Source organism: Lysobacter sp. ESA13C (assembly GCF_019970005.1).
In the GTDB taxonomy this organism is placed as follows: domain Bacteria; phylum Pseudomonadota; class Gammaproteobacteria; order Xanthomonadales; family Xanthomonadaceae; genus Lysobacter; species Lysobacter antibioticus_B.
The window spans coordinates 228,868-344,210 of record NZ_JAHXYK010000003.1; the positions used below are offsets into that span (position 1 = coordinate 228,868).

Consider the following 115,343-nt stretch of genomic DNA (forward strand, 5'->3'; position numbering starts at 1 on the left):
CTCGCTGGCTCGAACAACTGCAGAGCCTGTTCGGCTTGTTCGGCTATCTCACCTTCCGCGGCATCCTCAGCGCGCTGACTGCGCTGGCGCTGTCGTTGTGGTGGGGCCCGGCGGTGATCCGCAAGCTCGCCCAGTACAAGGGCGGCCAGCCGATCCGCCAGGACGGCCCGCAGACGCATTTCTCCAAGGCCGGCACGCCGACCATGGGCGGCGCGCTGATCCTGGTCACGGTGCTGGCCTCGGTGCTGCTGTGGGGCGACCTGCGCAACCGTTATGTCTGGCTGGTGCTGGCGGTGATGTTGGCGTTCGGCGCGATCGGCTGGTACGACGACTGGATCAAGATCGTCCACCGCGATCCCAACGGCCTGAAGTCGCGCTGGAAGTACCTGCTGCAGTCGATCTTCGGCCTGGCCGCGGGCGCTTTCCTGTATTTCACCGCCGATCCGTCGACCGCGGCCAGCACGACCTTCTACGTGCCGCTGATCAAGGCCATCGCGATTCCGCTCGGTGCCGGCCTGATCGTGGTCGCCTATTTCTGGATCGTCGGCTTCTCCAACGCGGTCAATCTGACCGACGGCCTCGACGGCCTGGCGATCATGCCGACCGTGCTGGTCGCTTGCGCGCTGGGCGTGTTCGCCTATGCCTCCGGCCACGCCGAGTTCTCCAAGTACCTGCAGATCCCGCAGGTGCCCGGGGCCGGCGAGCTGGTGATCATCTGCGCGGCGATCGCCGGCGCCGGGCTCGGCTTCCTGTGGTTCAACACCTATCCGGCCATGGTGTTCATGGGCGACATCGGCGCGCTCGCGCTCGGCGCGGTGCTCGGCACCATCGCCGTGATCGTCCGTCAGGAACTGGTGCTGGTGATCATGGGCGGCGTGTTCGTCATCGAAACCCTGTCGGTGATGATCCAGGTCGCCTCGTTCAAGCTCACCGGCAAGCGTGTGTTCCGCATGGCGCCGATCCATCACCACTTCGAACTCAAGGGCTGGCCCGAGCCGCGCGTGATCGTGCGCTTCTGGATCATCTCGGTGGTGTTGGTGCTGGTCGGTCTGGCAACGCTCAAGGTCCGTTGATGGAAAATTCCGCACGCCAGGCAACGCGACTCGACGCCATCCACGGGCGCTACGACCCGTGGTTGCTCGCCGTGTCCGCGGCGCTGGCCTGCGCGGGCGTGATCATGGTCGGCTCGGCCTCGCTCGGCGTCGCCGCGACCCATGCCGTCGATCCGTTCTACTTCCTGACCCGCCACCTGATCTTCCTGTCGGTCGGCCTGGGCCTGGGCTTCTGGCTGATGCGCACCGAGCTCAAGACCATCGAGCAGCACAACCAGTGGCTGCTGCTGGTCTGCGTGGTGTTGCTGTTGCTGGTGTTCGTGCCGGTGATCGGCAAGCAGGTCAACGGCGCCAAGCGCTGGATCAACCTCGGCCCGGCCAGCTTCCAGGCGGTCGAGGCGGTCAAGCTGCTCTACATCGTCTGGCTGGCGAGCTATCTCAAGCGTTTCAGCGAAGACATCTCGGCGACCTGGGGCGCGATGCTCAAGCCGATCGGCGTAGCCGTGGTGTTGGTCGCGCTGTTGCTGATGCAGCCCGACTTCGGTTCGTCCTCGCTGCTGCTGGCGATCACCGCCGGCATGCTGGTGCTCGGCGGCGTCAACATGCCGCGCATGTTCGGGCCGGTGCTGATCGGTCTGCCGGTGCTGGCGATCATCGCGATCGCCGAGCCCTACCGCGTTACCCGCCTGACCTCGTTCTTGAACCCCTGGGTCGACCCGTTCGGCACCGGCTATCAGCTGACCAACGCTTTGATGGCGGTCGGCCGCGGCGAATGGACCGGGGTCGGCCTCGGCGCGTCGGTGCAGAAGCTGTCCTACCTGCCCGAAGCGCACACCGACTTCATCATGGCGGTGATCGGCGAGGAATTCGGTTTCGCCGGCGTCTGCACCGTGGTCGGTTTGTACGTGCTGCTGGCCGGGCGCGCGCTGTGGATCGGCCTGAAGTGCGTCGAGATGCGCCGCCATTTCTCCGGCTACGTCGCCTTCGGCATCGCCCTGTGGATGGGGCTGCAGAGCTTCGTTTCGATCGGCGTGAATCTGGGGCTGTTGCCGACCAAGGGCCTGACCTTGCCGATGATTTCCTACGGCGGCTCCAGCGTGCTGATGAGCTGCGCCGCGCTCGGCGTGCTGTTGCGCGTGTCCTACGAACTCGACCGCGCCCAGCGCCAGGTCGCGCGCCTGCGCGGCGAAGCCGGGCAGGGGCAGGGCGTGGCGTCGCCGGCAGCGGCTGCGTCGAATGCCGGTCCGGCAGCGCCGTCCAATACGCGCAACCACGACAACGCGCGCGGAACCAGCCGTCTGCGTCAGCGCGTCGAGCCATCGCTCGGGAGGTCCGCATGAGCGAGCTTCGTTCGAGCGAACGCCCGGTGATGATTCTTGCTGGCGGCACCGGCGGCCATATCTTCCCGGGGCTTGCGGTGGCCAAGGCATTGCGTGGCCGCAATGTTCCGGTCTGTTGGCTCGGCGCCGACGGCGGCATGGAAACGCGCCTGGTGCCGCAGCACGACGTCGCCATCGACACCATCGCGATCAGCGCCGTGCGCGGCAAGGGCCTGGCCACGTTGCTGCGCGCACCGTTCCGCCTGCTGTCCTCGGTGCGCGCGGCGCAGCGCGTGCTGCGCCAGCGCCAGCCGCGCGCGGTGGTGAGTTTCGGCGGTTACGCGGCCGGCCCCGGCGGCCTGGCCGCGCGCCTGGCTGGTGTGCCGCTGATCGTGCACGAACAGAACCGCGCCCCGGGCATGACCAACCGCGTGTTGTCGCGTTTCGCGCGCCGCGTGCTGACCGGTTTTCCGGACACCTTCCCGGGCGGCCGCGAAGAAGTGGTCGGCAACCCGGTGCGCGCCGAGATCGCGGCTATCGAGGTGCCGGCGCAACGTTTCGCCGAACGCAGCGGCCCGTTGCGCCTGCTCGTGCTCGGCGGCAGCCAGGGCGCGCGCGCGCTCAACACCGGCGTGCCGGCGGCGATCGCCGGTCTGCGCGGCCGCGTGCCGTGCCAGGTGCGGCACCAGTGCGGCGAGAAGCTGCGCGAGGAAGCCGAGCGCGCTTATGCCGCGGCCGGCGTGGTCGCTTCGGTCGAACCTTTCATCGCCGACATGGCCGCGGCTTATGCCTGGGCCGACCTGGTGGTCTGCCGCGCCGGTGCGCTGACCCTGGCCGAGCTGTGCGCGGCCGGTGTCGGCAGCGTGCTGGTGCCGTTCCCGCAGGCGGTCGACGACCACCAGACCAAGAACGCGCGTTTCCTGGTCGATCGCGGCGCGGCGCAGTTGCTGCCGCAGGCCGGCGACCTCGCCGAACGCCTGTCGGCGACCATCGAAATCCTGGCCGAACGCGGCGTGCTGTTGCAGATGGCCAACGCCGCGCGCGCCCTGGCCAAACCCGACGCCGCCGAACGCGTCGCCGATGCGGTGCTGGAGGCGGGGCGATGAAGGCCGTGAATCGGGAATGGGGAATGGGGAATCGGTGCGCGAGCGTCGTCCGTTCGCAGTCGATGCCGGGTTGTTTCTTCACTCGTATTTGTAACCGTGGTTGTAGCTGCTTGAACCGATTCCCGATTCCCCATTCCCGATTCCCGGCGAGAGACACAGTATGAGCACCGCACTTCGCCGCCGCCTGCAACACACCGGCGACCTGGCCAAGGCCTTCCCGCGCGTGCACTTCGTCGGCATCGGCGGCACCGGCATGAGCGGGATAGCGGAAGTCATGTGCACGCTCGGCTATCAGGTGTCCGGCTCGGACATGGCCGACAACGCGGTGACCCGCCGGCTCGAGGCGATGGGCGTCAGCGTCCATCGCGGTCACGCCGCGGCCAACGTGCTGGGCACCGACTGCGTGGTGGTGTCGAGCGCGATCAAGCGCGACAACCCCGAACTGATGGAAGCGCGCGCCCAGCGCATTCCGGTGGTGCCGCGCGCCGAAATGCTGGCCGAGCTGATGCGCTTCCGCCGCGGCATCGCCGTGGCCGGCACGCACGGCAAGACCACCACCACTTCGCTGACCGCCAGCGTGCTGGCCGAAGGCGGGATCGACCCGACCTTCGTGATCGGCGGCAAGCTGCTCGCCGCCGGCGCCAATGCCGGCCTCGGCGGCGGCCAGTGGCTGGTCGCCGAAGCCGACGAAAGCGACGGCAGCTTCCTGCGCCTGAACCCGCAGATCGCCATCGTCACCAACATCGACGCCGATCACCTGGAAAACTACGGCGGCGATTTCGCCAAGGTCCAGGCCGCGTTCGAGGAATTCCTGCACCGCCTGCCGTTCTACGGCCTGGCCGTGCTGTGCATCGACGACGCCAACGTCGCCCGGCTCGCCGCCGAGACGCCGCGTCACGTGATGACCTACGGTTTCGACGAGACCGCCGACGTGCGCGCCGAAGACGTCACTCAGCGCGGCGGGGCGATGTACTTCACCCTGTGCCTGCCTGACGCTTCGCGCACCGCGGTGACCCTGGCGCTGCCGGGCCGTCACAACGTGCTCAACTCGCTCGCCGCCGCTTCGGTGGCCTGGCAGCTCGGCGTGCAGGCCGACGCGATCGCGCGCGCGCTGGAGAAATTCGAAGGCATCGGCCGCCGCTTCAACCTGCTTGCCGAACTGCGCACCGACAAGGGCGCCGTGGTGCAACTGGTCGACGACTACGGTCATCACCCGAAAGAGCTCGAAGCGGTGTTCGCCGCGGCGCGCGGCGGCTGGCCGGACAAGCGCCTGGTGGTGGCCTTCCAGCCGCATCGTTACAGCCGCACCCGCGACCTGTTCGACGACTTCGCCGCGGTGCTGTCCTCGGTCGATGCCCTGGTGCTGACCGAGGTCTATCCGGCCGGCGAGGCGCCGATCGCCGGCGCCGACGCCAAGTCGCTGGCGCGCGCGATCCGCGCGCGCGGCCGCATCGATCCAGTCGTGGTCAGCGGTGCCGGCGATCTCGCCGGCGTGCTGCCCGACGTACTCAACGACGGGGATCTGTTGTTGCTGATGGGCGCCGGCGACATCGGCGCGGCCGCGCAGCAGCTCGCCAGCCATGGTTTCCAGGGAGAATCGAAGTGAGCGTGGTGAGTCCGCAGTTCGCGCCGTTGCGCGTCACCGACCCGGCCGTGTTCGGCCGCGTCGCCGTGCTCATGGGCGGCACCAGCGCCGAGCGCGAAGTGTCGCTGGATTCCGGGCGCGGCGTGCTGGAAGCGCTGCGTTCGCGCGGGGTCGATGCGTTCGCGGTCGACGGCATCCCGGCGTTGATGGATACCATCCGCGCCGGCGGCGTCGACCGCGTCTTCAACATCCTGCACGGCAACAAGGGCGGCGGCGAAGACGGCGTGCTGCAGGGCGTGCTGGAAGCGCTCGGCGTGCCGTACACGGGTTCGGACGTGCTCGGCTCGGCGTTGGCGATGGACAAGATCCGCACCAAGCAGGTGTGGATGTCGACCGGCCTGCCGACCCCGCGCTACAAGCGCATCGCCAAGGGCGACGACGTCCACGCGGCGGCGCGCGAGATCGGTCTGCCGGTGATCATCAAGCCCTCCAGCGAAGGCTCCAGCGTCGGCGTGTCGCGCGTGCTCAAGGACGCCGACATCGACGAGGCCGTGGCGCTCGCCGCGCGCTATCCGGGAGAGATGCTGATGGAGCAGATGGTGATCGGCGACGAGCTGACCGTGGCCGTGCTGGTCAACGGCGAGGGCTATACCGCGCTGCCGTCGATCCGCATCGTGCCCAAGGGCGAGTGGTACGACTACCACGCCAAGTACATCGCCGACGACACCCAGTACCTGTGTCCGGGCCTGGACGGCGCCGACGAAGCCGAGATCCGCCGGCTGGCGATGGAAGCCTTCGTCGCCGCGGGTTGCAAGGGCTGGGGCCGGGTCGACGTGATGCGCGACCGCAACAGCGGCCAGCTGTATCTGATCGAGGTCAACACCGCGCCGGGCATGACCAGTCATTCGCTGGTGCCGAAGGCCGCGCGCCAGGTCGGTATCGAGTACGACGAGCTGTGCTGGCGCGTGCTCGAAGCCACCGTGGTCGCGCCGCCCGCCGTAGGAGGTGACGCGGCGTGAACGCCATGCTCCGCCTCGTCGGATGGTTGCTTGCGTTGGCCTTGGTCGCGCTGCCGGTCGTCGCCGTGCTCAACGGCTGGGTCGGCGCGAACCAATGGCCGCTCAAGCGCCTGCGCGTGACCGGCGAGTTCGAGCGGGTGGATGCGGCGTCGTTGCGCAAGACTTTGTTGCCGTATGCGCAGCGCGGTTTCTTCGCGGTGGATCTGGCGGCCGCGCAGGACTCGGTGGCCAAGCTGCCGTGGGTCGAGCATGCCGAAGTGCGCAAGCGCTGGCCCGACGTGCTGGAAGTCAGCGTGATCGAACACAAGCCGTTCGCGCGCTGGGGCAAGGACCAGTTGCTGTCGGAGCAGGGACGCCTGTTTCCGGTCGACGGCATCCAGGTGCCGGACGGTCTGCCGCAGTTCGGCGGGCCCGACGCGCGGGTCGCCGACGTGGTCGCGCTCTACAACGAGTCGCGCGAGCTGTTCGCCCCGGTCGGCATGGACGTCAGGCAGGTCGAGGTGGACCAGCGCGGCAGTTGGACGCTCGGTCTGGGCAACGGCGCGCAGATCGTGGTCGGACGCAGCGAAGCGCGCGCCCGCCTGGGCCGCTTCGTCAGGTTGTTGCCGCAGTTGTTGGCCCAGCGCGTGCAAGTGCTCGCGCGCGCCGATCTTCGTTACACCAATGGTTTTTCGCTGTCCTGGGCGCCCGTGCAGGCACCCGAGGCGGCACCGAAACAGCAGCAAGGACAGTCATGAACCGCAAAGGCGACAAGTCGCTGATCGTAGGCCTCGACATCGGCACCTCCAAGGTGGTGGCGCTGGTGGGCGAGTACACGCCTTCCGACGGCCGGCCCGGCACTCCGATCGAAGTCATCGGCATCGGCTCGCACGAATCGCGCGGTCTCAAGCGCGGCGTCGTGGTCGACATCGAATCGACGGTGCAGTCGATCCAGCGCGCGATCGAGGAAGCCGAGCTGATGGCCGGCTGCGAGATCCGCTCGGTCTACGCCTCGATCTCCGGCAACCACATCCAGTGCCGCAACTCGCAGGGCATCGCGCCGATCCGCGACGGCGAGGTCACTTACGGCGATCTCGACCGCGTGCTCGAAGCGGCCAAGGCGGTGGCGATCCCGGCCGACCAGAAGATCCTGCATGCGATCCCGCGCGACTACGTGCTCGACGATTCGCAGGAAGGCATCCGCAACCCGGTCGGCATGACCGGCGTGCGCCTGGAAGTGCACGCGCATCTGGTCGTGTGCGCGCAGTCGGCCGCGGCCAACATCAGCAAGTGCGTGCAGCGCTGCGGACTGCAGGTCGACGACCTGATCCTCGGCGTGCTCGCCTCGAGCAATGCCGTGCTGACCAGCGACGAGCGCGAGCTCGGCGTGGTCCTGGTCGACATCGGCGCCGGCACCACCGACATCGCGGTGTTCGTGCAGGGCGCGATCGCCCACAGCGCGAGCCTGCCGATCGCCGGCGACAAGGTCACCGAAGACATCGCCCACATGCTGCGCACGCCGACCCCGGAAGCCGAGCAGATCAAGGTCCGCTACGCCTGCGCTTTGGCGCAGATGGCGACGGCCGAGGAATCGATCCAGGTGCCGAGCGTCGGCGACCGCCCGCCGCGGCGCATGCCGCGTCACTCGCTGGCGCAAGCGGTGCAGGCGCGTTACGAGGAAATCTTCGAAATGATCCAGGCCGAACTGCGCCGCTCGGGTTTCGAGCATCACGTGCGCGCCGGCATGGTCCTGACCGGCGGCGCCTCGAAGATGGAAGGCGTGGTCGAGCTGGCCGAGGAAATGCTGCAGATGCCGGTGCGCGTGGGCATTCCGCAGCACGTCACCGGCCTGGGCGAAGTGGTCGGCAACCCGGTCCACGCGACCGGCGTCGGGCTGCTGCTGATGGGCAGCCAGATCGAGAACCCGCGCCGTCCGGTGATCTCCACCGGTCGCGCCGGCAGCTTCTTCAACAAGATCAAGAACTGGTATCGCGGCGAGTTCTGACGGCCGGGAATCGGGAATTGGGATTCGAGAATCGAGAATCGAGAATCGTAAAGGCAACAGCAATAAGCACGAGCAACAGCACTGGCAGGTTGTGGCAACGGCAGTAGCGGTAAACGAGTAGCGAAACGTCGGAGAGGACGGCATCGAGACCAAGGCTTCGCTTTTTGCGAATCCCGATTCCCGATTCCCGGCAGAAAAAAACCAAAAACGTCGTAGAGGACGGCATCGAGACCAGGGCTTCGCTTTTGCGAATCCCGAATCCCGATTCCCGAATCCCGGCACTAATAAGAGGACGAGGACATGGCACATTTCGAACTGGTTGAAAAAATGGCCCCGAACGCGGTCATCAAGGTCGTTGGCGTGGGCGGCGGCGGCGGTAACGCCGTGGCGCACATGGTCAGCGGCAACGTCGACGGCGTGGAGTTCATCACCGCCAACACCGACGCGCAGGCGATCAAGAACTGCGGCGCCAAGCTGCAGCTGCAGCTCGGCAGCAACGTCACCAAGGGCCTGGGCGCAGGCGCGAATCCGGAAGTCGGCCGTCAAGCCGCGCTGGAAGATCGCGAACGCATCATGGACGCGCTGACCGGCGCCGACATGGTCTTCATCACCGCCGGCATGGGCGGTGGCACCGGCACCGGCGCGGCGCCGGTCGTGGCCCAGCTCGCCAAGGAGATGGGCATCCTGACCGTCGCGGTCGTCACCAAGCCGTTCCCGTTCGAAGGCCGCCGCCGCATGCAGGTCGCGCTGAAGGGCATCGAGGAGCTGTCGCACCACTGCGATTCGCTGATCACCATCCCGAACGAGAAGCTGATCACCGTGCTCGGCCGCAACGCGACCATGATCCAGGCCTTCCGTGCCGCCAACGACGTGCTGCTCGGCGCCGTGCAGGGCATCGCCGACCTGATCGTGCGTCCGGGCCTGATCAACGTCGACTTCGCCGACGTGCGCACGGTCATGAGCGAGATGGGTCTGGCGATGATGGGCACCGGCGCCGCACGCGGCGACGACCGCGCCCAGGCCGCGGCCGAATCGGCGATCCAGAACCCGCTGCTCGACGACGTCAACCTGGCCGGCGCCAACGGCATCCTGGTCAACATCACCGCCGGTCCGGACTTCACCATGGCCGAGTTCGACGAAGTCGGCCGCACCATCGAGAACTTCGCTTCCGAAGACGCGACCGTGGTCATCGGCACCGTGCTCGACCCGGACATGCAGGACGAGGTCAAGGTCACCGTGGTCGCCACCGGCCTCAACCGCGTCGCCGCCAAGCAGTCGGTGCGCGGTCACGGCCACGACCGCGAATCGCAGCGCGCGCCGATCCAGCTGGTGCGCAACGCGACCACCGGCCAGCCGGAGTTCTCGGCGATGGACGACGTCGGCCATGCGCCGATGCCGAGCTTCGGCGGCAGCCTGCGCGGCAGCTCGCGCCAGGAACCGACCGGCCCGGCCGTGGCGGACTTCGGCAGCGACAACAGCTACCTGGACATCCCGGCGTTCCTGCGCCGCCAGGCGGATTGAAGCGTTGGAGCCAGGAATGAGTGGGCAGGAGTGAGAAACGAGTAGGGCGGCTTTCGCTCACTCCTCACTGTTCTCGACTCGTTCCTGCTTCAAGGAACACCCTCGGGCCGGACTCGTCCCCGGCCTCAGGCATCTTGCCCCCGCGCCCCGGCGCAGGGGGCTTTTGGGCCGGTCGGCCCTACCCCTCGGGGCGGTCGACCGGTCAGTTTGACGAACGCTGTTGACAACGGCGGGACAGTGTGTCCTTTCCGTTCAGGTTCAGGGTTGCGCGTGCTAATCTTGCGCGGCTTCGTTTCACCCCCATCCAGTGGTCGGTCCCCTTCGTGTCCGCAGGCTTTGCGGACCGATGCCGACACCAACACTCCATGTCCGCGGAAAGTCTCCCCACGACCATGCTGCGTCAGCGCACCCTCAAGAATGTGATCCGCGCCACCGGCGTGGGCCTGCACAGCGGCGAGAAGGTTTTTCTCACCCTGCGCCCGGCGCCGACCGATACCGGCATCGTGTTCCGCCGCGTCGATCTCGACCCGGTGGTGGAGCTGCCTGCGCGCGCCGACCTGGTCACCGAGACCACCCTGTGCACGGGCCTGACCTACGGCGCCGGCAAGGTCATGACGGTCGAACACTTGCTGTCGGCGATGGCCGGGCTCGGCATCGACAATTGCTATGTCGAACTGTCGGCGCCGGAAGTGCCGATCATGGACGGCTCGGCCGGTCCGTTCGTGTTCCTGCTGCAGTCGGCGGGCATCGCCGAGCAGGACGCGCCCAAGCGCTTCATCCGCATCAAGCATCCGGTCGAGGTGCGCGACGGCGACAAGGTCGCCCGTTTCGAGCCCTTCGACGGTTTCCGCCTGGGTTTCACCGTGGTCTTCGACCATCCGGCGATTCCGGCGGCGCAGTCGCGCGCGCAGGTCGAGTTTTCGACCGAGAACTACATCCGCGAAGTCAGCCGCGCCCGCACCTTCGGCTTCATGCGCGACCTGGAATACATGCGCGAACGCAACCTCGGCCTTGGCGGCTCGATGGACAATGCGATCGTGCTCGACGAGTTCCGCGTGCTCAACGACGACGGCCTGCGTTACGCCGACGAATTCGTCCGCCACAAGATCCTCGACGCGGTCGGCGATCTCTACCTCGCAGGCCACGCGATCATCGGCGCCTACGAGGGCTACAAGTCCGGCCACGCGCTCAACAACAAGCTCGTGCGCGCCCTGCTGGCCGAACGCTCGGCTTGGGAGCAGGTCACCTATACCGGCTCGGAGCCGACTCCGGTGGCCTACGGCGAGCCCATTCCGGCCTGATTCGGCTTGATTGGGCCTGTTCGGGCCCGATCGGGAACCCGCGCCGGCCTGATCGGGCCGGGGTGCGGAGGCCGGTAAACGGCGCCCGAAACTGAATGCGCGACCGGCGCCCGGCCCGGAAAATCAAGAACGTTAACGCGATCACACTCGTGAACGGCGCGTGACGTCTTAACTAATTTCTAACGAAACCTTTCTGAAATGCTTCCGGCTCTTTAACAAAGCCGAGGGGTAGGGCCAGTAGGATTCTCCGACCCCGGCTCTCGGACCCCCGCCGGTTTGCGTCGACGACGCGGACCGCCCCGAGTGTCAGCCGGCGTCGCTGGGCCCTGACGGATCAGGTTTCTTCAGCGATGCCAGCGCGGCTTGCAGCGCTTCTTGCGTCGCAGCCGACATGGGTTTGGCCTTCCTCACCGGCGCTGCCGCCGGCATGGGAATCGTCGTCTTGACGACGAATTCGGCCGCTTCCAGCCCGACGGATCGGGCTGCGTCGAGCAGTTCCGGAGCTGCGAGCCTCAATTTGGCGCGCCACACCGGAGCATCGACGACATACACGAGCCTGCCGCGTTCGAAATTGGCCAACCGCGCGTGCGCGGCGAGCGAAGGCGGCAGGTAGGGGCGTAACCGACGGTCCAGTTCGTCGAGCCATAGGGCTCGGCGGATCGGGTTGCCGGCGGGGTCTTCTAGCAGTGCATCCAAGGCGATGCGCGGCTTAGAGGGGCCGCGCGACGGCGGCTTGGGCTTGGAATAAGACATCGGACACATGACCTATAAAACCATCGTAGACAACACACGAGCCAGGCTGGGCGAGTTCTTCCAGCAGGCCGGACGGATCGGCTCCCGCCGTCCGGCGCTCGCCATCGCATTGCTGCTCGGCACCGGCGTCAGCATCGGTGCCGGTGCGGGCATCGCCGACAACCGCATGCTACGCGCGCAGTTGACCCAGCAGCAGGCCCAGATCACCGCGACGCGCCGCGACGCGCAGCGCGAGATCAACGCCCTCGCCGCACGCATGGGCGAATTGCAGGCCGAAGCCAACCGTCTCAACGCGCTCGGCGAGCGCCTGACCCGGATCGGCCAACTGCAGGACGGCGAGTTCGATTTCGAAAAGCCGGTCGGCGTCGGTGGCGCCGGTCCGGTGCGCGACATGGCCAAGCCCGAGCTCGACGCCGGCATGGACCTGCTCGATCGCCAGTTCAAGGCCTCCGGCGAACAGCTCTCGGTGCTCGAGTCGCTGTTGTTCAATCGCCAGGTCGACATGAATGCGGTGCCCTCGCGTGCGCCGATCGCCAACAGCTATATCACCTCCGGCTTCGGCGGCCGTGCCGACCCGTTCAACGGCGGCGCCGCGTTCCACAAGGGCATCGATTTCGAGGCCGACGTGGGCGACCCGGTGCTGGCCGTGGCCGACGGCGTGGTCAGCTACTCCGGCGTGCGTTCGGGCTACGGCAACGTGATCGAGATCGACCACGGCAACGGCTACGTGACGCGTTATGCGCACAACTCCAGCCTGCTGCTCAAGGTCGGCGAACTCGTCCGTGCCGGCCAGGAGATCGCCAAGGCCGGCTCCAGCGGCCGTTCCACCGGCGCCCACGTGCATTTCGAAGTCTGGGAAGGCGGCCGGGTCGTGAACCCGCTCAAGTTCCTCAACCAGCAATCCCCGCTGAGGGGGTGAGACAGGCCCGCTCGCGAGCCACTGGCTCGCGGGCCTGTCGAACGCCCGCCGCGCTGCGGCGGGCCGGGGGAGCAAAACCAAGCGGGAGCATTCGTTCCAAGCTTGGCGAGCGCCCGCCGGATAGCGCACCGCTCGCGAGCCACTGGCTCGCGGGCTTGGTGAACGCCCGCCGCGCTGCGGCGGGCTGGGCGAGGAAAACCAAGCGGGAGCATTCGCTCATCGCTGGCCGATCATCTGCCGAATAGCGATCCCCTCGCGAGCCACTGGCTCGCGGGCCTGTCGAACGCCCGCCGCGCTGCGGCGGGCCAACCGAGCGGGTGAGGCCTCGATTCTGGTCGATGCCCGCTGGCTCGCATACCGACCTGATACGGCTCCACAGCCATCCAAGTCGAAATGCTTCCCGCGCCGGGCGGTCAATAGCCGGCTGCCGAGTCCGTCCAAACCCGCCGAGCACCGGGCTCGCCCGAGCCCCGGGAATCCGCCGAACTGTGGAATTGAGCAAAGTCCCACATTCGATCGGCGCACATCCCCCTTGATACCGTTCAGGTCGCCCCCCACGCTAGAATGCGTGTGGCCAAAGACCAGGCTCGATTCGATCGGGGGCGCACGGCGCCTCCGATTGCGTTTTCGGGATGCCGAAACGCAAGAACAGGCTGGTCGTCTGGATTCCTGGGGAACTTGCCGGCGGCGGCGCGCTCTTAAACCGTCCCGCCTGTGCCACCCCGTTCGCTTTACACGGACCCGTTCATGCTCAACAGCTTGCTTACCCGCGTTTTCGGCAGCCGCAACGATCGTCTGCTGCGTCAACTGCAACGATCCGTCGTCAGGATCAATGCGCTCGAGCCGGAGATGCAGAAGCTCTCCGACGCACAGCTGCAGGCCAAGACGCCGGAGTTCCAGAAGCGCATCGCCGACGGCGAGTCGCTCGACAAGCTGCTGCCGGAGGCGTTCGCGGTCTGCCGCGAGGCGTCCAGGCGTGTGCTCGGCATGCGTCACTACGACGTCCAGCTGATCGGCGGCATGGTCCTGCATCTGGGCAAGATCGCCGAGATGCGCACCGGCGAAGGCAAGACCCTGGTCGGCACGCTGCCGGTCTACCTCAACGCGCTCGAAGGCCAGGGCGTGCACGTGGTCACGGTCAACGATTACCTGGCACGCCGCGACTCGGCGTGGATGGGCAAGCTCTACAACTGGCTCGGCCTGAGCGTCGGCGTGGTCTATCCGGGCATGCAGCACAGCGACAAGCATGCCGCCTACGCCAGCGACATCACCTACGGCACCAACAACGAATTCGGCTTCGACTACCTGCGCGACAACATGGCGCTGTCGAAGGAAGACCGCTATCAGCGCGGCCTGCATTACGCGATCGTCGACGAAGTCGACTCGATCCTGATCGACGAGGCGCGCACGCCGTTGATCATCTCCGGCCCGGCCGACGAATCGCCGGAGCTGTACATCAAGGTCAACCGCATCGTGCCGTCGCTGATCCGCCAGGAGAAGGAAGACGGCGAGGGCGATTACTGGGTCGACGAGAAGGGCAAGCAGGTGCACTTGTCCGAAGCCGGCCAGGAACACGCCGAAGACCTGCTGCGCAAGGCCGGCATCCTGCAGGAAGACGAGGACTCGCTGTACGCTGGCCACAACATCAGCGTGGTCCATCACCTCAATGCCGCGCTGCGCGCGCATGCCATCTACCAGCGCGACGTGGACTACATCGTGCGCGACGGCGAGGTGGTGATCGTCGACGAGTTCACCGGCCGCACCCTGCAGGGCCGACGCTGGTCGGACGGCCTGCACCAGGCGGTCGAGGCGAAGGAAGGCGTGCCGGTCCAGCGCGAGAACCAGACGCTGGCCTCGATCACCTTCCAGAACCTGTTCCGCATGTACAAGAAGCTGGCCGGCATGACCGGTACGGCGGACACCGAGGCCTACGAATTCCAGAGCATCTACGGCCTGGAAGTGATCGTGATCCCGACCAACCGGCCGATGCAGCGCAAGGATCACTCCGACCAGGTCTTCCTCAATCGCACCGGCAAGTACCGTGCGGTGCTCGGCGAGATCAAGGCGGCGCACGAGCGCGGCCAGCCGGTCCTGGTCGGTACGACCTCGATCGAAGTCTCCGAGATGCTGAGCCAGCAGCTCACCGAGGCCGGCGTGGCGCACGAAGTGCTCAACGCCAAGCAGCACGAACGCGAAGCGAACATCATCGCCCAGGCCGGTCGCCCCGGTGCGATCACCATCGCCACCAACATGGCCGGCCGCGGTACCGACATCGTGCTCGGCGGTTCGCTCGAAGCCGAGCTCGCCGACCTGGCCGCGCAGAACGGCGGCGAGCCGGTCGACGAAGTGACCCACCAGCGCCTCAAGGCGGCTTGGCAGGAGCGCCACGACCAGGTCAAGGCGTCCGGCGGCCTGCACATCGTCGGCACCGAGCGCCACGAGTCGCGTCGTATCGATAACCAGCTGCGCGGCCGCGCCGGTCGCCAGGGCGACCCGGGCTCCTCGCGCTTCTACCTGTCGCTCGAAGACAATCTGATGCGCATCTTCGCCGCCGACTGGGTCCAACGCGTGATGGCGCGCATGGGCCTGAAGGAAGACGACATCATCGAAAGCCCGCTGGTGACCAAGCAGATCGCCAACGCGCAGCGCAAGGTCGAGGCCCACAACTTCGACATCCGCAAGAACCTGCTCGACTTCGACGACGTCAACAACGACCAGCGCAAGGTCATCTACGGCCAGCGCGACGAGCTGCTCGAAGCCGAGAGCGTGCAGGACAACGTGGTGGGCATCCGCGGCGACGTGGTCGCCGACATGGTCCAGCGCTACGTGCCGGCCAATTCGGTCGACGAGCAATGGGACCTGCCGGGCCTGGAAGCGACGATCGCGCAGGAGTTCAACGTGCAGGTGCCGCTGGTCGAGACCGCGCGCACGGCCGAAGAGCTCGATGCCGAGACGGTCGCCCAGAACGTGCAGGACGCAGTCGAGGCGCATTTCACGACCCGCGAGAGCCAGGTCGGCGCCGAGACCATGCGCATGCTCGAGAAGCACATCATGCTCAACGTGCTCGACCAGAACTGGAAGGAGCATCTGGCGCGCATGGACTATCTGCGCCAGGGCATCCATCTGCGCGGTTACGCGCAGAAGCAGCCCAAGCAGGAATACAAGAAGGAAGCCTTCGAGCTGTTCTCGGAGATGCTCGACAAGGTCAAGCGCGAGGTGGTGACGATCCTGGCCCGCGTGCGCATCCAGAGCGAGCAGGAAGTCGCCGAGATGGAAGCGCTCGAACGCGCCCAGGCCGAAGCGCAGGCGCGGCAGATGCAGTTCCAGCACGCTTCCGCCGGTGGCTTCGGTGCCGACGAGGAAGCCGCGCAGGTGTCCGAGGAAGCCTTCGCCAACGCTGGTCGCAACGATCCTTGCCCCTGCGGCAGCGGCAAGAAGTTCAAGCACTGCCATGGGCAGTTGGGCTGAGGACGGCGGGAGTCGGGAGTCGGGAATCGGGACTCGCAAGGCGGAATCCGAACCCGTTCCCGGCGACGCGGCCACTGCAGCAGCGCTGGCCGCTTCCGAATCCCGAATCCCGAATCCCCGCTCCCGGCTGGTAGAAGTCGTCGCGGGGGTGATCCGCGACGCGCGCGGGCGAGTCCTGCTCGCGCGCCGGACCGAAGGCCGCGATCTGGCCGGGCTGTGGGAGTTCCCCGGCGGCAAACGCGAGCCCGGCGAGACGCCCGAGGCGGCGCTTGCACGCGAGCTGCACGAAGAACTGGGCATCGAGGCCGACGTCGGCGCAGCGGTGATCCGCGTGCCGCAGGCCTACCCGGACAAGCGCCTGGTCCTGGACGTGCGCGAGATCCGTCAATGGCGCGGCAGCGCGCGCGGCCGCGAAGGCCAGGCCCTGGTCTGGGTGCCGCCGCACAAACTGGCCAGCTATGCGATGCCGCCGGCGGATCGCCCGGTGGTCGCCGCATTGCAGCAATCCGAACACTATCTGGTCACGCCCGAGCCGGGCGAGAGCGACGCCGCCTGGCTCGATGCGCTGTCGCGCTCGCTGCAGGCCGGGGTACGCCGCGTGCAGCTGCGCCTGCGCACGGTCGAGGCCGAGCGCAGCCAGCGGCTGGCCGCGGCCGCCGCGGCCCGCTGCCGGGCCGTGCAGGCCGAAGTGCTGGTCAACGGCGACATCGCCATGGCGAACGCATTAGGCGTCGGCCTGCATTTGCGTGCCGTGCAACTGCGTGAGCTGGGCGAACGGCCGGTCCCGGCCGGGATGCCCTTGGCGGCCTCCTGCCACGACGCCGACGAGCTGAAAGCAGCCCAGGCCTTGGGCTGCGACTTCGCCGTGGTCGGCTCGATCAAGCCGACGCCGAGCCACCCCGGCGTGTTGGGTATCGGCTGGGAGGCGTTCTCGGTCTTGCGTGAGTCGGTCTCGCTGCCGATCTATGCGATCGGCGGCCTGGTCCCGGACGAAGTGGCCGAAGCGCGTCGCTACGGCGCGCAGGGCATCGCCGCCATTCGGGGCCTTTGGGTCGCGAGTTAGTTTCCGGCCGCCGGTCCGGATCGATTCGGATCGTCCGTACCGCAGCGGGTTCAACCGGCCGCGCGGCTCGAAGCCAGGGCCCGATAGCGGCGGTGCAGGGCTGCGACCTGGGCCGCCAAGGCCTCGATCGGGCCATCATTGACGATGACGTCGTCGGCAATCGCGAGCCGCTCGCCGCGGCTGGCCTGGGCCGCGATCATGCGCGCGGCGAGTTCGCCGTCGATGCGGTCGCGCTGCATCACCCGGGCTTGCTGGATATCGACCGGCACGTCGACCACCAGCACGCGGTCCAACCACGGATAGGCGTCGCGTCCGCCGCCTTCGGCCAGCAGGGGAATCGCCGCGATGGCGTAGGCGCCGGGCGCGTCCGCACAGTGGTCGCGCAGCATCGAGCGCACACGCGGGTGGACGATGGCTTCGAGGCGGCGCCGTGCGCCGTCGTCGCCGAATACGAGTTTGCGCATGGCGGCGCGGTCGAGCGCGCCTTGAGCATCCAGGACGGCCGCGCCGAACTCGGCGACTACTTCAGCCAGCCCGGCGCTGCCGGCTGCGACTGCCGCACGCGCGGCCAGATCGGCATCGGCCACGACGATGCCCAGTGCTTCGAAATGCCGGGTGACTTCGCTTTTCCCCGAAGCCACGCCGCCGGTGACGCCGACGCAGAACGCCGCCATGGCTCAGGCGAGGCCGGAGAACTGCAGATAGGCCTGGAGCAGGGACTCGCCCCAGAAGAAGGTCAGCCAGCCGGCAATGGCCAGGTACGGGCCGAACGGGATCGGAATGCCCATGTCGCGACCCTTGACCGCCAGCCAGATCGAACCGATCACGGCGCCGACGAAGGACGACAACAGGATCGTCGGCAGGACGCCCTTGAGGCCGACCCAGGCGCCGATCGCGGCGAGCAGCTTGAAGTCGCCGTGGCCCATGCCCTCGTGCGGGTCTTTGACCCTTCTGACCACCACCTGGTACTGCTTATAGACCCAATTGACCAGCCACAGGCTCATATAGCCGGCGATCGCGCCGAGCACCGCCGGCTTGGTCTGGAAATACAGATTGTCGCTGCTGGCGACGATGCCCAGCCACATCAGCGGCAGGGTCAGTTGGTCGGGCAGCAGCTGGGTCTTGAAGTCGATGCCCGACATCGCGATCAGGAAGCCGGTGAAGACCATCGCGCCGAAGCCCTGCCAGCCGAAGCCGAAGCGCCAGACGCAGGCCACCATCAGCAGCATGGTCAGCAGCTCGACCGCCGGGTACTGGATCGAGATCGGGGTCTTGCAGCTGCGGCAGCGCCCGCGCAGGACCAGGTAGCTGAACAGCGGAATGTTCTCGTACCAGGACAGCTGGTGCTTGCAGTGCGGGCAATGCGAGCGCTCGACCACGATCCCGGGCGGCGGCGGGTCGTAGACCTCCGGCAGCTCCAGGATTTCGCGCGCGTCTTTCTTCCACTGCCACATCAGCCGCTTGGGCAGGCGCAGGATGACGACGTTGAGGAAACTGCCGAGCAGCAGCCCGAAACCGGCCGCGAGCGGATACCCGAGGCCGGGGTTCTGATCTAGGAATGCCATGCGGAAAGGATACTTCCCCGATCAGATCGTCGCAGCAAGTTTGAAGATCGGCAGGTACATCGCGACCACCATGCCGCCGACGATGACGCCCAGGATGATCATGATCAGCGGTTCCAACAAGCTCGACAGCGCGTCGACCGCGTTGTTGACCTCCTGCTCGTAGAACTCGGCGACCTTCACCAGCATGGTGTCGAGGGCGCCGGCCTCTTCGCCGATGGCGGTCATCTGCACCACCATGTGCGGGAACAGGTTGACCTGCTTCATCGCCATATTGACCTGATAACCGACCGAGACGTCGTCGCGGATCCGGTACACGGCCTTTTCGTAGACCACGTTGCCGGTCGCGCCCGCGACGGTGTCGAGGGCCTCGACGAGCGGCACGCCGGCGCGGAAGGTGACGGCGAGGGTGCGGGCGAAGCGGGCGATCGCGGCGTTATGCAGGATCTGCCCGACCACCGGGATCTTGAGCATGGCCCGGTCGAGGAAATGGGCGAACGCCGGCGAACGGTTCTTGGCCATGATGAAGGCCACGCCGGCGCCGACTACGAGCAGCAGGATCGCCCACCACCATTTGATCATGAAGTCGCTGGCGCCGATGACCATCAAGGTGAACGCCGGCAGGTCGGCGCCGAAGCTCTTGAAGGTGGCCTGGAACTGCGGCACCACAAAGATCAGCAGGATCGCGCTGACCAGGATCGCGACGGCGACGACGGTGGCCGGATAGAACAGGGCCTTCTTGATCTTGCCCTTGAGGGTCTCGATGTTTTCCTTGTAGCTCGCGATCGTGTCGAGCACGGTTTCGAGCACACCGGCGGATTCGCCGGCCTTAACCAGGTTGCGGTACAACTCGTCGAACTGGACCGGGTGTTTGGACAGCGACTCGTGCAGCGACGAACCGCTCTCGATATCGGCGCGTATGGTGTTGAGCAAAGTCTTCATGCGCGGGTTCTTGTGACCCTCGCCGATGATCTCCAGCGAGGTCACGATCGGCACGCCCGACTTCATCATGGTGGCGATCTGGCGACTGAAGATGGCGATCTCGCCCGGGGTGATGCGCTTGCCGGCGGCGCCGAACAGCGGCTTGCCCTTCGGTTTGACGACGGTCGGGGTGATGCCCTGGCGGCGCAACTCGGCACGCAGCAAGTTGGCGTTCTTCGCCGGCTGCTCGCCCTTCATGACGATGCCGCGCTTGTCGGTGCCCTGCCAGACGAACATCTCCAGCGGGTTGGCGCGGCGTACCGCGGGAGCTTGCTTGGTTGCGGTGCGGGTAGCGGATCGGGTCGCGGACATGATTTAGTCCTTGGTTACGCGGTTGATTTCGGCCAGGCCGGTGACGCCGTTCATCACCTTGATCAGTGCGGAGCGGCGCAAGTCGTTCACGCCGGACTTGATGGCGGCGGCCGCGATCTGCATCGCGTTGCCGCCCTCCAGCACGATGGCCTGGATTTCGTCGGTCATAGGCATGACCTGATAGATGCCGGTACGTCCCTTGTAGCCTTCGGTGCAGTCCGGGCATCCCGCCGGCTCGTACAGCTTGAATCCGGACGCGATCTCTTCCGCGCTGAAGCCTTCGGCGAGCAGGGCGTGTTCCGGCAAATGCACCTCGCGCTTGCAATCGTGCAGGCGACGGGCGAGGCGCTGGGCGATGACCAAGGTCACCGACGAGGTGATGTTGTAGGGCGCGACGCCCATGTTCATCAGACGGGCGATGGTCTGCGGCGCGTCGTTGGTGTGCAGGGTCGACAGCACCATGTGGCCGGTCTGGGCGGCCTTGATCGCGATCTCGGCGGTTTCCAGGTCGCGGATTTCGCCGACCATGATCACGTCCGGATCCTGGCGTAGGAAGCTGCGCAGCGCGGCGGCGAAGGTCATGCCGCGCTTGACGTTCATCTGCACCTGATTGATGCCGGGCACGCGGATTTCGACCGGGTCTTCGACCGTGGAGATGTTGCGTTGCTCGTCGTTGAGGATATTCAACGCGGTATACAGCGAGACCGTCTTGCCCGAGCCGGTCGGGCCGGTCACGAGCACCATGCCGTAGGGTTTGACCACGGCATTGATGAACAGCTCTTTCTGGTAATCCTCGTAGCCGAGCTTTTCGATGCCGAGGCGGGCGGCGCTGCCGTCGAGGATACGCAGCACGATCTTCTCGCCGAACAGCGTCGGCAAGGTGCTCATGCGGAAGTCGATTTGCTTGGTCTTGGACAGATTGAGTTTGATGCGTCCGTCCTGCGGCACGCGCTTCTCGGCGATGTCGAGCTGCGCCATGACCTTCAGGCGCGCGGCGATGCGCGAGTGCAGTTTGTTCGGGACCTTGGCGACCTGCTTGAGCAGGCCGTCGATGCGCAGGCGCACCCGGTAGTCGGTCTCGTAAGGTTCGAAATGGATGTCCGAGGCACCGCGACGAATCGCGTCGACCAGTACCTTGTTGATGAACTTGACGACCGGAGTGTCGTCGCCCTTGGCGTCGATGCCTGTGTCGCTGGTGGTACTGAGGTCGTCGTCCTTGCCGATCTCGAGGTTATCCAGGCCGTCGCCGTCGCCGACCGCGTTGGCGAGGGCGTCGGAATTCTCCAGCCAGCGGTCCAGGGTCCGGCGAATCAGTTCCTCGTCGACCAGGATGGCTTCGACCGCGGCATTGGTCTGGAACTTGATCTCGTCCAGGGCCGCGGTATTGGTCGGGTCGGCCAGGCCGATGAACAGCTTGTTGCCGCGTTTGAACAACGGCAGCGCGCTGTGTTTGCGGATCAGCTCCTCACTGATCGCCCGGACCGCGGACTGGTTGGGGTCCAGCGAGCTGGGGTCGAACAGCGGCACGCCGAACTCGATCGAGTTAGCGGCCGCCAGTTGGGCGGAGGTGGCAAGACGATGCTCGGCGAGGTACGAAGCCAGAGGCTTGCGCTCGGCGCTGGCCGCGGCCATGGCTTCGCGCGCCTTGACCTCGTCCAAGGCTCCATCCAAAACCAAACGCCGGGCAATGCCGGTGATACCCACCAAGTTGGCGGTCGCGACGCTGGACATTTCAGCCCTCAGTTTTCCCCACCCTGACTTTACCGCAATCTCAGACCATGGCGAGCTGACCGCTGTCGCTTTTCTGGAGTCGGGCGGTTCTAGCCCCAGGGCGGACAGGCTATCCTGCACCCTTGGGGAGACAACATGCACGTATCTGTAGTTTTGCCGGCCAAAAACGAGTCGGAAGGCCTTCGTGGCACCTTGCCCGCCTTGCGCCAGGCCCTGCCTGGGGCCGAGATCATCGTGGTCGACGACGGCTCCACCGACGACACCGCCGCGGTGGCCGCCGGTTTGGGCGCCAAGGTGCTGTCGTCGCCGTATTCGATGGGCAACGGGGCCGCTATCAAGCGCGGTGCCCGTGCCGCCAAGGGCGAGGTCATCGTCTTCATGGACGCCGACGGCCAGCACGATCCGGCCCAAATCCAGTCGTTGTTGGAACGCCTGGAGGCGGGCTACGACATGGCCGTGGGGGCGCGCCATTCCGGCGGCCAGGCCAGCGTCGGCCGGGGCGCGGCGAACGCGTTGTACAACCGCCTGGCCAGTTGGATGACCGGGCATAAGGTCCAAGACCTGACCTCCGGCTTCCGGGCCGTGCGCGCCGCCAAGTTCCGCGAGTTCCTGCATCTGCTGCCGAACGGCTTCAGTTATCCGACGACCAGTACGATGGCGTTCTTCCGCAGCGCTTATCCCGTGACCTACGTGCCGATCGAAGTTGCGCGCCGGGTCGGGACCCAGAGCCATATCCGTCCGCTGCGCGACGGCATCCGCTTCCTGCTGATCATCTTCAAGATCGCCACGCTGTACTCGCCGCTCAAGCTTTTCGCACCTACGGCGATCGGTTTCGCGACGTTGGGGTTGGGCCATTACGCCTGGACCTTTGCGACCCAGGGGCGCTTCACGAACATGAGCGCATTGTTGTTGAGCGCATCGGTAATCGTCTTTCTGATCGGCCTGGTATCCGAGCAGATCACCGGCTTGACGTACCTCCATGGCCGGGACGCAGCGATCGACCCGGACGAGAACCCTGAATGGCGCTAGCAGAGCGCGCAGGACTGCGCGGACGGTTCCGCGGTTACTCCGGCGCACGGCCCGATGTCGTCCGACTATTGCCGCAGGCGGGGTTGAGCCGGGTGCTCGATGTCGGCTGCGGTGCGGGCATGACCGCGGCCCTGGTCCGCGAGCGCTGCGCGGACGCGCGCGTGGTCGGGGTCGAGCCGATGGCGGAACTGGCCGAGCATGCACGCGAGCAGTTGGACGAACTGATCGTCGGCCGGATCGACGACCCTGCGGTATTGGAGCGCCTGGCCGCACAAGCGCCGTTCGATGCGATCGTCTGCGCCGACGTGCTCGAGCACGTGGCCGAGCCGCTGCCTGTGTTGCGCGCGCTGGCGCAGCGATTGGCCCCGGGCGGTTGCCTGGTGACCAGCTTGCCTAACGTGCGCCATCTGTCCACGTTCATCGCGCTCGGTCTGCTCGGTACCTGGCCGGCGCGCGAACGCGGCATCCACGATCGCACCCACCTGCGCTTCTTCGCTCGTCGCGACATTCTGCGTCTAGGCGAGCAAGCCGGGCTGGAACTGCGCGCCGAACGGCGCAATGTGCGCCTGTTGGAGTCGCGTGCCTGGAGCTTGGTGCTGGCCAAACCGCTCGACTTCTGGCCGTTCCGCGGCTTCGTGACCTTCCAATATCTGCATCGCTGGACCCGGGCCAACGCCGACCATGGCGGTTGAGCGACGCGGGTGGTGGCGGTTGGCCGCGGCTTATGCGCTGGCGGCGCTCGCGCTTTACTTCTGCGTTCGTTACCTCGGCGTGCACGGTGGACGGTTCGCCGAGGCGATCCTGCACTTGTCGCCGGCCAGGCTGGCGCTGGCGTTCGGCTTGTTCGCGCTGGGGCTGGGGCTTAATGCCGGTGGCTTCGCTTTCGCCAACCGAGCCTTGTCGGCGACGCCGTCTGCGCGAGTGCTGGCGGGTGCGTGGCTCGCGACCCTGTTGGTCAAGTACGTTCCGGTCGGTATCGGTCATGTCCTGGGACGCGGATTGATGTTGTCCCGGCATGGCGTTTCGGCGCGTGCCACCGCCTGGGTCGGGCTGTTCGAGCAAGCGCTGTCGCTGGCTTTGTGCGTGGCGATCGCGGTGCTCGCCCATGCGGCGACTGAAGCGGCGTGGCGCCCGCTCGCCTTGGGCCTGGCGCTGGCAGGCGTCGGACTGTTGCTCGGTGGCGCATGGTGGTTGCGCCGACGTGCGGTGCTGCGGCCGATGTATTGGCTGGCCGCGCTGGCCTGCTATGCGGTGGCGATGTTGCCGTATGCGGGGGCTTATCTGACTTTGGTCGAGCCGTCCGAACCCTTGCGTTTCGTGCAGGCGCTGTTCGCCGGTACCGTTGCCGGCGTCCTGGCGGTGCTGGTGCCCGGCGGCCTGGGCGTGCGCGAATCGATCATTGCGGCCTGGTCCGGCCAGGACGCCGCGGAGGCAGTGTTGGCCGGGGTGGTCGCAGCACGTGGATTGATCCTGGCTGCGGAAGCGCTGGCCTCGTTGATCGGCCACTGGATGCTGCGGCCGCGGAGCGAGGCGTCGTGAGCGCGGAACTGATCGTCGCGGGCCTGCGCGCTTCGGGTGAGGGCTACCCCAATGCCGAGCAGACGATACGTCTGCTCGCTGAGCAAGGCGAGTATCGGATCCGCGACCTTGGCCATGCCCTGCCGCCGGACCTGCACCTGTGGAAGCTCAGTCGCCTGCCGCCGCACCGGCAGTTGCTGGCGCTGGCGCGACTGGGGTTGGGTAATTTGCTGAGTCTGGTAAGGATTCTGCGCGCGGCGACGCCGCAAAGCCGGATCTACGTGCCATATCCGAGTGTGTTCTTCCTGTGGCTGCTGTCCTGGCTGCCCAACTCGCGGCGGCCGCATTGCATCGCTGATGCGTATATCTCGGTATGGGATTCGATGTTCCGCGACCGTGCCGGTAATGGCGGCGATTCGGCGGCGTCGCGTTGGATCAAGCGCACCGAGGCGCGCGCCCTGCGCGCGGCGGCGCAGGTGTTGGCCGATACCGAGGCCAACCGCGATCGCCTGATCGAAGACTTCGGTCTCGACCCGAAGCGGGTGCGCTCGTTGCCTCTGGCGATCGATGCGGCACCGTTCCGCATTGCGCCCGCATACGCACCGCAGACACCGGCATTGAACGTGCTGTTCGTCGGTACGTTGATTCCGCTGCATGGAGTGCCGACGATCCTTGATGCCGTGCAGCGGCTCTTGGACGCGCCTGCGCAGAGGGATCGTTTCCGTTTCCGCTTCGTCGGCGACGGCCAGCTCGGCGAGCGGTTGAGCGAGTTCGTGCAGCGTCACGATCCCGACCAGGTGATTTGGATCCGCGAATGGCAGCCGCTGGATCGCGTAGCGCAGGAAATCGCAGCGGCGGATATCTGCCTCGGTGTTTTCGGCGGACACGGCAAGGCATCGCGGGTATTGCCGTTCAAGCTCTACATGTACCTGGCGAGCGGTCGTGCAGTCGTCAGCCAGGCGGCTATGTCGTTGCCAGCAAACACGCCGGTTCCGCCTATCGAATCGGTGGCGCCCGACGATGCGGATGCATTGGCCGATGCGTTGATCGCATTGGCCGACGACCCGCAGCGCCGAACCGAGCTCGCGCATGCGGCCTCGGGCTACTTCGATTCCTGGTTGAGCGGCGCAGCGGTGGTTCGGGCGTGGGAAACGCTAGATATCTAAGCAACTACGCGAGTGTCCGGAACTGAGCCATTCGGTGGCCTACGTCAGTCTCCGGCAGTGGCCGGAGCCGCGATGCCGGTTTCGATCAACACGCGTATTTCGTCGGCTTGGCGGCGTTCGGAGCGGTGGCTTGGATCGATCAGCCGTTCGGCGGAGCTCAGGGCCGACTTTGCGCCGACGAAGTCGCCGAGTCCTACGCGTGCGCGCGCCAGTAACAGTCCGGTGTCGGCCGAGGCATTCGATCGCCAGACGATTTGCGTTTGTGTCGCGGCCAGCGCCCAGCGGCCCGCGCGGGCCGCAATGATTGCAGTCAGGACGCGAAACTGCTGTTTCGGCAGCGCGCTTTCGGGCTGGGTACGTGCGGCCTGCAGTTGTTGCTGCATTGCCGCGATGATTGCTTCCTCGGTCAATGCGCCGCAGCGTCCGTTACGGCTGGCCTGTACGAGAACGTCGAACGCCTGGACCTCGCCGACTGTGATCTTGGCGCGCGCGTCGGCCATGACTCGGTCGAAATAGTCTGCGGGCACACCGAGTGCGGCGAAGCAACGTATCGAGGCGAGATCGATACGGGCCTGCAGCCGCTCGCGCGGTCGGACGCCCTCGGCGATCGGGCGCAAGACCTCCATGCTATGGCCGAATGCGCGAGCGTTGAGTTCGCGCATCGCCTTGGTCTGTCTGGCCCGTAGCGATTCTGGGTGGTGTATGAGGGCGAGATCGACGATAGCGTCTTTGTCGCGCCAGATCAGCGCGCGCTGCAAGGTCAGCCAGGACAGCGTGCCGAGCGCGATGACGACGGCGACGATCGCGGCCTGGTTGGTGATTCGATCGCCTTTCAGCATCGCGGCGATCGTGCCGATCACCGCCAGGCCCAGGCCTATCGACGGCAGATAGTTACGGTGCTCGTAGTACAGCTCAAGCGGCAGGATGCTCGACTCGATACTGTGAGCCACGAGGAAGAAGAACCATCCGGCAAACAGGCTCGGCCAGCGTTTGCGCAAGGCGATCGCAACGATGGTTATCGCCGCCAAGAAAGCCATGGATATCGCGGTGGAATAAGGCGAGAACAGACCGGTCGATACTTTGAAGTCGTCGGTGTACAGCCCCATCTCGTCACTGCGCGGCAGGACTAGTTGGCCTATGTAGTCCGTGAGTACTCGTGCCTGGCTCAACAGTCTCTGGTAAGGACCGAAATCCAGTACGGCATAGCCGCCCAAGGGCCGCTCCGGCGACAGGATGAACACAGTAACCGCGAAGGCTGCCGGCAGCGCCAGAAACAAGCCGTAGAACAGGCTGAGAATGCGCTTGTCGCCGGCGTTTCGGCGGTAGTAGGCCAGCTCCAGCACAGCGCATAAAACTGGAGTGACCGCTGCGTTTTCCTTGCTCAGGAGCCCCGCGGCGAACAACAGCGGAAACCAGAAGAATAGCTTCCATGCAGCGCCTTTGCCGTCGTTGGACGCCAGGCGCTGTCGTGCATCCAGATAGACCAGGATCGAAGCGAGGGTGAATAAGGCGCTGAGCTGCGCCATGCGTTGCACCGCGTACAAGACGGTGCTCACCTGCATCGGATGCAGCAGCCACACGCACACGATCAATGCCGAAATAGCGTCCGCGCGATTATGCAGATGAGGGTCATGTACCAAAACTCGGCGCAAGACCTGCCAGGCAAGCCAGCCGCAAGCCAGGTGCGCGATCAGATTTCCGAGTTTGAACGTGAAGGGATGATTGCCGAGAGGCCCCGCGGTCAGCAGGAAGCTCGCCATGGATACCGGCCGGCCGAGCGCTCCCGAATAATTGCCGAATACAGCTTCGTGCCAGGGGATGCGGCCATGCGCCCATTGCTGGACGGGCGCCAGATTGGCCAAGTCGTCGAGAAGGAAGGGGCCATCGAGTCCTGCCCAGTACACGATGACCGTAACGATCAGGCTCGCAATGACCCAGTGTTTGGTTTGCATTGCGATTTTGAGCACTGAGTGGCCTTGCCGCTGAAAAGTTGCTGCGAATGTTCTCTGGAGGGCTCCACGAATACGATGCGGAGCCCGGCCTCGAGCGTGCTCGGCTATTTATGCTGCTGCAGCAGTGCGCGTGTTTTACCGAGCTCCACACGCCCGGCCGTGTCGTAAGGTTTCATCCTGCGATCGAGGGCGAGCACCAGAGTTTCGGCTTCGGAGCGCAGGCCGCGCATGGCGTAGATCTGCGAAAGCAAGGTTCCGACCGGAAGATCGCCGCTGGCTTTCCAAGCTTCCTCGGCCTGCTTTTGTGCTTCAGGCAGGCGACCTGCGTGCAGGAACATTTCCGCGGCCAAGAAACGAGTCAGCCACTTCGAGCGCGACTTCTCCGGCTGGGCGGAAGCCCGTTGGATCATGAAAGCCATGCCGTCGGCGATGACCGAATTCGTCAGGCGGCCGCATCCCTGCTCTTTGCTCACGCGCGCAAGCAAACGTAGCGCCGGCACTTCCGACATGGTCAGATTGGGACGCGCTTCGGCCAGGGCGCGTTGCAGATCCTGCGGCGGCACGTCCATTCCGCGGATGCAGTCCAGGGTGATCCAGCTCAGCCGTCCGACGACCCGGTTACGGGGATTCTTGCTCGAAAGCAGGTCGGCGAAGGCATCGTAAGAGCCTTGAGTATTGCCTTGGCGCATCGAAATGGTAGCCCTCAGCAACTGGGCGCGCATCGAATCGGGATGGTGTTTAAGCCCTTGCTCGAGGATGGTGTCCTCGGCTTGCCAGACATGTGCGCGTCCGTTCGTGGCGAAGGCGAACGACAGAGCGAATCCGCCGGCTGCGAGAAACCCGAGCTGTCTGGGGGTCAATACATTGGTCGGCAGCTCTTTCAGCAACAGTATCGCTAATCCAACGACGGCCAATAGCAGGCCGATCGAGGGCAGGTAGTTACGATGCTCGAAATACAGTTCCAAGGGGAGGATGCTCGACTCTACGCCGTGAGCAACGAGGAAAAAGAACCAGCCGGCGAAGACGCTCGGGGCGCGCTTACGCAATGCAATCGCGCCCGCGCTGATAGCCAGCAGTGCGGCTAATGAGGCTAGGGTCGTCGCTGGAGAGAGCAGGCCGGTCGAGGGCTGGAAATCGTCGGTGTACAGGCCTAGCAGCGGGGTTCTGGGGATGAGTACCGTGCCGATGTAGTCCATCAGGATGCGGGTTTGCGACAGCAGTCGCTCGATCAGCGTGAAGTCGCGCTCCGCATAGTTCACCAGTAGACGATCGGGATTTATCAGCAGGACGCCGGCGATGGCGATGGCAGGCAGTACGAGTGCCAAGCCGAAGAACGTTTTGAGGATCCGGTTGCGCGTGCCGTTGGAGGAGAAATAGGCCAGTTCGATGACGAGGCAGAGAGCGGGGGCTACGGCCGCATTCTCTTTGCTCATCAGTCCGGCGAACACGAGCATTGGGAACAGCGCGAATAAGCTGAAGACGGCCTTGCGGGTCTTGCCTTCGTTGAGCTGTCGACGGGCGATCAGATACGCCCAAAGCGAGGCGAGTACGAACAGCGTGCTCAATTGAGCCATGCGCTGCACCGAGTACAGCACGGTGCTTACGTTGATCGGGTGCAGCAACCAAAGGCCGACGACGATGCTGGCCAGCAGGTCGGCATGCGCGGACATGCGCGGATCCTCGTGCAGCAGTCGTCGGATGACCTGCCATCCCAGGAGTCCGCAAATCAGATGGATGACCAGATTGCCTAGCTTGTAGGCGTAGGGGGTATGGCCGCTCAGTTCGGCACTGAGCAGAAAGCTTGCCATCGACAGCGGACGGCCGAGCATGCCCGAAGCGTTGCCGAACACCACCGACTGCCAGGTCGCGTCGCCCGCCAGCCAGCTTTGAATGGGGTTGAGATTGGGAAGGTCGTCAAACAAGAACGGGCCGGAAAGGCCCGTCCAGTAAACGAATGCGGTGAGCGCCATCGCGACGCAAAGCAAAATGCGGGCCTGCATGGAGCCTGTCCTACCGGAAATATGTGAGGCGGACTATACCCGCAACACTTGGGTCTGTACCTGTGCTTGAAAACCGCAGCTTATGCCGTCTGAGTCGCGAACTTTAGTTCGTTGCAGACAGCGTTTAGCGGCACTCGGCAGGCACCAAAGTCAGGTTGGTATCGCTGGGTACGCTGCAATCCCATTCGAGTCTGCCGCCGTCGGAGCTAGGCGTCAGCGTATAAGTGATCGGTGTTCTTACATTGGTGGTGGTTGCGGTGATCACGCCGTTGGCTCCGACTTCCACGGTGGCGCAATAGCTGGATGCGACAAAGCTGTAGCCGGTGTTGGTGGCGGTTACGAGGCTCAACGAACCTCTGTCCTGCGCCGTCTCGGACACCGAAAGCTTGGCCGACGCAGCGACATTGAGGCATTCGGCGTTCTTGGTCCGCGCGACGTAATCCAGGTACGCCGGAAGGGCGATGGAGATCAGGATGCCGAGGATCGCGATGACGATCATCAGTTCGATCAAGGTGAAGCCGCGTTGACGTTTCATAATGGAACCCCTGGGATCTGGTGCGGTTGAAGCCGTGATTACGGTCGGATCGTCAGGGGGGTGATCCGGTTGAGCTTTAAGCAATGGGGCGGGTCATTGCATGGTAGCTAGAAGAAACCCCGGCGGACCGGGGTTTCTTTGTGAAGCCTTGAAGCAGAAACCGCTATTAGTCAGCGCGGCATTCGGCCGGAATCTGCGATTCCTTGGCGCCGGCGCTTTCGGTGCAGGTCCACTCGATGCGGCCCGATTCCATGACCGGGGTCAGCACGAAGGTGGCGAGCTGGTTCGCGCCGGTGGCCTGGGTGGTGGCCGTGATCACGCCGGTGCCGGCGGTGATTGCGACGCTGGCGCAGTAGCTGCTGGCGAGGAAGCTGTAACCGGTGTTGGTGGCCGTGATGGCGGCCAGCGAACCGCGATCCTGAGCGGTTTCCGACACGGCCAGCTTGGCGGCGGCGGAGACGTTCAGGCACTCGGCGTTCTTGGTGCGGACGGTGTAGTCCTGGTACGCCGGCAGAGCGATGGCGATCAGGATGCCGAGGATGGCGATGACGATCATCAGTTCGATGAGGGTAAAGCCTTGCTGCTTCTTCATGGTATTTCCCCTAGGAGTGATTGAGTTGCTTCACGTGCCTGCAGGCTCGATTGCTCGGTCCTTCGGCAGCCGTGCGTGCCGCACGTGCATAAAGGAATACGCACATCCCATGCCAACCTCCGTAGTTATGAACCGGGGGATCGAAAGTGATAGTCAGGTCACGTAAAGCGAGTTCGAGGCGTCGGTTGGGGTGACGCAAAAGGTCAGTCGGAGGGCTGTGGTGGTGACCTAATGCGTCATGTTGCACATTGATCGGCCGGAACTGAGGCGCCCGTCACGCAAGGCTTGGCCGGTGCCGGAGCCACGGCAGATGAGCAGGAAAAGCGAATCGGCGGTGCGTTTCGCGGTGCCCGCAACGGCCTGGTTCGGGGCGGCGGCCGCGTCCAGCAGCGAGCGGTAGCGGTCGCCGTGTGCATGTAGATGTCCGGTGCGTACACGCGTGGCGCGGCATGGATGGGCGAGGCGCTTCGGCTGCGTCTGCGCGAGCGGCGATAAGGCTTCGTTTCGACGAGGAGGCGAGTCGCGTCGCTGGGGCGCGCCGAAAGCCGCGTGCCCGATAACCGAGGAATCTGTTGCGGACCATCGATAGCCGACGACGCGGCAGGTGCGTCGGCCGCGTTGCGTTCGCGACGGTGCTGTCGATGGTGCGGCAGACTCGACCGAACGGGAACGTCGTTCGGCCGAGCATTCGCGGATCAGTCGATCCCGAGTTTCTTGAGCTTGTAGCGCAGCGCGCGGAAGGTGATGCCGAGGGCGGCTGCGGTGCGGGTCTTGTTGTAGCGGTTTTCCTGCAGGGCCTGCTGGATCGCGGCGCGCTCGATTTCTTCTATATAAGAGGGCAGGGCGCTGGTCGCGGTGTCGCGCGGGTTGAGGGTGCGCGGGTCGACGGCGCCGGCCGCTTGCTGCGGCGCTGCGCCTGCGTTCTGCAGTTCGCTCAGAGGGGCCTGGGTGGCCAGGCGCGGCAGGCGCAGGTCGCTGGCGTTGAGGACTTCGCCTTCGGCCAGGGCGAGCGCGCGCTCAAGAATGTTCTCGAGCTCGCGCACGTTGCCAGGGAAGCCGTAGGCGCGCAGCGCTTCCTGGGCATCCTCGCCGAGGCGCGGCACCGGACGGCCCTGGCTACCGGCGAGCCGGTGCAGGATCTTCGCGGCCAGGCCGGGCAGGTCGTCGAGGCGTTCGCGCAACGGCGGCACGCGCAGCTCGATCACGTTGATGCGGTAGTACAAGTCTTGGCGGAAGCGGCCTTCGGCGACGAGCGCGGCCAGGTCCTTGTGGGTCGCCGACAGGATGCGCACGTCGACGACGAGCTCGGCCTGGGCGCCGACCGGACGAATGGATTTTTCCTGGATCGCGCGCAGCAGCTTGACCTGCATCGGCAGCGGCAGCTCGGCGACTTCGTCCAGGAACAAGGTGCCGCCGTCGGCGGCCTGGAACAGGCCGGGTTTGTCGACGTGGGCGCCGGTGAAGCTGCCCTTCTTGTGGCCGAAGAATTCGCTCTCCATCAGCTCGGCGGGAATCGCGCCGCAGTTGACCGGAACGAACGGGCCGTCGGCGCGGCCGCCTTCGGAATGGATGGTGCGCGCGACCAGTTCCTTGCCGACGCCGGACTCGCCGGCGATATACACCGGGGCCTGGCTGCGGGCGACCTTGCCGATGGTCTGGCGCAGTTTGATCATCGCCGGCGATTCGCCGTACAGGCGCGAACCGACCGCTTCGCTGGCGCTGCGGCGGGTGTCGTTGAGTTCGAGGGCGTGGCGCACGAGATCGCGCAACACCGCCAGGTCGACCGGCTTTGCGACGAAATCGAAGGCGCCGGCCTTGAGCGCGTCGACCGCGGCTTCGACGTTGCCGAAGGCGGTGATCATCGCGACCGGGGTGTTGGGGTATTTCTGGCTGATCTCGGCGATCAGGTCCATGCCCGAGCCGTCGGGCAGGCGCATGTCGGTCAGGCACAGGTCGTAACGATTGCGCAGCAGTTGGCTGCGCGCCTCGCCGAGGCCCGATGCGGTATCGCAACGCAGGCCCATGCGGCCCAAGGTCATGACGAGGAGCTCGCGAATATCGCGCTCGTCATCGACCACCAATGCACTACGAGTTTCTGCCATTGCGCCCTCCACCGCCCACGATAGCTTAACGAGGCCGTCGCGGCCAAGACGCACATGATCGGGAATCCCAGACCGGGAATCCGCTCACGCAAGTATGGCTCAGACCAGGGACAACGCGCTCGCTCCGGCGAGCCGGATGCGGAAACAGCCGCCGCCGCCGGGCACCGGCACGAAGTCGAGCGAGGCCTGGTTCGCCCGGCAAAGCTCGCGTGCGATGTACAGGCCGAGGCCGGTGCCGTGGCTGGAGGTGGTGAAGAACGGGCGGAACAGGCGTTCGGCGACCGACTCGGGAATGCCGGGGCCGCGGTCGAGCACGTCGATCGCCGGCAGGCCGACTTCATCGAAATACACGTGCACGGTGACCCGCGCCGGCTGGCCGGGAATGCGGCCGTAGGTCAGGGCGTTGTGCACCAGCACGGTCAGGGCCTGGTGCAACTGCCTCGGGTCGACCAGGGCTTCGACCTGGCTGCGCGGACCGGTCGCGCGCAGCGTGTCCTGTTCGATCGGGTGGCTGGAGCGGTATTCGTCGACGAACTGGCGCACGAACCCCATCAGCTCGACATGCTCGGGCTTGGCCGGCTCGCGCCGCGCCATGCCGAGGACGTTCTCGACGATGCCGTTCATGCGCGAACCCTGCTGGCGCACGATTTCGAGCAGGCGGCGGTCGGAGATGGCGATGTCGTGAGATTCCTCCAGCAACTGCACGGCGTAGTTGATCGCGGCGAGCGGGTTGCGGATCTCGTGGGCGAGGCTGGCCGAGAAGCGGCCGAGCGCGGCGAGGGTGATCGACTCGGCATGGCGCGACACCAGCGAGGTGTCGTCGAGGAAGATCAGGGTCTGGTCGCTGCCGGCGAGCAGGCGGGTGAAGCGCGGCACCACCTCGGGCAGGTCCGGGGCGAGCTGCAGCGGGCTTTCGTCGGGCCGGCCTTCGGTGCGCCAGCGGCTCAGGCGGCGCGCCAGTTCCGGCGAGGCGATCGCCAGCACGCGATGGCCGTGGCGCTGGCCGTCGTATTCGCCGGAGTCGCCGAGCAGCAGCATGGCCGCCTCGTTGGCCAGGCGCAGACGGCCTTCGCCGTCGACCAGCAGCACGCCGGTGCGCATGCGGCGGATGATGAGTTCGTTGATCTCGGCGTAGTTGGCGGCCTCGGCGCCGCGGCGCTCGGCCAGGTCCTGGGTTTCGCGCATCTGCCGGCCGAGGGCGTTGGTCAGCAGGGCGATCGAGAGGTAGCCCAGGGCGAACATGATCGGCTCGGCGACGGTCCGGCCGAGGCTTTCGCCGCCGATCTCGTTCCAGATCCATTCGCCGATCAGGCCGATGCAGGCCACGACCGCGGCGCCGATGCCGTAGCGGGCGCGCAGCAACAGGGCCGCGGCGCCGACGTTGAACATCAGCATCAGGGCGATGCCGGTGCCGGCGCGCGGCAGGGCGTGGATCGCAAGGATGCCGAAAAACAGGTCGCTGGCGATGCCGGCGAAGACCTGGCTGCGCAGCTCGCCGCGACGGCTGAACAGGAACAGCAGGCTGGCGATGAACAGATAGGCCAGGGCCAGCGAGCGAGCGAACAGGTCGTGGCGCGGCGCTCCGATCAGGTCCGCGACCGGGCCGAACAGGAAGAACACCAGCAAAGCGGCTTCGAGCAGGCGGTACAGGGTGAAGAAATAGAGTTCGCGGCGCAGCGCGAGGTCGGCATCGGCCGGACTGACGGGGGCGAGACCTGACGGCAAGCGGGTTTTCCCTGCGCGGGCGGAGTGTCGATCAGTATAGGGCGACTGGCTTGTCTCGGCCTGCGCCGATTGCGCGGCTGGGGCCGAACCGGGCGGGAAGGGGGTGGGGGACGCTCAGGCCGGCCTGGGCGGCCGGAATGGCGGGTTTTGCTTCGGCCCGCCCCGATCGGCGACAATGCGGCCCCCTCGCGCGTGCTCCGGCTTCCGGCCGCATGCACCTGCGGGACGTCTTTCACTCCCCTCGGTGACGCATGAATTTTCACGAATATCAGGCAAAGCAGCTGTTTGCCGACTACGGCATCGCAGTGCCGGCCGGGCGCGTTGCGCGCACTCCCGATGAGGCCGTTGCGGCCGCCAAGGCCATTCCGGGCGATCTTTGGGTGGTCAAGGCCCAGATCCACGCAGGCGGCCGCGGCAAGGCCGGCGGCGTCAAGCTGGCGAAGAACTTCGACGAAGTGAAGCAGTACGCCCAGGCCATGCTCGGCACCAAGATGGAGACCTACCAGTCGGCCGGCGTCGCTCTGCCGATCGATTCGGTGCTGATCTCCGAAGGCACCGACATCGACAAGGAACTGTACTTGTCGATCTTGGTCGATCGCTCGACCCAGTCGGTCACCTTCATCGCTTCGGCCGAAGGCGGCGTGGACATCGAGAAGGTCGCGGAGGAAACCCCGGACGCGATCAAGACCGTGCACGTCAACTACGTGCAGGGCCTGCAGGCCTACCAGTGCCGTGAGCTCGCCTTCGACCTCGGCCTCACCGCCAAGCAGGCCGGCCAGCTGACCACGATCATGCTGGGCCTGTACAAGCTGTTCAACGAGAAGGACCTGGCGCTGGTCGAACTCAACCCGCTGGCGATTCTTACCAACGGCAATCTCGCCGTGCTCGACGGCAAGGTCAACAGCGACGACAACGCGACCTTCCGCCACAAGGATCTCGCCGCGATGCGCGATATCCGCCAGGAAGACGAGACCGAGGTGCTGGCCAGCCAGCACGACCTCAACTACGTCACCATGGACGGCAACATCGGTTGCATGGTCAACGGCGCCGGTCTGGCGATGGCGACCATGGACGTGATCCAGTTGGAAGGCGGTTCGCCGGCCAACTTCCTCGACGTCGGCGGCGGCGCCACCAAGGAGCGCGTGACCGAGGCCTTCAAGCTGATTCTCAGCTCGGACAAGGTCGAGGCGATCTTCGTCAACATCTTCGGCGGCATCGTCCGCTGCGACATGATCGCCGAGGGCATCATCGCCGCGGTCAAGGAAGTCGACGTCAAGGTGCCGGTGATCGTGCGCCTCGAAGGCACCAACGTGGAAGCCGGCAAGGAACTGCTGAAGAACTCGGGTCTGGCCATTACCCCGGCCGACAACATCAACGATGGCGCGAAGAAGGCGGTTGCCGCCGTCGCTGGCAAGTAAGGGGCTAATGACATGTCCGTTTTGATCAACAAGAACACGAAAGTGATCGTGCAGGGCTTCACCGGCTCGCAGGGCACCTTCCACGCCGAACAGATGCTCGAGTACGGCACCAAGGTCGTCGGTGGCGTGACCCCGGGCAAGGGCGGCACTCAGCACCTCGGCCTGCCGGTTTTCAACACCGTGCGCGACGCGGTCAATGAAACCGGCGCCGACGCCTCGGTCATCTACGTGCCGCCGCCGTTCGCGGCCGACGCGATCCTGGAAGCGGCCGCTGCCGGCATCAAGGTCATCGTGTGCATCACCGAAGGCATTCCGGTGCTCGACATGCTGCGCGTCAAGAACACGCTCAACGGTTTCGACGACGTGGTCCTGGTCGGTCCGAACTGCCCCGGCGTCATCACCCCGGGCGAGTGCAAGATCGGCATCATGCCGGGCCACATCCACAAGCCGGGCAAGATCGGCATCGTCTCGCGTTCGGGCACGCTGACCTATGAAGCGGTCAAGCAGACCACCGACGTGGGCCTGGGCCAGTCGACCTGCATCGGCATCGGCGGCGACCCGATCAACGGCACCAACTTCATCGACGCGCTGAAGTGGTTCCAGGACGACCCGCAGACCGAAGGCATCATCATGGTCGGCGAGATCGGCGGTTCGGCCGAGGAAGAAGCGGCCGAGTTCATCGCCCAGTACGTGACCAAGCCGGTGGTCGGCTTCATCGCCGGCGCCTCGGCGCCGAAGGGCAAGCGCATGGGCCACGCCGGTGCGATCGCCTCGGGCGGTTCGGGCACGGCCGAAGGCAAGTTCGCGGCGATGGAAAAGGCCGGCGTCACCACGGTGAAGTCGCCGGGCGACCTCGGCGCGGCGATCGCCAAGCGCCTGGCCAAGTAATCGGTCAGGCAGGCCGGCAGACGAGTCCGTCTCGGCGGTCGGAACGCGAAAAAGCCGCCTTAGGGCGGCTTTTTTGTATGTAGCACCGATGTGCTACATTGGTCCTCGCCACCTCTCCTCCGGTGCAGACGCCCATGTCCACGACCACCATCCGCTTGACCGAAGAACTCAAGGCGCGCATCGCCCGCGCCGCCGAGCGCAGCGGCACCACGCCGCATGGCTTCATCCTCGGAGCGCTCGAGGAGAAGGTCGACGAAGCCGAACGTCGGCGCGACTTCATCGGCGAAGCCGAGCGTCGTTGGCAGAGTTTCGTTGCGGAAGGCCAGGTGATCGCCTGGGGCGATATGCGTGAATACCTCTCGCGCCGCGCACGCGGCGAAAGTCCGGTAACGCCGGCCAAGAAGACCTTCGGGCGCGAATCGTGACCCGAATCGTCCTCTCGCCCGGCTCGGCGGAGGACTTCGCTCGGATTCTCGATCATCTGGACCGGCACGAGGTCGCCCAGCGCGAACCGCGCATCGAGGGCATCCTGCACGCCATCGACGTATTGGCCGACAATCCTCTGATCGGGCGTGTGCTCGAGCAGGATCTGCGCGAACTGGTCATCGGACGCGACGCGCAGGGATACGTCGCTCTGTATCGCTACCTCGGCGAGTTCGATACCGTTTTAATCATCGCCATTCGCGCCCAGCGCGAGGCTGGCTACACCCACGACTGACTGGTCGTTACGAGAATCGCCGCATGTCCAAGACCCTGCGCATCGCCCTGGCCCAGTTCGACTTCCCGGTCGGTGCGGTCGAAAAGAACGCCGAACGCATCGCGGCGATGATCGTCGAGGCCCGCGACCGGCACGGCGCCGACGTGGTGCTGTTTCCCGAGCTCGCGGTCAGCGGCTATCCGCCGGAAGACCTGCTGCTGCGGCCGAGTTTCCTCGCCGAATGCGAGGGTGCGCTGGAGCGGATCGCCCAGGCCGCGCGCGGCATCGTCGCCGTCGTCGGCTGGCCGCAGGCAGCCGGCGCGGTGGTCTATAACGCCGCCAGCGTGCTGCGCGACGGGCGCATCGAAACCACGTATCGCAAGCGCGAGCTGCCGAATTACGCGGTGTTCGACGAGCGCCGCTACTTCGACGTCGATCCCGACGGCGAGGCCTGCGTGTTCGAGGTCGAGGGCGTCGCGGTCGGCCTGGTGATCTGCGAAGACCTGTGGTTCGCCGAGCCGCTCGCCGCGACCGCGGCCGCCGGCGCCAGTCTGGTGCTGGTGCCGAACGCCTCGCCGTTCGAGCGCGACAAGCACGCCCAGCGCGATGCATTGCTGGAGGTGCGGGCCAAGGAAACCGGCGTCGCGCTGGCCTATCTCAACGTCGTCGGCGGCCAGGACGCCCTGGTGTTCGATGGCGCCTCGGTGCTCGCCGACGGCAACGGCCATGTGCATCCGGCCGCGACCGCGTTCGAGGACCACTGGCTGCTCGCCGACTATCGCGACGAAGACCGCAGCTTCGTGCCGGTGGCTTGGCCGGCCGAGCAGGACGAGGGCCGCGACTCGCTGGCCTGGCGTGCGGTGGTGCGCGGCACCCGCGACTACTGCCGTAAGAACGGCTTCGACAAGGTCTGGCTGGGGCTGTCGGGCGGCATCGATTCCTCGCTGGTGATGGCGGTCGCGGTCGATGCGCTCGGCGCCGAGAACGTAGTCGCGGTGCGCATGCCCTCGCGCTACACCGCCGATCTGTCCAACGACCTGGCCGCCGAACAATGCGCGAGCCAGGGCGTACGCCTGTTGGCGCTGCCGATCGAAAAGCCGTTCCAGGGCTATCTGGACACCCTGGCCGAGGTGTTCGCCGACAAGGCGGTCGACGTCACCGAGGAAAACCTGCAATCGCGCACCCGCGGCGCGCTGTTGATGGCGATGAGCAACAAGTTCGGCGGCCTGCTGCTGACCACCGGCAACAAGAGCGAGTACGCGGTCGGCTACGCCACCATCTATGGCGACATGTGCGGCGGTTACGCGCCGATCAAGGACTTGTACAAGACCGAGGTATTCGCGCTGGCGCGCTGGCGCAACGCGATCGCCGGCGCGCCGGTGATTCCGTGGGCGGTGATCGATCGTCCGCCCTCGGCCGAGTTGCGCGAGAACCAGAAGGACCAGGATTCCTTGCCGCCTTATGACGTGCTCGACGCGATCCTGCTGCGTCATGTCGACCAGGAGCAGTCGCGCGACGAGATCGTCGCGGTCGGCTTCGACCCGGCGACGGTCGACAAGGTGCTGCGCCTGGTGCGCATCAGCGAATGGAAGCGGCACCAGGCTGCGCCGGGTCCGAAGGTCTCGCGGCGGGCGTTCGGCCGCGAGCGTCGCTATCCGATCACGAACGGCTACGTCGGTTGATCGCGTAGGGGTTCTTGCAGGAGCGGCATGAGCCGCGAGCAACCGAAGCGATCGATACCGCGCCCCGACCCGACGCCCGGTCCTCCGCCGCGCGAAACCGCGCTTGCGTCGTTGCCGCGGCGGCGTGGTCGCGGCTCACGCCGCTCCTACAAGGGGCAACGGCGACGCCCAAGAAACGATCGATGCCGCGCCCCGACCCGAAGCCCGGTTCCCCCCGCGCGAAACCGGGTTTGCGTCGTTGCCGCGGCGGCGTGATCGCGGCTCACGCCGCTCCTACAGGGGCAGCGGCGGCGCCCGGGCAGGCTCGATCCGCCACAAAAAACGCCGCCCGAGGGCGGCGTTTTCTTTGGTGCTGTGCGGCGAAGCGGGCGCTTACTGCTTGCGCTTCTCTTCGTCGCGGTCGCGGTTGTCGACTGCCGACTTCTCGCCCGCGAACGGGTTGAGCTTGCGCAGGTTGCTCGGGTAGTCCGGCCAGTCTTCCGACAGCGCCGGGTGGGTGGCGTCGTTCTGCTGCAGCACGCGCTTGGCGTCGGCGGCGAGGGTCTGGTTGCCCAGGCCTTCGTAGGCCTTCATCAGCACCGCGACCGCATCGTTCTGGTAGCGGCTCTGCGGATAGGTCTCGAGCAGGTACTTGGCCCGGTCGGCCGAGGCCACGAAGGCGGTGCGGCGCAGGTAGTACAGGGACACGTCGAGCTCGTGGCGGGCGAAGGTGTCGCGCAGGGCGAGCATGCGCTTGCGCGCGTCCTCGGCGTAGCGGCTGTTCGGATAACGCTCGACCACGATCAGGAAGTCGTTGTAGGCCTGCATCGGCGTCGACAGGTCGCGGCGGCTGACGTCCAGGCGCCAGACGCGCTGCAGGAACACCGTGTCGCGGCTGGAGTTCACCAACCCGCGCAGGTAGTACAGGTAGGCGACGTTGCGGTGGGTCGGGTAGGTGCGGATAAAGCGGTCGATGCTGCTGATCGCGTCGTCGTGCTTGCCCGACTTGTACTGGGCGTAGGCCGTCTCGACCAGGGCCTGCTCGGTGTAGGGGCCATAGGGGTACTGCGCGACCAGGCGCTTGAAGCTCGCCTCGCCCGAGGCCCAGTTGCCGTTGACCATCGAGCCGTGGGCCTTCTTATAGATGGCCTCGACCGGCTGGCCTTCGTCCGCGTCTTTGTCCTTTTTGAACATCTTGCCGACGCGGCTGCAGCCGGAGGCAGCGAAAACCACGATCAGCAGCAGGCAAAACAGGCGAACAAGTCCGCGGGAAGGGGCAAAACGTACAGTCATGGCAGGCATCGACGGGCGCCGGAGGCACGAAGCGCCGATAATAGCAGTCCGCGGGTCGTGCCCCTTAACCGATCCCGTCTCCCCGCCGCCGTATAGACCCCTCCGATGACCGAGCCCCGCCAGACCCTCACCGCCACCGTGCCCGACAGCGCCGCCGGGCGCCGCTTCGATGCGGTTCTGGCCGAACTGTTCCCCGATTACTCGCGCTCGCGCCTGGCCACCTGGATCAAATCCGGCGACGCGCGCCTGAACGGCCGCGAGGTGCGGCCGCGCGATCCGGTCCAGGGCGGGGAGTCGGTCGAGCTGACCGTGGTCCTCGACATCCAGACCCGCGCCGAGGCCGAAGACATCGCCCTGGACGTGCTCTACGAGGACGCCGACGTGATCGTCCTCGACAAGCCGGCCGGGCTGGTCGTCCATCCGGGCGCCGGCAACCACGCCGGCACCCTGGTCAATGCCTTGCTGCACCGCGATCCCGGCCTGGCGACCCTGCCGCGGGCGGGCATCGTCCACCGCCTCGACAAGGACACCTCCGGGGTCATGGTCGTGGCCCGCACCCTGCCGGCGCATACCTCGCTGGTCGAGCAGCTGTCGGCGCGCGAAGTGCACCGCCAATACCTCGCCGTCGTCGTCGGTGCGTTGGTCTCCGGCGGCACCGCCAACGCGCCGATCGACCGCCACCCGCGCGATCGCCTGCGCATGGCGGTGCGCGAGGACGGCCGCGATGCGGTCACCCATTACCGCCTGCGCGAGCGCTTCCGCGCCCACACCTTGCTCGAATGCCGCCTGGAAACCGGGCGTACCCACCAGATTCGCGTGCACATGGCGCATCTCAAGCACCCGATCGTCGGCGACCCCTTGTACGGCGGCCCGCTCAAGCTGCCCAAGGGCGCCACCGACGGCCTGGTCGAAGCCCTGCGCGGCTTCAAGCGCCAGGCCCTGCACGCCGAGACCCTGGAGTTCGTCCATCCGGTCAGCGGCGAGCCGATCCGCTGCACCGCGCCGGTGCCGGCCGACCTGCGCCATCTGGTCGCCGAACTGAGCGCCGACACCCGCGCCGCGGCCGAGGCCGGCCGATGACCTCGGACGCTGCGCCGTGGATCGATGCGCAGTGGCCAATGGCCGCGTCCGTGCACGGGTTCACCACGGTGCGCGGCGGTCTGGGCGTGTCGCAGGCGCCGTTCGATCGCTTCAATCTCGGCACGCGTTACGGCAGCGATCGCGACGATCCGGCCGCGGTGACGCGTAATCGCGAGCTGCTGGTCGAACGTGCGGGCTTGCCGTCGCCGCCGCGTTGGCTGCATCAGGTGCATGGCGTCGACGTGGTGCGTTTCGACGGCCGCAGCGACGGCGACGAGGAACCGGTCGGCGATGCCTCGGTGACTTCCAGCCCCGGCACCGTGCTCGCGATCCTCACCGCCGATTGCCTGCCGGTGCTGTTCGCCGCCGAAGACGGCAGCGAGGTCGGCGCCGCCCATGCGGGCTGGCGCGGTCTGGCCGCCGGCGTGCTCGAAGCGACGGTCGCGGCCATGCGCACCACGCCCGGCCGCCTGCGCGCCTGGCTCGGGCCGGCGGCGGGTCCGCAGCACTACGAAATCGGCGCCGAAGTGCGCGAGGCCTTCGTCGCAGGCGATGCCGAGGCGGCCTCGGCTTTCGTCGCCACGCGGCCGCAGCATTGGCGCGTCGATCTGTATGCCCTGGCGCGGATGCGTCTGGCGCAGGCCGGCCTGGCGGCCGATCATATCCACGGCGGCGGGTTGTGCACGATTTCCGAACCCGGCCGCTTCTACTCCCATCGTCGCGACCGCCGCACCGGCCGCATGGCGACCCTCATCTGGATGCAATGATGACTCTCTTGGCCCAACGGACGGTCCTGTCCCTTTCTTTATCCCTCACCGCGCTACTGTGCACCGATGCCATGGCGGCGGATTGCGAGGCGCGCGTTTACGACCTGCTGCGGGCCGCCTATCCCGGCAGCACCGGCGAAACCGGCGACGAGGGCGAGCTGCTGCGTACCGCCGGCTCGCCCACGCGTTGGATCAATCTCGGCGAAGTGGCCTGCAAGGTCTGGCCGGCTTCGCCGGACAAGACCCTGCTGGCGGTGCGGCTGCGTCACCAGGCCGCGACCGGCATGGACAGCGACACCGCCGATCTGGAAGTGCTGGTCGCCGATTCGGCGCGCCCGCGCATCCTGCAGCGTTACCGCGAGGACGACGCACTGCAGTCGGACGCGGTGCGGATCAGTTCGGTGACCCTGGATACCGCGCGATATCGCCTCAACGAAAGCACCACCGCCTTCGGCGTGCGCATCGGCTACACCGGCTCCTCGCGCGCCAACCCTTACAGCAGCACGGTGATGAACCTGTACGTCGGCGACGGCGCCAAGCTGCGGCCGGTGCTGAGCAAGCTGGAAGTGTCGAAAGAGCGCGGCGAGTGGGACACCAATTGCGCCGGCGAATTCGAGAACGTGCAGCGCACCGTCGCGATCGACGCCAAGCGCGACCGCGGCTATGCCGGCCTACGCATCAACAGCGTCGAGGAAAGCACCCGCAACGAGCTCGACGACAAGGACTGCAACGAAGTGCCCGGCCCGACCAGGAAGAGCAGCGTGCGCCTGGCCTATGACGGCCGCGAGTACACGGTGCCGGACGATCTGCGCGGGCTGTAAATGCGAAACCAGGCAGTGAACCGGGCGCCGACCCGGGACGAGGCGCGGCTGGGCGCGCGCGAGGGGTTGTATCCGCGCGCGCTCGGTGTGCGCTTCGTGTACCTGCCGCGGACCCTGCGGCTGCTGCATGGTCGCGGCGGGCGCCGGACCTATCGTGGCGAAGCCCAGGTCGAACGCGGCCGCGGGCTGTGCTCGCGGTTGTTCGCGCGCATTGCCCGCCTGCCCAAGGCGCATGCCGGGCCGATCGAGGTCGAGATCGACGCCAACGCGCGCGGCGAGACCTGGACCCGGCGTTTCGGCAAGTCGGCGATGCGCTCGCGCCTGGTCGAACGCGATGGCCTGGTGTTCGAACGCCTGGGGCCGATGCGGTTCGCGTTCGCGTTGGACCTGGCCGGCGAGCTGCCCGATGCGGCCGCGTCGGGCGTGCTGTCGCTCGGTACCGGCGCGCAGGTGACGGTGTCGTCGGCGGTGATGCCGGCCCAGCTCGCCGACGGGCCGGTGGATCCGGCGGAGGGCGACAGCGGGGCGGACGACCCCGGCCTGTCGTGGCGGCTGGTGCGGGTGCGTGCGCTAGGGCTGCCCCTGCCGTCGGGCTGGTTCGCCGGCGTGCGCGCGCGCGAGTTCGAGCGCGACGGGCGCTATCACTTCGACGTCGCCGCGCAGTTGCCGGTCGTGGGCTTGTTGGTGCGCTATCGCGGCTGGCTGGACGTCGAGGGCTGAGCGCTCGCGGCGGGCGGCCATGCCGCCATTTGGACCGCTGCGTTTCCCCAGCCCGGGCCCCAAAGGGTCTGCGGCGTTCTATGCTCCGGACGGACCGGGTCTGCTGGCGAAATCCGCGGGTTTCCGGGAGGGACGTCGCGCTTACGGTTCTTGGTCGCGGCTTGTGACCGTAGGAAATCCCTGTGGGACGCCGCTCCTACTCTTAAAGCGCGTCGTCCCGACGGGATGGATTTCCCGTCATTGCCATCATCGCAATCCACCCGCACACGGAGCGCGGGTTCCACCGGGCAGGGATGCGTCGACCTTTCGCGTTTCGAGTACCCACATGACGCCATCGAGCTTTCGCGTTGCACCCCTCGCTTTCGTCACCGCCGGCCGCGTGGAGTGCGTTCGATGAGCGCCGCCGCGCCGCGCCGCTGGCTGGTAGCAGGCGATCTCAACGGCTTCTTCGGCCTGGTCGTCGACAACCTGTCGATCCTCGGCTTCATCTCCGCGGCCCTGATCGGCATCTTCGGTTTTCCGGCCGAGGTCATCTATACGCGCATGTTCCCCGGCACCGCGTTCGGCGTGCTGGTCGGCAACCTGATCTACACCTTCATGGCGCGGCGCCTGGCGGCCAAGAGCGGCCGCGACGACGTCACCGCGATGCCGCTGGGCCTGGATGCGCCGACCAGCATCGGCATGGCCTTGCTGGTGCTCGGCCCGGCCTTCGTCGGGTTCAAGCAGCAGGGCATGGACGAACAGGCCGCGGCCCTCGCCACCTGGCAGCTCGGCATGGCCTCGTTGGTGGTGATGGGCGTGCTGAAGTTCGTGTTGTCGTTCGCCGGCGACACTGTCACCCGGCTGATTCCGCGCGCCGGTCTGCTCGGTTCGATCGCCGGCGTGGCGCTGGTGTTGATGGGCTTCCTGCCGCTGATCGAGACCCTGCGCTCGCCGATGGTGGGTTTCATCACCTTGGGTTTGCTGTTGTATGTGTTGATCGCGAAGGGGCGATTGCCGGTGAAGCTGCCGGGGGTGTTTCTGGCGTTCGTGTTTGGCACGGTGCTGTATTACGGCTTCGGGGCGCTGGGGTTGGGAGCGCCGGGCTTCGCTTGGCCCGAGCCTTCGCCGCTGCGTTTCGTGCTGCCGTGGCCGAGCCTGGGCTTCATCGACGGCCTGGCCTACACCAAACCTTATCTGCCGCTGCTGTTGCCGTTCGGCCTGCTGATGGTGGTGGGCGGCATCAACGTCAGCGAAAGCGCGCGCGCCGCCGGCGACGATTACCGCACCCGCGACATCCTGCTGGCCGAGGCCTTCTCGACCCTGGTCGCCGGGTTTTGCGGCGGCGTCGCCCAGACCACGCCCTACATCGGCCAGCCCGCCTACAAGCACATGGGCGCGCGCAGCGGCTACACCTTGTTGACCGGCTTGTTCATCGGCCTCGGCGGCATCCTCGGCATCGTTTCCGGCCTGGTGCAGTGGCTGCCGCTGGCGGTGCTCGCGCCGATCATCGTCTACGTCGCCCTCGACATCACCACCCAGGCCTTCCAGGCCACGCCGAGCAAGCATGCGACCGCGATGGTGTTCGGCTTCCTGCCGTCGGTGGCCTATATGCTGGCGATCAAGACCGGCAACCCGGGCTGGATCGCCCCGGACCACCATGCGCAGCTCATGAACGCGCTCGATGGCCACGGCCTGCCCGAGCTCGCGGTGATCGTGACCCTCGGCAACGGCTTCATCATGACCTCGATGATCTGGACCTCGGCGGTTGCGGCGATGGTCGACGGCCGCCTGCGTCGCGCCTCGGTATTCCTGCTGGCCGGCGCGGCGTTGAGCCTGTTCGGCATCATCCACTCGGTCGACCCGCGCGGCGGCATCTACCTGCCGTGGGCCCTGGAGGGGCTGCAGCGCACGATCGCCCTGCAATTCATCGGCGCCTACGTCGGTCTGGCGGTTTTGCTGGGCTTGCTGTCTTTGCAGCGCAATGCCGTGCCGGCCGAGCCGCAGGCTTGAGAGCGGCCGGGTTTGCCCGCAGATCGTCTGTTCCCCTTTGAACCGGCCCACGCCATGTCCTTGCAGAACGAACTCGACGCCGTCCCCGGCGTGACCGCGCGCCCGGAAGCCGCCACCCGCGACTTCGTCTTCAACCACACCATGCTGCGGGTGAAAGATCCGCGCCAGTCGCTGGACTTCTACACCCGCGTGCTCGGCTTCACCCTGGTGCGCAAGCGCGACTTCGCCGAAGCCAAGTTCAGCCTGTACTTCCTGGTGTTGGTGGCCGACCCCGCGCAGATCCCGGCCGAAGAACCCGCGCGCGGCGAATGGCTGCTGAGCCAGCGCGGCGTGCTCGAACTGACCCACAACCACGGCACCGAGGACGACGCGGACTTCGCCTACCACGACGGCAACAGCGATCCGCGCGGCTTCGGTCACATCTGCGTGTCGGTGCCCGACATCGAAGCCGCCTGCGCGCGCTTCGAGCAACTCGGCGTCGCCTTCCAGAAACGCCTCAGCGACGGTCGCATGAAGAACATCGCCTTCATCAAGGACCCGGACGGTTACTGGGTCGAGATCCTGCAGCCGAACAGCCTGGTCTGATCCGCGGTTCCAGATCGCTTTCTTTCGAATTTCCCCACCCGAACACCGCGCAGGCAGTCCCCGCCCCCTTTGAAAAAGGGGGCAGGGGGGATTTGCTCTTGCTGTGTTGAGTCGCCATAGCGCGCGAGCGAAGCAAATCCCCGCGCTATTGCGTCGATCAGGCCTCAGACCAATGCCGGGCGCTCGCCCCCTTTGCAAAGGGGGCGTCGGGCAGCGGCGCGTTGCTGGACGAGATCACCGCTAGCGCCTGCAGTTCCCCCCTTTGGAAAAGGGGGCTAGGGGGATTTGCTCTGCAGTCAGTTGCCGAACCGGCCAACTGGCCGTCCCGGCCCCCCTCCCGCCTTGAATCGCCCCCTCCAGCCCGCATTAACAGGTCATTCGCGGCCGCGGCGCGACACTCGCGCCCCGGGCCGCCATACCTTCGGAGAGACCACTCATGCGGATGGACAAGCTTACTTCGCGCTTCCAGCAGGCGCTGTCGGACGCGCAATCGCTCGCGGTCGGGCGCGACCACAGCGTCATCGAGCCGGCGCATTTGCTGACCGCGCTGCTCGAGCAGAGCGGCGGCAGCACGCGTCCGTTGCTGGCCCAGGCCGGCGTCAACGTGCCGCTGTTGCGTGAGCGCCTCGGCGAAGCGTTGGAGAAACTGCCCAAGGTGTCGGGCCAAGCCGGGCAAGTCTCGGTCGGCAACGACCTGGCGCGCCTGCTCAACGTCACCGACAAGCTGGCGCAGCAGCGCAGCGATGCCTTCATCGCCAGCGAATTGTTCCTGCTCGCCGCGCTCGACGACGGCGGCGAAGTCGGACGCGCGCTGAAGGCGGCCGGAGCGACCAAGGCCAAGCTCGAACCGGCCATCGACAAACTGCGCGGGGGCGAAAGCGTGCAATCCGAAAACGCCGAAGAACAGCGGCAGGCGCTGGAAAAATACTGCATCGACCTGACCGCGCGCGCCGAGTCGGGCAAGCTCGACCCGGTGGTCGGCCGCGACGAAGAAATCCGTCGCACCATCCAGGTGCTGCAACGCCGCACCAAGAACAACCCGGTGCTGATCGGCGAACCCGGCGTCGGCAAGACCGCCATCGTCGAAGGCCTGGCCCAGCGCATAATCAACAACGAAGTGCCCGAAGGCCTGCGCGGCAAGCGCGTGCTGTCGCTCGACATGGGCGCGCTGATCGCCGGCGCCAAGTTCCGCGGCGAGTTCGAAGAGCGCCTGAAGGCCGTGCTCAACGACCTGGCCAAGAACGAAGGCCAGGTGATCTTGTTCATCGACGAGCTGCACACCATGGTCGGCGCCGGCAAGGCCGAGGGTGCGATGGACGCCGGCAACATGCTCAAGCCCGCGCTCGCGCGCGGCGAGCTGCATTGCATCGGCGCGACCACGCTCGACGAGTACCGCAAATACGTCGAGAAAGACGCCGCGCTGGAGCGCCGCTTCCAGAAAGTGTTCGTCGGCGAGCCGACGGTCGAGGACACCATCGCGATCCTGCGCGGCCTCAAGGAGCGCTACGCCGTGCATCACGGCGTCGAGATCACCGACCCGGCGATCGTCGCCGCGGCGACCCTGTCGCATCGCTACATCGCCGACCGCCAGCTGCCCGACAAGGCCATCGACCTGATGGACGAAGCCGCCTCGCGCATCCGCATGGAGATCGACTCCAAGCCCGAGGAACTCGACCGCAAGGAACGCCGCCTGATCCAGCTCAAGATCCAGCGCGAGGCGCTGAAGAAGGAGAAGGACGCCGAGTCCAAGCAGCGCCTGGCCGATCTCGAAGCCGAGATCGCCACGCTCGAGCGCGAGTTCAACGACCTCGAGGAAATCTGGAAGGCCGAGAAGGCGACCTTGCAGGGCGCGACCAAGATCAAGGAGCAGATCGAGCAGGCCAAGCTCGACCTGGAAGCCGCGCAACGCACCCAGGATTACGCGCGCATGAGCGAGATCCAGTACGGCAAGCTGCCCGAGCTGGAGAAGCAGCTCAAGGCCGCGCAGGAAGCCGAGACCCAGGGCTTCAAGCTGTTGCAGGACAAGGTCACCGCCGAAGAGATCGCCGAAGTCGTGGCGCGCTGGACCGGCATCCCGGTGGCGAAGATGCTCGAAGGCGAGCGCGACAAGCTGCTGAAGATGGAGCACGCCCTGCACGCGCGCGTGGTCGGCCAGGACGAAGCAGTGCGGGTGGTGTCCGACGCGGTGCGGCGTTCGCGCGCCGGCCTGTCCGACCCGAACCGTCCGAGTGGTTCGTTCCTGTTCCTCGGCCCGACCGGCGTGGGCAAGACCGAGTTGTGCAAGGCGCTGGCCGAGTTCCTGTTCGACTCGGCCGACGCGATGATCCGCATCGACATGAGCGAGTTCATGGAGAAGCACGCGGTCAGCCGTCTGGTCGGCGCGCCTCCGGGCTATGTCGGCTACGAAGAGGGCGGCTATCTGACCGAGGCCGTGCGTCGCCGTCCCTACAGCGTGATCCTGCTCGACGAGGTCGAGAAGGCGCATCCGGACGTGTTCAACATCCTGTTGCAGGTGCTCGACGACGGCCGCCTGACCGACGGCCAGGGCCGCACCGTCGATTTCCGCAACACGGTGATCGTGATGACCTCGAACCTGGGCTCGCAGATGATCCAGGAGATGAATTCCGACGACACGCCCGAGGGCTATACGCAGATGAAGGCGGCGGTGATGGGCGTGGTGCAGGCGCACTTCCGTCCCGAGTTCATCAATCGCCTCGACGACATCGTCGTGTTCCATCCGCTCGACAAGAGCCAGATCCGCGAGATCGCCAAGATCCAGCTGCATGGTCTGGAAAAGCGCCTCGCCGAGCGCGGTCTGAAACTGGCGCTGTCGGATGCCGGCCTGGCCCTGATCGGCAACGTCGGTTTCGACCCGGTCTACGGTGCGCGACCGCTCAAGCGTGCGGTGCAGCAGCAGTTGGAGAACCCGCTCGCGCAGAAGATCCTCAGCGGTGAGTTCGTCAGCGGCGACACCATCCGCGTGGATGCGCAGGGTGGGCATCTGGTATTCGGCAAGGATTGATCGGCGCAACGGATGCCGCATGACCAACAAAGGCCCGCGATTCGCGGGCCTTTGTTTTTTCATCGTCATCCGTCGGTTGCCGGTCGCGGCTTGCGCCGCTCTTACCCAAGAGCGGCAGCATTGCTGCTGCTGCTGCTGCTGCTGCTGCTGCTGTTGCTGTTGCTGTTGCTGTTGCTGTCGCCGTAATGAGCTTGGCGTAGTACCAACCTTGCGAGAACATTGGAGACCCGGAGGGCGGCGCACAGGACGTGCGCCGTTTTTCGATAGGACAAGGATGTCCTATCGAAAAATCCCGGCGCGGGCATCGCACTCGTGGCCTGTGCCCTTGCAAGGAGAGCCCTTTTCTTTGGTTACTTTTCTTTTGGGCTTAGCAAAAGAAAGTAACCCGGCCGCGTCAGCGGACGGAAGCTCTGCTCTTGCTTGTGGCTTCTCGATCAGCAAGATCAAGATCAAACGCCAAAAGCTTCCGCCACTAAAGCGGCGGGTAACTTTCTTTTGTCTAAAGCAACAAAAGTCCGTCTGGATTCCCTTCGGTCAAAAGTCACCAAAGAAAAATGCTTTTCTTTGAATCAAGGGCCCGAACGAGCGTTGCATCCGCGAGGATTTTTCATACGGGACATCCCTGTCCCGATGAAAAACGGCGCGCATCCCTGCGCGCCGCCCTTCGGGTCGTCTATGGCCTTCGCGAGCGCGTAGCTGCGCACAGCAACAGCAAAATCTTCGCGGCAACGGCAACGGCAACGGCAACGATAGTGGGGTCGTGCGGGACGTGTTTCTCAGCAGCCTGCCATGACCCTGGACACCATTCAATTCGCCGCCATCGGCGCCGCCTTGCGCGGCACGATCCCCAACGCCTTCTCGATCTGCGCCGGGTCGTAGCGCCTGCCGCCCTTGAATACGGCGTCGACTTTGCGGATGTCGTTCATGTCCTGGATCGGGTCACCGTCGATCAGCACGAGGTCGGCGAGTTTGCCCGGGGCGATCACGCCGCGGTCTTTGTCGACGCCGAGCACTTGCGCCGGGGTCAGGGTCGCCAGACGCAGTACTTCGGCGTTGGCGATGCCGGCGCGGGCGTACAGGATCAACTCGGAGTGCAGCATGTAGCCGGCCAGGGCGTCGGTGCCGGGGAGGATCGTCACGCCGGCGTCGTGCAATGCCTTGAGCACCCGCAGCATGGTCGGGAAGGACTGTGCATAGGCGTGTTCCTCGCCTTTGGGTACCTTCAACGAGCCCCAGCTCAGGTTGCGTTGCGCTTGCGGCGGCAGTCGCGGCGCGACCGTCTTCAAACCGGGCGGGATCTTGCTCTGCGGGTCGCCGGCGAACAGGTCTTCGGCGATGCCCATGGTCGGGTCGAGCACGGTATGCGTGCGCTTGAGAAAGGCGATGAAATCGCGGACCTCGGCGCGTTCCGGCGGAAACTCGGCGGCGTGCGCGGCCGGCTCGGTCAGCCGCGCCATGGTGCGGGTTTCCTGCACGCGCGGGTAAAGGAAGTTGAGTTCGACGAACAGGATGTGCTGCAGTTCGTCGGCGCCGGCCTCGATGAATTGGCGCGCCGACATGAAGGCGGGCACGTGGCCGCTGTAGCGCAGGCCGCGGGCATGGGCGCGGTCGGCGATCACCGGCACCAGTTCGGGTTTCAGCGAGGAATAGCTCTTGATCTGCATGTAACCGTGGTCGGCGTACCAGTCGACCGCCTTGATCGCTTCCTCGGGCGTGTCGACCAACATCTTGGTGGGGCCGGCGTAAGGCCCGGGGCCGTCGATGAAGCCGGCGGCGAGCACGCGCGGGCCGATCTCGGTGCCGGCGTCGAAGCGCTTGACCTTGTCCAGGAAGGCGTCGGTGTTGTTGGCGACGTCGCGGCTGCTGGTGACGCCGTTCGCGATGTCCATCGCGCCGTCGGAGTCGCCGTAATGCTTGTGTACGTCCCACAGGCCGGGCATCAGGAAACGGCCGCCGGCATCGAGGATCTCGGCGTTCGCCGGTGGCTTGAGCGCGGCGTCGGCGGCGACGCGGACGATGCGCTCGCCCTCGACCAGGACGCTGGTGTTCGGCGTCACCGACAGGTCGCGTGGGTCGTAGAGGCGCGCGTTGCGGATCAACAACGGGCCTTTCGGCGTGTAGGTCAGCTCGCGCGCCAACTTCAGCGACCACTCGGCGCCGGCGCGTTCCTGGAATTCGATCAGTTTGGCGAGCGAATCCTTGTATTCGGGGGAAAGGATCGAGACCCAGCCCGAGGCCATGATCAGCGCGGCGGTGTTGCCTTCGGCGTCCAGCCAGACCGAGCCGGGCGTGTAGTCGAGCCCTGACACGCGATACAAGGACAAGATCGCCGGACCCTTGGCCGTCGTCACTTCGAGCGTGCCCGCACTATCGAGCCGCGCTTCGCCGGCCGGCAGCAGGGCGAGCTTGCGCTCGGGGGCTTTCAGCAACGCGCGCACCAGCACGCCCTGGATTTCCGGGGTGGCATTAAGCGGCAGGAAAAAGGCCGGCGTGGTCAAGGCTTTCTCGCCTTGCTCGCTGTCGTTCTTCCAGCGCGCCTTGCCGTCGCGCACGCTGAAGCTCTCTTCGACCGGAACTTTCAGATAATTGTGGCCGCTGCCGCGGTACTCGACCGGAATGCCGGCGGCATCGAGCGTCCATTCGGTCTTGAGGTGGTCGCCGCGGCCGCGGTCGCTGTACTGGTATTCGACGCGTGTGCTGCCGTCGCTCGCGGTTTCGACGATCTGCTGCCCGGCGGGTTTGCCTTGCAGCAGCATGATCTGTTCGCGCTTGGCGGGCGCGGCGATGACGTTCGTAATCGCCAGGGACAGCAACAGCGCAACGGTCGAACGCATGGCGGACACCTCGGGCATTCGCGGCGGAGCCGCTGGGCCGGGCCGATCGCAGGCGCCCGCAGCGGCGAGGTCCTCTTTATAGCCGATCCGCCGATCCGCGAAATGTACTGCGATCGACGAAAAGCGACGGCCCGGGAGTTCGGGCCGCCGCGGTGCATGTTTCTAGCTAGGGCAGAGTTCCATCCCTGTAGGAGCGACGCAAGTCGCGACCAAGGAACGCGCAGAAGCGGCACCGCCGATGCTATTCATCGAAGCGGCGTGCCGTCGCGAAGGTAGGAGCGGCGCAAGCCGCGACCGCGCCCTGCCGGGCTCCGGCGTCTCCTTCAATCATGAGCAAGGCTTCCGTCCGCTGACGCGGCCGGGTTACTTTCTTTTGCTAAGCCCAAAAGTCCGTCTGGATTCCCTTCGGTCAAAGGTAACCAAAGGGAGGGCTCTCCTTGCAAGGGCACAGGCCACGAGTGCGATGCCGGCGCCGGGATTTTTCGATAAGACGTCCCTGTCTTATCGAGTCATTCCTTTTTAAAGGCTGGGCGCACGTCCTGAGCGCCGCCCTCCGGGTCTACGGTTAACAGGTAAAGCAGCAAAGCAAATCAAAATCACTGCAACGCAGCGCTGCGTGCCTTACCACTTATAGCCGACCTTGATGTAGCCGAAGGCGCCGTTGAAGCCGAACGGCGAGGCGGTGTTGTACGGCAGGTAGTTGCGGGTGCCGCGCACCAGCTTGGACTCGTCGGGATAGGCGTCGAGGACGTTGTCGCCGCCGACGGTGAAGTCCCAGTTGTTCAGGCGATAGGTCGCGGCCAGGTCCAGGGTCCATTCGTCGCCGAAGGTCTGGTCCTGCCTCGGGTCGGTCGCGTGCAACTCGGTGAACTCGCCGTAGCGGGTGGCGGTGGCGGTGAAGTTCCAGTTGCCGGTCTTCCAGTCGCCTGCGAGGAAGAACTTGTCGCGCGGCGCGCCCTTGGTGATGCGTCCGATTTCGGTGCGGCCGATGCGCACCGCGGCCGGGTCGATCGCCGCCAGGCGCGGCGGGTTCGGGGCGATCTTGTCGATCTCGGTCTTGGAGTAGTTGTAGCCCGCGGTGAGGTTGAGCTTGCCCGAGCCGACGTCCCAACCGTAGGTGGCGATGATGTCCACGCCCTTGGTGTCGGTGTCGACGGCATTGGTGAAGTAGCGGCCGCCGCCGATGCCGGGATAGCCGTTGGCGTTGAGGTAGTTGCGCACCGCCGCGCTGGTCAGGTTTTCCGACAGCAGGATGCGGTCCTTCACCTGGATGTTGTAGGCGTCGATGGTGATGTAGAGCTGGTCGGCCGGCTGCAGCACCAGGCCCAGGCTGTAATTGGTCGACTCTTCCGCCTTCAACGCTTCCGAGCCCAGGGCGATGGCGGCCGGGTTGTCGACGCGGAAGGTGCCGATCTCGTACGGGATGCCGCTGATGAAGTTGGTGGCGATCGACTGGAAGAACTGCTGCTGCAGCGACGGCGCGCGGAAGCCGGTCGAGGCGGTGGCGCGCAGGGCGACCTTGTCGGTGAAGGCGTAGCGGCCGGACAGCTTGCCCGAGGTGGTTTCGCCGAAATCGCTGTAGGTCTCGTAACGCGCGGCGGCGCCGAGCGAGAACTTGTCGGTCAGGTCGGCTTCGGCGTCGATGTAGACCGAATAGCTGTGACGGTCGAAGTCGCCGGCATCGCTGGCGCGGAAGCCGGAGAACACCTGCGCGCCCGGGATGATCTGGCCGTTCGGCGCGGCCACGCCGCCGTTGGCGTAGGACAGCGGCTCGCCGGCGCGTTCGGAGAACTCTTCGCCGCGCCATTCCGCGCCCCAGGCGAAGGTCACCGGGTACTGCCAGCCGAAGTCGACCGACTTGGTGAAGTCCAGGTTGAGCACGTGCTGGGTGACTTCCAGCGCGCCGGCGTAGAACTGCGTCGGCGAGGTCGGGCCGAGGCTGCGGTTGAGGGTGTTCTCGATGTCGAAGGTCAGGCCGTTGTGGCCGTAGTTGTAGCTCAGGTCGATCTGGGTGCCGCCGGCGGTTTCGCTGCGCAGGCCGAACACCGCGGCGCGATCCTTACTGACGTTGTGGATCTGCGGCAGGAAGCCGTTCGGGTAGATCGCCGGGATGTTGCGCGGGTCGCCGGCGAAGCGGAAATAGCCGTTCGAGAGCACGTCGCGTTCGCTGTAGCTGCCGAACGAATAGAAGCTCAGGTATTCGGTGGGGTTGTATTCGCCGTTGTAGGCGAACGCGCCCTGGTCGATCTCGGGATCGCCGTAGCGCTGCTCGACGCGGCCCTGGAACGGCCGCGCACGATTGGTCTGGTCTTGGTGCCCGCCTTGCGCGGCCAGGTGCAGCCAGCCGTTCTCGCCGAGCTTGATGCCGGTGTCGCCGGACAACTGGTACTGCTTGCCGTCGCCGGCGCTGTACTGGCCGTAGCGCGCGGCGATGCTGCCGCCTTCGCCGCTTCCTTTAAGGACGACGTTGATGACGCCGGCGATAGCGTCCGAGCCGTACTGCGCGGAAGCGCCGTCGCGCAGCACTTCGACGCGTTCGATCGCGGCGATCGGAATGGCGTTCAGATCGACCGGCGAGGAGCCGCGGCCCTGGCTGCCGTTGAGGTTGATCAGGGCGGTGGTGTGACGGCGCTTGCCGTTGACCAGCACCAGCACCTGGTCGGGGGCCAGGCCGCGCAGCTGCGCCGGGCGCACCGCGTCGGTGCCGTCGGTGATGGCCGGGCGCGGGAAGTTCAGCGAGGGCAGGGCGCGCGACAGCGCGGTGGCCAGCTCGACGGTACCGGTGGCTTCCAGGGTTTCGGGGGTGATGATGTCGATCGGCGCGGTGGACTCGGCGACGGTGCGGTCGCTGACGCGGGTGCCGGTGACGATGACCTGGTCCAGGGTCTTGGGATCGTTTTGCGGCGCGTCCTGCGCGTAGACCGGCGCGGCGAGCGCTACCAGGAGGCCGAGGGCCAGAGGGTGACGTGAACCGGCGAAGGTGCGGCGGACGGGCATGACGACTCCTTGATGGGGATGACAGCGATGTCATTCGGATTTAACACGAACGTAACAACCGGTCAATGAAGCGGCCAAATATTGCCTAACGCAAGTAGTAGAAAAGTGGTAATGGCACACTCTTTGCGGAATCTGGGGGTGGGCCGATGGCCGCTGCGCCTGACTCGCTTGGAGCTTTCTGGCCCTCATCCCCGTTAAGCCTTCATCTCTAGCAAGCTGTCATTCCCCCCAGGTCGTCATCCCCGCGAAGGCGGGGATCCACCGGGTTTTCGTGCGAGAACGCTTGAAGTCTCTGCGGGCCCGGCGAGGCGCGCAGCGCGCCCAGGCGTTCATGGATGCGCGAGCCAGTGGCTCGCGCATCCATTCACCCCCGCCTGCGCGGGGATGACGATCCGGGGGCTAAGCCCGGCGAGGGGCGCCCTGGCCGCGGTCCAGAGACTTCAAGCGCGCTCGCACGAATTCCGGTGGCGTCCCGACCTCGCTCGACTGCTAAGATGCGCGCGCTCAAGGTGATCGCCGACACACAATCGGCGATTGAAACGGGAATCCGGTCCCCGCTTCTGGCGTTCGCCAGGTCGGTCAATCCGGAGCTGCCCCCGCAACGGTAAGCGAGTACACGTACCGCACGACGCCACTGTGTTCCGACACGGGAAGGCGCGGTACGGGAGACCCGGTCCGATCTCGGACCGCCTCCGCTCGCAAGCCCGGAGACCGGCCCGGAGCGCGAACCGACAGGCGGAGGGCCATGTCTCGGGGCATCGGCGTGCGCGCCGTCTCTCCGTTCCGCCATCCCCCTGTCACGACCTGGTCTAGACCGCGCGGGTGAGGCGCGGCCATGGAGAGCCGACTGTGACGTTCCGTTTTTCCGCTGTTCCGCGCCTTGCGCGCATCCCCGCGCGCTGCGCTTTCGTATTCGCCGGTTCCGCATTCGCCGCCTCCGCGCTGGCCGCGCCCGCGGTCGATCTCGACCAGGTCGTGGTCACCGCGAGCCGCACCGCCCAGACCCAGGACGCCACGCTCGCCGCGGTAACCGTGATCGACCGCGCCCAGATCGAACGCCTGCAGCCCTCGTCGCTGCCGGACCTGTTGCGCGGCACGCCGGGCGCTTCTTTGGCCAATAACGGCGGCCCGGGCAAGGCGACGTCGCTGTTTCTGCGCGGCAGCGAGTCCGACCACGTGCTGGTGCTGATCGACGGGGTCAAGATCGGTTCGGCGACCAGCGGCGGCGCCTCGCTGCAGGACATTCCGGTCGAACAGATCGAACGCGTCGAAATCGTGCGCGGCCCGTTCTCCAGCCTGTACGGCTCCGAAGCCATCGGCGGCGTCATCCAGATCTTCACCCGGCGGCCGCAGGGCGCGTTCGTGCCGAGCTTCAGCGCCTCGGTCGGCAGCTACGCCACCCATCGAGCCACCGCCGGCGTCGCCGGCAAGGGCGAACGTGGCTGGTATTCGATCAACGCCGCCCACGAAGACACCGACGGCATCAACGCCTGCCGCGGCAAGCCCTCGCCGGGCGGCGCGGGTTGTTTCACCAACTCGCCGGACCGCGACGGCTATCGCAACGATTCGCTGACCCTGCAGGGCGGCTACCGCTTCAACGAGCAATGGGACGCCGAAGCGCGCTTGTTCCGCACCGAAAACCATAACGAGTACGACGGCAGCCAGAACAACGAGGCCGACGGCGTGCAGCAGGTCGCCGGCGCCAAGCTGCGCTACCGGCCCAGCGACCGCGTCAGCCTCAGCGCCAGCGCCGGCCGCAGCGAAGACCTCAGCGACACCTACAAGAACGGCAAGTACTCCAGCACCTTCGAGACCCGGCGTCAGCTCGGCTCGGTGCAGGGCGACATCGGCATCGGCAGCGGCCTGCTCACGCTCGGTTTCGACTGGCAGCGCGACCGCATCGACAGCAATACCCGCTATGCCCGCGACGCCCGCATCCTGCGCGGCGCCTTCGGCCAGTGGCAGCAGAGTTTCGGCGCGCACGCGCTGCAGGCCAGCCTGCGCCGCGACGACGACAGCCAGTTCGGCGGCGAGACCACCGGCAGCCTGCTGTGGGGCTGGAACCTCAGCGAGGCGCTGCGTTTGACCGCGAGCTACGGCACCGCGTTCAAGGCACCGACCTTCAACGAGTTGTACTACCCGGGTTACGGCAATGCCGGCCTGTCGCCGGAAACCTCGCGCAGCGTCGAAATCGGCCTGCGCGGCATCCACGGCGAGCGCCGCCAGCATGTATGGTCGCTCAACGCCTACGAGAGCGACATCGACGACCTGATCGCGTTCGATTCCTCGATCGGCTTGCCCGGCAACGTCGATCGCGCGCGCATCCGCGGCCTGGAAGCGGCGTTCGACACCCGTCTGGCCGACTGGGACCTGCGCGCCAGCGCGACCTGGCTGGACCCGCGCAACGACAGCCGCAGCGCCAGCCGCGACAAACTCCTGCCGCGGCGTGCGCGGCAGAGCGCGCGCATCGATGCCGACCGCCGCATCGCGGTCGGCAACGGTGCCTGGTCGTTCGGTGCCAGCGTCTATGCCGCGGGCGATCGTTATGATGACTTGGCCAATACGCGTCGCCTGGCCGGCTACGCGCTCACCGATCTGCGCCTGGGCTACGCCTTCAACGAGGCCTGGAGCGTGCAGTTGGCGGCGAACAACGTGTTCGATCGCCGTTACGAAACCGCCGCTTTCTACAATCAGCCCGGCCGCAATTATCTGTTGACCTTGCGTTACCGGCCTTCCCGCTGACGGATCAGCAACCTCGGCCCGCATCCGCGGACTTTGCCGGCAACCACCGCGTTGCCGGCGCCTATCGAGAGTCGCCGATGAAGAATTTGCCCGGTCCCATTCAATTAAGCCTGTCGTGCCTGTTGTTGATGGTGATGATCGCCACGCGCTTCCATCACTTCGGCGATCTGCTGCATCTGCCCGATGCCTCGATGGCGGTGTTCTTTCTCGGCGGCCTGTATCTGCGCCGGCACTTGGGCTACGCGGTGTTCCTGCTCGCGGCGGTCGCCATCGACTACTTCGCGATCACCGGGCGCGGCCTGAATTTCTTCGACCACTACTGCGTGACTCCGTCGTATGCCTTCCTGCTGCTGGCCTATGCCGTGCTGTGGTACGCCGGGCGCTGGTATGCGCCGCGCATGCCGGCCGGTTGGCGCGGATTCGGGCGTGCGTTAGGCGTGGCCTTCGCCGCCGCCAGCGTATCGTTCCTGATTTCCAATGGCGCCTTCTACTGGTTCGGCGGCCGCTACGCCGAGCCGAACTTCGCCGAGTACCTAAGCCGGGTCTGGCGCTGGGGCCCGCTGTTCGTGCGTACCACCATGAGTTACATCGCGGTCGCGTTCGTCGCGCACGCGGCGGTCGCGCGTATCGCACGTCCGCCGGCCTCGCAGCCGACCACGAACCGTTGATAGCCGTCCCTTCGCGTTCCGGAGCTTGAGCATGTCGAACCCTCTCCCCGTCGTCTCCACCGCGGTGCTGCCGCTGGAATCGCGGCAGGCGCTGATCGCGACCGCCGCGTCGCTGGCGCTGCTGATGATCTGCACCCGCGGCCAACACTTCGCCAGCGTCGACGCTTTGCCCAGTGCGTCGTGGGCGGTGTTTTTCCTGGTCGGCGCCTTGCTGCGTCCGGTCTGGGCGTTCCCGGCATTTTTCGTGTTGTCCTCGGCGCTCGACCTGGGCAGCCTGGCGCTCGGCCGCATCACCGACTGGTGCTTGTCGCCGGCCTATTGGGCGCTGGCCCTGGCCTACGGCGCGCTGTGGTTCGGCGGCCGCGTCTATGCGCGCGTGCATCGCGACCATTGGGGCACGGTGCCGCGCCTGGTATTGGTGTTGCTGGCGACCTCGGTGGTGACCTACCTGATTTCCAAGGGCGGGTTTTATTTCCTGTCCGGCCGCTACCCCGATGCGAGCCTGGCCGGCTTCATCGATCGCATCCCACAGTACTACCCGCGCGCCCTCGGCACCTTGGCCGGTTATGTCGGCCTGGTTTTCGGGGGCTATGCGGTCGCGCGCAGCCTGATCCTGCGCCAGCGTAGCGGGGCGACGGCATGAGCGCGGATAACAACAACGGCGGCAAGAACGACGGCATGGGCGACCGCGCCGGTTTCGCTGCGAGCAGCGAAGAGCGCCACCGCGAACGCATGCAGCGCAAGAAGGAACTGATCGACCGCAAGATCGCCCAGGCGACCATCGAACGCGGCGTGCTGGTGGTCAATACCGGCAACGGCAAGGGCAAGAGCTCCTCGGGCTTCGGCATGCTCGCGCGTTCGCTCGGGCACGGTTTCAAGTGCGGGGTGGTGCAGTTCATCAAGGGCAGCTTCTCGACCGGCGAAGAGGCTTTCTTCCGGCGTTTCGAAGAACTGGACTATCACGTGATGGGCGAGGGCTTCACCTGGGAAACCCAGGACAAGGAGCGCGACATCCGCGCCGCGCAGTCGGCCTGGGCGATCGCGGCGAAGATGATGGCCGACCCCGGCTACGACTTCGTCCTGCTCGACGAGTTGAACATCGCCTTGGCGCACCGCTACGTCGCGCTCGACGACGTGCTGGCCGCGGTCGCGGCGCGGCCGGAGCGGCAGCACGTGGTCATCACCGGCCGCGGCGCCCCCGATGCCCTGATCGAAGCGGCCGACACCGTCACCGAGATGCGCGTGGTCAAGCATGCGTTCAAGGCGGGGATCAAGGCGCAGAAGGGGATCGAACTTTAGAGCGGGAGTCGGGAATGGGGAATCGGGAGTCGTAAAAGCGGGATTCGTAGACACTGACGGGACGAGCGATATGTCTTCTGGCAACGAAAAATTGGGCGAAATCTCCGACGCATGCGTGGGCACGATTGACGCTGCGGCTTCGACCGATTCCCGATTCCCCATTCCCGATTCCCGGCATCACTGTCCCGCCTTACTTGTCTCCGCCCCCGCCTCAGGCCAGGGCAAGACCAGCGTCACCGCGGCGATCGCTCGCTGGCATGCGCGTCAGGGCCGACGGGTGCGGGTGTTCAAGACCGGGCCGGACTTTCTCGATCCGATGGTGCTCGAACGCGCCAGCGGGCATCCCGCTGGCTGTCATCCGGCTTACCAGCTCGACCTGTGGATGTGCGGCGAGCAGGACGTGCGCGCGCGTTTGCATGCGGCCGCGGGCGAAGCCGACCTGATCCTGATCGAAGGCGTGATGGGCCTGTTCGACGGCACGCCGTCGAGCGCCGACCTTGCCGAGCGGTTGGGTGTGCCGGTGCTCGCGGTCATCGACGGTTCGGCGATGGCGCAGACCTTCGGCGCCCTGGCGACCGGGCTCGCGCGCTATCGCGAAGGCCTGCGGGTGTACGGCGTCGCCGCCAACCGCATCGGCAGCGCTTATCACGCGCAGTTGTTGCGCGAGAGTCTGCCGGCCGATCTGCGCTGGCTCGGCGCCTTGCCGCGCGACCCCGGCCTGGCCTTGCCCGAGCGCCATCTCGGCCTGGTCGCCGCCGGCGAGCTCGGCGATCTGGATGCGCGGCTCGATGCGCTGGCCGATGCCTGGGGCCAACACGCCGACGCCGAGCTGCCGCCGCCGGTCGCGTTCGCGGCGGCCGAGGCGGGGCAGGTGCCCACGCAATTGCAAGGCGTACGCATCGCCATCGCCCGCGACGCCGCGTTCTGTTTCCTGTATCCGGCCAATCTCGATCTGCTGCGTGCGGCCGGCGCCGAACTCAAGTTCTTCTCGCCGCTGGCCGGCGACGGCCTGCCCGACTGCGATGCGGCGTGGTTGCCCGGTGGCTATCCGGAACTGCATCTGTCGGCCCTGGCCGGCAACCACGCTTTGCGCGAGGACCTGCACGCACATCGCGACGCCGGCAAACCGCTGCTGGCCGAGTGCGGCGGTCTGCTGTATGCGCTCGACTCGTTGACCGATCGCGACGGCGAGCGCGCCGCCATGGCCGGCTTGCTGCCAGGGCATGCCGTCATGCAGACGCGCATGGCCGCGCTCGGTCTGCAATCGGTCGAGCTGCCCGAGGGCCGCCTGCGCGGGCACACCTTCCATTACGCGCGTGCCGAGATCGGGGCCGCAGCGATCGCCGAATCGGTCAACCCGAACGGCGGGCCGAGCCGCGAAGCGGTGTATCGCGACCGCCGCATGAGCGCGAGTTTCGTCCACTTCTATTTCCCCTCGAACCCGGTTGCGGCGCTCAAGCTCCTGCAGCCATGAGCCCGGCGACGCTCGCCATCGCGATGCTGAGCGGGGTGGCGCTGGATCGTCTGCTCGGCGAACCGCGGCGCGCGCATCCGCTGGTCGCGTTCGGGCGCATGGCGCGGGCGATCGAAGCCCGCTTGCATGGCGACGGGCGCGGACGCGGCGTGCTGGCCTGGGCCGTGGCGGTGCTGCCGGCGAGCCTGCTCGCAGCCTGGCTGCAGTTCGAGTTGCTGGCACGCTCGCCTTGGTTGGCCGGCGCCTATGCGGCCAGCATGCTGTATCTCACCCTCGGTCTGCGCAGCCTCGACGAACACGCCGCGCCGGTCGCGCGCGCCTTGCGCGACGGCGACCTGGACGCGGCGCGCGCGGCGGTCGGCCGCATCGTCAGCCGCGACACCGCGGCGCTCGATGCCGAGCGCGTCGCCGCCGCGGCCACCGAGTCGGTGCTGGAGAACGGCAACGACGCGGTGTTCGGCGCGCTGTTCTGGTTCGCCCTGCTCGGGCCGGCCGGGGCGGTGCTGTATCGGCTGGCCAACACGCTCGATGCGATGTGGGGTTACCGCACGCCGCGCTACGAACGCTTCGGCTGGGCCGCGGCGCGCATCGACGATGTGCTGAACTGGGTGCCGGCGCGCCTGACCGCGGCGACCTATGCCGTGTTCGGCGACACCGCCGCGGCGCTGCGTTGCTGGCGCCGGCAAGCGCCGCTGTGGGACAGCCCGAATGCGGGCCCGGTGATGGCGGCGGGGGCGGGCGCGCTGCGCGTGCGCCTCGGCGGCGCAGCGCCGTACCACGGCGTGTGGGAGCAAAGGCCGGCGCTCGGCGAAGGGCAGGCGCCGGATGCGCGCTCGATCGTGCGAGCGCAAGGCTTGGTCGGGCGCGGCGTCGTGCTGTGGTTGTTGACGGTGGGGGCATTCGCGGTGACGCATGCCGTGATTCGCATGCCTGCACCGGCCGCGCACGCATTCATGCGGCCTGCCGATATGGATGGCGATATTTATTGTGCTACGAGGCATTCATTGGCTGCGACGAAGTCAGCGTGTTTGGCTGAAGACGCGTTGCAATGTGCCATTGCGTTCGACGTTTCCGTCATCACGCAATCGCTGCATTTTCACAGGCACGATGCGGTGCCACCGAATGGTAGGAGATCAGCGCATGCTTGAGCACGGAGGCCGTCTGCTACGTGCCGCGCAGCGTTACGGCATCGCGCCGGAACGCTGGCTGGATCTGTCCACCGGCATCAACCCGGTCGCCTGGCCGGTGCCGGAGATTCCCGCGCGCGCCTGGCATCGCCTGCCCGAGGACGACGACGGTCTGGTCGAAGCGGCTTGCGATTACTACGGCGCGCCGGCGTTGCTGCCGGTCGCCGGTTCCCAGGCCGCGATCCAAGCGCTGCCTGAATTGCGCGAAGCCTCGCGGGTCGGCGTGTTGGCGCCGGGTTACGCCGAGCATGCGCATGCCTGGCGCCGCTGCGGCCATCGGGTCGAGTTGCGCGCGGCGGACGAGTTGATCGCCGGCGTCGACGATTTCGACGTGGTCGTGCTGATCCACCCCAACAACCCCGGCGGCGATCGCTTCGATCGCGAAGTTCTGCTCGGCCTGCACGCGCGCCTTGCCGCACGCGGTGGCTGGCTGCTGATCGACGAGGCCTTCATGGACGCCACGCCCGAGCACAGCCTGTGCGCGCACAGCGAGCGCGAAGGGCTGATCGTGCTGCGTTCGGCCGGCAAGTTTTTCGGCCTGGCCGGCGCGCGCGCGGGCTTCGTCTGCGCCGCGCCGGCCATGCTGGAGCGTTTGCGCGATCGCCTCGGCCCGTGGACCGTGGCCGGCCCGGCGCGTTACGTGCTGCGCCAGGCCTTCGCCGACCGCGACTGGCAGGCGGCGATGCGCGTGCAGTTGCGTGCGCAGGGCGCGCGCCTGGCCGATCTGCTGCAGACCCACGGCCTCGCGCCGAGCGGCGGTAGTGCCTTCTTCCAGTGGCATCGCAGCGATGAGGCCGCCGACCTGCACGAAGCTCTGGCGCGGCGCGGCATCCTCACCCGTTTGTTCGAGACGCCGGCCAGCCTGCGCTTCGGCCTGCCCGGCGATGCCGCGCAATGGGCGCGACTGGACGCGGCCCTGGCCGAAACGTTAAGCGAAAGGAGTCCGTCGTGAGCGCACGCGTGCTGATGGTGCAGGGCTGCACCTCCGACGCCGGCAAGAGCGCCCTGGTCACCGCGTTGTGCCGCTGGCTGCACCGGCGCGGCGTCGCGGTGGCGCCGTTCAAGCCGCAGAACATGGCGCTGAACTCGGCGGTCACCGCCGACGGCGGCGAGATCGGCCGGGCCCAGGCGGTGCAGGCGCAGGCCGCCGGGGTGGCCGCGCATACCGACTTCAATCCGGTGCTGCTCAAGCCCAACAGCGATACCGGGGCGCAGGTGATCCTGCACGGCCATGCCGTTTGCAACATGGATGCGCGCGGCTATCACGACTACAAGCGCGTCGCCCGCGAGGCCGTGCTCGCCTCGCACGGGCGCCTGGTCGAAGGCTTCGATGCGGTCGTGGTCGAAGGCGCCGGCAGCCCGGCCGAGATCAACCTGCGCGCCAACGACATCGCCAACATGGGCTATGCCGAGGCGGTCGATTGCCCGGTGGTGCTGATCGCCGACATCGACCGCGGCGGCGTGTTCGCGCATCTGGTCGGAACCTTGGCGCTGCTCTCGGAGAGCGAACGCGCGCGCGTGGTCGGCTTCGTCATCAATCGCTTTCGTGGCGACATCGCCCTGCTGCAATCCGGGCTGGACTGGCTCGAACGCGAGACCGGCAAACCGGTGCTCGGCGTGTTGCCGTATCTGCACGGCCTGCATCTGGAGGCCGAGGACGCCTTGCCGCGCGAGCGTGCCGGCAAAGCCGAAGCGCGTTTGCGCGTGGTCGTGCCGGCCTTGCCGCGGATCAGCAACCACAACGACCTCGACCCGCTGCGCGCGCATCCGCAGGTCGATTGCGTGTTCGTCGGCCCCGGCGAAATCCCACCGGCCTGCGACCTGATCGTGCTGCCGGGCTCGAAGTCGACGCGCGCCGACCTGGCCTGGCTGCGGCGCAATGATTGGGCCGAGGCGATCGCCCGGCATCTGCGTTACGGCGGCAAGCTGATCGGTATTTGCGGCGGCCTGCAGATGCTCGGCCGCGCCGTCCACGATCCGCTCGGCATCGAAGGCGAGCCCGGTTCCAGCGACGGCCTGGGCTGGCTGGATCTGGAAACCGAGCTCGACTCGCACAAGCAATTGCGCAACGTGCGCGGCCGCCTCGCCATCGACGGCAGCGACGGCGAAGCGGCGGTGGCCGGTTACGAAATCCATTGCGGCATCAGCCGCGGCCCGGCGCTGGCGTCGCCGGCCCTGCGCCTGGCCGACGGCCGCGACGACGGCGCGGTCTCCGCCGACGGCCAGATTCTCGCCAGCTATCTGCACGGTCTGTTCGACGAGCCGGCGGCGCTGGCGGCCTTGCTGCGCTGGGCCGGCATGGCCGATGCCGAGCCGCTCGACATGCGCGGCCTGCGCGAAGCCAGCATCGATCGCCTCGCCGATGCGGTCGAGACCTGTCTCGACACCGCCCGGCTCGCGCAATGGTTCGGCCTGGAGGAGACGCTATGCACAGCCTGATCCTCGGCGGCGCACGCTCGGGCAAGAGTGCCTTGGCCGAACGTCTGGCGGCCGAGTCCGACGACGTCGTCTACCTCGCCACCGGCCAGGCCGGGGACGAAGAGATGAGCGAGCGCATTGCCCACCATCGCGCACGCCGGCCGGCGCACTGGGGCTGTGTCGAGGAGCCGATCGCCCTGGCATCGGCGCTGCGCCGCCATGCCGCGCCGGATCGCTGCGTGCTCGTCGACTGCCTGACCCTGTGGCTCAGCAACCTGCTCGGCGCGCAAGACGGCTCCGTGTTCGCACGCGAACGCGAGGCCTTGCTGTCGACGCTTGCGGACTTGCCGGGCCGGGTGGTGTTGGTCAGCAACGAGGTCGGCCTGGGCGTGGTGCCGATGGGTGCGTTGACGCGACGCTACGTCGACGAGGCCGGGCGCTTGCACCAGGCGCTCGCTGCGGTCTGCGATCGGGTGGTGTTCGTGGCGGCCGGTTTGCCGCTGGTATTGAAAGGCGCTCCGCTCGCTGCGGAGCCGAGTATGCGAGGAACCCGAACTTGAACGACGAAAGCAAGTGGTGGCTGCGCGGTTGCGCAAGCCCGGACACCGCCATCGAAACCCAGGCGCGCATGCGCCAGACCCAGTTGACCAAACCGCCGGGCTCGCTCGGCGCGCTCGAAGAACTCGCGGTGCGCCTGGCGGCCTTGCAGCGCACCCCGACGCCGAAGGTGGACCGGGTCTGGATCAGCGTGTTCGCCGCCGATCATGGCGTCGCCACCGAAGGCGTGTCGGCGTTCCCGCAGGCGGTCACCGGCGAGATGGTGCGCAACTTCGCTCATGGCGGCGCGGCGATCAGCGTGCTCGCGCGCAGCCTCGGCGCGACCCTGGACGTGGTCAACCTCGGCACGGTCAACGACCCCGGCCCGATCCGCGGCGTGCATCGCGCGATCATCGCCGAGAGCACGGCCAACTTCTGCGAAGCGCCGGCGATGAGCGAACCGCAACTGCGCGCGGCCCTGAGCGCCGGCGCCGCCAGTGTGCGCGCCGCGCTCGACGGCGCGGCGCAGTTGTTCATCGGCGGCGAGATGGGCATCGCCAACACCACCTCGGCCTCGGCCTTGGCGAGCGCCTTGCTCGATCGTTCGCCGGCCGAATTGAGCGGCGCAGGCACCGGCCTGGATGCCGACGGCATCGCCCACAAGGTCAGCGTGATCGAACGCGCGCTGGCCCTTCATGCGGGCGCCGGCGACGCCTGGGAGCGCCTGCGTTGCCTCGGCGGTTTCGAGATCGCCGCGCTGGCGGGCGCCTATATCGCCGCGGCCCAGGCCGGGTTGCCGGTGCTGGTCGACGGTTTCATCGCCAGCGTGTCCGCGCTCGTCGCCCAGGCCATCAACCCGAGCTGCCGCGAGTGGTTCCTGTATGCGCACCGCTCGCACGAACGCGGTCACGCCGCGGTGCTGCAGGCGCTCGGCGCGCAGCCCTTGCTCGACCTCGGCATGCGCCTGGGCGAAGCCAGCGGCGCCGCGGTCGCTGTGCCGTTGTTGCGCTCGGCCTGTGCCCTGCACAACGGCATGGCCACCTTCGCTCAGGCGGGAGTGTCCGAGGCGGCCTCGCAACAGGCATGATGTGGGCCCCGACGAACGCATGCCGCGCACAAGGACCGGAGCCGATGCGATGAGTTCCAGCGCCACCCCTATCGACCTGCTGCGCCACGGCGACACCGGCCATCGCAGCTACCGCGGACAGCTCGACGACAGCCTGTTGGAACTCGGCTGGCGGCAGATGCGCGATGCGGTGCGTGGGCGCGAGTGGGATGCGGTCGTGAGTTCGCCCTTGCAGCGTTGCGCGGCGTTCGCGCGCGACCTGTCGCAGTCGCGCGGGTTGCCGCTGGCGTTGGAGCCGCGCCTGCGCGAGTACCACTTCGGCGATTGGCAGGGGCGGCCGGTCGACGCCATCGCCAACCACGAGGGCGAAGCGCTGGCGCGGTTCTGGGCCGACCCGGTCGCGTATCCGCCGCCGGGCGCGGAGACCTTCGCCGATTTCGCCGCGCGCCTGACCGGCGCGGTCGGCGAGATCCTGCGCGAGTATCCCGGCCGGCGCGTGCTGGTGATCACCCACGGCGGCGTGATCCGCTTGTTGCGTTGCCTGGCCGCGGGCCGGCGCTACAACGAAATGCTCAACATCGACGTCGCCCACGCCTCGCTGCATCCCTTGTCGTGGCCGCCGACTTCGAGCCACGTCACCGAGTTCGCGCAACCGCAAGCGGACCCGGTCGACGGTTGATGCGCGCGCTGCTCGCCGCGATCGGATTCCTGACCCGGGTTCCGGTGCCGGCGCGCGTGTTCGAGGATCCGCGCGCGCAATCGCGTTCGCTGGCCTGGTATCCGGCCGCAGGGCTGTTGATCGGCGCCCTGCTGTGCGCACTGGCCTGGGCCCTGCAGACGCGGCCGCCGCTGCTGTCGGCGGCGTTGTTGCTCGCGGCCTGGGTGGTACTGACCGGCGCCCTGCACCTGGACGGCCTGGCCGACAGCGCCGATGCCTGGGTCGGCGGCCTCGCCGCCACGCCCGAGCAGACTCGCGAACGCACGCTCATCATCATGAAAGACCCGCGCAGCGGCCCGGTCGGCGTGGTCGCCGTGGTGTTGATGCTGCTGCTGAAATTCGCCGCGCTGGCGAGCCTGCCGGCGCCGGCCTGGGTCGCCTTGCTGATCGCACCGGTGCTGGCGCGCGCGGCCCTGACCTTGGCCTTCGTCAGCCTGCCCTATGTGCGCAGCGGCGGCCTCGGCCAGCGTCTGGTCGAAGCGCCGCGCGCGGCCTGCCTCGTCGCGCTGGTGCTCAGCGCCGGGTTCTGTGCACTCGGCGGCTGGCGAGGGGCGGTGGCGCTCGCGGTCGCCGCGCTCGTGTTCGCGTGCTGGCGCCGCGCTTGCCTGCGGCGATTGCAGGGTATGACCGGCGACACCTGCGGCGCGCTGACCGAGCTGATCGAAGCGGCCGTACTGGTCGCCCTGGCGCTGTCCTACTGACGGGGTCAGGGAGCGCCGACGCGGCGGATCTGCGCTGGCGGGCCGGGCCGCTTGCGAAAGCGCAAGATGTGAACCGCCGCGGCGGGGCCGACCTGCCAGGCTGGGTACCGATCCCACCGTTCGCGAGGAGCACGGCCATGCCATCGGTCAAGGAACACCCGGCGTCGGAACGCAGCGGTCCCGCCTTGAAGTCCGTTACCCGCGACGCCCACCAGCGCCGCATCGACCGTGCCGTCGCCCTGATCGAACAGGCGATCGCGCGCGGCGAGGAGCCGCCCGAGTTGCATCGGCTCGCCGAGGCGGCCTCGTTCTCGCCGTTCCACTTTCACCGCGTTTATCGGGCCATGACCGGCGAAACCACCGGCCAGACCGTGGCGCGCCTGCGTCTGCTGCAGGGGCTGCGCCTGCTCGCCAGCGCCGAGCGCAGCATCACCGAAGCCGCGCTCGCGGTCGGTTACCAGACCCCGCAAGCGTTCACACGTGCGTTCCGCCAGAGCGTCGGCGGCACCCCGAGCGAACTGCGCGCCGAGCCCGAACGGCTTTGGCGCGAGATCGAGCGGCTGTCGTTGCCGGCCGAGAGCCCATCCGAGGAATCGCCGCCGCTGCGGGTCGAGGTGGTCAGTGTCGACCCCTTCCAGGTGCTCGCCTTGCGCGTCACCGGTGCCTACCCCGAGCAGAACGACGGCTTCGGCCGCTTGTTCGGCTGGGCCGCCGAGCGCGGCCTGCTGGATACCTTGAGCGGTCTGTACGGCGTGCCCTGGGACGACCGCCGCGACGTCCCGCCGCAGGCCTGCGCGTTCGATTGCATGATCGCCCTGGGTGCGCCGGTGCAGCCCGATGCCGGCGATGGGCTGCACACGGTGCGATTGGGCGGCGGACGCTACGCCCGCGTCCGCCATGTCGGCGCCTTCGATGGACTGGAGGCGCTGACCGATGCTTTGCTGGCGCGCTGGCTGCCCGACAGCGGCGAATCGCTGCGCGATGCGCCGCTGCACCACGAATACCTCGACGACCCCGACGAAGTCCCGGAACCGCTGCTGCGCACCGACATCTATCTGCCGTTGCAGGATCGGGATTGATCGACCTCACAGCGCCGCGGCTTTAAGGGTAGGAGCGGCGTGAGCCGCGACCGCGCTATTGCGCGTAACAGCGAACTTGGGGCTCAGGCCCCCGCCGCTTCCAGTCGCGCTTCCAGCTCGGCGACTTTCGCTTCCAGCGCGGCGATGCGTTCGAGCACGGCCGAGGAGGGGGCCGATGCGCCGCCGCCTTCCTCGCCCGACCAACCGCCGCCGCCGATATAGACCGGCTCGCCGCTGAGCAAATGCCCGTAACGGTCTTCGCGCTGCCCGCTCTGGCGCGGGATCACCCGCACGATGGTCGGCGTATGCTGGGCCAGGCGCTCCAGGGCGTATTGGACGTCGCCGACCGAATCGAACTTGGCCATGCGCTCGCTGCGCGCCAGCAGCTCGTGCGTAGTCTGCGGCCCGCGCAACAGCAGCAGGCCGAGCAGGGCGGTCTGCGGACGGGTCAGGTCGAGTACGGTGCCGGCGCGGTGCGAATAGCGCTCGGCGCGCGAGCTGTGTTGCGACTTCACCCAGCCGCGCGTCTCCAGCCGGCGCAGGGCGTTGGCGACCTCGCCCTGTTCCAACTGCATCGTCGGTTCGCGCGCGGTCTTTTGGTTGCAGGCGGTGACGATGGCGTTGAGGGTCAGCGGATAGACGTCCGGGGTGGTCGCTTCCTTCTCGATCAGGCTGCCGATGATGCGCGCCTCGGCGAGGCTCAGTTGCGGCGCGGCGTCGGCGGAATCGGCCGGGGCGTCGGTGTTGGAGTTATCGAGTTCGCTCATGGTCGTTCTGGACTCGTGTTCGTGTCTTTGAGCAGGAAGGTCGCGCTCAGGTGAGCGCGGTCGAAGGCGGCAACTGGCGCGCGCCGCGGTAGACCGGCGCGGCCATGACCATTTCGGCCAGGCTGTGGGCCAGCTCGCGCTCGGCCATCACCGCGCCGTCGGCGCCGTGTTCGAGCAGGTGCTTGACCTCGTTGTCGCTGTGGGCGCGGGCGACGATGCTCAGGGCCGGGTTGATCTCGCGCAGGCGGGCGATGATCTCGCCGGCTTCGAGCGCGTTCGGAATCGCCACCATCACCGTCGTCGCGCGCTCCGGCATCGCTTCGCGCAGCACGCGTTCGTTGACCGCATTGCCGAACACCGCCGGCAGGCCGGCGGCGCGTGCCTTGTCGACCAGGCTGTCCTCGCCGTCGATGACCACCAGCGGCACCTTATGTTCGGTCAACAGGCGGCCCAGCTCGCTGCCGACTCGGCCGTAGCCGATCAGGATCACGTGTTTGTCGATGTCGGCCGGCACCGGCGGCGCGATCGGGTCGATCTTCGCCTCGATCGCGGCCGCGGCCTCGCGCGCCTGCTTGCGGTCGAGCCAGGCGAACAGCAGCGGGTTGACGATGATCGACAGCAGTGCGCCGGCGAGGATCAGGTCCTGGCCTTCCTTCGGCAGGATCTCCAGTTCCACGCCGAGGGTGGCGAGGATGAAGGAGAACTCGCCGATCTGCGCCAGGCTGGCCGAGATCATGATCGCGGTCGAATTGGGTTTGCCGAAGGCGCGCACGATGGCGTAGGCGGCCACCGATTTGCCGATCACGATGATCGCGAACGTGGCGACCACTTCCAGCGGCCGTTCGATTAGGATCATCGGGTTGAACAGCATGCCGACCGAAACGAAAAACAACACCGCGAACGCATCGCGCAGCGGCAGGGTCTCGGCGGCGGCCTGATGGCTGAACTCGGATTCGTTGAGCATCATCCCGGCGAAGAAAGCGCCGAGGGCGAAGGACACGCCGAACAGTTCGGCCGAACCGAAGGCGACGCCGAGCGCGATCGCCAGCACGCACAGGGTGAACAACTCGCGCGAACCGGTGCCGGCCACGCGTTCGAGAATCCAGGGGATGACCCGGCGGCCGACGATCAGCATCACCGCGATGAAGGCGCCGACTTTGGCCAGGGTGATGAAGAGCTGGCTCCACACCTCCGAGCCTTCGGTGACTTCGCCCTTGAGCAGGCCCGACAGCGCCGGCAGCAACACCAGCGCGAGCACCATCGCCAGGTCCTCGACGATCAGCCAGCCGACCGCGATGCGTCCCTTGGCGGTCTCGACCAGGCGCCGTTCTTCCAGCGCGCGCAGCAGCACTACGGTACTGGCGACCGACAGGGCCAGGCCGAACACGAGGCCGGCGCCGTGCGACCAGCCGAGCAGCCAGGCCATGACCCAGCCCAGGGCGGTGGCGGCGACGATCTGCACGACCGCGCCGGGCAGGGCGATGTTCTTGACCTCGAGCAGGTCGCGCAGGGAGAAATGCAGGCCGACGCCGAACATCAGCAGGATCACGCCGATTTCGGCCAATTGCGGCGCAAGGGTCTGGTCGCCGACGAAGCCCGGCGTGAAGGGTCCGGCGATGATGCCGGCGATGAGGTAGCCCACCAGCGGCGACAGCCGCAGGCGTTGCGCGATGGCGCCGAAGATGAAGGCGAGTACGAAACCGGCTACCAGGATGGCGATCAGGGACGTGTGATGCATCGGCTCTCCTGTGATGTCGTCCTTTTAGGATGTGTGGTGAGGCCGCTGGATGCAAGTCTTTCTCGTTTGTGCGGCGCTTGCAAATGATTGTTTCTGAAACATTTTTGCCCCGGGGCGTGCGGGCGCCGCGGGGGCGGATGCGTGTTGGAGACTTGCGCGCAAGGGGTGGCGTGGGCGTGATGGTTTGGCGGTCGCGCGGAATCGGTTCGTGCCGGTGAGGGGTGTGGGGATGAATGCGAATTCAGCTGTGCGCCGGGCTTTGGAGTGGTTGGGGGCAGATTTGCGCGGAATGGGCTGATTGATGCCTGGCGATTAGGGCTGGCGACGGGGCAATCGGATAGTCGTTGTCGCAGGACCGGGGCGATTGCGGTTGTCTCTAGCTCTAGCTCTAGCTATGCCGTTGCCGTTGCCGTTGCCCCTGTTGCTGTTGCTGTGCGCGGCTTCGCACTCGCGAAGGCTATAGAAGACCCGGAGGGCGGCCCGCATGGATGCGGGCCGTTTTTCATCGGGACAGGGATGTCCCGTATGAAAAATCCCTGCGTATGCACCGCTCGTGCGGGCCTGTGATTCAAAGCAAAAGCATTTTTCTTTGGTGACTTTCTTTTGTTGCTTTAGACAAAAGAAAGTTACCCGCCGCTTTAGTGGCGGAAGCTCTTATCGTTTGATCCTGAAAGCGATAAGCAACTGCAGAGCTTCCGTCCGCTAACGCGGCCGGGTTACTTTCTTTTGCTAAGCCCAAAAGAAAGGTAACCAAAGAAAAGGGCTCTCCTTGCAAGGGCACAGGCCACGAGTGCGATGCTGTCGCCGGGATTTTTCGATAGGACATCCTTGTCCTATCGAAAAACGGCGCACGTCCTGTGCGCCGCCCTCCGGGTCTACTGTTGACCGGCAAAGCGGCAAAGCTGCAAAGCAGATCAAAGTCTCGGCAACGGCAACGGCAACGGCAACGGCAACGGCAACGGCGGGAGCAGGGGCATAGGCAGAGTCGGCGTCGCTGCTCTTGGGTAGGGGCGGCGTCCTACTGGATTTCCTACGGTCACAAGCCGCGACCGCGCCACGCTGGTCTTGCGGCGTGTCGGCCAAAAAAGCGATCGCGCCATCGAAACAAAGGCCGCTCCCCGGTCAAGAAAAAAACAGACCTCGAAACGAAGAAGGCCGCCCTGCGGCGGCCTCCCCATCGAACACGACGCTAGGCGCCGTCGCTACGACCTCACCACTTATACCCGACCTTGGCATAAGCGAACGCACCATTGAACCCGAACGGAGAGTTGCCGCTATAAGGCAACTGGCCGCTTTCGCTGTTGGCGTAGATCGATTCGTCCGGGTACTCGTTGAGCACGTTGTCGCCGCCGACGGTGAACTCCCAGCCGTCGATGGCATAGGTCGCGGCCAGGTCCAGCGTCCACTTGGCGCGGTAGGTCTGGTCGCGTACGCCGCTGGGGTCGTCGTTGAAGGTGTGGAACTCGCCGTAGCGGGTGGTGGTGGCGTCGAAGCGCCAGGGGCCGGTGGTCCAACTGCCGCCGAGGAAGAACTTGTCGCGCGGGGCGCCCTGGGTGATGCGGCCTTGTTCGACGCGGCCGATGCGCTGCAGGTTGAGGCCACCGGCGGTGAGCTCGGGCGGGTTGGCGGCGATGCGCTCCAGGGTGGTCTTGTTGCGGTTGTAGCCGGCGGTCAGGTCGATCGCGCCGGCGCCGAGCGACCAGCGGTAGCTGCCGACGATGTCGATGCCGCGGGTGCGGGTGTCGACGGCGTTGGTGAAGTAGCGGCCGCCGGTGATGCCGCGGTGGCCGCGCGCTTCCAGGAAGCTCGCCACCGCCGGGCCGCGCAGGTTCTCCGACAGGATGATGCGGTCGTCGATGTCGATCTGGTAGGCGTCGACGGTGATGTACAGCGATTCGATCGGTTGCAGCACCAGGCCCAGGCCGATGTTGGTCGATTCTTCGGCCTTCAGCGGCTCGGCGCCGAGCGCGATCGCCGCCGGGTCGTCGACGGCGAAGGTGCGGACCTGGAACGGGGTCGGGTCGCCGAGCACGATCACGGTCTGGGTGGATTGGTAGAACTGCTGCTGCAACGACGGCGCGCGGAAGCCGGTCGACAGGGTGCCGCGCAGCGCGACCTTGTCGTTGAAGGCGTAGCGCGCCGACAGCTTGCCCGAGGTGGTTTCGCCGAAATCGCTGTAGCGCTCGTAACGTGCGGCGGCGCCGAGCGACAGCTTGTCGGTCACGTCGGCTTCGAGGTCGGCGTAGAACGAGTGGCTGTTGCGGTTGCGGCGGCTGGCATCGGACGGAGTGAAGCCGGGGAACACCTGCGCACCGGGTGCGCCGGGTTCGGGGCCGGCGACATACGAGGACAGTTCGCCTGCGGACTGGTTGAACTTCTCGCCGCGCCACTCGCTGCCGAAGGCCACGGTGAGCGGGTACTTGAGCCAGCCGACGTCGAAGGACTTGTTGAAGTCGGCATTGAGCACGTTCTGGGTGACTTCGAGCGCGCCGATGTAGAAATCGTGCGGCGAGGCGGCGCCGAGGGTACGGTTGAGGCTGTTGCGCACGTCGAAGTCGAGCTGGTTCTGGCCGTAGTTGTAGCTCAGGTCGAGGTTCCAGCCGCCGGCGGTCTGGCCGCGCAGGCCGAGCACGAAGGCGCGGTCCTGGCTGACGTTGTCGATCTGCGGCAGGAAGCCGTCCGGATACACCGAGCGGATGTTGTTGGGGTTGCCCGGGGCGCGGAAATAGCCGTTGGAGATGGCGCGGCGGCGGCTGGCGGTGCCGAAGGAATAGAACTCGACGCCTTCGCTCGGGCTCCACTTTGCGTTGTAGGCCAGCGCGGCCTGGTCGATCTCCGGGTCGCCGTAGCGGTGCACGACCTTGCCGGGCGGGTTGCTGGTCGGGGTGACCGTGCCGAGGTAGGGGCGGGCGCGGTCGGTGTTGTCGCTGTGGCCGCCTTGCGCCGATACGTGCAGCGCGCCGTTTTCGCCGAGCTTGATGCCGGCGTCGCCGGACAACTGGTACTGCTTGCCGTCGCCGGCGCTGTATTGGCCGTAGCGCGCGGCCAGGCTGCCGCCTTCGCCCGAGCCCTTGAGAACGACGTTGACCACGCCGGCGATGGCGTCCGAGCCGTACTGCGCCGAGGCGCCGTCGCGCAGCACTTCGACGCGTTCGATCGCGGCGATCGGAATGGCGTTGAGGTCCACCGGCGAGGAGCCGCGGCCGATGCTGTCGTTGAGGTTGATCAGCGAGGTGGTGTGGCGGCGCTTGCCGTTGACCAGCACCAGCACCTGGTCGGGGGCGAGGCCGCGCAACTGCGCCGGACGCACCGCGTCGGTGGCGTCGGTGATCGCCGGACGCGGGAAGTTCAGCGAGGGCAGGGCGCGCGACAGGGCGGTGGCCAGCTCGACGGTGCCGGTGGCCTCCAGGGTCTGCGGGGTGATGATGTCGATCGGCGCGGTGGATTCGGCCACGGTGCGGTCGCTGACCCGGGTGCCGGTGACGATCAGGGTGTCGAGGTTGGTCGGGTTGGCGGTCGCGGCGTCCGGGGCGGCGGGGGCGGCGGGGTCCTGGGCCCAGGCGGGTGCGGTGGCGAGAGCGATCGATACGGCGGTGCTGAGCAGGGACAGGCGGCGGGACATGGACACTCCGGGCGGTCGAACGGGGGACGTCAGGGCGAGCGAAGCCGCCACGGCCGGCGCGAGGGGCGCTTTGCCGCGGGAGGCGAGCTCGTTGACGCGTGGGGGCGGTCTGAGGCCGACGTCCCGATTATTCGATGCCCGCTGCCGGAGCGGCCGAACTTGTGTTCATGAGCAAATACCGATCAGTCATGCGACCATATCCGCATGATTTCTTTCCGTGATTTCGCCATGCGGCGTGGCGAACGCCTGCTGCTGTCCAACGTAGACCTGACCCTGCACGCCGGTTGGCGGGTGGGCGTGATCGGCCGCAACGGTACCGGCAAGTCCTCGCTGTTCGCGGCGATCCAGGGCGAAGTCGAGGCCGACCGCGGCGACATCGACGTGCCCAACCGCGTGCGCATCGCCAGCGTGGCCCAGGAAACCCCGGCCCTCGACGACCCGGCCCTGGACTTCGTCCTTTCCGGCGACGCCCAGGTCTACCAGGTGCTGGTCGCCGAACGCGAAGCGGTCGAGCGCGAAGACTGGGAAGCGGTCGCCGAGGCCCATCACCGGCTCGAAGAACTCGGCGGTTACGACGCCACTGCGCGCGCCGGCAAGCTGTTGCACGGCCTGGGCTTCTCGCCCGATACCCACGAACGCGCGGTCAAGGAATTCTCCGGCGGCTGGCGCGTGCGCCTGAACCTGGCGCGCGCGCTGATGACGCCGTCGGACCTGCTGCTGCTCGACGAACCGACCAACCACTTGGACCTGGACGCGGTGCTGTGGCTGGAGCAGTGGCTGCTGAAGTACCCGGGCACCTTGCTGCTGATCTCGCACGACCGCGAGTTCCTCGACGAGGTCACCACCCACACCCTGCATCTGCACGACGGCAAGGCCAAGCTGTACACCGGCGACTACACCTCGTTCGAGCGCCAGCGCGCCGAGCACCTGCGCCTGCAGCAGATCACCCACGAGAAGCAGCAGGCCGAGCGCGCCCACCTGCAGAGCTTCATCGACCGCTTCAGCGCCAGCGCGGCCAAGGCCAAGCAGGCGCAGTCGCGGGTCAAGCGCCTGGCCAAGATGGTCGGCACCGAGGCGGTGCGGCTCGAGCGCGCGATGCGCATCGAATTCCCGGCGCCGACCAAGCTGCCGCATGCGCTGCTGCGCCTGATCCATGCCGATTGCGGCTACGGTGATCACGTGGTGCTGGACGACGTCAGCTTCATCCTCGAAGCCGGCGACCGCATCGCCTTGCTCGGCCCCAACGGTGCGGGTAAGTCGACCCTGGTGAAGTCCTTGGTCGGCGAGCTGGAACTGTTGACCGGCGAACGCGGCGGGCATCCGGACCTGCGCATCGGTTACTTCGCCCAGCACACGGTCGAATCGCTGCATGCCGGCGTCAGCCCGATCGATCACCTGGCCGAAATCGCCCCGGGCGTGCCGACCCAGCAGCTGCGCGATTTCCTCGGCAAGTGGAATTTCCCCGGCGACCGCGCCTTCGAATCGGTCGACGGGTTCTCCGGCGGCGAACGCGCGCGCCTGGCCCTGGCGATGATCGCCTGGCGCAAACCCAACGTGCTGCTGCTCGACGAACCGACCAACCATTTGGACCTGGACGTGCGCGAGGCCCTGGCCGAAGCGCTGTCGGATTTCCCCGGCGCGATCGTGCTGGTCTCGCACGACCGTCACCTGATCGGCCTGGTCTGCGAAACCTTCTGGCGCGTGGCCGATGGTGTGGCGCAGCCGTTCGACGGCGACCTCGACGCCTACGCGGTGTGGTTGCGTACGCGCGACAACAGCAACGACGGCAAGGGCGCGGCGGTGGCCAAGGCCGCGGCGCAGGCCACGGCCGCCGCATCGGCCGCCAAGCAGGCCGGCGGCGGCAAGGGTGGGCGCAAGGTCAATCCGGTCAAGCTGGCGGAAGCGGAAAAGCGCGTGGCCGAGCTGGAATCCAAGCTGCACACCCTGGACATGGATCTGGCCGATCCGACCAAGTACGCCGGCGGCGGCGACAACGCGGCCGAGCTGGCCAAGCAGCGCGAAAAGGTTGCGGCGGAACTGGCCAAGGCCGAGGCGGAGTGGATGGCGTTGTACGACGCGGCTTGAGGTTGGGTGTCGTCTCTGCGCTGCGCTGCTTTCTGTAGGAGCGGCGTGAGCCGCGACCACGGGACGCGCAGAGTCTGCAACGCCTTCGTCATCGATCGGAGGCGTGAGCTGTCGCAAGGGTAGGAGCGGCGCAAGCCGCGACCGCGTCGTTTCGGTCTTGCGGCGTATCGCTCGAGCAAGATCAAGATCAAACGCCAAAAGCTTCCGCCACTAAAGCGGCGGGTTACTTTCTTTTGTCTAAAGCAACAAAAGAAAGGTAACCAAAGAAAAATGCTTTTCTTTGAATCAAGGGCCCGCACGTTCGGTGCTTCCGCAGGGATTTTTCATACGGGACATCCCTGTCCCGATGAAAAACGGCCTGCATCCATGCAGGCCGCCCTCCGGGTCTTCGATTGCCTTCGCGAGTGCTAATCGACGCACAGCAACGGCAACTGCAACTGCAACTGCATCGTGCATCTTCAGCGGCGCGAACCCCTTCTCCCGCTCGCGGGAGAAGGGGGCGCGTAGCGCCGGATGAGGGCATCGCGACCCGAATGACGTCGCTGCTGCGGTTGTTTGCAATCGGCCGAAACGCCCGGGGTATCTGCTCCACGACTGGCTTGTCGCGGTCTCCACACTCGTCCCTCTGCCGACGAAGGTCCTGCCCTCGCTGGTGTTCGGCGCGCCGTTCAAGGTCGATCCGTTCGAAGAACGGGCGCCCCGCAAGAGCAGACGACGCAGAACCCGGACTAGGCCTCGCTCGGGCCGAACCGACCGCCTGCCGGCGGCCATGGCTGTCGCTGCGACCGTGCCGGCCGGGCCGGAGCGAACCCGCGGGGGCCTGAAACGAGCCCGATGCGGGTCAGCTTAGAGGCCGCCGCGCCTTGCATCGCCGCGATCCGCCCCCACACTGCCCAGTCCGCCGTCCCGAATTACAGTCTCCGCCATGCCCATCTACGCCTTCCAGTGCAGCGCCTGCGGCCACGCCTTCGACCGCCTGCAGAAGCTCTCCGACGCCGACCCCACCGTCTGCCCCGAGTGCGGCGCCGAGAAAGTCGGGCGTCAGCTGACCGCGCCGCAGTTCCGCCTGGCCGGCGGCGGTTGGTACGAGACCGATTTCAAGAAGGACGGCGACAAGAAGCGCAATCTGGCCGGCGAGGGCAGTTCCGGCGGCAGCGGCGGTTCGGCCCCGGCCGCCGACAGCAAGCCCGCCGAGAAGAAGGCCGAGCCCGCCGCGGCCCCGGCCAAGCCGGCCTCCGGGGCCAGCGCCACCTGATTCCGGACGGTCCGCGGCCAGCGCCCGGATGGTCCAGCTTTCACCCCGGGGCGTCGCGAGGCGCCCCGGGTCGTTTGCGGGAACGAGCCGCATCGGCCTGCCCTGAGTCGGGCCGGCGATGTGCGGGATAACGGCCGCACAGGGCGTACTGCAGCGGTCCTGAGCGCGGACTGGCAACTGCACCAGTCCTGCGCGTGCACTGGCACGTGCACTAGAATGACCGGTTCCGGCCCCCGGCCGGCGAGGCGTTCCCGGCCCGGCGGCTGCCGCGGCCCGGTCCTGAACCCTCCTGTCGCAACCCCCACGATTCACGGATCGACCAATCGGAGTTTCCATGCGTACCCATTTCTGCGGCCTCGTCGACGAGGCGCTGATCGGCCAGACCGTCACCCTGTGCGGCTGGGTCAACACCAATCGCGTCCAGAGCCACGTGGTGTTCACCGATCTGCGCGATCACGAGGGCGTGGTGCAGATCGTCGTCGACTCCGATACCGCCGAGCTGTTCAAGACCGCCGGCGATCTGAGCGTGGAGAGCTGCGTGCGGGTGACCGGCACGGTGCGCGCGCGCCAGGCCGCCAACGAAAAGATCCGCAGCGGCAAGGTCGAAGTGCTGGCCGCGACGATCGAAGTGCTGAACAAGGCCGAGCCGCTGCCGTTCCATGCCCATGAGAACGCCGGCGAGGAAACCCGCCTGACCTACCGCTACCTCGACCTGCGCCGTCCCGAGATGCAGAAGATGATGCGTACGCGCATCCGCCTGGTGCAGTCGCTGCGCCGCTGGCTCGACGCGCGCGGTTTCCAGGACATCGAGACCCCGATCCTGACCAAGGCCACGCCGGAAGGCGCGCGCGACTTCCTGGTGCCGGCGCGCATGCATCCGGGCGAGTTCTACGCCCTGCCGCAGTCGCCGCAGCTGTTCAAGCAGATCCTGATGGTGGCCGGCTTCGACCGTTACTACCAGATCGCGCGCTGCTTCCGCGACGAAGCGCTGCGCGCCGACCGCCAGCTTGAGTTCACCCAGCTCGACATGGAGTTCGCCTGGGTTTCCGAGCGCGACGTGCAGGACACCGTCGAGGACATGATCCGCGTGGTGTTCAAGGAAACCATCGAGGTTGAGCTCGACGCGCAGTTCCCGCGCATGACCTATGCCGAAGCCATGCGCCGTTACGGTTCCGACAAGCCCGATCTGCGCATCGACCTGGAATTCGTCGACATCGCCGAACTGGTCAAGCAGTGCGAGTTCAAGGTCTTCACCGACTGGGCCAACCACGCCGACGGCCGCGTCGTCGCCCTGCGCGCACCCGGCGCGGCCGGCTGGTCGCGCAAGCAGATCGACGAGTGCGGCGCGCACGCGGCCAAGTACGGCGCCAAGGGCCTGGCCTGGATGAAGATCGAAGACGCGTCGAAGGGCCGCGACGGCATCAACTCGCCGATCGCCAAGTTCCTCGACGACGCCACCCTGGCCAAGATCGTCGAAGTCAGCGGCGCCCAGAGCGGCGACGCGATCTTCTTCGGCGCGGCCGACTACAAGACCGCCAGCGATTTCATGGGCGCGCTGCGCCTCAAGCTCGGCAAGGACCTCGGCCTGGTCGCCGACGGCTGGAAGCCGCTGTGGGTCACCGACTTCCCGATGTTCGAGTGGGACGAGGAAGCGCAGCGCTACGTCGCCCTGCATCACCCCTTCACCGCGCCCGCGGTCGACGACATCGCCGACCTGCGCGCGAACGCCAAGACCGCGGTGTCGCGCGGCTACGACATGGTCCTCAACGGCAACGAGATCGGCGGCGGTTCGATCCGTATCCACCGCCCGCAGATGCAGTCGGCGGTGTTCGACCTGCTCGGCATCGGCGCGGAAGAGGCCGAGGTCAAGTTCGGCTTCCTGCTCGACGCGCTCAAGTACGGCGCGCCGCCGCACGGCGGCATCGCCTTCGGCATCGACCGCATCGCCGCGCTGATGGGCGGCACCGAGTCGATCCGCGACGTCATCGCTTTCCCGAAGACCACCACCGCGCAATGCCTGATGACCGGCGCACCGTCGCCGATTCCGGACGCGCAACTGGCCGAAGTGCACGTGATGGTGCGTCCGAAGAAAGACCCGGCCTGACCGGAGTGCACGGCCGGGCTCGACGAGCCCGGTGGGTCGAGTCCAGCCCGGGCGGCGTGCGGAATCGCGCGTCGCCGTGGGCGTTGAGGGCCGGCGTCGTCGGCCCGCAGGGTCGCCCGCGCAAGGCGACTCCCTGATCGCCCGTTCGCGTCGCCGCTCCATCGTTACCGTCCGCTTACACCGCGAGGCCTTATGACGAACGCCGCACCGAAATTTTCCATCCGCCGCGCCGATGTCGGCGATGCGCCCCTCGTCGCCGATATCGCCACCCGCACCTTCGTCGAGACCTTCGGCCATCTGTACCCGCCGGAGGATCTGCAGGGTTTCCTGCTCGACAGCTATTCGGTCGAGAAGCAGACGGTGATCCTGTCGCACCCGGATTACGCGATCTTCCTGCTCGAACGCGACGGCGTCGCGGTCGGCCATGCCGCGGCCGGGCCCTGCGGCCTGCCGCACCCGGACGTGGCTCCGGGCGATGGCGAACTCAAGCGCTTATACGTGTTGCGCGAAGCGCAGAACGGCGGCTGGGGCGCGCGCCTGTTCGACACCGTGCTCGAATGGCTGCAGCGCGAAGGCCCGCGGACCCTGTGGATCGGCGTGTGGTCGGAGAATTTCGGCGCGCAGCGTTTCTATGGCCGGTACGGTTTCGAGCATGTCGGCCATTACGATTTCATCGTCGGCAATACGCGCGATCATGAGTTCATTCTCAAGCGCGATGCGGTGGCGGTTTCGGGTTGATGTGAGGCTGCGAAGCCCGCTCCCATTGCCATTGCCATTGCCGTAGTTATTGCTGTTGTGACTGCTGTTGCTGTGCGCGGCTTGACGCTCGCGAAGGCAATCGAAGACCCGAAGGGCGGCCCGCATGGATGCGGGCCGTTTTTCATCGGGACAGGGATGTCCCGTATGAAAAAGCCCTGCGTCGGCATCGAACGTGCGGGCCTGTGATTCAAAACAAAAGCATTTTTCTTTGGTTACTTTCTTTTGTTGCTTTAGACAAAAGAAAGTTACCCGCCGCTTTAGCGGCGGAAGCTTTTAGCGTTTGATCTTTATCTTGATGCTCAAGAAGCCACAAGCAAGAGCAGAGCTTCCGTCCGCTGACGCGGCCGGGTTACTTTCTTTTGCTAAGCCCAAAAGAAAGGTAACCAAAGAAAAGGGCTCTCCTTGCAAGGGCACAGGCCACGAGTGCGGTGCTGACGCCGGGATTTTTCGATAGGACATCCTTGTCCTATCGAAAAACGGCGCACGTCCTGTGCGCCGCCCTCCGGGTCTCCACTTGACCGGCAAAGCAGCAATGCAGATCAAAATCTCCGCAACGGCAACGTGGTTGCCTGGGTAGGAGCGGCGCGAGCCGCGACCGCGCTGCTTCAACTTGCCGCGCTAGTGCCGATTCATGCATCCCGCAAATCGACAACCGCCAATACAAAACGACTTCCCCCCGCCGAAGCAGAAAAGGCCGTATCGGTGCAGCGCAGGTTCTCAGCGCTGGTCGAGCAACACGTTCAACGTGGTCGCATCCAGCGCACCCTGTTTCTGGCCGAGCTTGAGCAGCATCGTTTCCAGGTCGCCGGCGGCGGCCGAGCTGCGGGTGGTTGCGGTCGCGGCCTTCATCGCCGTGGCCGGGGCGGTGTCGATGCGCAGTTGCTGGCCCTTGATCAGCAGCGGCTGCGGCTTGGCCTTGGCCGACGAGCCGCCGACGTGTTCGAGCAGGATGCCGTTGTAGCCGAGCACCGGTTCGGCCGCGGCGCCGGTTTTTGCCGGGGCGGCGAGGGCGTCGGCGAGGCGGGTCTCGATCGCGCGCAGGGCGGCCGGGTCGGTGACCATCACCACCGGGTTCGGCCGGCCCGAATACACCAGGTAGGTGATCTGCAGGCCCGGTGCTTCGGCGGCGAGGGCGAAGGCCGGCGCGGCCAGCAGGGCCAGGCCGGTCAGCAGGGATTTCAGCGAAAGCTTGGTCATGGCGGTTCCCCGGGTGGGCGCAGGCTTAGTTGACTTGTTCATGGCCGGTGCCCTCCACGCTGTCGGACCAGACCCGGAAGAAACCGCAGAAATCGGTGTACGCGCCGCGGTTGGCGGTGCGCGGGTCGGTGATCTCGTTGCCGGAATTGTCGCGATTGGTGGCGGAAGTCTGGCCGGGCTTGTGGGTCCATTTGCCGTTGGCGTCGCGGCGATACCAGTGATAGTCGTAATTGGTCCCGGCTACCAGGGCCACGATGTTCTTGTAGCTGGAGGCGTTGATGTCGGTGACCGGTTCCAGGCCGTCGCGCACAGCGGCCGCGTGCACGGCGGCGCAACTGATCGAGCTGTACATCGAGCCGGCGGCGCGGCCGGGTTGGGCGAAGGTGTTGGTGGTCTTGTTGTTGGCGTAGTTGTAGCAGTTGTTGTAACGCTTGCGGGTGGCGTCGTCGTTCCAGTAGGTCGGCTGGAAGGTGGTCCGGCCCGGCGCCATCAGATCGCCGAGGCCGCCGCTGGCGTCGGCCGGGATCGCGCGGTTGTAGACCAGTACCTCGTCGGCGCGGTCGTTGAAGCGATAGGACGGGGTGTCGATGTGCCCACCGATCAGGAACGACAAGTCGTTGTTGTCGATATTGGTCGCGATCGGAGTCGGCTGGGCGGTGGTGCGGCGGCCGTCGATGTAGAACGAGATCGTGTTCGGCGCGCTGCTGCGGTTGACCACTGCCGCGATGTGGTGCCAGCGGTTCGCCGCCAACGTCAGGCTGCCGTCGGAGACATAGTTGGCCCAGGCGCTGCCGTCGTTGAGTTGCAGCAGCACGTTGCGGCCCTGGTCGATCGCGAACGAGTAACCGCGGCCGGTGCCGGCGCGGTTCTCGACCAGGGTCTTGACGATCGACGAGCCCGGGTTGGCCATGCGCACCCACGCGGCGAGGGTGAAGCTGCCGGTGCCGAAGTTGAGGTTCGACGAATTGGGCACTTCGACGTATTTGCCGGCGCTGAAATCGGCGCCGGTGTTGAGCCAGCCGTAGCTCGATGCGGCATCGCCCACGACCATGCCGTTGCGGCCGAAGCCGCTGGTGTCGTAGGCGATGTTGCCGGACAACTCCAGATGCCATTCGCCGACCAGGCCTTGGGTGACTCGCGGTGGCGCCGCGTGCGCGGCGAGGCAGGGCGCGAGCGCGACGCTCAACGCCAGGAACCATGACGATCGTTTCATACCGACTCCCTGGTGATTGGCCCCGATGGGCGTCGGGGAATCTAGGGGCAGTCCGGGGCCGCGAACGTGACTGCGCCCGCGGATCGCGCGGGCGCAGGCGTATGGAGCGCGGGCGCACGCGCGCTTATGTGAGCGGCGCCGGGTCCGTTCCGGACTCCGGGCGTGAACGCCTTCGCGGCAGGTCGATGAAGGGCGGGCCGGCGCCCCGGGGAAGAACGCCGGCCCGCTCGTTCAAAGGTCGACCGCCGCCGCGGCGACGGTCACCGTCCCCAAGCTCAATCGGCCGGCGCTGTCGCGGCCGGTGTTCTGCGGCTTGATCGCCGGACGGCCGGGCCAGCTGTCGGCGATCGCCAGGCGCAGCGAATAGCTGCCTGGTGCGAGCGTGGCCGGGACCTGCGCGGTGGCGTCGACGAGCGCCGGTACGGTGTTCGGCAGCAAGGCGTTCAAGGGATAGTCGAACGCGGCCTTGGCGCGGGTCGTGCCGCCGGCATCGACCCAGTGCAGTTCGGTCTGGTAGACCTGATACAGCGGTGCCGAGCCGGTGTTCTCGACGCTCAGCTTGACCGGGATGGCGGCGCCGGCCTGCATGGCGTCGGGCCAGTTGACCTGGCGCACGGTGAACTCGTAGCCGAGCGCGCGCTTGACCTTGAGCATGTTGGCCTTGAACGTCGAGGGCTTGCCCGACGGATTGACCTCGTGCTGGCCGGCCGGGCCGAGCCAGGTGAAGTGATACTCGCGCAGCAGGGTCAGGATGTCGTTGGTGCGTCCGGTCCAGGTCGCCTTTTGACCGCTGTTCGGGCTTTCGCCGCCGATCGGGTTGAACTTCCAGTTGCCGCGCGCGGCGGTGGCGTCGTTGCGGAAGCCCCATTCCAGGTTGTGCCAGCCGCTGTCGTCGCACTCGGGCAGTTTGGTCGCGAACTTGTTGCACATCGCGGTGAACGACGGGAAGTAGTCCTCGCTGAAACCGAAGTTCGTGCCGCCGACATCGGACTGGCGCGCGTAGCGGCTGTGCACCGGCGTTTGCTGGAACGCGGCGGCGTAGGCATCGCGCACCGCGCTGCGGGTGGTCGCATCGGGTTCCCAACTGTCGCAGCCGGCGGTGTGCCACTCGCCCCAGAAACCGAGCAGGCCGACGTGCACCGCGGTGATGCGCGGATCGCCGTCGTAGCGGCGTCCGAACGCCTGCACGAACTGCACCAGTTGCTGGCGCATCGCCGGGGTGTTGTAGATCGGCGCGCGGCCGGGGCCGACGTCGTCGCACTGGGTCTGGCTGTAGTTGTGGAACTGGATGCTGACCGGCGCCAGTTCGAGGAACTTCGGATACGCGCGCAACGGCTCGGCTTCGTTCCGATAGAAATAGCCGATGTTGTTGGCCACGCTGTCGGGATAGTCGGCGACCGGACGCAACACGAAGGTGGCGTTGGGGTTTTCGTCGAGGATCGGTTTCAGGTGGTTCGTTTCGAACTTGTCCCAGTCGAACTGTTCGTCGGCGCTTTCGATTTCGCGCCACGGGACGTAGATCTGATAGATGGACGCGCCGTAGTGGTTGTCGGGCAGACCGCCGTCGGCGGCGACGGTGCTACCCCAAAGCAGGAAGCCGCGATGCGGGTTGGACAGATCGTTGTTGCTCTGGCTGGGGCGCAGCTCGCCTGCGGATGCGGGCGCTGCAGGAAACATCGCGACCGCGGCGAGCAACGCCGATGCCAAGACATTGACGACGGGCAAAGCGGGGTGCCGCAGGTTCATACCGGCTTCCGAGAGCGGGGGGGAGGTGCGGCGAATCCTGGGGGCTGTGAAGACGCGCAGGATTGGCTCGCCGTCACACTCTGGCTGCGATCATGTTTTTATCTTCGACTTTGTTGAGATCGGTCGCGGTTTCGATATTGGATATGTTTGGATTTGTATTGACTGGTTTCAATTGCTACGAATTCGTCGCACTTATGGTCGACGCGGCGCACGGAGGCCGACGCGGCGCACGGATCGGCTGGCGCCGGCATCCTCGAACTGTGATGCCCGGCGGTCTCCGGTGAACATTCGTGGTGGCGCTCTGGCTTAGCCTGCGAAGGCGGACATGCAGTCCGCGGCACACACAAGGAGAGGTCAGATGCTTCGTACCCGGAAAGCGATTTTCACGGCAGCGTTGTTGTTGGGACTGGTGGCGGTGGCGGGCTCGGCGTTCGCGCGCTACCCGATCCTCGGCGTCGAATGGGCCGAGTGGACCCGCTATGACAGCAGCGGCAATGCCATCGGCGGCGGCCGCATCGAATGCGACGGTTCGGTACAGACCTGGGGCACCTCGGGTGCACCGACCGGCCTGACCCTGCACCGCTGTTGATCGACCCGATGCCGTCGCGCAGCCCTCGCGGTTGCGCGGCGGCATCGCTGAACGACGTCTGGCCCCGATCTTCGCGGCGATCGCCCGATGCTTGGATTCGCCGCCGGCGACGGCCATATTCGCGGCATGGACAGCCGCGCCGACACGGACCCCAGCAAGCCCGCCGCCAAGCCGCGCGGTCCGCGCCGGGTGTTGTTGCTGCACGGCATCTGGATGCCCGGGGCCTCGATGGGCTGGCTGGGCGCACGCCTGGCTGCGGCCGGCTACGAGCCCGAAGTTTTCGCTTATGCCGGTGCCGGCGCCGGTCCGGAAGCCTCGATCGCGCGCCTGGTCGAACGCCTCGACGAGCCCTGCCATGTCCTGGCCCACAGCCTCGGCGGCCTGATCGTGCTGGGGGCCTTGCGCGAGCACCCGCACCTGCCGGTGCGACGCGTGGTCTGCCTGGGCACGCCCTTGTGCGGCAGCGCCGCCGCCGGCGGCCTGGCCCGCAAGGCCTGGAGCGCGGCCGTGCTCGGTCGCGCCGCCGAGGTGTTGCAGCGCGGCTGCCCGCCCTGGCAGGGCGCGGCCCAGGTCGGCCTGATCGCCGGCCGCACTCCGCACGGGCTGGGGCGTTTCTTCGGCCGTTTCCAGGGCGAAAGCGACGGCACGGTGGCGGTCGCCGAGACCCGCCTGCCGGGCTTGAGCGACCATGCGGTCATCGACGCCAGCCACAGCGGCCTGCTGTTCTCGGCGCAGGCCGCGCGCCTGGCCGAGGCCTTCTTCCGTCGCGGCCGCTTCGGCGACTGAGCCGGGTACCGACCGAACCGACCCGGATCGGCGACGAATCTCCTGCAAACCGCCGGTGGGCGGGCACGATCGAGTAAAATCGCCGGCTTGTTCAGACAACACGTCCGGTTATTGCCATGGGTAGAGGTCCGTCGATTGAGGCTCGCAAGAACGCCGAGGATGCGCGGCGCGGCAAGATCTTCACCAAGATCATCCGCGAGATCAGCGTGGCGGCGCGTTCGGGCGGCGGCGATCCCAACAGCAATCCGCGCCTGCGCAGCGCCATCGACAAGGGCTTGTCGGCGAACATGACCAAGGACGTCATCGAGCGCGCGATCAAGAAGGCGACCGGTGCGCTGGAAGGCGTGGAATACGAGGAAATCCGCTACGAGGGCTATGCCCCGGGCGGCGTGGCGGTGATCGTCGACTGCCTCACCGACAACAAGGTCCGCACCGTCGCCGACGTGCGCCACGCCTTCGGCAAGTTCGGCGGCAACCTCGGCACCGACGGCTCGGTGTCCTTCATGTTCGCCAAGCGCGGCGTGCTGTGGTTCGAAGCCGGCGCCGACGAAGAGCGCATCACCGAAGTGGCGATCGAAGCCGGCGCCGACGACGTGGTGGTCTACCCGGAAGACGGCTCGATCGACGTGCTGACCGGCGCCGAGGCCTTCGCCCAGGTCAAGGCCGCGATGGACGCCGCCGGCCTGGTCGCCGGCCAGGCCGAGGTCACCCTGCGCGCCGACAACAACATCGCCGTGACCGGCGAGACCGCCCAACAGGTGGTCAAGCTGCTGAACTGGCTGGAAGACCTCGACGACGTCCAGAACGTCTACTCGAACGCCGATCTGGACGAGGACGCTTACGCATAACGCGTAAGCTGTCGCCGTGACCAGAATCTTAGGAATCGACCCCGGTTCGCAGCGGACCGGCCTGGGCGTGATCGACGTCGCGGCCGACGGACGCTGCGTGTACGTGCATGCGCAGGCGCTCAAGCTGCTCGACGCCGAGGATTTCCCCTCGCGCCTGGGCCTGCTGTGCGAAGGCCTGGAGGCGGTGCTCGACGAGTACCGGCCCGACCAGGTCGCGATCGAAACCGTCTTCATGGACAAATCGGCGACCTCGGCGCTGAAGCTCGGCCATGCCCGCGGCGCCGCCCTGGCCACCGTAGTGCGCCGGCGCATCGCCATCAGCGAGTACGCGCCGCGCTTGATCAAGCAGTCGCTGGTGGGCCGCGGCGCGGCCGACAAGCAGCAGGTCCAGCACATGGTGCGGCTGTTGCTGAATCTTCCCGAAGTGAAGCTGCAGGCCGACGCCGCCGACGCGCTTGCGGTGGCGCTGACCCATGCCCACATGAGTGCCACGGCGCGGCGAACCGGCATCGCCACCCACCAGTTGCGCAGGCGCGGGGCGTGAACCCGGCCCGCTCCACAGGCCCGGCGGCGTGCGGGGTAGGGACCTGCGTGCGCCACCGCGTTCCGTCTGACGCGCCGTCTTCGTATCGTCACAGCCCGCTTCGCGCCCGGCCGGTCCGCCGGTGCGCGTCGCCAGCCGTATCTGGAGTTCCACAGTGATCGGTCGTCTCAGAGGCACCCTGATCCACAAGCAGCCGCCGTGGCTGATCGTGGACGTCAACGGCGTCGGTTACGAGCTCGAAGCGCCCATGAGCACGTTCTACGACCTGCCCGAGCTCGGCCGCGAAGTGTCCTTGTTCACACACTATGCGCAGAAGGAAGACAGCGTCTCGCTGTACGGCTTCCTGCGCGAGGCCGAACGGCGCTTGTTCCGCGACGTGCAGCGGGTGAGCGGTATCGGCGCCAAGATCGCCCTGGCGGTGCTGTCGGGCGTGCCGGTCGAGGAATTCGCGCGCCTGGTCCAGACCGGCGACGTCACCGCGCTGACCCGCATCCCCGGCATCGGCAAGAAGACCGCCGAGCGCATGGTCGTCGAGCTGCGCGACCGCGCCGCCGACCTCGCCGGCCTCGGCGCGCCCACCCTCGGCTCCAGCGGGATTCCCGCCGATCCGCAGAGCGAAGCCACCATCGCCCTGCAGCAACTGGGCTACAAACCGGCCGAGGCCGCGCGCATGGCGCGCGAGGCCACCGCCGCCGGCGACGATGCAGCCGCCATCATCCGCAAAGCGCTAAAGTCCGCGCTTCGTTGAGCCAAGGCGGGTTACCGCCACGGAACCACGCGATATGTCCTCCACTGTTCCCTCCACGCCAGGCAAGGACGCTCACGCTCACGGCTCGCACCACCACGGCTCCAAGAAGGGGCTGCCCGGGTTGGTCGTCGGTGCGATCGGGGTGGTTTTCGGCGACATCGGCACCAGCCCGCTGTACACGCTGAAAGAGGCGTTTTCGCCGCATTTCGGCCTGACCGGCAACCACGACACGGTGCTCGGCATCCTGTCGCTGGTGTTCTGGGCGTTGATGATCGTGGTCACCCTGAAATACGTGACCATCATCATGCGCGCCGACAACGAGGGCGAGGGCGGGATCATGGCGCTCATGACCCTGGCCCAGCGCACCCTGGCCAAGGGCGGGCGCTCGGCCTATGTCGTGGGCATCCTGGGCATCTTCGGCGCTTCGCTGTTCTTCGGCGACAGCGTCATCACCCCGGCGATCTCGGTGCTCGGCGCGGTCGAGGGCCTGGAAGTCGCCGCGCCCGGCCTGCATCGCTTCATCGTGCCGATCACCGTGGTGATCCTGGTGATGGTGTTCCTGGCCCAGCGCTTCGGCACCGAGAAGGTCGGCAAGGTATTCGGGCCGATCACCATGCTGTGGTTCGTCTCGCTGGCCGCCATCGGCATCTACAACATCGTCCAGGCGCCTGAGGTGTTCAAGGCGCTGGACCCGCGTTGGGGCGTGCGTTTCTTCGTCGAGCACGGTTCGCATTCGGTGCTGATCCTCGGCGCGGTGGTGCTGGCTGTCACCGGCGGCGAAGCGCTGTACGCCGACATGGGTCACTTCGGCGCGCGCCCGATCCGCTACGCCTGGTACACCATGGTGTTGCCCTGCCTGATGCTGAACTACCTCGGCCAGGGCGCGTTCGTGCTGCAGCATCCCGAAGCGGTCAAGAACCCCTTCTTCGAGGCGGTGCCCTCGTGGGGCCTGTACCCGATGATCGTGCTGGCGACGATGGCGGCGGTGATCGCCTCGCAGGCCGTCATCACCGGCGCCTATTCGGTCGCGCGCCAGGCCATGCAGCTGGGCTACATCCCGCGCATGCAGATCAAGCACACCTCCAGCGACACCATCGGCCAGATCTACGTGCCGTACATCAACTGGATCCTGGCGATCACCGTCATCACCGTGGTGCTGGCCTTCCGCAGCTCGACTGCGCTGGCGACGGCCTACGGCATCTCGGTCTCGGCGACGATGCTGATCGACACCCTGCTGCTGGCCCTGGTCGCGCGCTCGCTGTGGCCGCGCTGGCGCACGTGGGTGTTGCCGCTGTGCGTGGTGTTCTTCGTCGTCGACCTCGGCTTCGTCATCGCCAACGGCGCCAAGTTCTTCCAGGGCGCCTGGTTCCCGGTCGTGCTGGGCCTGGTGGTGTTCACCCTGCTGCGCACCTGGCGCCGCGGCCGCGAATTGCTGCACGAGGAAGTGCGCAAGGAAGGCATCCAGCTCGGCAGCTTCCTGCCCGGCCTGATGCTGGCGCCGCCGGTGCGCGTGCCCGGTACGGCGATCTTCATGACCGCCGACAAGGGCGTGGTGCCGCATGCCTTGCTGCACAACCTCAAGCACAACAAGGTGCTGCACGAGCGCAACGTGTTCCTGACCGTGGAAACGCTGGGCATTCCGTATGCGCCGCGCGAGAAGCGCCTGAAGATCGAGGCGATCGGCAACGACTTCTATCGCGTGCTGATCCGTTTCGGCTTCATGGAAGTGCCCGACGTGCCGCTGGCGCTGATGCGTTCCTGCGATGCCGGCGGCATCTATTTCGACCCGATGGACACGACCTACTTCGCCAGCCGCGAGACCGTGGTCGCCAGCCGTCACCGCGGCATGCCGATCTGGCGCGACCGCCTGTTCGCCTTCATGCACCGCAACGCGGCGCCGGCGACCGGCTTCTTCCGCATTCCCGGCAACCGCCTGGTGGAACTCGGCGCCCAGGTGGAGATCTAGTCGCCTCGCTGCGCGGCTGGGGTTCGCATTGGAACAGCCGCAGTGGCGAATCCGAAGTCCGAGGCGAGGGCGCCGCCACCGTTCGGCCGGCTGCGAAGCCCGAGTTCCAGCCGGCGCAACAGCGCCGCTGCAACACACTGGTGCGCGCGGGAAATTCGGGAAAAATCGTTCCATCGGCGCCGGATTGCCGCCTCGTGCCGGTCGCGCCTAGCCTCGTCGCACTTTCCGACGACGAGGTTCCGCGATGACCCGCTCCCGCGCTTTCGTGATCCGGCAGCAAGATGCCGAAACCCTGCAGGGCAACGGCACCCAGCTGTGGCTGTTGGCCGACGCCAGCGACTGCTGCGGCGCACTCGGCGCCAACCGGCTACGCCTCGAAGTCGGCGCTGCCGGCGCCAAGCCGCATCACCACAAACGTTCGAGCGAAGCGTTTTACGTGCTCGACGGCGCGCTTGAGATGCTCATCGACGGCGAGACCGTAACCGTCGAAAAAGGCGGCTATGCCGTAATCCCGCCCGGCGTCGTGCATTCCTTCGGCGCTGCCCCCGGCCAGGTCGCCGACGTATTCATCACCCTGACCCCCGGCATCGACCGTTTCGATTACTTCCGCATGCTGCCGAGCATCATGCGCGGCGAAGTCGACGCCGAGGCGCTGGCCGAAGTGCACGACCGTTATGACGTGCATTTCGCTTAAGGCGCGCGTTTCTGCTTCTGAGCTTGCCGGTCTTCCAGCTTCTGTGCTTCCAGCGTCTGCCGCCCGCCGCCCACATTCGCCGTGCTGTTCCCCCCTTTGAAAAAAAGGGGGGAGGGGGGATTTGCCTTTAGCGCCACCCACAGCAAATCCCCCGGCGCCCCGGCGTCTTCGTTTCGCCGCATAGCGCCGGCCGCCAGCCCCCTTTGCCAAAGCGGGCGATCTGTCTCACGGCTCCCGACTGTCCGCATTCGCGCGGCAACCGGTTCCCGCGGCAGGCTGACCAGCCCGCCTACATGCCCCAACGGCCCGCGATGGGTAAACCCCGGTACTTTCCGCCCTGCGCCCGCGCGCCGTCCCATGCGAACATAGCGGTATGACCGAAGACCGCATCATCGCTGCCTCCTCGACCCGTGAAGACGACGCCATCGAGGCCTCGATCCGGCCCAAGCGCCTGGACGAGTACCTCGGCCAGCAGCCGGTGCGCGAGCAGCTCAAGATCTACATCGAGGCCGCCAAGCACCGCGGCGAGGCCCTCGATCACGTGCTGATCTTCGGCCCGCCGGGCCTGGGCAAGACCACCCTCAGCCACGTCATCGCCAACGAGCTCGGGGTCAATCTGCGCCAGACCTCGGGTCCGGTGATCGAGAAGGCCGGCGATCTGGCCGCCCTGCTGACCAATCTGCAGCCGCACGACGTGCTCTTCGTCGACGAGATCCACCGCCTCTCGCCCGTGGTCGAGGAAGTGCTGTATCCGGCGATGGAGGACTACCAGATCGACATCATGATCGGCGAAGGCCCGGCCGCGCGCTCGATCAAGCTCGACCTGCCGCCGTTCACCCTGATCGGCGCGACCACCCGCGCCGGCCTGCTGACCGCGCCGCTGCGCGACCGCTTCGGCATCGTCCAGCGCCTGGAGTTCTACAACACCGAGGACCTGACCCGGATCGTGCGCCGCTCGGCGCAGATTCTCGGCATTTCCTGCGCCCCCGAGGGCGCGGCGGAAATCGCCCGCCGTTCGCGCGGCACCCCGCGCATCGCCAACCGCCTGCTGCGGCGGGTGCGCGATTTCGCCCAGGTGCGCGCCGGCGGCAACATCGATCTGCAGACCGCCGATGCCGCCATGGCCATGCTCAAGGTCGATCCGGAAGGCTTCGACGATCTCGACCGGCGCCTGCTGCGCACCATCATCGAATCCTTCGACGGCGGCCCGGTCGGGGTCGAGTCGCTGGCGGCAGCGCTCAGCGAGGAACGCGGCACGCTCGAGGACGTGATCGAGCCCTTCCTGATCCAGCAGGGCTATCTGATCCGCACCGCGCGCGGCCGCATGGCGACCCAGCGCGCCTACCGCCATATGGGCCTGAAACCCCGCGCCGACACGGCCGGGCTATTCGAAGAGGCCTCCGAGCCATGAGCGCGGTTGAATCGGTGTTCAGTTGGCCGACACGCGTCTATTGGGAAGATACCGACGCTGGCGGTCTGGTCTATCACGCTCAGTACCTGGCGTTTCTGGAGCGCGCGCGGACCGAATGGGTGCGTGCCCTGGGCTACGGCCAGGACGGTTTGCGCCGCGATCACGGGCTGTTGTTCGTGGTCGCGGGCATGCAGATCGGTTTCCTCAAACCGGCGCGGCTCGACGATGCGCTGGAGGTCACGGTGGAACTGCGGCGTTGCCGCCGCGCCAGCCTGATCTTCGCGCAGACCGTGCGGCGCGGCGAGGAAACGCTGATCAGCGCCGAAGTCCGGGTCGCCGCAGTGGATGCCGAGCATCTGCGTCCCTGCGCGATTCCAGCGGCCTTGTTCGCGCAGTTGCAGGCGCAGGAAGTCCAGGCCGGCCGCGACGGCTGAACCCAGGCACCGCGCCCAGGTCACCGTTGAACCCAAATCATCCGGCGGTTCGTTACTCCCCACGGACCACCCAGCCCCACCACAGGCCCGCGTACCGGGCTACGGAGAACCAAGCATGACGTCATCGCTGATCGCGCTTCTGGCCACGACCGTGGAAGCCCTGCCGGAGGAAGCCGTCCAGGCCGTGACCCAAGGCGCCGCCGCGGCCGGCGAAGCCGCCAGCTTCAATCTCTGGGACCTGGTGATCAAGGCCAGCCTCCCGGTCCAGTTCATCATGGCTTTGCTGGTGATCGCCTCGGTGACCTCGTGGATCATCATCTTCCGCAAATGGAAGGTGATCCGCCGCGCACGCAGCGAAGCCGATCATTTCGAAGAACGCTTCTGGTCCGGCGCCGAGCTGTCCAAGCTGTATGCCGGCACCACCGAGCGCAACCGCGCCATGGGTGGCCTGGAGGCGATCTTCGAGGCCGGTTTCCGCGAGTTCAACCGCATTCGCCAGCGCCGCGGCGTCGACGCCCGAGCCCAGCTCGAAGGCGCCCAGCGGGCGATGCGCGCGACCGGCTCGCGCGAACTCGACGGCCTGGAACACAACCTCGAACTGCTCGCCAACATCGGCTCGACCTCGCCCTACATCGGCCTGGTCGGCACCGTGTTCGGCATCATGGTGACCATGCATTCGCTGGTCTCGGCCTCCAAGCAGGTCGGCATCGCCGACGTCGCCCCGGGCATCTCCGAGGCGCTGTTGGCCACCGCGATGGGCCTGTTCGTGGCGATCCCGGCGGTGTGGGCCTACAACCGTTTCGCCACCGGCGTGGAACGTCTGGCCGTGCGTTACGACGCGTTCTCCGAAGAGTTCTCCTCGATCCTGCAGCGCCAGGCCCACCTGGACGAGTGATGCGGCTCGCGCCCCATCGCTTGTACGGCCGCCCGCACCGCTGCCTGCACCGCCCGCGTCCGCTGCGCCACGGCCAGCGCGACCGCAACGCGTAACCGACGAGGAATTCCGCCATGTCCGGCACCGCCATCCGCCGCCCGCGCAAACGCAAACTCAAGGCCGAGATCAACGTCGTTCCCTATATCGACGTGATGCTCGTGCTGCTGATCATCTTCATGGTCACCGCGCCGCTGCTGACCCTCGGCATCGACGTCGACCTGCCCAATTCCAACCTCAAATCGATCGAGACCAAGCAGGACCCGGTGGTGGTCCAGGTCGACGCCCAGGGCAATTACTTCCTTGCGGTCAAGGCCGGCAGCAATGAAGCGGTCAACCGCGAAACCCTGGCGACCAAGGTCGGCGCGCTGGTCAAGCAGAACGGCAAGGAAAAATTGCAGGTCTACATCGCCGCCGACGGCCGCTCGAACTATCAGCCGGTGATGGACGTGATGAACATCCTCAAGGATGTCGGCGTCGAGAAGGTCGGCTTGATGAGCCAGCCCGAGAAGGGCGCGAAGAAATGAGGGAAACCCGCGCCGACACCGCGCAAGCCATCATGCTGGCCGTGCTTCTGCACGGCCTGCTGGTCGCGGCCATCTTCCTGAGCATGCTCTGGAACTGGAACAGCGCGCAGGTGTCTGCGGCGGGCTCGCCGCTGTCCTCGGAACTGACCGACGTCAGCGATCTCTCGGCGGCGATGCAGCGCACCCTGCGCAATCGCCCCGAGCCGGTCGATCCGCTGCCGCTGCCCGAGCCGGAGGACGCTTCGCCCTTGCCGCAGCCCATTCCCGAGCCCAAGCCGCAGGACGCGACCGCGCCGCAGCAGCAATCGCCGCAAGACTTCATCCCGGTGCCGGACACGACCACGCAGGAACAGGTCGTCGACACGCCTACGCCGAACCGCGCCGAGGAACAAAAGGTCCAGGAAGCCAAGGCGCGCCAGGAACAGGTCGACCTGACCGAGCAGAAGCGCCAGGAAGAAGCGCAGCAGCAAAAGCGCCTGGCCGCCGAGCAACTGGAACGCGACAAGCAGTTGGAGAAGATCCGCGCCGAGCGTGCCAAGCTGCAGCGCGAGCAAAGCCTGAGCGAACAGAAGCTGCAGCAGATCGCCGACGCGCGCGCCGCCAAGGCCAGCCAGAACGCCGCCGCCACGGCGCCGGCGACCACCGGCAACCAGGGCGTCGACGCCGGCCTGGCGGCCAAGTACGCCGCCGCGCTGCAGGCCGCGATCGTCGAGAAGTGGACCCGCCCCGACAGCGTGCCGCTCGGTGCGGGCTGCCGCTTGAACATCCGTCAGTCGCCCGGCGGCAACGTGCTCGCGGTCGAGGTGGTCGAGCCGTGCTCTTACGACGAGCAGGGCCGGCGTTCGATCGAAGCCGCGGTGCTCAAGGCCCAGCCCTTGCCGTATGCGGGTTTCGAGTCGGTGTTCCAGCGCAACCTCAATCTCAACTTCAAAGCCCAGGACCGCTGAGTGGGCGCGGCGAGGGGAGCGTCGATGCGCCTGAGGCTGTTGGCCGGCTTCGCGTTGTCGACGCTGTCCGCGGCCGGCCTGGCCCAGTCGGACCGGGTCGCGCAAAACCAGCAGCGTTACGCCGAAGTCCTGCGCGCCACCATCGACGAGCAATGGGCGCCGCCGGCCACCACGCCGGCCGACGCCGGTTGCAGCGTGGACCTGCGCCAGGCGCCGGGCGGTCGGGTGTTGTCGGTGCAGGTCATCGAGCCTTGCAGTCTGGACGAGGCCGGGCGGCTGTCCCTGCTCGCCGCCGTGCGCCAGGCCTCGCCGCTGCCCTACCAGGGCTATCAACAGGTGTTCCGGCCGCAGATCCAGCTCAGCTTCCGGGTCCAGGACGAGGACCCGGTGGTGTCCAAGCCCCGGCGTTGGTGGAAACGGCTGCGCGAGCGCTGATCCACTGGCGAGGGCAGGGACGGCCCGCCGACCTGCCGGAGTCCGATCCGGGGCTGCCGAAGCCCCATTCATGTCCCGAATGAGCCGGAATGGGCACCGATCGCGACCGTTGGGCCGATTCGGCAAGGCCGGAATGTAAATTGACCGCCGCTTTTGAGCCCACGTTCACCCTCCAACGTTAACAATGCCGAACCTGAACAACCCGCGTCGACCGATCACGGAGTGCCGATGAAACGACCCCTGCGCTGGCTGGCCTCGCTGCTGGCTCTCCTGCTTCCCCTCGCCGCCGCAGCCCAACAGCAAGGGTTGGAGATCGACATCGTCGGCGGCAACGCCTCGGCCCTGCCGATCGCGGTCGTGCCGATGCCCTACCAGGGCAGCGGCGCCGCGCCGCAGACCGACGTCGCCGAGGTCGTGCGCAACGACCTCAACCGTTCCGGCCAGTTCCGCGGCCTGCCGGTCGAGCAGATGGCGGCCAAGCCCACCAAGGGCAGCGAGATCAGCTACCCGGATTGGCGCGCGCTCAACCAGGACTACATCGTGGTCGGCCGCGTGGTCGATGCCGGCGCCGGCAGCTACCGGGTCGAGTACGAGCTGTTCGACGTGGCCAAGCAGCAGCGTCTGCTCGGTTTCGCCCTGACCGCACGTTCGAACGCGATGCGCGATGTGGCCCACCAGATCGCCGATGCGGTCTACGAGAAGATCACCGGCGTGCGCGGCGCGTTCTTCACCCGCATCGCCTACGTCACCGCCACCGGCGTCGGCCGCGGCAGCAACTACGCGCTGATGGTCGCCGACTCCGACGGCTACAACCCGCAGACCGTGGTGCGCTCGCCCGAGCCGCTGCTGTCGCCGTCGTGGAGCCCGGACGGCGCGCGCCTGGCCTACGTCAGCTTCGAGGGCGGTAATTCCTCGATCTACATCCAGAACATCGGCACCGGCAGCCGCGAGTTGATCGCCAAGTTCCGCGGCATCAACGGCGCCCCGGCGTTCTCGCCGGACGGCCGTCGCCTGGCCCTGACCCTGTCGCGCAGCGGCAACCCCGAGATCTACGTGATGGACCTCGGCAGCAAGGCGCTGACCCAGCTGACCAACCACTTCGGCATCGACACCGAGCCGACCTGGGCCGCCGACGCCAGCAAGATCTATTTCACCTCCGACCGCGGCGGCAAGCCGCAGATCTACCAGGTCTCGGCCAGCGGCGGCGGCGCCACCCGCGTCACCTTCCAGGGCAGCTACAACGCCAGCGCCAGCGTTTCCTTCGACGGCAAGAAGATCGCCACCGCGCAGGGCGCCGGCAATACCTATCGGATCGCGATGATGGACAGCAGCCTGGGCTCGCCGCGCTGGAGCACGCTGTCGCCGGGTTCGCTGGACGAGTCGCCGAGCTTTGCCCCGAATGCCTCCATGATCATTTATGCTGCGCGCGAAGGACGCCGTGGCGTGCTCTATGCCGTTTCAGCCGATGCCCGGGTGCGCCAGCGCCTGGTGCTCGCCGACGGCGACGTGCGCGAACCGGCCTGGGGACCCTACCGCCTGCCGCGATAAGCGGCTGGGCGTTTCCCTGCGCGCGGACGCGCCACACCCCCCGAACGACTCCTGCCCCACGTTACAAACTGACGAGGAATACCAATGAACAACACCGCCCGCATCCTGCTCGCCGCCGTGCTGTGTACCGCGGCCGTCGCCTGCTCGAAGAAGGTCAAGGAAGCTCCGCCGACCGATTCCGGCACCGGCCCGTCCACCACCGTGCCGTCCGACACCGGTCCGGTCGCCTCGGGCGCCTACGGTCCGAACGATCTCGACACCGATGCTTGCCTGCGCCAGCGTGTGGTCTACTTCGATCTCGACCAGGATTCGCTGAAGCCGGAATTCCAGGCCATCGTCGGTTGCCACGCCAAGTACCTGCGCGACCGTCCGTCCTCGCGCATGACCCTCGAAGGCAACGCCGACGAGCGCGGCAGCCGCGAGTACAACCTCGGCCTCGGCGAGCGTCGCGGCAACGCGGTGTCCTCGGCGATCCAGGCCAACGGCGGTTCGGGCAGCCAGATCACCGTGACCTCCTACGGCGAAGAGCGCCCGGTCTGCACCGAGTCGAACGAAGACTGCTGGGCCAAGAACCGTCGCGTCGAAATCGTCTACACCGCCAAGTAATAGCGGTGTCGCGCAGGGCGGCGCCGGGGCATCGGCGCCGTCCACCGACCGAACGAAGAACGAAGGTTGATCTAAGCGATGCGTAAGTTCGCACTAGCCTTGGCGATCGCGGCGGCCTGCCTGGCCGCCACGCCCGCGTTCGCCCAGCGCGCCAGCCTCGCCGATCGCGTCGCGGTCCTCGAGCAGCGCGCCTCGGACAACCAGGCCAACCTCGACTTGCTCAACCAGGTCACCCAGCTCAAGACCGAGCTGCAGGCCCTGCGCGCCCAGGTCGAGGAACTGCAGCAGACGACCAAGCAGCTGCAGGACACGAACAAGGCGCAGTACCTGGACACCGACAACCGCCTCAACCGCCTCGAAGGCGGGGTGGCGCCGTCGGCTCCGGCCGCTGCACCGCAGACACCCCCGGCACCGTCGCCCTCGGCGGCGGTGAGGGACAGCGCACCGGTGGTGCACGGCGATGCCGGCCTGCTCGCCCAGAGCGGCGACGAGCGCGGCGCCTACGACACTGCTTTCAGTGCGCTCAAGGCCGGCCAGTACGTCGAGTCGGCGCGGCTGTTCCAGGCCTTCTTGGCCAACTACCCGAGCGGTGCCTACGCGCCCAACGCCTTGTACTGGCTCGGCGAAAGCTATTACGTCACCCAGAACTACCAGCTCGCGCAGGAAGAGTTCCAGACCCTGCTCGATCGCTACCCGACCCACGACAAGGCCGCCGGCGCGCTGCTCAAGGTCGGTCTGGCCCAGTTCGGCCTCAAACAGGTCGATGCCGCCGAGCGCACGCTCGCCGACGTCGCCACCCGCTATCCCGGCACCGACGCCGCCCGCACGGCTTCCGATCGCCTCAATGCGATCCAGCTGAGCCGGCTGCGCAACTGACCGATACCCGATGAACGCCGTTGCCACCGAGACGGCCGCAGCGTCGTCCGAACGCCTGCGGCTGACCGAAATCTTCCTGTCGCTGCAAGGCGAGTCGAACAGCATCGGCTGGCCGACCGTCTTCGTGCGCCTGACCGGCTGCCCCCTGCGCTGTCAGTACTGCGATACCGCCTATGCCTTCCACGGCGGCGAATGGTGGGAATTCGATGCCATCCTGGCCGAGGTCGCCAAGCACGGCGCCCGCCATGTCTGCGTCACCGGCGGCGAGCCGCTCGCGCAAAAGCGCTGCATCGCGCTGCTGCAGAAACTCTGCGACGCCGGCTATGAGGTCTCGCTGGAAACCTCCGGCGCGATCGACATCGGCCCGGTCGACCCGCGCGTCTCGCGCGTGCTCGACATCAAGACCCCCGATTCCAAGGAAGCCCACCGCAACCTGTGGAGCAACCTGCCGCTGCTGACCGCGCGCGACCAGATCAAGTTCGTGATCTGCAGCCGCGAGGACTACGAGTGGTCCAAGGGCATCGTCGCCGAGCATCGCCTGACCGGGATCTGCGACGTCCTGTTCTCGCCGAGCTTCACCCAGGTCAAGCCGAGCGATCTGGCCGACTGGATCGTCGCCGACCGCCTGCAGGTACGATTCCAGCTGCAGTTGCACAAGATTCTCTGGAACGACGAACCGGGGCGGTGAGCGGCCGGGACCGGGGATTCGAGACTCGGGATTCGGCCGGGTAAACCGGCGCCGCCCTGGCCGGAATGCCCTCGACTTCCACTCTTGCCGACCCTGGCTTTCCGCTGTTGCTTGTCATCCCCGCGAAGGCGGGGATCCAGAGACTTCAGGGTCATGCCTCGGTAAACCCCTGGATCCCCGCCTTCGCGGGGATGACGAACCCGGTATCAGCTTCATCGTTTAGCCTTTCCCGATTCCCGATTCCCGATTCCCGATTCCCGATTCCCGATTCCCGATTCCCGACCCGACATCATGAAAAAAGCCGTCGTCCTCGTTTCCGGTGGCATGGACTCCGCCGTCGTCATCGCCATCGCGCGAGAGCAGGGCTATGCCGTGCACGCGCTCAGCGTGCGCTACGGCCAGCGCCATACCTCCGAACTCGACGCCGCCGCCCGCATCGCCGGCTCGCTCGGCGCGGTCGCGCACAAGACCGTCAGCGTCGACCTGCGCAGCATCGGCGGCTCGGCCCTGACCGACGAAGCCATCTCGGTGCCGCTCGACAACGACGGCCACGCCATCGGCGCGGCCGCGGCCAAGGACGACATCCCGGTCACCTACGTGCCGGCGCGCAACACCATCATGCTGTCGATCGCCCTGGGCTGGGCCGAAGTGCTCGGCGCCAACGACATCTTCTGCGGCGTCAACGCCGTCGACTACTCCGGCTACCCCGACTGCCGCCCCGAGTTCGTCGAGGCCTTCGAGCGCCTGGCCAACCTGGCCACCAAGGCCGGCGTCGAGGGCGCGGGCCTGCGGGTGCAGGCCCCGCTGCAGTTCATGAGCAAGGCCGACATCGTCCGCGAGGGCCTGCGCCTGGGCGTGGACTTCGCCGAGACCGTCTCGTGCTACCAGGCCGATGCCGACGGCCGCGCCTGCGGCCATTGCGACGCCTGCCGCCTGCGCGCCGAAGGCTTCAGCGCGGCCGGCGTGGCCGACCCGACCCGCTACGTCTGAGGCCGGCCGTCTGAACGGCTTTGGCCTGGGGGCCTGACTGCGCCCCACAGGTTTTGTTAGAATCACCGGCCCCGGCGCAGCGCCGGGACCGCAGCAACCGCTTCGGGTCGTTAGCTCAGTCGGTAGAGCAGAAGACTTTTAATCTTTTGGTCGAAGGTTCGAATCCTTCACGACCCACCAAACAAGAAAAGCACCTGGACTCGCGTCCAGGTGCTTTTTTCTTTGCGGGCGCCGTCGGCGCCGATCAGTGCCCAGCTGGCTTGAGCTGGATGGGCCGATACAGCGAACGAGATAACCGTTCTTCTGCTTCGGCCAAGTGTCGTGCGGACGACCAGCTACCCCTGTTGTTTCGAGCGCAGCGCGTTACGCGTGAGCGCACAAGCGCAGCGATTCGATCGGTCCCGTCTGACAGGCGAGGGCTTGCGCGTGAGCGCGTTCCCATGCCGCCCAAGCCACCCGGCGCGCTTCGGGCCAAGCGAGCGGCGAGTTGCCCTTCAGCGCTTCGTAACGACCGCGCAAGTCCGCGCGTGGATCGTCGAAGAAACGTTCGGGATGCTCTTCGAAAGTCATCATGCCCAGATACAGCGCAGGGCCGTAATCGCGAAAGGTGAGGCCCGGTCGGTGGAACGGCGCCGACGGATAGTTCAGGACCCAATAACTCAGGTTCGCGTCCGCAACCCGGCGGACGTACTTCGGAATCGGCTTCATGACCATGACGACGCACTCGGCTTGATCGCCCCCGGACGCCAACGATGGCGCAGTCCGGGCGACGATGCGTAAAGGGCGCGTGAGGGTGTTGCTAATCCGGGCAATCTGTCGCGCATTTCCCTTCCCGAAACCTCTGCGTCGTCTTCCCTTTTACTGAGACAGCCGGTTCAAAGAGCCCGTACCCAGCCCTTGGGAGCTGAGTTGACCAGTGTCTGGTGCTGCCGACGGGTTGGTTGACTGATCAGTCAAAGGGGGTGCTCAGGCTTTCCACTTCAGAGGCCCTCAGGAATCGCGAAAAAACTTCCGCGCCCGATGCAACCGTCTCGAAGTCCAGTTCGTTGATACGTTCGATCTTTGAAAATTTCCAATGAGCCATCGATCCGTCCGCTGCCTCATAAGACACTTCGTTCCTCATCGATACCTCGCGCGCGAGCTCGACTGCTTCCTCGGTCGAGTGAGCCTGCACCAGGAAGACCTTCTCCTCCCAAAGCGTCGGAACGGAAGAGGGCGGAACGTGCTGAGCCTCGAAGAACGCGCTTGCGCCATACCATTTCATTTCTCATGCCTGTTGTCGGTTTAGGGTTGCACCACGATGCTGGTTGGCTAAGTGCTCCGGCTCGCTTCGGATTGCCCTGGACTACTGTGGCCGAGCCGGTCTAGCTTCCAGATTTGTGCGCGCAAGAGCCGGGCAAACCGCTTCCCGCTTCGAGCTAGGCCAAAGCTTAGCCCCGTCGATGCCGCGCGAATAACGACGCCGGATTTCCGGAATTTCCTTCGGCGGCGTTTTCAAGACTGGAGGCATTCGCTTGGGGGAGCAAATTTCCTCTCATATCCCTGCTAGCGCCTACTTGTCGCTCGATGCAGTAAAGAGGACTGGGTATCGCTTTCGCATGCCGAGGCTCCGTCCAGTGCCAGTTCTTGTCGATCAAAGAGAGGGCGTCGTGAGCAGGGCCGAGGGGGCAACTATCTGGTATCGGTTAGGTGCCGGGAGCCGGCGGCGAGCACTATGGAAGAGCGCTCGCTCTTTCCCAGTCATTTATCGAGAAGGCTCGAAGTAGGTAGGCTCGTACAAGTAGGCCATGATCATTGTCGATCATCGCATCACAATCCGCTGGTATTGACTGTACAAGAAAATTCACCAATCGCTCGCCCTTGTACTCGATCAGAAACATTCGAGGGCTGCCAAGCAACGACCGTAGCAGTTCTCGTTCCCCTTCATCAAAATCACGAATGAGATTGTCGTCATGCAAGATGGACAGCCAGTCGCTATTTTCCTCGATGGTTACCTGGCCATTTGCCAATTTAAGCCCCCTGTAATTCGCCATCCAGTCCAGCGGCGACCACGTGGAGGCGCTATTTAACGCGAGAACGAATGAGCTCATGGTCTGGCACTCTCATTGGCGGTGCGGCACTGTCTTCGTGGCGACTTGTCAATCAGCCAAGCGGCCCCATTGCGGCATCAGTCTTTCATCAATTGTGCGGTTTCGTTCGAGTAATCGCCAAGACGGTCGAACATGTCCGCAAACCAATGCACGGTTTCGACTGAAAAATCATCGGACTCGGGTTCTGCGTAAAGAACACAAATAACAGCCCGCATCGCCGCATCCTCCCGGTCTTGAATGTCGGTACTCCGATGTTTGGAGTCCAGATAGTTCCAGCAGGCAATGCGGGCAGTTAGCAAGTCCTCCGCTTGCCCTTCTCCGCTCAGCCAGAATGCCGTAGCCAAGTTCAACGCATTCCGTCCGATTTCTGGAAGGAATTCATGGGCGAGAAGTAAGCAGCGACACATGAAACGCATAAGGATCGCGTGCGCTTCAGTGGCGCTAAACGTCTGCGTCACGTTGACTAGATAGATTTCCAATTCATTCCTGGCGATCATATTTGACTCCGAGCCGATCTAAGGCCTCTTTGCTGCTCGAACAGGTAGGCTTTGGGGCGTGTCCTTTTGCTGCAGTCCCCATATTCATTGCCCAGCGAGTTGGCCCCAGGCCGACACGATGCCTCAGTAATCCGGAAACTGTTGCGAGCGTACTGGATTCTCACCCCTGCTTCGTCATGACTAGCGGATACACGATCCGCAACCGGAACTCAGAGGAACCATGTCCAACTATCGCAACAAGATCCTGTCTTTCGCCGCCTTGGTTGTGGCGCTGGCGCCCGCCCTGGCCTCGGCGCAAGACACCACCGCCAAGCGGGTGGCCGATTTCGTCGAGTGCAAGCTCAGCCTGGAACAGGTCAATGCGTTCGGCGACGAGCTCAACGCCGAGCAGATCGAGGGCCTGGCCCAGACCGACGATGGCGGCGACGCCGCGTTGATGCTGTGGAAGAGCGTGCAGCCGTTGTCGGCGTGGGGCGAGAAGTCGAGCTACGTCAACTTCCCGAGCCGTCAGGAAATGCACCTGGCCTATAAGGTGCCGGCCGGGCAGGAGTTGAAGGTCGGCGAGGCGCTCGCCAAGCGCATCGGCGGCATGAGCCCGCGTCCCGACCTGGCGGCCATGATCGAGACTTACGACTGGAAGGGGCTGGACTATCGCAAGGTGTTGCCGGGCGAGAAAACGGTGCGCGTGTTGGTCGATGTGTCCTATGCGCCGGGCTGGGTCACGGTCGGCTGCGGTTACGGCGACGCGATCCAATAAGCGGCGTTATCGGTACCCGAGGGTCGTGGCGGTGCCGCTGTGATGCGAGGGCATCGCCTTGGCGATGCCGGTAGGCGGTTTTCCATATCGCCGACGATCCGGGCGCCGGATCAGACCTTGTCGCGGTACGACACAGGCATTCGGGTTAACCCGAATGCCTGTTCTCGTTGGGACGCGGCGCAACCGGATCGAGGCGGTATGTATCCGGCGGTCGCCGTTAGTGTCCGCTCGCTCAGTAGCTGCCGCGGCCCAGGAAGGCAGCGCCGATCGTGCAATGCGTGCCGCAGGAGTTGCATTTGTCTTCGGCGCGTTTGTAACTCGCTTTCTCGTCGGCGGAGAGTTTCGCCAGTTCGGCCACGAACGCTTCGGAACCGGCACTGGTTTGCAAGAGCAGGCGTTCGGTGACCTCGCTGGCATCCATCGCGGCCTCGTACATCCCGTTGCAGCGGTAGTAGCAGAAGCCGTCGTGCACGGAGACCAGTTCGCGCGATCCGACTCCGGCCTTGGCCATCTCGGACTTGCAGCTCACCGTGGCGCCGGACAGGTAGCTGCGCATGGCGCAGGTGCCGTCCTTGCAGGTCAGGCCCGCGTCGCAGACGGCGATGTTGGTGGCGTCTTCGCCGCAGGCGCCGCCGGCCTGGCGGACGCTGTATTTCTTCTCCGCGAATGCGGCCGCGGAGGCTAGGACCAGGGACATCAGCAGGCAGCAGGCAAGGATGGGTTTCGTCATATTCAATCTCCCTTTGAGAGTGCGAACGACAACTGCGTCGTGATGGCGAATGCCGTGGTCGGGCGTGCGGACTGCGATGAGCGTGAGCGGGCTGCGGATCCTCCGGTGGGCGGGTTGGCGTATACGCAGGGGCGATTTCGCTTACGGGATGGAGAATGTCGCGAGCGTTCGCGAGTGCTCGTGCGGTGTTGCCGAGCGAGCTTAGGGTGCGCTCGCGAATCGAGAACGTGACTGCCTCAGCGGCGTGAGCGAGGGTGAGGTTGATGCGCGCGAGCCAGCGCAGATCGGCGCCGGAGCGGATGCATGCACGAGGCCGATGCCGCGCAATCGCCGGGCTCTTCGCGCTGCGGCGGGGCAGCCGCCGACGCAGCAACTGGTCCGGTCGGATTCGCGGGGACTGGCTCACTCAAGGAACCAGTCGGGCCGTAGCGTGAGGCCTCGAAGTGGCGATGCATGCGAGGGCGGCCTCGGGCCGAGCGTGCCCGGTGGGCCGATCGCGCATCGCCTTGCTGTCCCTTATCGAGGAATCCGTATGACTGTGTACTCCTCGCGCCGATGGGCGCGAACGTCGGTGGCTGCCTGTGTGTTGCTCGCGGTGTGGTGGTCGGGCGGCGTTGGGCCAGCACGGGCGGAAACCGGCAAGGACTACGCGCAGCAGGTCGGCGCGCGCCTGGTCGGGCAAGCGGTGCCGGCGCTCGTTCTGACTAGCATCGATGGTCAGCGCTTGGACTTGGGCGCATTGCGCGGCCGCAAGGCGGTGTATCTGAAGTTCTGGGCTACCTGGTGCGTGCCCTGCCGCGAGCAGATGCCGCATTTCGAGAAGGTGCAGCGCAGTGCCGGCGACGATCTGCAGGTGGTGGCGATCAATATCGGTTTCGACGACACGGTCGAGCAGATCAAGGCCTATCGGCGCGAGCTCGGCTTGAGCATGCCGATCGTGCGCGACGACGACGGTTCGCTCGGCGAACGTTTCGGCTTGCGGGTCACGCCGCAGCACGTGGTGATCGGCAAGGACGGCACCGTCCGTTATGTCGGGCATCTGGCCGATGCGCGGCTCGATGCCGCGGTGGCGCAGGCGCGGAGCATGCCGGGGTTCGATCCGCGTACGCTCGTCGCGGAAACGCCTGCCGCACCTGCACGGAATATTCTCCAAATCGGCGAGCCGGTGCCGACGTCGAAGATCCAAACCCTCGAAGCGCGCAAGCTCGCCTTGACCGATCCGGTGGGCCAGCGACCGAGCGTGTTGGCTTTCCTCTCGCCTTGGTGCGAAAGCTATTTGCAAAAGACGCGGCCGCAATCGTCGAAGCAATGCCGCGTGCTGCGCGAGCAATTGGTGTCGTTGGGGCGCGACCGTCGCGTGCGTTGGGTCGGCATCGCCTCGGGCTTGTGGGCATCGGATCAGGACCTGCGCGATTACCGCAACGAGCATCGGGTGCCGGTGCCGTTGAGTCTGGATCGCGACGGCGTGCTGTTTCGTCGTTTCGGCATCCAGCGCGTGCCGGCCGTGCTGGTCGTCGGTGCCGATGGACGGCTGCTGCGGCGCATCGAGGTCGACGAAGCGCTGCCGTCGCGTCTGCAGTCCCTGCTCGGTGGAGCGGGCGGCATGGCGCGCGGCAACGCGGCAGGGGCTCGTTGAATGACCGGCCTGCTGCGCGATGCCCTGCGATGGGCCGGTTCGACCGCACGCGGTCTGGTGTTGGCGGCGGCGGTGCTGCTGTCGCCTTCGATCGCGTTCGCCGAGGGAGCGACGACGAACAACGCTTACGACAGCAGCGCTTCCGACCCGAGCCGCTCGGTCGTCGATGCCGAGCCGCTGCCGGTCGAACAAGCTTTCGCACTCACCTCGAAACTGCTCGAAGACGGCAGTGTGGCCTTGGAATGGCGGATGCCGTCGGGCTATTACCTGTACCGCGACCGGTTTTCCCTGCAGGCCACCGATGCGCCGCAGGCGCTCGGCGCGCTGCAATGGTCCGAAGGCCGGCAACACAAGGACCCGCAGTTCGGCGAGGTCACGGTCTTCTACGAACATGCGCGACTGCGTGTCCCGCTGCGGTCAGATGCGCCGCTGCCGCAGCGGTTGGAACTCAAACTGAGTTTTCAGGGTTGTCTGGAGAACAGCGTCTGTTATCCACCGACATTGCGGCGCTTGTCGTTCCAACTGCCGCCGTCGCTGCGTGCGCAGGAACAGGCCTCATCGCCCTGGCTGGACATGTTGCTGATGGCGTTCGCCGGCGGCCTGCTGTTGAACCTGATGCCTTGCGTGTTGCCGGTGTTGTCGCTGAAAGCGTTCTCGATTCTGCACGCGGCCGACGACCCGGTCGGGGCCAAGCGGCGTGCGCTGGCCTACACCGCCGGCGTGGTGTCGTCGTTCGCTGCATTGGGCGGGGTGGTGCTGGCCATACGCGCGGCCGGCGGTGGCGCGGGCTGGGGTTTCCACATGCAGCAACCGTGGGTGATCGGCCTGTTGGTGCTGGTGATGTTGGCGGTCGGCTTGGGCTTGTCCGGCGTGGTGAATTTCGGCGCCGGTCTGGCTGGTGTCGGTCAACGCCATGCCCAGGGCCGTGGGTTACTCGGCGACTTCGTCACCGGCGTGTTGGCCTGCGTCGTCGCCAGCCCGTGCACTGCGCCGTTCATGGGCGCGTCGGTGGCCTATGCCTTGGCTTCGCCGCAGCCGTGGCTGGCGTTGGAGGTATTCGTCGTGCTGGGGCTCGGGCTGGCGGCGCCGTTCCTGTTGATCGCATTCGTGCCGCGCGCCGCACGCTGGCTGCCCAAGCCGGGGGCCTGGATGGACGGCTTGAAGCAATGGCTGGCCTTCCCGATGTACGCCACTGCGGTGTGGCTGCTGTGGGTACTCGGCAAGCAGCGCGGCGTGGACGCGATGGCGATCGTGTTGTTGGCCGCGCTGGTGCTGATCCTGGGGCTGTGGTGGTTCGAGAAGAATCGCTTCGGCGGGGCCCGACACCGCCTGCTCGCGGTCCTCATCGTTGCCTTGTCGCTCTCGCCGCTGGCGATGTTGGGTGCGCGCACAGGCGATGCGGGGCCGTCCGTCGCGTCGAAAGCCGAACTGCCGTCCGGCGCCGAGCGTTTCAGCCCCGCACGGCTGGCCGAGTTGCGCGGTCAGGGCCGAGCGGTGTTCGTCAACGTCACCGCCGACTGGTGCCTGACTTGCAAGGTCAACCAGGCCGCGGTGCTCGAACGCGACGGCTTTCGCGTCCTGCTGAAAGATGCCGATGCGGTGTACTTGGTCGCGGACTACACCCAGCCCGATGCGGCCATCGCCGCCTTGCTCAAGCAGCAGGGCGCGGTCGGCGTGCCCTTGTACGTCGGTTACGACCGCGAAGGGCGGCGGACGAAATTGCCCGCGGTGCTGTCCTTGCAGGGCATCGCCGATGCCCTGGCGCAGGGCGGCTCGCCGGCAACGTCGAGGGTGGGCGGCTAGGGCGGCCGTTCCGTTTTCGGAGGCGCGCGCCGTCGCAGTGTGCAATCGCCGATTCGGCCGGCATACGGCAGCGCATTGCGAGAGTGGCGCTCGCATCGGTGAAGCCGGCGCCGGCAAACCAGACCTCGGCAGATCAGACATCGGTAAATCGGGATGATTTTTTCCAATCGCGGGTATCGAGCGAATGTGCTCGCGCACAGCGGGTTCGACCGTCGCCGAAGCTGTGCTAGTTTGGCCGACAGTCAAGAGAGCCCGCCATGTCCTCAAGCCCGCGACGCACCAAGATTCTCGCCACCCTCGGCCCGGCCACCGATCCGCCGGGCGTGCTCGACGCCTTGCTCAATGCCGGTGTCGACGTCGTCCGCCTGAACTTCTCGCACGGCGATCCGTCTTCGCAGGTCGCACGCGCCCAGGCCGTGCGCGAGGCCGCGCTGCGGGTCGGCGTGGAGGTCGGCATCCTCGCCGATCTGCCCGGGCCGAAGATCCGCATCGAGCGTTTCGCCGAAGGCCGGGTGTTGCTTAAGGCGGGCGACCGCTTCGACCTGATCGCCAGCGCGAGCGCTCCTCCGGGCAATCTGCGCGAGGTCGGCGTGAGCTACCTCGGCCTGCCCAACGACGTCGCCCCGGGCGACGTGCTGCTGCTCGACGACGGCCTGCTGCAACTGCGGGTCGGCGCGGTCGACGGCGAACGCATCATCACCACCGTGCTCAACGACGGCGCGCTGTCGGACCGCAAGGGTCTGAACAAACTCGGCGGCGGTCTGTCGCTGGGCGCGCTGACCGAGCGCGACAAGGAACTGATCCTGGTCGCCGCCGAACTCGGCGCCGACTTCATCGCGGTGTCGTTCTGCCGCAATGCCGAAGACATGCACGAGGCCCGCCGCATCGCCCGCGCCGCCGGCAGCGATGCTGCGCTGGTGTCGAAGATCGAGCGCGCCGAGGCCATCGAGAACCTGGCCGAGATCGTCGATGCCAGCGACGTGGTGATGGTCGCGCGCGGCGATCTGGGCGTGGAGATCGGCGACGCCGAGCTACCGGGCCTGCAGAAGAAGATCATCCGCGAATCGCTGGCGCGCAATCGCGTGGTCATTACCGCCACCCAGATGATGCAGTCGATGGTCGACAACCCGATCCCGACCCGCGCCGAGGTGCTGGACGTCGCCAACGCGGTGATCGACGGCACCGACGCGGTGATGTTGTCGCAGGAATCCGCGGCCGGCCGTTATCCGGTCAAGGCGGTCGAGGCGATGTCGCGCATCTGCCTCGGCGCCGAGCGCCAGTTCGACCACGACACCGATTTCGAGGCAGCGCCGCGCAACCTCGAGCGCGCCGACCAGGCCATCGCGATGGCGGCGATGTTTCTGTCCGAGCACATCGGCGTGCGCGCCATCGTCGCCATGACCGAATCCGGCGGCACCGTGCGTTTCCTCTCGCGCTTCCGCTCGAATGCGCCGATCTACGCGTTCTCGCGCCACGGCGGCGCGCGCCGCCGCATGTCGATGATGCGCGACGTCTACCCGATCGATTTCGACAGCCGCGGCCTGGCCTCGCGCGACGCCGCGCGCAACGTCGTCAAGCAGTTGTTCGATGCAGGCAAGCTGGGCCAGGGCGAGCGGGTGATCTTCACCAGCGGCGACACCATGGAACAGCACGGCGCGACCAATACCCTGCGCCTGCTGCAAGTGGGCGAGGGCGGTTGCGCCGAGGGGCTCGGCGAGCTCTGAGGCGATATGGCGGCTCGGATTAGGAGCCGCCGAACCATCCCGGGTAGAGGCGGCGCAAGCCGCGACCGCGATACCGCGCTTACGTCGCTGCGGTCAGGTCGCGGCTAGTGACCGAAGGAAATCCAGCCGGACGCGGCTCCTGCCCTAGGAGCGGCACCGACACTCGTCATACGCCGACGTAGCCGCCCGCATATATCGGTTTCCACTGGCCGGATTGCTGGCTCCAGATCTGATATTCGCTGCCTTCGTACTGGTGGAGGCGGAAGATCAGTTCGGCCACACCGTCGCCGTCCAGGTCCAGGGCGTCGTGGAAGGAATGCGACTCGACCCCGTCGCCGCCGGTCTCGCGTGCGACTTCCCCGACCTTGCGGTATTGCTTGCCCGAGGCCTCCAACAACAACACCGAGTCCAGGGTGGTATCGGCCTGGTCAGCGTTGCGCGGCGGCACCGCCGCCACTGCGGTGGCGACCAACAGGCGCTTGCCGCCAGCCAGGTCGAGCGCATGTGTGCGCAGGCCGCTGCGCTCTTCCTCGTCATAAGGACGCAACGCCTTGTCGACGGCGGCGCGGTCCATGCGCTGCCGGGTCAGGACGGAGCGCAGTTCGCGCTCGACCGCGCGGCGTTCGTCCGCGCTTACTTTCGCCGCGATGACGGCGGCGCCGGCGCCGAGGCTTTCGTTGCTGGCCAGGCCGCTCAGGCGTTGGTCGCGCTCGGTCGCCGGCGGGCGGCGCACCTGCGCTTCCATGCCGAGGCCGACGGCGTCGCCGCGGTCGATGATCTGCACCAACCCGTCGGCGGCGCCATTGCGGTACAGGTGGAAACCGCGCCAGACCGCGTAGGTGCTGTCGGGCGCCGCCGGGTCGGCATAGCGGCCGCGGCCGTCGATGCGTGCGATCGTCGTCAGGTAGCCGCCGTCCACACCGAACAGCAGGCGCGGCTCGCCGGCCAGGCGCTCGACCTTGGGCGCGGTCATGCGTTCCCGGCGCAAGGTCGCCGCCTGCGCGGCGGCACTGTCGCCGTCGGCCTGTGCGGCGTCGATCGCCAGTTGATGGCTGTCGCGCGCGAAGGGGCGCAGCGCGATCGCGCGCTCGGCGATGGTGCGCCGCTCGGCGCCGGCAGCGCGTCGGTAGTCCTGCTCCAGCGAAGCCGCGGTCGGCGCGCGCGGCCCGAGCAGGTCGGCGCGGATCCAGCCGACCGAGGGGTTCGGGCGTTCCGAGGTCGCGCGCACCCATTCGCCGAACACGCACTGCACCTTGACCTCCGCGCCGATCGGCACCGAGGTGACCGCGCCGCCCTCGGCGCGCGGCAACGAACGCATCCGCGCCGCATCGACGACGACGTAACGGACCGATGGCTGCGGATGCGATTCGCAATGGGCGACGGCTTCGCGGTAATCGCGGTCGGCGTCGTTGGACTGGGCGAGGGCGGTGGTGGCCGGCAACAGGCTAAGCGCACTGATGAGCGCTGCGGCCAGAATGCGGCGGCGGGAATGAAGATCGGACATGCGGAAGGCTTCCTTGCAGCGGTGAGAGGGCGGCGTCCATGGCGCGCCGGATGCCAGCGGATGCTCGGCGGTCGCCGCATGGGTGTCAACGCGGGACCGGTTCGCTGCCTTGGGGCTCCGGTCCGCGGGATCGGCGGTGCAGTCCGCCGCTGCCGGCATCCGCGTTTTGACATCGATGACGGCCATGCGCTGAAAACGGTTTCCGTCGAAACTGAGCGCAAGTGCCTGATTCGACAGGCCCAAGGAGGGGGCAAGGTTCACCGTCAGCGGCTATAATCGCGGGCTTCCCACCGCTGCCGCAGGATCTCCATGAGCATCGAACAGCTTGCCGAAACCGCCCAGGCCATGGTCGCCGCGGGCAAGGGCATCATCGCGATCGACGAGTCGAACGCCACCATCGCCAAGCGTTTCGCCGGCGTCGGCATCGACAACACCGAAGAAAATCGCCGCGCCTACCGCGAGCTGCTGCTCACCACGCCGAAGATCGGCGACTACATCTCCGGCGCGATCCTGTACGACGAAACCATCCGTCAGTCGACCAAGGCCGGCGTGCCGTTCACCAAGGTCATGATGGACAACGGCGTGATCCCGGGCATCAAGGTCGACAAGGGCCCGCAGCCGCTGGCCGGCTTCCCGGGCGAAGTCGTGACCGAGGGCCTCGACGGCCTGCGCGCGCGCCTGGAGGAGTACTACAAGCTCGGCGCCCGTTTCGCCAAGTGGCGCGCGGTCATCAACATCGGCGACGACATCCCGTCGGGCACCTGCATCGAGGCCAACAGCCACGCGCTGGCGCGTTACGCCGCGCTGTGCCAGGAGCAGGGCCTGGTGCCGATGGTCGAGCCGGAAGTCATCATGGACGGCAGCCACGACATCGACACCTGCTTCGAAGTCACCGAAGTGACCCTGCGTTCGCTGTTCGGCGCGCTGTATGAGCAGAGCGTGGTCCTCGAAGGCACCATCCTGAAGGCGTCGATGGTCCTGCCGGGCACCCTGGCCAGCGACCGCGCCAGCGTCGACGACGTCGCCGCAGCCACCCTGCAGTGCCTGAAGTCGACCGTGCCGGCGACCCTGCCGGGCATCGTGTTCCTGTCGGGCGGCCAGTCGGACGAGGACGCCACCGCGCACCTCAACGCGATGAACCAGATGGGCCCGAACCCGTGGCCGCTGTCGTTCTCCTACGGCCGCGCCATGCAGTCGGCGGCGCTGAAGCTGTGGTCGCAGGACCTGGTCGGCAACATCGCCAAGGCCCAGCAGACCGTGTACGAGCGCGCCAAGGCCAACGGCCTGGCGGCGCTGGGCCAGTGGAAGTCGGCGGCGTAAGCTTCGGCTACGACGCATCGGAAAAACGCCGGCCTCGCGCCGGCGTTTTTCGTTAGCGCCCACCGTTCCTTTCAACCTGCACGGACCCGGACGCATGGAAACCCAGTGGCTCGCTTTCTCCGTCGCCGCGCTGATGCTGACGCTAATGCCCGGCCCCGACACGTTCCTGGTGATCGGCAACGCGCTCGGCGGCGCGCGCCGCGGGCTTGCGGCGGTCGCCGGCATCACCTTCGGCGGGCTGTTCCATGTCGCGCTGTTCGCCTTGGGCGTGACCCAGTTGTTGATGTATTCCGAGCGCGCGTTCTGGACGGTGAAAATGCTCGGCGCTGCGTATCTGGCGTATCTCGGCGTGAAGGCCCTGCGCGCGGCGCTGCGGCCGCGCGCCGACGCGCCGTTGCCGGAGCTGGCCGCGCCCGCGACCGGGCTGTGGCGCGCGTTCGCGCAGGGCGCGCTGACTAACGCGCTCAATCCGAAGATCGCGATGTTCTATCTCGCGTTTCTGCCGCAATTCCTCGCCCCGGGCGCGCACATGGCGCGCGATTCGATGCTGATGATCGGCCTGCATTACAGCATCGGCGCGGTGTGGCTGTGCGTGGTCGCGGTGGCCGCCTCGCGCATGGCCGGGACCTTGCGCAGCGCGCGGACAGCGCGCGCGCTCGATGGCCTGATCGGCACCATGATGCTGGGCTTCGGCGCCAAGCTGGCGTGGTCGTCGCGCTGAGGCACGGCGTGCGGGCGTGACGGATCCGGCCCCGGCCCGTTAGGCTGGCGGGATCCGCAGCCGGCAAGGAGCCCCGCGATGAGCGACCACCGCACGCCCTTCATACCGCCGCAGGCGGCCACGCTGTTGCGCGCCGGCCGCAAGATCGAGGCGATCAAGCTGGTGCTGGATGCGAATCCGGGGCTGGGCCTGCGCGACGCGAAGGACGCGGTCGAGCATTACCAGCGCGAGCCTGCCGAAGGCGGGCATTCCCACGCCGCCCCGGACGAGGCACCGTCGCCGCCCGAGGGTTTCCCGGCGCAGGCCGAACTGGCGCTGCGCAGCGGCAACAAGATCGAGGCGGTCAAGATCGTGCGCGCGGTCCACCGGCTCGACCTGCGCGATGCGCTCGCGGTGGTCGATGCGCATTTGCGCGGGCAACACGCGGACGCGTCCACCACCGGGGTGGGCGCCGGTCGCGCCGATTTGCCCGCCGATGTAACTATGGCGCTGCTGCGCGGCGACCGGGTCGGTGCGCTCGAACTGCTGGAAAAAACCCACGGGCTTGCGAACGCGGAGGCGATCAAGCGCGTGCTTGACCACGAACGCCAGCGCAGCAAGCGCGGCCTGAGCGGCCGCGCCGACGGCACGGTCCGGCGCGACGAAAGCAACGCCGGGATGTTGTGGTGGGCGTTGCTGATCGCCGTTGCAGCAGTGACGCTGTGGTATCTCGTGTTCCGCAACTGAGCGCGCGAACGCCCGCGACCTGCCAGAGCCTCAGCCCAGCGAGGCCAGCCAGTCGTCGTCGCTGCCTTCGTTGATGCCTTCGAACAGGAAGGTGCTCAGGTAGCGCTCGCCGGTGTCGGGCAGCATCGCCAGGATCACCGCGCCGTGTTCGGCGGTGCGCGCGACTTCTAGCGCCGCGGCCGCGGTGGCGCCGGCCGAGATGCCGACGAAGATGCCTTCCTCCAGCGCCAGGCGGCGCGCGGTGTCGCGCGCGAGCACTTCGTCGACGGTCAGCACGTCGTGGGCGGCGTCGCGGTTGAGCACGGCCGGGACGAAGTCCGGGGTCCAGCCCTGGATCTTGTGCGGTTGCCAGGCGTTGCCGCTGAGCAGGGCCGCGCCGGCCGGTTCGCAGGCGGTGATGCGCACTTCCGGGCGCGCCACCCGCAGCACTTCGCCGACACCGGTGAGGGTGCCGCCGGTGCCCCAGCCGGTGACGAAATGATCGAGCCGACGGCCGGCGAAGTCCTGCAGGATCTCGGCCGCGGTGGTGTTGCGGTGATAGGCGGGGTTGGCCGGGTTCTCGAACTGGCGGGCGAGGAACCAGCCGTGTTTCGCCGCGAGTTCCTCCGCGCGCCGGACCATGCCGCTGCCGCGTTCGGCGGCCGGGGTCAGGATCACCTTGGCGCCGTAGGCGCGCATGAGCTTGCGGCGCTCCATCGAGAAGGTTTCGCTCATGGTGGCGACGAATTTGTAACCGAGTGCGGCGCAGACCATCGCCAGCGCCACGCCGGTGTTGCCCGAAGTCGCTTCGACCACGGTGTCGCCGGGCTTGATCAGCCCCTT

General features: G+C 66.8%; 98 protein-coding genes, 1 tRNA gene, 2 pseudogenes and 1 riboswitch (2 of these 102 only partly in view). Of the genes and pseudogenes, 73 read left to right on the forward strand and 28 right to left on the reverse strand.

From position 1 onward, the window contains the following. From mraY to lpxC, 9 genes and pseudogenes are all read left to right on the forward strand, one after another. On the forward strand, positions 1-1,073 hold the 3' portion of the coding sequence (gene mraY / locus LC490_RS07145) for a phospho-N-acetylmuramoyl-pentapeptide-transferase (protein ID WP_223619731.1). 16 nt of this gene lie to the left of the window's left edge; the window shows 1,073 of its 1,089 coding nt (coding positions 17-1,089); its start codon lies off the left edge, out of view; it ends in the stop codon at positions 1,071-1,073. Next, entirely contained in the window at positions 1,073-2,392 is a 1,320-nt protein-coding gene (gene ftsW / locus LC490_RS07150; protein WP_223619732.1) for a putative lipid II flippase FtsW, read from the forward strand. Before mraY ends, ftsW begins: the two co-directional genes overlap by 1 nt. Then, positions 2,389-3,477 (forward strand): undecaprenyldiphospho-muramoylpentapeptide beta-N-acetylglucosaminyltransferase, encoded by a 1,089-nt coding sequence (gene murG / locus LC490_RS07155; protein ID WP_223619733.1) that lies wholly within the window; start codon positions 2,389-2,391, stop codon positions 3,475-3,477. The genes ftsW and murG overlap by 4 nt, the downstream gene beginning before the upstream one ends. A 160-nt stretch (positions 3,478-3,637) precedes the next feature. Beyond that, positions 3,638-5,083, forward strand: a complete 1,446-nt coding sequence (murC, locus tag LC490_RS07160) for a UDP-N-acetylmuramate--L-alanine ligase (protein WP_031371600.1) — start codon at positions 3,638-3,640, stop codon at positions 5,081-5,083. A 5-nt stretch (positions 5,084-5,088) separates the two neighbouring features. Continuing rightward, positions 5,089-6,081, forward strand: a complete 993-nt coding sequence (locus LC490_RS07165) for a D-alanine--D-alanine ligase (RefSeq protein ID WP_223619957.1) — start codon at positions 5,089-5,091, stop codon at positions 6,079-6,081. Continuing rightward, a pseudogene (locus LC490_RS07170) lies at positions 6,078-6,758 on the forward strand (cell division protein FtsQ/DivIB); the annotation flags it as partial. The gene LC490_RS07165 and the pseudogene LC490_RS07170, both read left to right, overlap by 4 nt. A gap of 56 nt (positions 6,759-6,814) precedes the next feature. Continuing rightward, positions 6,815-8,065, forward strand: coding sequence for a cell division protein FtsA (gene ftsA / locus LC490_RS07175; RefSeq protein ID WP_031371603.1), 1,251 nt, complete (start codon positions 6,815-6,817; stop codon positions 8,063-8,065). Positions 8,066-8,365: 300 nt separating this feature from the next. Next, complete coding sequence (ftsZ, locus tag LC490_RS07180) at positions 8,366-9,586, forward strand: cell division protein FtsZ (protein WP_031371604.1); 1,221 nt, start codon at positions 8,366-8,368, stop codon at positions 9,584-9,586. A gap of 392 nt (positions 9,587-9,978) precedes the next feature. After that, the gene (gene lpxC, locus LC490_RS07185; protein ID WP_031371605.1) at positions 9,979-10,887 is read left to right on the forward strand and encodes a UDP-3-O-acyl-N-acetylglucosamine deacetylase; all 909 of its coding nucleotides are present in this window, start codon (positions 9,979-9,981) and stop codon (positions 10,885-10,887) included. Between the two features lie 306 nt (positions 10,888-11,193). On the opposite strand, the gene LC490_RS07190 is transcribed toward lpxC, so the two are convergent. Next, positions 11,194-11,640: a DUF721 domain-containing protein gene (locus LC490_RS07190; protein WP_031371606.1), complete on the reverse strand. Its 447-nt coding sequence runs from the start codon at positions 11,638-11,640 to the stop codon at positions 11,194-11,196. Between the two features lie 7 nt (positions 11,641-11,647). On the opposite strand from LC490_RS07190, the gene LC490_RS07195 reads away from it, so the two are divergent. The 3 genes from LC490_RS07195 (at position 11,648) to LC490_RS07205 (ending at position 17,090) form a co-directional block, all read left to right on the forward strand. Further along, positions 11,648-12,559: a M23 family metallopeptidase gene (locus tag LC490_RS07195; RefSeq protein ID WP_031371607.1), complete on the forward strand. Its 912-nt coding sequence runs from the start codon at positions 11,648-11,650 to the stop codon at positions 12,557-12,559. A gap of 747 nt (positions 12,560-13,306) precedes the next feature. Then, the gene (secA, locus tag LC490_RS07200; protein ID WP_031371608.1) at positions 13,307-16,027 is read left to right on the forward strand and encodes a preprotein translocase subunit SecA; all 2,721 of its coding nucleotides are present in this window, start codon (positions 13,307-13,309) and stop codon (positions 16,025-16,027) included. 106 nt (positions 16,028-16,133) lie between these two features. After that, complete coding sequence (locus tag LC490_RS07205) at positions 16,134-17,090, forward strand: Nudix family hydrolase (protein WP_223619958.1); 957 nt, start codon at positions 16,134-16,136, stop codon at positions 17,088-17,090. 50 nt (positions 17,091-17,140) lie between these two features. Here LC490_RS07205 and coaE read toward each other — a convergent pair whose 3' ends face one another. From coaE to pilB, 4 genes are read right to left on the reverse strand one after another with little or no spacing between them, the layout of a single operon-like run. After that, on the reverse strand, positions 17,141-17,764 hold the full coding sequence (gene coaE / locus LC490_RS07210) for a dephospho-CoA kinase (protein ID WP_223619734.1): 624 nt from the start codon (positions 17,762-17,764) through the stop codon (positions 17,141-17,143). A 3-nt stretch (positions 17,765-17,767) separates the two neighbouring features. After that, complete coding sequence (locus LC490_RS07215) at positions 17,768-18,655, reverse strand: A24 family peptidase (RefSeq protein WP_031371611.1); 888 nt, start codon at positions 18,653-18,655, stop codon at positions 17,768-17,770. Positions 18,656-18,676: 21 nt separating this feature from the next. Then, entirely contained in the window at positions 18,677-19,945 is a 1,269-nt protein-coding gene (locus LC490_RS07220) for a type II secretion system F family protein (RefSeq protein ID WP_305067576.1), read from the reverse strand. 3 nt (positions 19,946-19,948) lie between these two features. Further along, positions 19,949-21,676 (reverse strand): type IV-A pilus assembly ATPase PilB, encoded by a 1,728-nt coding sequence (pilB, locus tag LC490_RS07225; protein WP_223619735.1) that lies wholly within the window; start codon positions 21,674-21,676, stop codon positions 19,949-19,951. Positions 21,677-21,811: 135 nt separating this feature from the next. Between pilB and LC490_RS07230 the strand changes: the two genes are divergently transcribed. Genes LC490_RS07230 through LC490_RS07245 form a run of 4 tightly spaced genes read left to right on the forward strand, consistent with a single transcriptional unit; the run spans position 21,812 to position 25,389 of the window. After that, a complete protein-coding gene (locus LC490_RS07230; RefSeq protein ID WP_223619736.1) occupies positions 21,812-22,705 on the forward strand; it encodes a glycosyltransferase family 2 protein in 894 nt (297 codons plus the stop codon). Then, a complete protein-coding gene (locus LC490_RS07235; RefSeq protein WP_223619737.1) occupies positions 22,696-23,397 on the forward strand; it encodes a class I SAM-dependent methyltransferase in 702 nt (233 codons plus the stop codon). Before LC490_RS07230 ends, LC490_RS07235 begins: the two co-directional genes overlap by 10 nt. After that, positions 23,387-24,244, forward strand: a complete 858-nt coding sequence (locus tag LC490_RS07240) for a hypothetical protein (RefSeq protein ID WP_223619738.1) — start codon at positions 23,387-23,389, stop codon at positions 24,242-24,244. Before LC490_RS07235 ends, LC490_RS07240 begins: the two co-directional genes overlap by 11 nt. Next, positions 24,241-25,389 carry a glycosyltransferase gene (locus LC490_RS07245; protein WP_223619739.1) on the forward strand — a complete coding sequence of 383 codons (1,149 nt, stop codon included), beginning with the start codon at positions 24,241-24,243 and terminating at the stop codon, positions 25,387-25,389. The genes LC490_RS07240 and LC490_RS07245 overlap by 4 nt, the downstream gene beginning before the upstream one ends. Positions 25,390-25,433: 44 nt before the next feature. On the opposite strand, the gene LC490_RS07250 is transcribed toward LC490_RS07245, so the two are convergent. The 6 genes from LC490_RS07250 to LC490_RS07280 all read right to left on the reverse strand — a co-directional run bounded on the left by LC490_RS07250 (position 25,434) and on the right by LC490_RS07280 (position 34,295). Beyond that, positions 25,434-27,341: a hypothetical protein gene (locus LC490_RS07250; protein WP_223619740.1), complete on the reverse strand. Its 1,908-nt coding sequence runs from the start codon at positions 27,339-27,341 to the stop codon at positions 25,434-25,436. Positions 27,342-27,445: 104 nt separating this feature from the next. Then, positions 27,446-29,341 carry a hypothetical protein gene (locus tag LC490_RS07255; RefSeq protein ID WP_223619741.1) on the reverse strand — a complete coding sequence of 632 codons (1,896 nt, stop codon included), beginning with the start codon at positions 29,339-29,341 and terminating at the stop codon, positions 27,446-27,448. Positions 29,342-29,465: 124 nt separating this feature from the next. Beyond that, complete coding sequence (locus LC490_RS07260; RefSeq protein ID WP_305067577.1) at positions 29,466-29,876, reverse strand: prepilin-type N-terminal cleavage/methylation domain-containing protein; 411 nt, start codon at positions 29,874-29,876, stop codon at positions 29,466-29,468. 166 nt (positions 29,877-30,042) lie between these two features. Further along, complete coding sequence (locus LC490_RS07270) at positions 30,043-30,468, reverse strand: pilin (RefSeq protein ID WP_223619742.1); 426 nt, start codon at positions 30,466-30,468, stop codon at positions 30,043-30,045. A 695-nt stretch (positions 30,469-31,163) separates the two neighbouring features. Then, positions 31,164-32,570 (reverse strand): sigma-54 dependent transcriptional regulator, encoded by a 1,407-nt coding sequence (locus LC490_RS07275; RefSeq protein WP_031371624.1) that lies wholly within the window; start codon positions 32,568-32,570, stop codon positions 31,164-31,166. Between the two features lie 99 nt (positions 32,571-32,669). Then, on the reverse strand, positions 32,670-34,295 hold the full coding sequence (locus LC490_RS07280; RefSeq protein WP_223619743.1) for an ATP-binding protein: 1,626 nt from the start codon (positions 34,293-34,295) through the stop codon (positions 32,670-32,672). A 251-nt stretch (positions 34,296-34,546) separates the two neighbouring features. On the opposite strand from LC490_RS07280, the gene sucC reads away from it, so the two are divergent. The 5 genes from sucC (at position 34,547) to LC490_RS07305 (ending at position 38,980) form a co-directional block, all read left to right on the forward strand. Continuing rightward, a complete protein-coding gene (gene sucC, locus LC490_RS07285; RefSeq protein WP_223619744.1) occupies positions 34,547-35,713 on the forward strand; it encodes an ADP-forming succinate--CoA ligase subunit beta in 1,167 nt (388 codons plus the stop codon). A 12-nt stretch (positions 35,714-35,725) separates the two neighbouring features. Further along, a complete protein-coding gene (gene sucD / locus LC490_RS07290; protein ID WP_031371627.1) occupies positions 35,726-36,601 on the forward strand; it encodes a succinate--CoA ligase subunit alpha in 876 nt (291 codons plus the stop codon). Positions 36,602-36,735: 134 nt separating this feature from the next. After that, entirely contained in the window at positions 36,736-37,026 is a 291-nt protein-coding gene (locus LC490_RS07295; RefSeq protein WP_031371628.1) for a DUF1778 domain-containing protein, read from the forward strand. After that, complete coding sequence (locus LC490_RS07300; protein WP_223619745.1) at positions 37,023-37,319, forward strand: type II toxin-antitoxin system RelE/ParE family toxin; 297 nt, start codon at positions 37,023-37,025, stop codon at positions 37,317-37,319. The genes LC490_RS07295 and LC490_RS07300 overlap by 4 nt, the downstream gene beginning before the upstream one ends. A gap of 23 nt (positions 37,320-37,342) precedes the next feature. Continuing rightward, positions 37,343-38,980, forward strand: a complete 1,638-nt coding sequence (locus tag LC490_RS07305; protein WP_031371630.1) for an NAD+ synthase — start codon at positions 37,343-37,345, stop codon at positions 38,978-38,980. Positions 38,981-39,352: 372 nt separating this feature from the next. Here LC490_RS07305 and LC490_RS07310 read toward each other — a convergent pair whose 3' ends face one another. Continuing rightward, positions 39,353-40,252: an outer membrane protein assembly factor BamD gene (locus LC490_RS07310; RefSeq protein ID WP_031371631.1), complete on the reverse strand. Its 900-nt coding sequence runs from the start codon at positions 40,250-40,252 to the stop codon at positions 39,353-39,355. Positions 40,253-40,357: 105 nt separating this feature from the next. Between LC490_RS07310 and rluD the strand changes: the two genes are divergently transcribed. The 9 genes from rluD (at position 40,358) to LC490_RS07355 (ending at position 49,807) form a co-directional block, all read left to right on the forward strand. Next, positions 40,358-41,332, forward strand: a complete 975-nt coding sequence (gene rluD / locus LC490_RS07315) for a 23S rRNA pseudouridine(1911/1915/1917) synthase RluD (protein WP_031371632.1) — start codon at positions 40,358-40,360, stop codon at positions 41,330-41,332. Positions 41,333-41,370: 38 nt separating this feature from the next. Next, the gene (gene pgeF, locus LC490_RS07320; protein WP_223619961.1) at positions 41,371-42,099 is read left to right on the forward strand and encodes a peptidoglycan editing factor PgeF; all 729 of its coding nucleotides are present in this window, start codon (positions 41,371-41,373) and stop codon (positions 42,097-42,099) included. Then, on the forward strand, positions 42,099-42,920 hold the full coding sequence (locus tag LC490_RS07325) for a hypothetical protein (protein ID WP_223619746.1): 822 nt from the start codon (positions 42,099-42,101) through the stop codon (positions 42,918-42,920). The genes pgeF and LC490_RS07325 overlap by 1 nt, the downstream gene beginning before the upstream one ends. Positions 42,921-42,935: 15 nt before the next feature. Continuing rightward, positions 42,936-43,640, forward strand: a complete 705-nt coding sequence (locus LC490_RS07330; RefSeq protein ID WP_223619747.1) for a DUF4166 domain-containing protein — start codon at positions 42,936-42,938, stop codon at positions 43,638-43,640. Between the two features lie 384 nt (positions 43,641-44,024). Next, a complete protein-coding gene (locus LC490_RS07335; RefSeq protein WP_223619748.1) occupies positions 44,025-45,632 on the forward strand; it encodes a hypothetical protein in 1,608 nt (535 codons plus the stop codon). 54 nt (positions 45,633-45,686) lie between these two features. Beyond that, positions 45,687-46,217 carry a lactoylglutathione lyase gene (gene gloA, locus LC490_RS07340; RefSeq protein WP_031371636.1) on the forward strand — a complete coding sequence of 177 codons (531 nt, stop codon included), beginning with the start codon at positions 45,687-45,689 and terminating at the stop codon, positions 46,215-46,217. Positions 46,218-46,653: 436 nt separating this feature from the next. After that, a complete protein-coding gene (gene clpB / locus LC490_RS07345) occupies positions 46,654-49,239 on the forward strand; it encodes an ATP-dependent chaperone ClpB (RefSeq protein WP_223619749.1) in 2,586 nt (861 codons plus the stop codon). Between the two features lie 12 nt (positions 49,240-49,251). Continuing rightward, the gene (locus LC490_RS07350) at positions 49,252-49,425 is read left to right on the forward strand and encodes a hypothetical protein (protein ID WP_223619750.1); all 174 of its coding nucleotides are present in this window, start codon (positions 49,252-49,254) and stop codon (positions 49,423-49,425) included. Between the two features lie 88 nt (positions 49,426-49,513). Continuing rightward, complete coding sequence (locus LC490_RS07355) at positions 49,514-49,807, forward strand: hypothetical protein (RefSeq protein ID WP_223619751.1); 294 nt, start codon at positions 49,514-49,516, stop codon at positions 49,805-49,807. A gap of 238 nt (positions 49,808-50,045) precedes the next feature. On the opposite strand, the gene LC490_RS07360 is transcribed toward LC490_RS07355, so the two are convergent. Further along, entirely contained in the window at positions 50,046-52,073 is a 2,028-nt protein-coding gene (locus LC490_RS07360) for an amidohydrolase family protein (protein WP_223619752.1), read from the reverse strand. Between the two features lie 621 nt (positions 52,074-52,694). Further along, positions 52,695-55,070: a TonB-dependent receptor gene (locus LC490_RS07365; protein ID WP_223619753.1), complete on the reverse strand. Its 2,376-nt coding sequence runs from the start codon at positions 55,068-55,070 to the stop codon at positions 52,695-52,697. A 490-nt stretch (positions 55,071-55,560) separates the two neighbouring features. Further along, a riboswitch (cobalamin riboswitch) is annotated at positions 55,561-55,805 on the forward strand. A 153-nt stretch (positions 55,806-55,958) separates the two neighbouring features. Here LC490_RS07365 and btuB point away from each other — a divergent pair. The 13 genes and pseudogenes from btuB to LC490_RS07430 all read left to right on the forward strand — a co-directional run bounded on the left by btuB (position 55,959) and on the right by LC490_RS07430 (position 68,959). Next, positions 55,959-57,812 (forward strand): TonB-dependent vitamin B12 receptor, encoded by a 1,854-nt coding sequence (gene btuB, locus LC490_RS07370; RefSeq protein ID WP_223619962.1) that lies wholly within the window; start codon positions 55,959-55,961, stop codon positions 57,810-57,812. Between the two features lie 77 nt (positions 57,813-57,889). Continuing rightward, on the forward strand, positions 57,890-58,480 hold the full coding sequence (locus tag LC490_RS07375; RefSeq protein ID WP_223619754.1) for a hypothetical protein: 591 nt from the start codon (positions 57,890-57,892) through the stop codon (positions 58,478-58,480). Between the two features lie 124 nt (positions 58,481-58,604). Beyond that, positions 58,605-59,123, forward strand: coding sequence for a hypothetical protein (locus LC490_RS07380; protein WP_223619963.1), 519 nt, complete (start codon positions 58,605-58,607; stop codon positions 59,121-59,123). A 35-nt stretch (positions 59,124-59,158) separates the two neighbouring features. After that, the gene (gene cobO, locus LC490_RS07385; RefSeq protein WP_031373905.1) at positions 59,159-59,779 is read left to right on the forward strand and encodes a cob(I)yrinic acid a,c-diamide adenosyltransferase; all 621 of its coding nucleotides are present in this window, start codon (positions 59,159-59,161) and stop codon (positions 59,777-59,779) included. 160 nt (positions 59,780-59,939) lie between these two features. Beyond that, complete coding sequence (locus tag LC490_RS07390) at positions 59,940-61,253, forward strand: cobyrinate a,c-diamide synthase (RefSeq protein ID WP_223619964.1); 1,314 nt, start codon at positions 59,940-59,942, stop codon at positions 61,251-61,253. A gap of 23 nt (positions 61,254-61,276) precedes the next feature. After that, positions 61,277-62,158, forward strand: a pseudogene (gene cbiB, locus LC490_RS07395) (adenosylcobinamide-phosphate synthase CbiB); the annotation flags it as partial. Positions 62,159-62,393: 235 nt separating this feature from the next. Further along, positions 62,394-63,392, forward strand: a complete 999-nt coding sequence (cobD, locus tag LC490_RS07400) for a threonine-phosphate decarboxylase CobD (RefSeq protein ID WP_223619755.1) — start codon at positions 62,394-62,396, stop codon at positions 63,390-63,392. After that, positions 63,389-64,879 carry a cobyric acid synthase gene (locus LC490_RS07405; RefSeq protein WP_223619756.1) on the forward strand — a complete coding sequence of 497 codons (1,491 nt, stop codon included), beginning with the start codon at positions 63,389-63,391 and terminating at the stop codon, positions 64,877-64,879. Before cobD ends, LC490_RS07405 begins: the two co-directional genes overlap by 4 nt. Then, positions 64,867-65,418 carry a bifunctional adenosylcobinamide kinase/adenosylcobinamide-phosphate guanylyltransferase gene (gene cobU / locus LC490_RS07410; protein ID WP_223619757.1) on the forward strand — a complete coding sequence of 184 codons (552 nt, stop codon included), beginning with the start codon at positions 64,867-64,869 and terminating at the stop codon, positions 65,416-65,418. Before LC490_RS07405 ends, cobU begins: the two co-directional genes overlap by 13 nt. Then, positions 65,415-66,482 (forward strand): nicotinate-nucleotide--dimethylbenzimidazole phosphoribosyltransferase, encoded by a 1,068-nt coding sequence (gene cobT / locus LC490_RS07415; protein ID WP_255610696.1) that lies wholly within the window; start codon positions 65,415-65,417, stop codon positions 66,480-66,482. The genes cobU and cobT overlap by 4 nt, the downstream gene beginning before the upstream one ends. Positions 66,483-66,531: 49 nt before the next feature. Further along, the gene (gene cobC / locus LC490_RS07420) at positions 66,532-67,140 is read left to right on the forward strand and encodes an alpha-ribazole phosphatase family protein (protein ID WP_051885373.1); all 609 of its coding nucleotides are present in this window, start codon (positions 66,532-66,534) and stop codon (positions 67,138-67,140) included. After that, positions 67,137-67,880 carry an adenosylcobinamide-GDP ribazoletransferase gene (locus LC490_RS07425; RefSeq protein ID WP_223619758.1) on the forward strand — a complete coding sequence of 248 codons (744 nt, stop codon included), beginning with the start codon at positions 67,137-67,139 and terminating at the stop codon, positions 67,878-67,880. Before cobC ends, LC490_RS07425 begins: the two co-directional genes overlap by 4 nt. A gap of 137 nt (positions 67,881-68,017) precedes the next feature. Next, a complete protein-coding gene (locus LC490_RS07430; protein WP_223619759.1) occupies positions 68,018-68,959 on the forward strand; it encodes an AraC family transcriptional regulator in 942 nt (313 codons plus the stop codon). Between the two features lie 83 nt (positions 68,960-69,042). Here the strand turns inward: LC490_RS07430 and LC490_RS07435 are convergent, their stop codons facing one another. From LC490_RS07435 to LC490_RS07450, 4 genes are all read right to left on the reverse strand, one after another. Next, a complete protein-coding gene (locus LC490_RS07435) occupies positions 69,043-69,726 on the reverse strand; it encodes a YceH family protein (protein ID WP_223619760.1) in 684 nt (227 codons plus the stop codon). Positions 69,727-69,772: 46 nt separating this feature from the next. Then, the gene (ybaL, locus tag LC490_RS07440) at positions 69,773-71,464 is read right to left on the reverse strand and encodes a YbaL family putative K(+) efflux transporter (protein WP_223619761.1); all 1,692 of its coding nucleotides are present in this window, start codon (positions 71,462-71,464) and stop codon (positions 69,773-69,775) included. A gap of 568 nt (positions 71,465-72,032) precedes the next feature. Continuing rightward, a complete protein-coding gene (locus tag LC490_RS07445; protein WP_223619762.1) occupies positions 72,033-72,290 on the reverse strand; it encodes a hypothetical protein in 258 nt (85 codons plus the stop codon). Positions 72,291-72,674: 384 nt separating this feature from the next. Continuing rightward, entirely contained in the window at positions 72,675-75,086 is a 2,412-nt protein-coding gene (locus LC490_RS07450) for a TonB-dependent receptor (RefSeq protein WP_223619763.1), read from the reverse strand. 204 nt (positions 75,087-75,290) lie between these two features. Here LC490_RS07450 and LC490_RS07455 point away from each other — a divergent pair, with 204 nt between their 5' ends. From LC490_RS07455 to LC490_RS07470, 4 genes are all read left to right on the forward strand, one after another. Then, complete coding sequence (locus LC490_RS07455; RefSeq protein WP_223619764.1) at positions 75,291-77,171, forward strand: ABC-F family ATP-binding cassette domain-containing protein; 1,881 nt, start codon at positions 75,291-75,293, stop codon at positions 77,169-77,171. Positions 77,172-78,096: 925 nt separating this feature from the next. After that, complete coding sequence (locus LC490_RS07460; RefSeq protein ID WP_223619765.1) at positions 78,097-78,426, forward strand: zinc ribbon domain-containing protein; 330 nt, start codon at positions 78,097-78,099, stop codon at positions 78,424-78,426. Positions 78,427-78,760: 334 nt separating this feature from the next. Beyond that, positions 78,761-80,530 carry an aspartate--tRNA ligase gene (aspS, locus tag LC490_RS07465; protein ID WP_223619766.1) on the forward strand — a complete coding sequence of 590 codons (1,770 nt, stop codon included), beginning with the start codon at positions 78,761-78,763 and terminating at the stop codon, positions 80,528-80,530. Positions 80,531-80,722: 192 nt separating this feature from the next. After that, positions 80,723-81,268, forward strand: a complete 546-nt coding sequence (locus LC490_RS07470; protein WP_223619767.1) for a GNAT family N-acetyltransferase — start codon at positions 80,723-80,725, stop codon at positions 81,266-81,268. Between the two features lie 738 nt (positions 81,269-82,006). On the opposite strand, the gene LC490_RS07475 is transcribed toward LC490_RS07470, so the two are convergent. The 3 genes from LC490_RS07475 to LC490_RS07485 all read right to left on the reverse strand — a co-directional run bounded on the left by LC490_RS07475 (position 82,007) and on the right by LC490_RS07485 (position 85,445). Beyond that, complete coding sequence (locus LC490_RS07475) at positions 82,007-82,486, reverse strand: hypothetical protein (RefSeq protein ID WP_223619768.1); 480 nt, start codon at positions 82,484-82,486, stop codon at positions 82,007-82,009. A 25-nt stretch (positions 82,487-82,511) separates the two neighbouring features. Beyond that, complete coding sequence (locus LC490_RS07480) at positions 82,512-83,699, reverse strand: LamG domain-containing protein (protein WP_223619769.1); 1,188 nt, start codon at positions 83,697-83,699, stop codon at positions 82,512-82,514. Positions 83,700-83,930: 231 nt separating this feature from the next. After that, complete coding sequence (locus LC490_RS07485; RefSeq protein ID WP_223619770.1) at positions 83,931-85,445, reverse strand: DUF4832 domain-containing protein; 1,515 nt, start codon at positions 85,443-85,445, stop codon at positions 83,931-83,933. A gap of 358 nt (positions 85,446-85,803) precedes the next feature. Here LC490_RS07485 and LC490_RS07490 point away from each other — a divergent pair, with 358 nt between their 5' ends. The 19 genes from LC490_RS07490 to LC490_RS07580 all read left to right on the forward strand — a co-directional run bounded on the left by LC490_RS07490 (position 85,804) and on the right by LC490_RS07580 (position 101,193). Continuing rightward, positions 85,804-86,034 (forward strand): hypothetical protein, encoded by a 231-nt coding sequence (locus LC490_RS07490; protein ID WP_152566354.1) that lies wholly within the window; start codon positions 85,804-85,806, stop codon positions 86,032-86,034. A gap of 87 nt (positions 86,035-86,121) precedes the next feature. Next, positions 86,122-86,820 carry an alpha/beta hydrolase gene (locus LC490_RS07495; protein WP_223619771.1) on the forward strand — a complete coding sequence of 233 codons (699 nt, stop codon included), beginning with the start codon at positions 86,122-86,124 and terminating at the stop codon, positions 86,818-86,820. A gap of 116 nt (positions 86,821-86,936) precedes the next feature. Continuing rightward, on the forward strand, positions 86,937-87,668 hold the full coding sequence (locus LC490_RS07500) for a YebC/PmpR family DNA-binding transcriptional regulator (RefSeq protein ID WP_031373492.1): 732 nt from the start codon (positions 86,937-86,939) through the stop codon (positions 87,666-87,668). Positions 87,669-87,684: 16 nt separating this feature from the next. Next, a complete protein-coding gene (gene ruvC / locus LC490_RS07505) occupies positions 87,685-88,212 on the forward strand; it encodes a crossover junction endodeoxyribonuclease RuvC (RefSeq protein WP_031373493.1) in 528 nt (175 codons plus the stop codon). A gap of 154 nt (positions 88,213-88,366) precedes the next feature. Then, complete coding sequence (ruvA, locus tag LC490_RS07510; RefSeq protein WP_031373494.1) at positions 88,367-88,960, forward strand: Holliday junction branch migration protein RuvA; 594 nt, start codon at positions 88,367-88,369, stop codon at positions 88,958-88,960. A 34-nt stretch (positions 88,961-88,994) separates the two neighbouring features. Next, positions 88,995-90,926, forward strand: coding sequence for a potassium transporter Kup (locus tag LC490_RS07515; protein WP_223619772.1), 1,932 nt, complete (start codon positions 88,995-88,997; stop codon positions 90,924-90,926). Between the two features lie 244 nt (positions 90,927-91,170). Continuing rightward, positions 91,171-91,620, forward strand: coding sequence for a cupin domain-containing protein (locus LC490_RS07520; protein WP_223619773.1), 450 nt, complete (start codon positions 91,171-91,173; stop codon positions 91,618-91,620). Between the two features lie 373 nt (positions 91,621-91,993). Next, entirely contained in the window at positions 91,994-93,031 is a 1,038-nt protein-coding gene (ruvB, locus tag LC490_RS07525; RefSeq protein ID WP_057916999.1) for a Holliday junction branch migration DNA helicase RuvB, read from the forward strand. Then, a complete protein-coding gene (gene ybgC, locus LC490_RS07530) occupies positions 93,028-93,465 on the forward strand; it encodes a tol-pal system-associated acyl-CoA thioesterase (RefSeq protein WP_223619774.1) in 438 nt (145 codons plus the stop codon). Before ruvB ends, ybgC begins: the two co-directional genes overlap by 4 nt. Before the next feature lie 115 nt (positions 93,466-93,580). Next, positions 93,581-94,360, forward strand: coding sequence for a protein TolQ (tolQ, locus tag LC490_RS07535; RefSeq protein WP_031373499.1), 780 nt, complete (start codon positions 93,581-93,583; stop codon positions 94,358-94,360). A gap of 113 nt (positions 94,361-94,473) precedes the next feature. Beyond that, positions 94,474-94,923 (forward strand): protein TolR, encoded by a 450-nt coding sequence (gene tolR, locus LC490_RS07540; RefSeq protein ID WP_031373500.1) that lies wholly within the window; start codon positions 94,474-94,476, stop codon positions 94,921-94,923. Continuing rightward, positions 94,920-95,870: a cell envelope integrity protein TolA gene (locus tag LC490_RS07545; RefSeq protein ID WP_223619775.1), complete on the forward strand. Its 951-nt coding sequence runs from the start codon at positions 94,920-94,922 to the stop codon at positions 95,868-95,870. The genes tolR and LC490_RS07545 overlap by 4 nt, the downstream gene beginning before the upstream one ends. Before the next feature lie 24 nt (positions 95,871-95,894). Next, positions 95,895-96,305 (forward strand): TonB C-terminal domain-containing protein, encoded by a 411-nt coding sequence (locus tag LC490_RS07550; RefSeq protein WP_223619776.1) that lies wholly within the window; start codon positions 95,895-95,897, stop codon positions 96,303-96,305. A 228-nt stretch (positions 96,306-96,533) separates the two neighbouring features. Then, positions 96,534-97,853 carry a Tol-Pal system beta propeller repeat protein TolB gene (gene tolB / locus LC490_RS07555; protein ID WP_031373503.1) on the forward strand — a complete coding sequence of 440 codons (1,320 nt, stop codon included), beginning with the start codon at positions 96,534-96,536 and terminating at the stop codon, positions 97,851-97,853. 84 nt (positions 97,854-97,937) lie between these two features. After that, positions 97,938-98,459 (forward strand): peptidoglycan-associated lipoprotein Pal, encoded by a 522-nt coding sequence (gene pal, locus LC490_RS07560; RefSeq protein WP_031373504.1) that lies wholly within the window; start codon positions 97,938-97,940, stop codon positions 98,457-98,459. A gap of 78 nt (positions 98,460-98,537) precedes the next feature. Next, positions 98,538-99,335: a tol-pal system protein YbgF gene (gene ybgF / locus LC490_RS07565; protein ID WP_031373505.1), complete on the forward strand. Its 798-nt coding sequence runs from the start codon at positions 98,538-98,540 to the stop codon at positions 99,333-99,335. A gap of 10 nt (positions 99,336-99,345) precedes the next feature. Beyond that, entirely contained in the window at positions 99,346-100,023 is a 678-nt protein-coding gene (gene queE / locus LC490_RS07570) for a 7-carboxy-7-deazaguanine synthase QueE (RefSeq protein ID WP_223619777.1), read from the forward strand. A 291-nt stretch (positions 100,024-100,314) separates the two neighbouring features. Beyond that, the gene (gene queC / locus LC490_RS07575) at positions 100,315-101,013 is read left to right on the forward strand and encodes a 7-cyano-7-deazaguanine synthase QueC (RefSeq protein ID WP_223619778.1); all 699 of its coding nucleotides are present in this window, start codon (positions 100,315-100,317) and stop codon (positions 101,011-101,013) included. 104 nt (positions 101,014-101,117) lie between these two features. Next, positions 101,118-101,193, forward strand: a tRNA-Lys gene (locus LC490_RS07580). Positions 101,194-101,376: 183 nt separating this feature from the next. Here LC490_RS07580 and LC490_RS07585 read toward each other — a convergent pair. The 4 genes from LC490_RS07585 to LC490_RS07600 form a co-directional block, all read right to left on the reverse strand. Further along, a complete protein-coding gene (locus LC490_RS07585) occupies positions 101,377-101,727 on the reverse strand; it encodes a hypothetical protein (RefSeq protein WP_223619779.1) in 351 nt (116 codons plus the stop codon). A gap of 235 nt (positions 101,728-101,962) precedes the next feature. Then, positions 101,963-102,277, reverse strand: coding sequence for a DUF4288 domain-containing protein (locus LC490_RS07590; protein WP_223619780.1), 315 nt, complete (start codon positions 102,275-102,277; stop codon positions 101,963-101,965). A gap of 448 nt (positions 102,278-102,725) precedes the next feature. Then, positions 102,726-103,103, reverse strand: a complete 378-nt coding sequence (locus LC490_RS07595; RefSeq protein ID WP_223619781.1) for a hypothetical protein — start codon at positions 103,101-103,103, stop codon at positions 102,726-102,728. 77 nt (positions 103,104-103,180) lie between these two features. After that, positions 103,181-103,600, reverse strand: coding sequence for a hypothetical protein (locus LC490_RS07600; protein ID WP_223619782.1), 420 nt, complete (start codon positions 103,598-103,600; stop codon positions 103,181-103,183). Between the two features lie 220 nt (positions 103,601-103,820). Here LC490_RS07600 and LC490_RS07605 point away from each other — a divergent pair, with 220 nt between their 5' ends. Then, positions 103,821-104,357 carry a hypothetical protein gene (locus LC490_RS07605; protein ID WP_223619783.1) on the forward strand — a complete coding sequence of 179 codons (537 nt, stop codon included), beginning with the start codon at positions 103,821-103,823 and terminating at the stop codon, positions 104,355-104,357. A 232-nt stretch (positions 104,358-104,589) separates the two neighbouring features. Here the strand turns inward: LC490_RS07605 and LC490_RS07610 are convergent, their stop codons facing one another. Continuing rightward, positions 104,590-105,087 (reverse strand): hypothetical protein, encoded by a 498-nt coding sequence (locus tag LC490_RS07610; RefSeq protein WP_152566149.1) that lies wholly within the window; start codon positions 105,085-105,087, stop codon positions 104,590-104,592. A 244-nt stretch (positions 105,088-105,331) separates the two neighbouring features. On the opposite strand from LC490_RS07610, the gene LC490_RS07615 reads away from it, so the two are divergent. From LC490_RS07615 to pyk, 3 genes are all read left to right on the forward strand, one after another. Then, positions 105,332-106,723, forward strand: coding sequence for a redoxin domain-containing protein (locus LC490_RS07615; protein ID WP_223619784.1), 1,392 nt, complete (start codon positions 105,332-105,334; stop codon positions 106,721-106,723). Next, positions 106,724-108,526 (forward strand): protein-disulfide reductase DsbD, encoded by a 1,803-nt coding sequence (locus tag LC490_RS07620; RefSeq protein WP_223619785.1) that lies wholly within the window; start codon positions 106,724-106,726, stop codon positions 108,524-108,526. A 257-nt stretch (positions 108,527-108,783) separates the two neighbouring features. Then, complete coding sequence (pyk, locus tag LC490_RS07625; protein ID WP_057917106.1) at positions 108,784-110,250, forward strand: pyruvate kinase; 1,467 nt, start codon at positions 108,784-108,786, stop codon at positions 110,248-110,250. 166 nt (positions 110,251-110,416) lie between these two features. Here the strand turns inward: pyk and LC490_RS07630 are convergent, their stop codons facing one another. Further along, positions 110,417-111,754, reverse strand: a complete 1,338-nt coding sequence (locus LC490_RS07630; protein ID WP_223619786.1) for a hypothetical protein — start codon at positions 111,752-111,754, stop codon at positions 110,417-110,419. A 309-nt stretch (positions 111,755-112,063) separates the two neighbouring features. Between LC490_RS07630 and LC490_RS07635 the strand changes: the two genes are divergently transcribed. From LC490_RS07635 to LC490_RS07645, 3 genes are all read left to right on the forward strand, one after another. Further along, a complete protein-coding gene (locus LC490_RS07635) occupies positions 112,064-113,074 on the forward strand; it encodes a class I fructose-bisphosphate aldolase (RefSeq protein ID WP_031371375.1) in 1,011 nt (336 codons plus the stop codon). A 94-nt stretch (positions 113,075-113,168) separates the two neighbouring features. Continuing rightward, a complete protein-coding gene (locus tag LC490_RS07640) occupies positions 113,169-113,795 on the forward strand; it encodes a LysE family translocator (RefSeq protein WP_031371376.1) in 627 nt (208 codons plus the stop codon). A gap of 126 nt (positions 113,796-113,921) precedes the next feature. Continuing rightward, complete coding sequence (locus tag LC490_RS07645; protein WP_152566150.1) at positions 113,922-114,521, forward strand: hypothetical protein; 600 nt, start codon at positions 113,922-113,924, stop codon at positions 114,519-114,521. Positions 114,522-114,551: 30 nt separating this feature from the next. On the opposite strand, the gene cysK is transcribed toward LC490_RS07645, so the two are convergent. Next, positions 114,552-115,343 carry the 3' portion of a cysteine synthase A gene (gene cysK, locus LC490_RS07650; RefSeq protein WP_031371378.1) on the reverse strand. It continues 165 nt past the right edge of the window, so the window shows 792 of its 957 coding nt (coding positions 166-957); its start codon lies beyond the right edge, outside the window; it ends in the stop codon at positions 114,552-114,554.

Excerpts from the sequence above, each read along its gene's own strand:
- ftsW (WP_223619732.1), top strand. The coding sequence starts at position 1,073 with ATGGAAAATTCCGCACGCCAGGCAACGCGACTCGACGCCATCCACGGG.
- murG (WP_223619733.1), top strand. The coding sequence starts at position 2,389 with ATGAGCGAGCTTCGTTCGAGCGAACGCCCGGTGATGATTCTTGCTGGC.
- murC (WP_031371600.1), top strand. The coding sequence starts at position 3,638 with ATGAGCACCGCACTTCGCCGCCGCCTGCAACACACCGGCGACCTGGCC.
- ftsA (WP_031371603.1), top strand. The coding sequence starts at position 6,815 with ATGAACCGCAAAGGCGACAAGTCGCTGATCGTAGGCCTCGACATCGGC.
- ftsZ (WP_031371604.1), top strand. The coding sequence starts at position 8,366 with ATGGCACATTTCGAACTGGTTGAAAAAATGGCCCCGAACGCGGTCATC.
- lpxC (WP_031371605.1), top strand. The coding sequence starts at position 9,979 with ATGCTGCGTCAGCGCACCCTCAAGAATGTGATCCGCGCCACCGGCGTG.
- LC490_RS07190 (WP_031371606.1), bottom strand. The coding sequence starts at position 11,640 with ATGTCTTATTCCAAGCCCAAGCCGCCGTCGCGCGGCCCCTCTAAGCCG.
- LC490_RS07195 (WP_031371607.1), top strand. The coding sequence starts at position 11,648 with ATGACCTATAAAACCATCGTAGACAACACACGAGCCAGGCTGGGCGAG.
- secA (WP_031371608.1), top strand. The coding sequence starts at position 13,307 with ATGCTCAACAGCTTGCTTACCCGCGTTTTCGGCAGCCGCAACGATCGT.
- coaE (WP_223619734.1), bottom strand. The coding sequence starts at position 17,764 with ATGGCGGCGTTCTGCGTCGGCGTCACCGGCGGCGTGGCTTCGGGGAAA.
- LC490_RS07215 (WP_031371611.1), bottom strand. The coding sequence starts at position 18,655 with ATGGCATTCCTAGATCAGAACCCCGGCCTCGGGTATCCGCTCGCGGCC.
- LC490_RS07220 (WP_305067576.1), bottom strand. The coding sequence starts at position 19,945 with ATGTCCGCGACCCGATCCGCTACCCGCACCGCAACCAAGCAAGCTCCC.
- pilB (WP_223619735.1), bottom strand. The coding sequence starts at position 21,676 with ATGTCCAGCGTCGCGACCGCCAACTTGGTGGGTATCACCGGCATTGCC.
- LC490_RS07230 (WP_223619736.1), top strand. The coding sequence starts at position 21,812 with ATGCACGTATCTGTAGTTTTGCCGGCCAAAAACGAGTCGGAAGGCCTT.
- LC490_RS07235 (WP_223619737.1), top strand. The coding sequence starts at position 22,696 with ATGGCGCTAGCAGAGCGCGCAGGACTGCGCGGACGGTTCCGCGGTTAC.
- LC490_RS07240 (WP_223619738.1), top strand. The coding sequence starts at position 23,387 with ATGGCGGTTGAGCGACGCGGGTGGTGGCGGTTGGCCGCGGCTTATGCG.
- LC490_RS07250 (WP_223619740.1), bottom strand. The coding sequence starts at position 27,341 with ATGCAAACCAAACACTGGGTCATTGCGAGCCTGATCGTTACGGTCATC.
- LC490_RS07255 (WP_223619741.1), bottom strand. The coding sequence starts at position 29,341 with ATGCAGGCCCGCATTTTGCTTTGCGTCGCGATGGCGCTCACCGCATTC.
- LC490_RS07260 (WP_305067577.1), bottom strand. The coding sequence starts at position 29,876 with ATGAAACGTCAACGCGGCTTCACCTTGATCGAACTGATGATCGTCATC.
- LC490_RS07270 (WP_223619742.1), bottom strand. The coding sequence starts at position 30,468 with ATGAAGAAGCAGCAAGGCTTTACCCTCATCGAACTGATGATCGTCATC.
- LC490_RS07275 (WP_031371624.1), bottom strand. The coding sequence starts at position 32,570 with ATGGCAGAAACTCGTAGTGCATTGGTGGTCGATGACGAGCGCGATATT.
- sucC (WP_223619744.1), top strand. The coding sequence starts at position 34,547 with ATGAATTTTCACGAATATCAGGCAAAGCAGCTGTTTGCCGACTACGGC.
- sucD (WP_031371627.1), top strand. The coding sequence starts at position 35,726 with ATGTCCGTTTTGATCAACAAGAACACGAAAGTGATCGTGCAGGGCTTC.
- LC490_RS07295 (WP_031371628.1), top strand. The coding sequence starts at position 36,736 with ATGTCCACGACCACCATCCGCTTGACCGAAGAACTCAAGGCGCGCATC.
- LC490_RS07305 (WP_031371630.1), top strand. The coding sequence starts at position 37,343 with ATGTCCAAGACCCTGCGCATCGCCCTGGCCCAGTTCGACTTCCCGGTC.
- LC490_RS07310 (WP_031371631.1), bottom strand. The coding sequence starts at position 40,252 with ATGACTGTACGTTTTGCCCCTTCCCGCGGACTTGTTCGCCTGTTTTGC.
- rluD (WP_031371632.1), top strand. The coding sequence starts at position 40,358 with ATGACCGAGCCCCGCCAGACCCTCACCGCCACCGTGCCCGACAGCGCC.
- pgeF (WP_223619961.1), top strand. The coding sequence starts at position 41,371 with ATGGCCGCGTCCGTGCACGGGTTCACCACGGTGCGCGGCGGTCTGGGC.
- LC490_RS07325 (WP_223619746.1), top strand. The coding sequence starts at position 42,099 with ATGACTCTCTTGGCCCAACGGACGGTCCTGTCCCTTTCTTTATCCCTC.
- gloA (WP_031371636.1), top strand. The coding sequence starts at position 45,687 with ATGTCCTTGCAGAACGAACTCGACGCCGTCCCCGGCGTGACCGCGCGC.
- clpB (WP_223619749.1), top strand. The coding sequence starts at position 46,654 with ATGCGGATGGACAAGCTTACTTCGCGCTTCCAGCAGGCGCTGTCGGAC.
- LC490_RS07350 (WP_223619750.1), top strand. The coding sequence starts at position 49,252 with ATGCCGCATGACCAACAAAGGCCCGCGATTCGCGGGCCTTTGTTTTTT.
- LC490_RS07355 (WP_223619751.1), top strand. The coding sequence starts at position 49,514 with ATGTCCTATCGAAAAATCCCGGCGCGGGCATCGCACTCGTGGCCTGTG.
- LC490_RS07360 (WP_223619752.1), bottom strand. The coding sequence starts at position 52,073 with ATGCGTTCGACCGTTGCGCTGTTGCTGTCCCTGGCGATTACGAACGTC.
- LC490_RS07365 (WP_223619753.1), bottom strand. The coding sequence starts at position 55,070 with ATGCCCGTCCGCCGCACCTTCGCCGGTTCACGTCACCCTCTGGCCCTC.
- LC490_RS07375 (WP_223619754.1), top strand. The coding sequence starts at position 57,890 with ATGAAGAATTTGCCCGGTCCCATTCAATTAAGCCTGTCGTGCCTGTTG.
- LC490_RS07380 (WP_223619963.1), top strand. The coding sequence starts at position 58,605 with ATGATCTGCACCCGCGGCCAACACTTCGCCAGCGTCGACGCTTTGCCC.
- cobO (WP_031373905.1), top strand. The coding sequence starts at position 59,159 with ATGGGCGACCGCGCCGGTTTCGCTGCGAGCAGCGAAGAGCGCCACCGC.
- cobD (WP_223619755.1), top strand. The coding sequence starts at position 62,394 with ATGCTTGAGCACGGAGGCCGTCTGCTACGTGCCGCGCAGCGTTACGGC.
- cobU (WP_223619757.1), top strand. The coding sequence starts at position 64,867 with ATGCACAGCCTGATCCTCGGCGGCGCACGCTCGGGCAAGAGTGCCTTG.
- cobC (WP_051885373.1), top strand. The coding sequence starts at position 66,532 with ATGAGTTCCAGCGCCACCCCTATCGACCTGCTGCGCCACGGCGACACC.
- LC490_RS07430 (WP_223619759.1), top strand. The coding sequence starts at position 68,018 with ATGCCATCGGTCAAGGAACACCCGGCGTCGGAACGCAGCGGTCCCGCC.
- LC490_RS07435 (WP_223619760.1), bottom strand. The coding sequence starts at position 69,726 with ATGAGCGAACTCGATAACTCCAACACCGACGCCCCGGCCGATTCCGCC.
- ybaL (WP_223619761.1), bottom strand. The coding sequence starts at position 71,464 with ATGCATCACACGTCCCTGATCGCCATCCTGGTAGCCGGTTTCGTACTC.
- LC490_RS07445 (WP_223619762.1), bottom strand. The coding sequence starts at position 72,290 with ATGTCCTATCGAAAAATCCCGGCGACAGCATCGCACTCGTGGCCTGTG.
- LC490_RS07450 (WP_223619763.1), bottom strand. The coding sequence starts at position 75,086 with ATGTCCCGCCGCCTGTCCCTGCTCAGCACCGCCGTATCGATCGCTCTC.
- LC490_RS07455 (WP_223619764.1), top strand. The coding sequence starts at position 75,291 with ATGATTTCTTTCCGTGATTTCGCCATGCGGCGTGGCGAACGCCTGCTG.
- LC490_RS07460 (WP_223619765.1), top strand. The coding sequence starts at position 78,097 with ATGCCCATCTACGCCTTCCAGTGCAGCGCCTGCGGCCACGCCTTCGAC.
- aspS (WP_223619766.1), top strand. The coding sequence starts at position 78,761 with ATGCGTACCCATTTCTGCGGCCTCGTCGACGAGGCGCTGATCGGCCAG.
- LC490_RS07470 (WP_223619767.1), top strand. The coding sequence starts at position 80,723 with ATGACGAACGCCGCACCGAAATTTTCCATCCGCCGCGCCGATGTCGGC.
- LC490_RS07475 (WP_223619768.1), bottom strand. The coding sequence starts at position 82,486 with ATGACCAAGCTTTCGCTGAAATCCCTGCTGACCGGCCTGGCCCTGCTG.
- LC490_RS07480 (WP_223619769.1), bottom strand. The coding sequence starts at position 83,699 with ATGAAACGATCGTCATGGTTCCTGGCGTTGAGCGTCGCGCTCGCGCCC.
- LC490_RS07485 (WP_223619770.1), bottom strand. The coding sequence starts at position 85,445 with ATGAACCTGCGGCACCCCGCTTTGCCCGTCGTCAATGTCTTGGCATCG.
- LC490_RS07490 (WP_152566354.1), top strand. The coding sequence starts at position 85,804 with ATGCTTCGTACCCGGAAAGCGATTTTCACGGCAGCGTTGTTGTTGGGA.
- LC490_RS07495 (WP_223619771.1), top strand. The coding sequence starts at position 86,122 with ATGCTTGGATTCGCCGCCGGCGACGGCCATATTCGCGGCATGGACAGC.
- LC490_RS07500 (WP_031373492.1), top strand. The coding sequence starts at position 86,937 with ATGGGTAGAGGTCCGTCGATTGAGGCTCGCAAGAACGCCGAGGATGCG.
- LC490_RS07515 (WP_223619772.1), top strand. The coding sequence starts at position 88,995 with ATGTCCTCCACTGTTCCCTCCACGCCAGGCAAGGACGCTCACGCTCAC.
- LC490_RS07520 (WP_223619773.1), top strand. The coding sequence starts at position 91,171 with ATGACCCGCTCCCGCGCTTTCGTGATCCGGCAGCAAGATGCCGAAACC.
- ruvB (WP_057916999.1), top strand. The coding sequence starts at position 91,994 with ATGACCGAAGACCGCATCATCGCTGCCTCCTCGACCCGTGAAGACGAC.
- ybgC (WP_223619774.1), top strand. The coding sequence starts at position 93,028 with ATGAGCGCGGTTGAATCGGTGTTCAGTTGGCCGACACGCGTCTATTGG.
- tolQ (WP_031373499.1), top strand. The coding sequence starts at position 93,581 with ATGACGTCATCGCTGATCGCGCTTCTGGCCACGACCGTGGAAGCCCTG.
- tolR (WP_031373500.1), top strand. The coding sequence starts at position 94,474 with ATGTCCGGCACCGCCATCCGCCGCCCGCGCAAACGCAAACTCAAGGCC.
- LC490_RS07545 (WP_223619775.1), top strand. The coding sequence starts at position 94,920 with ATGAGGGAAACCCGCGCCGACACCGCGCAAGCCATCATGCTGGCCGTG.
- LC490_RS07550 (WP_223619776.1), top strand. The coding sequence starts at position 95,895 with ATGCGCCTGAGGCTGTTGGCCGGCTTCGCGTTGTCGACGCTGTCCGCG.
- tolB (WP_031373503.1), top strand. The coding sequence starts at position 96,534 with ATGAAACGACCCCTGCGCTGGCTGGCCTCGCTGCTGGCTCTCCTGCTT.
- pal (WP_031373504.1), top strand. The coding sequence starts at position 97,938 with ATGAACAACACCGCCCGCATCCTGCTCGCCGCCGTGCTGTGTACCGCG.
- ybgF (WP_031373505.1), top strand. The coding sequence starts at position 98,538 with ATGCGTAAGTTCGCACTAGCCTTGGCGATCGCGGCGGCCTGCCTGGCC.
- queE (WP_223619777.1), top strand. The coding sequence starts at position 99,346 with ATGAACGCCGTTGCCACCGAGACGGCCGCAGCGTCGTCCGAACGCCTG.
- queC (WP_223619778.1), top strand. The coding sequence starts at position 100,315 with ATGAAAAAAGCCGTCGTCCTCGTTTCCGGTGGCATGGACTCCGCCGTC.
- LC490_RS07585 (WP_223619779.1), bottom strand. The coding sequence starts at position 101,727 with ATGGTCATGAAGCCGATTCCGAAGTACGTCCGCCGGGTTGCGGACGCG.
- LC490_RS07590 (WP_223619780.1), bottom strand. The coding sequence starts at position 102,277 with ATGAAATGGTATGGCGCAAGCGCGTTCTTCGAGGCTCAGCACGTTCCG.
- LC490_RS07595 (WP_223619781.1), bottom strand. The coding sequence starts at position 103,103 with ATGAGCTCATTCGTTCTCGCGTTAAATAGCGCCTCCACGTGGTCGCCG.
- LC490_RS07600 (WP_223619782.1), bottom strand. The coding sequence starts at position 103,600 with ATGATCGCCAGGAATGAATTGGAAATCTATCTAGTCAACGTGACGCAG.
- LC490_RS07605 (WP_223619783.1), top strand. The coding sequence starts at position 103,821 with ATGTCCAACTATCGCAACAAGATCCTGTCTTTCGCCGCCTTGGTTGTG.
- LC490_RS07610 (WP_152566149.1), bottom strand. The coding sequence starts at position 105,087 with ATGACGAAACCCATCCTTGCCTGCTGCCTGCTGATGTCCCTGGTCCTA.
- LC490_RS07620 (WP_223619785.1), top strand. The coding sequence starts at position 106,724 with ATGACCGGCCTGCTGCGCGATGCCCTGCGATGGGCCGGTTCGACCGCA.
- pyk (WP_057917106.1), top strand. The coding sequence starts at position 108,784 with ATGTCCTCAAGCCCGCGACGCACCAAGATTCTCGCCACCCTCGGCCCG.
- LC490_RS07630 (WP_223619786.1), bottom strand. The coding sequence starts at position 111,754 with ATGTCCGATCTTCATTCCCGCCGCCGCATTCTGGCCGCAGCGCTCATC.
- LC490_RS07635 (WP_031371375.1), top strand. The coding sequence starts at position 112,064 with ATGAGCATCGAACAGCTTGCCGAAACCGCCCAGGCCATGGTCGCCGCG.
- LC490_RS07640 (WP_031371376.1), top strand. The coding sequence starts at position 113,169 with ATGGAAACCCAGTGGCTCGCTTTCTCCGTCGCCGCGCTGATGCTGACG.